Origin of the sequence: Microvirga pudoricolor (genome assembly GCF_016892705.1) — a bacterium.
In the GTDB taxonomy this organism is placed as follows: Bacteria; Pseudomonadota; Alphaproteobacteria; order Rhizobiales; family Beijerinckiaceae; genus Microvirga; species Microvirga pudoricolor.
In genome coordinates this window covers 112796-222500 of the sequence record NZ_JAFEMB010000003.1, presented here as the reverse complement: position 1 = coordinate 222500, position 109705 = coordinate 112796, and the positions used below count along the sequence as shown (strand labels likewise).

Annotated in this window: 87 protein-coding genes, 1 rRNA gene and 1 pseudogene (2 of these 89 cut by a window edge); 48 read left to right on the top strand and 41 right to left on the bottom strand. The window is 66.6% G+C overall.

What is annotated here, in order from left to right:
* The 4 genes from ILT42_RS12685 to minC all read right to left on the bottom strand — a co-directional run.
* Window positions 1-1243 (bottom strand): 16S ribosomal RNA (locus ILT42_RS12685) (it extends 244 nt beyond the left edge of the window).
* Window positions 1244-2166: 923 nt separating this feature from the next.
* Window positions 2167-2442 carry a cell division topological specificity factor MinE gene (minE, locus tag ILT42_RS12680; RefSeq protein WP_204215981.1) on the bottom strand — a complete coding sequence of 92 codons (276 nt, stop codon included), beginning with the start codon at window positions 2440-2442 and terminating at the stop codon, window positions 2167-2169.
* Window positions 2439-3254, bottom strand: a complete 816-nt coding sequence (minD, locus tag ILT42_RS12675; protein WP_204215980.1) for a septum site-determining protein MinD — start codon at window positions 3252-3254, stop codon at window positions 2439-2441. The genes minE and minD overlap by 4 nt, the downstream gene beginning before the upstream one ends.
* Before the next feature lie 18 nt (window positions 3255-3272).
* Window positions 3273-3983, bottom strand: coding sequence for a septum site-determining protein MinC (gene minC, locus ILT42_RS12670; protein ID WP_204215979.1), 711 nt, complete (start codon window positions 3981-3983; stop codon window positions 3273-3275).
* A 214-nt stretch (window positions 3984-4197) separates the two neighbouring features.
* Between minC and ILT42_RS23280 the strand changes: the two genes are divergently transcribed.
* The 3 genes from ILT42_RS23280 to ILT42_RS12655 all read left to right on the top strand — a co-directional run bounded on the left by ILT42_RS23280 (window position 4198) and on the right by ILT42_RS12655 (window position 11397).
* The gene (locus ILT42_RS23280) at window positions 4198-4842 is read left to right on the top strand and encodes a cell wall hydrolase (RefSeq protein WP_204215978.1); all 645 of its coding nucleotides are present in this window, start codon (window positions 4198-4200) and stop codon (window positions 4840-4842) included.
* A 259-nt stretch (window positions 4843-5101) separates the two neighbouring features.
* Entirely contained in the window at window positions 5102-7084 is a 1983-nt protein-coding gene (locus tag ILT42_RS12660; RefSeq protein WP_407664568.1) for an autotransporter assembly complex protein TamA, read from the top strand.
* A 14-nt stretch (window positions 7085-7098) separates the two neighbouring features.
* Window positions 7099-11397, top strand: a complete 4299-nt coding sequence (locus ILT42_RS12655) for a translocation/assembly module TamB domain-containing protein (RefSeq protein WP_204215976.1) — start codon at window positions 7099-7101, stop codon at window positions 11395-11397.
* On the opposite strand, the gene ILT42_RS12650 is transcribed toward ILT42_RS12655, so the two are convergent.
* The 8 genes from ILT42_RS12650 to pcaD form a co-directional block, all read right to left on the bottom strand.
* On the bottom strand, window positions 11394-12452 hold the full coding sequence (locus ILT42_RS12650; RefSeq protein WP_204215975.1) for a 3-carboxy-cis,cis-muconate cycloisomerase: 1059 nt from the start codon (window positions 12450-12452) through the stop codon (window positions 11394-11396). The genes ILT42_RS12655 and ILT42_RS12650 overlap by 4 nt on opposite strands.
* A gap of 10 nt (window positions 12453-12462) precedes the next feature.
* Window positions 12463-13671: a 3-oxoadipyl-CoA thiolase gene (gene pcaF / locus ILT42_RS12645; RefSeq protein WP_204215974.1), complete on the bottom strand. Its 1209-nt coding sequence runs from the start codon at window positions 13669-13671 to the stop codon at window positions 12463-12465.
* Window position 13672: 1 nt separating this feature from the next.
* Window positions 13673-14452 (bottom strand): CoA-transferase subunit beta, encoded by a 780-nt coding sequence (locus tag ILT42_RS12640; protein ID WP_229428617.1) that lies wholly within the window; start codon window positions 14450-14452, stop codon window positions 13673-13675.
* 8 nt (window positions 14453-14460) lie between these two features.
* Window positions 14461-15306, bottom strand: coding sequence for a CoA transferase subunit A (locus ILT42_RS12635; RefSeq protein ID WP_204215973.1), 846 nt, complete (start codon window positions 15304-15306; stop codon window positions 14461-14463).
* A gap of 17 nt (window positions 15307-15323) precedes the next feature.
* Window positions 15324-15950 (bottom strand): protocatechuate 3,4-dioxygenase subunit alpha, encoded by a 627-nt coding sequence (pcaG, locus tag ILT42_RS12630; RefSeq protein WP_204215972.1) that lies wholly within the window; start codon window positions 15948-15950, stop codon window positions 15324-15326.
* Window positions 15950-16675 carry a protocatechuate 3,4-dioxygenase subunit beta gene (gene pcaH / locus ILT42_RS12625; RefSeq protein WP_204215971.1) on the bottom strand — a complete coding sequence of 242 codons (726 nt, stop codon included), beginning with the start codon at window positions 16673-16675 and terminating at the stop codon, window positions 15950-15952. Before pcaH ends, pcaG begins: the two co-directional genes overlap by 1 nt.
* A 68-nt stretch (window positions 16676-16743) precedes the next feature.
* Window positions 16744-17103: a 4-carboxymuconolactone decarboxylase gene (pcaC, locus tag ILT42_RS12620; protein WP_407664575.1), complete on the bottom strand. Its 360-nt coding sequence runs from the start codon at window positions 17101-17103 to the stop codon at window positions 16744-16746.
* A 34-nt stretch (window positions 17104-17137) separates the two neighbouring features.
* Entirely contained in the window at window positions 17138-17932 is a 795-nt protein-coding gene (pcaD, locus tag ILT42_RS12615) for a 3-oxoadipate enol-lactonase (RefSeq protein WP_204215969.1), read from the bottom strand.
* A gap of 133 nt (window positions 17933-18065) precedes the next feature.
* Between pcaD and pcaQ the strand changes: the two genes are divergently transcribed.
* Window positions 18066-18980: a pca operon transcription factor PcaQ gene (gene pcaQ, locus ILT42_RS12610; protein WP_229428639.1), complete on the top strand. Its 915-nt coding sequence runs from the start codon at window positions 18066-18068 to the stop codon at window positions 18978-18980.
* Here pcaQ and ILT42_RS12605 read toward each other — a convergent pair.
* Complete coding sequence (locus ILT42_RS12605) at window positions 18962-20704, bottom strand: metallophosphoesterase family protein (protein WP_204215967.1); 1743 nt, start codon at window positions 20702-20704, stop codon at window positions 18962-18964. The two genes, pcaQ and ILT42_RS12605, sit on opposite strands and share 19 nt — an antisense overlap.
* Before the next feature lie 140 nt (window positions 20705-20844).
* Here ILT42_RS12605 and ILT42_RS12600 point away from each other — a divergent pair, with 140 nt between their 5' ends.
* Window positions 20845-21765, top strand: a complete 921-nt coding sequence (locus ILT42_RS12600; protein WP_204215966.1) for a hypothetical protein — start codon at window positions 20845-20847, stop codon at window positions 21763-21765.
* 77 nt (window positions 21766-21842) lie between these two features.
* Here ILT42_RS12600 and ssb read toward each other — a convergent pair whose 3' ends face one another.
* The 3 genes from ssb to ILT42_RS12585 form a co-directional block, all read right to left on the bottom strand.
* Window positions 21843-22313, bottom strand: coding sequence for a single-stranded DNA-binding protein (ssb, locus tag ILT42_RS12595; protein WP_204215965.1), 471 nt, complete (start codon window positions 22311-22313; stop codon window positions 21843-21845).
* Window positions 22314-22540: 227 nt separating this feature from the next.
* Window positions 22541-23239 carry a hypothetical protein gene (locus ILT42_RS12590; protein WP_204215964.1) on the bottom strand — a complete coding sequence of 233 codons (699 nt, stop codon included), beginning with the start codon at window positions 23237-23239 and terminating at the stop codon, window positions 22541-22543.
* Window positions 23240-23267: 28 nt separating this feature from the next.
* Window positions 23268-23879 (bottom strand): hypothetical protein, encoded by a 612-nt coding sequence (locus ILT42_RS12585; protein ID WP_204215963.1) that lies wholly within the window; start codon window positions 23877-23879, stop codon window positions 23268-23270.
* A gap of 327 nt (window positions 23880-24206) precedes the next feature.
* On the opposite strand from ILT42_RS12585, the gene ILT42_RS12580 reads away from it, so the two are divergent.
* The 3 genes from ILT42_RS12580 to ILT42_RS12570 are packed head-to-tail and all read left to right on the top strand — an operon-like array spanning window position 24207 to window position 27321.
* On the top strand, window positions 24207-24509 hold the full coding sequence (locus tag ILT42_RS12580; RefSeq protein ID WP_204215962.1) for a hypothetical protein: 303 nt from the start codon (window positions 24207-24209) through the stop codon (window positions 24507-24509).
* Window positions 24509-26323 carry an AAA family ATPase gene (locus tag ILT42_RS12575; RefSeq protein WP_204215961.1) on the top strand — a complete coding sequence of 605 codons (1815 nt, stop codon included), beginning with the start codon at window positions 24509-24511 and terminating at the stop codon, window positions 26321-26323. The genes ILT42_RS12580 and ILT42_RS12575 overlap by 1 nt, the downstream gene beginning before the upstream one ends.
* Window positions 26320-27321 carry a metallophosphoesterase family protein gene (locus ILT42_RS12570; protein WP_204215960.1) on the top strand — a complete coding sequence of 334 codons (1002 nt, stop codon included), beginning with the start codon at window positions 26320-26322 and terminating at the stop codon, window positions 27319-27321. The genes ILT42_RS12575 and ILT42_RS12570 overlap by 4 nt, the downstream gene beginning before the upstream one ends.
* 48 nt (window positions 27322-27369) lie before the next feature.
* Here ILT42_RS12570 and ILT42_RS12565 read toward each other — a convergent pair whose 3' ends face one another.
* A complete protein-coding gene (locus tag ILT42_RS12565) occupies window positions 27370-28020 on the bottom strand; it encodes a hypothetical protein (RefSeq protein WP_204215959.1) in 651 nt (216 codons plus the stop codon).
* A gap of 337 nt (window positions 28021-28357) precedes the next feature.
* On the opposite strand from ILT42_RS12565, the gene ILT42_RS12560 reads away from it, so the two are divergent.
* Both ILT42_RS12560 and recD2 read left to right on the top strand, forming a co-directional pair.
* Window positions 28358-29011, top strand: a complete 654-nt coding sequence (locus tag ILT42_RS12560) for a hypothetical protein (RefSeq protein ID WP_204215958.1) — start codon at window positions 28358-28360, stop codon at window positions 29009-29011.
* Window positions 29012-29120: 109 nt separating this feature from the next.
* Entirely contained in the window at window positions 29121-31370 is a 2250-nt protein-coding gene (gene recD2, locus ILT42_RS12555) for an SF1B family DNA helicase RecD2 (RefSeq protein WP_204215957.1), read from the top strand.
* Here recD2 and ILT42_RS12550 read toward each other — a convergent pair.
* The 6 genes from ILT42_RS12550 to ILT42_RS12525 all read right to left on the bottom strand — a co-directional run bounded on the left by ILT42_RS12550 (window position 31297) and on the right by ILT42_RS12525 (window position 37457).
* Window positions 31297-32139, bottom strand: a complete 843-nt coding sequence (locus ILT42_RS12550; protein ID WP_204215956.1) for an endonuclease/exonuclease/phosphatase family protein — start codon at window positions 32137-32139, stop codon at window positions 31297-31299. The two genes, recD2 and ILT42_RS12550, sit on opposite strands and share 74 nt — an antisense overlap.
* 16 nt (window positions 32140-32155) lie before the next feature.
* Window positions 32156-33055, bottom strand: coding sequence for an ABC transporter permease (locus ILT42_RS12545; RefSeq protein ID WP_204215955.1), 900 nt, complete (start codon window positions 33053-33055; stop codon window positions 32156-32158).
* On the bottom strand, window positions 33052-33885 hold the full coding sequence (locus ILT42_RS12540; protein WP_204215954.1) for an ABC transporter permease: 834 nt from the start codon (window positions 33883-33885) through the stop codon (window positions 33052-33054). The genes ILT42_RS12545 and ILT42_RS12540 overlap by 4 nt, the downstream gene beginning before the upstream one ends.
* Before the next feature lie 79 nt (window positions 33886-33964).
* Window positions 33965-35101 (bottom strand): ABC transporter substrate-binding protein, encoded by a 1137-nt coding sequence (locus ILT42_RS12535; protein WP_204215953.1) that lies wholly within the window; start codon window positions 35099-35101, stop codon window positions 33965-33967.
* Window positions 35094-36182 carry an ABC transporter ATP-binding protein gene (locus ILT42_RS12530; protein WP_204215952.1) on the bottom strand — a complete coding sequence of 363 codons (1089 nt, stop codon included), beginning with the start codon at window positions 36180-36182 and terminating at the stop codon, window positions 35094-35096. The genes ILT42_RS12535 and ILT42_RS12530 overlap by 8 nt, the downstream gene beginning before the upstream one ends.
* 183 nt (window positions 36183-36365) lie before the next feature.
* The gene (locus ILT42_RS12525) at window positions 36366-37457 is read right to left on the bottom strand and encodes a LacI family DNA-binding transcriptional regulator (protein WP_204215951.1); all 1092 of its coding nucleotides are present in this window, start codon (window positions 37455-37457) and stop codon (window positions 36366-36368) included.
* 263 nt (window positions 37458-37720) lie between these two features.
* Between ILT42_RS12525 and ILT42_RS12520 the strand changes: the two genes are divergently transcribed.
* The 7 genes from ILT42_RS12520 to ILT42_RS12490 all read left to right on the top strand — a co-directional run bounded on the left by ILT42_RS12520 (window position 37721) and on the right by ILT42_RS12490 (window position 44877).
* Window positions 37721-39241 carry a sugar ABC transporter ATP-binding protein gene (locus tag ILT42_RS12520; protein WP_204215950.1) on the top strand — a complete coding sequence of 507 codons (1521 nt, stop codon included), beginning with the start codon at window positions 37721-37723 and terminating at the stop codon, window positions 39239-39241.
* Window positions 39238-40233, top strand: coding sequence for an ABC transporter permease (locus tag ILT42_RS12515; protein WP_204215949.1), 996 nt, complete (start codon window positions 39238-39240; stop codon window positions 40231-40233). Before ILT42_RS12520 ends, ILT42_RS12515 begins: the two co-directional genes overlap by 4 nt.
* A 62-nt stretch (window positions 40234-40295) precedes the next feature.
* Entirely contained in the window at window positions 40296-41246 is a 951-nt protein-coding gene (locus ILT42_RS12510; RefSeq protein WP_407664565.1) for a substrate-binding domain-containing protein, read from the top strand.
* 173 nt (window positions 41247-41419) lie between these two features.
* Complete coding sequence (locus ILT42_RS12505) at window positions 41420-42496, top strand: sugar phosphate isomerase/epimerase family protein (protein ID WP_204215947.1); 1077 nt, start codon at window positions 41420-41422, stop codon at window positions 42494-42496.
* Between the two features lie 4 nt (window positions 42497-42500).
* Entirely contained in the window at window positions 42501-43676 is a 1176-nt protein-coding gene (locus tag ILT42_RS12500) for a Gfo/Idh/MocA family protein (RefSeq protein ID WP_204215946.1), read from the top strand.
* 135 nt (window positions 43677-43811) lie between these two features.
* Window positions 43812-44243, top strand: a complete 432-nt coding sequence (locus ILT42_RS12495; protein ID WP_204215945.1) for a Fur family transcriptional regulator — start codon at window positions 43812-43814, stop codon at window positions 44241-44243.
* 178 nt (window positions 44244-44421) lie between these two features.
* A complete protein-coding gene (locus ILT42_RS12490; protein WP_204215944.1) occupies window positions 44422-44877 on the top strand; it encodes a Fur family transcriptional regulator in 456 nt (151 codons plus the stop codon).
* Between the two features lie 72 nt (window positions 44878-44949).
* On the opposite strand, the gene ILT42_RS12485 is transcribed toward ILT42_RS12490, so the two are convergent.
* Together ILT42_RS12485 and ILT42_RS12480 are read right to left on the bottom strand one after the other, a co-directional pair.
* Window positions 44950-48033 (bottom strand): efflux RND transporter permease subunit, encoded by a 3084-nt coding sequence (locus ILT42_RS12485; protein ID WP_204215943.1) that lies wholly within the window; start codon window positions 48031-48033, stop codon window positions 44950-44952.
* A gap of 28 nt (window positions 48034-48061) precedes the next feature.
* Window positions 48062-49195 (bottom strand): efflux RND transporter periplasmic adaptor subunit, encoded by a 1134-nt coding sequence (locus ILT42_RS12480; RefSeq protein ID WP_204215942.1) that lies wholly within the window; start codon window positions 49193-49195, stop codon window positions 48062-48064.
* A gap of 167 nt (window positions 49196-49362) precedes the next feature.
* On the opposite strand from ILT42_RS12480, the pseudogene ILT42_RS23275 reads away from it, so the two are divergent.
* Window positions 49363-49533, top strand: a pseudogene (locus tag ILT42_RS23275) (TetR/AcrR family transcriptional regulator); the annotation flags it as partial.
* 21 nt (window positions 49534-49554) lie between these two features.
* Entirely contained in the window at window positions 49555-49929 is a 375-nt protein-coding gene (locus ILT42_RS12475) for a hypothetical protein (protein WP_229428615.1), read from the top strand.
* Here the strand turns inward: ILT42_RS12475 and ILT42_RS12470 are convergent.
* A complete protein-coding gene (locus tag ILT42_RS12470; RefSeq protein WP_204215940.1) occupies window positions 49926-50564 on the bottom strand; it encodes a LysE family translocator in 639 nt (212 codons plus the stop codon). The two genes, ILT42_RS12475 and ILT42_RS12470, sit on opposite strands and share 4 nt — an antisense overlap.
* 154 nt (window positions 50565-50718) lie before the next feature.
* Here ILT42_RS12470 and ILT42_RS12465 point away from each other — a divergent pair, with 154 nt between their 5' ends.
* Entirely contained in the window at window positions 50719-51426 is a 708-nt protein-coding gene (locus ILT42_RS12465; protein ID WP_204215939.1) for a helix-turn-helix transcriptional regulator, read from the top strand.
* Between the two features lie 72 nt (window positions 51427-51498).
* On the opposite strand, the gene ILT42_RS12460 is transcribed toward ILT42_RS12465, so the two are convergent.
* The 3 genes from ILT42_RS12460 to ILT42_RS12450 all read right to left on the bottom strand — a co-directional run bounded on the left by ILT42_RS12460 (window position 51499) and on the right by ILT42_RS12450 (window position 55236).
* Window positions 51499-52680, bottom strand: coding sequence for a CaiB/BaiF CoA transferase family protein (locus tag ILT42_RS12460; RefSeq protein WP_204215938.1), 1182 nt, complete (start codon window positions 52678-52680; stop codon window positions 51499-51501).
* A gap of 10 nt (window positions 52681-52690) precedes the next feature.
* The gene (locus ILT42_RS12455; protein WP_204215937.1) at window positions 52691-53890 is read right to left on the bottom strand and encodes an acyl-CoA dehydrogenase; all 1200 of its coding nucleotides are present in this window, start codon (window positions 53888-53890) and stop codon (window positions 52691-52693) included.
* Between the two features lie 146 nt (window positions 53891-54036).
* The gene (locus ILT42_RS12450; RefSeq protein WP_204215936.1) at window positions 54037-55236 is read right to left on the bottom strand and encodes a multidrug effflux MFS transporter; all 1200 of its coding nucleotides are present in this window, start codon (window positions 55234-55236) and stop codon (window positions 54037-54039) included.
* Between the two features lie 453 nt (window positions 55237-55689).
* Between ILT42_RS12450 and bcsN the strand changes: the two genes are divergently transcribed.
* The 18 genes from bcsN to ILT42_RS12360 all read left to right on the top strand — a co-directional run bounded on the left by bcsN (window position 55690) and on the right by ILT42_RS12360 (window position 82752).
* Complete coding sequence (gene bcsN / locus ILT42_RS12445) at window positions 55690-56664, top strand: cellulose biosynthesis protein BcsN (RefSeq protein WP_204215935.1); 975 nt, start codon at window positions 55690-55692, stop codon at window positions 56662-56664.
* A gap of 230 nt (window positions 56665-56894) precedes the next feature.
* Window positions 56895-59096, top strand: coding sequence for a UDP-forming cellulose synthase catalytic subunit (gene bcsA / locus ILT42_RS12440; RefSeq protein ID WP_204215934.1), 2202 nt, complete (start codon window positions 56895-56897; stop codon window positions 59094-59096).
* Between the two features lie 10 nt (window positions 59097-59106).
* Window positions 59107-61950: a cellulose biosynthesis cyclic di-GMP-binding regulatory protein BcsB gene (locus ILT42_RS12435; RefSeq protein ID WP_204215933.1), complete on the top strand. Its 2844-nt coding sequence runs from the start codon at window positions 59107-59109 to the stop codon at window positions 61948-61950.
* Window positions 61947-63041: a glycosyl hydrolase family 8 gene (locus ILT42_RS12430; RefSeq protein WP_204215932.1), complete on the top strand. Its 1095-nt coding sequence runs from the start codon at window positions 61947-61949 to the stop codon at window positions 63039-63041. The genes ILT42_RS12435 and ILT42_RS12430 overlap by 4 nt, the downstream gene beginning before the upstream one ends.
* A complete protein-coding gene (locus ILT42_RS12425; RefSeq protein WP_204215931.1) occupies window positions 63032-65716 on the top strand; it encodes a tetratricopeptide repeat protein in 2685 nt (894 codons plus the stop codon). Before ILT42_RS12430 ends, ILT42_RS12425 begins: the two co-directional genes overlap by 10 nt.
* Window positions 65717-65810: 94 nt before the next feature.
* Window positions 65811-66308, top strand: a complete 498-nt coding sequence (locus ILT42_RS12420; protein WP_204215930.1) for a chemotaxis protein CheW — start codon at window positions 65811-65813, stop codon at window positions 66306-66308.
* On the top strand, window positions 66290-67786 hold the full coding sequence (locus tag ILT42_RS12415) for a CheR family methyltransferase (protein ID WP_204215929.1): 1497 nt from the start codon (window positions 66290-66292) through the stop codon (window positions 67784-67786). Before ILT42_RS12420 ends, ILT42_RS12415 begins: the two co-directional genes overlap by 19 nt.
* Before the next feature lies 1 nt (window position 67787).
* The gene (locus ILT42_RS12410) at window positions 67788-68402 is read left to right on the top strand and encodes a chemotaxis protein CheW (RefSeq protein WP_204215928.1); all 615 of its coding nucleotides are present in this window, start codon (window positions 67788-67790) and stop codon (window positions 68400-68402) included.
* A 1-nt stretch (window position 68403) separates the two neighbouring features.
* Window positions 68404-70080, top strand: a complete 1677-nt coding sequence (locus ILT42_RS12405) for a methyl-accepting chemotaxis protein (RefSeq protein ID WP_204215927.1) — start codon at window positions 68404-68406, stop codon at window positions 70078-70080.
* Between the two features lie 25 nt (window positions 70081-70105).
* Window positions 70106-72415, top strand: a complete 2310-nt coding sequence (locus tag ILT42_RS12400; protein ID WP_204215926.1) for a hybrid sensor histidine kinase/response regulator — start codon at window positions 70106-70108, stop codon at window positions 72413-72415.
* A complete protein-coding gene (cheB, locus tag ILT42_RS12395) occupies window positions 72412-73485 on the top strand; it encodes a chemotaxis-specific protein-glutamate methyltransferase CheB (protein ID WP_204215925.1) in 1074 nt (357 codons plus the stop codon). Before ILT42_RS12400 ends, cheB begins: the two co-directional genes overlap by 4 nt.
* Window positions 73482-75221, top strand: a complete 1740-nt coding sequence (locus ILT42_RS12390; RefSeq protein ID WP_204215924.1) for a response regulator — start codon at window positions 73482-73484, stop codon at window positions 75219-75221. Before cheB ends, ILT42_RS12390 begins: the two co-directional genes overlap by 4 nt.
* Window positions 75218-77128 carry a response regulator gene (locus tag ILT42_RS12385; RefSeq protein WP_204215923.1) on the top strand — a complete coding sequence of 637 codons (1911 nt, stop codon included), beginning with the start codon at window positions 75218-75220 and terminating at the stop codon, window positions 77126-77128. Before ILT42_RS12390 ends, ILT42_RS12385 begins: the two co-directional genes overlap by 4 nt.
* A 274-nt stretch (window positions 77129-77402) precedes the next feature.
* Entirely contained in the window at window positions 77403-79004 is a 1602-nt protein-coding gene (locus tag ILT42_RS12380) for an ABC transporter substrate-binding protein (protein ID WP_204215922.1), read from the top strand.
* Between the two features lie 142 nt (window positions 79005-79146).
* Window positions 79147-80157: an ABC transporter permease subunit gene (locus ILT42_RS12375; protein ID WP_204215921.1), complete on the top strand. Its 1011-nt coding sequence runs from the start codon at window positions 79147-79149 to the stop codon at window positions 80155-80157.
* Window positions 80154-81068: an ABC transporter permease subunit gene (locus ILT42_RS12370; protein WP_204215920.1), complete on the top strand. Its 915-nt coding sequence runs from the start codon at window positions 80154-80156 to the stop codon at window positions 81066-81068. Before ILT42_RS12375 ends, ILT42_RS12370 begins: the two co-directional genes overlap by 4 nt.
* Before the next feature lie 2 nt (window positions 81069-81070).
* Window positions 81071-81928: an ABC transporter ATP-binding protein gene (locus ILT42_RS12365; RefSeq protein ID WP_204215919.1), complete on the top strand. Its 858-nt coding sequence runs from the start codon at window positions 81071-81073 to the stop codon at window positions 81926-81928.
* Window positions 81925-82752 carry an ABC transporter ATP-binding protein gene (locus ILT42_RS12360; protein ID WP_204215918.1) on the top strand — a complete coding sequence of 276 codons (828 nt, stop codon included), beginning with the start codon at window positions 81925-81927 and terminating at the stop codon, window positions 82750-82752. The genes ILT42_RS12365 and ILT42_RS12360 overlap by 4 nt, the downstream gene beginning before the upstream one ends.
* A gap of 11 nt (window positions 82753-82763) precedes the next feature.
* Here the strand turns inward: ILT42_RS12360 and ILT42_RS12355 are convergent, their stop codons facing one another.
* On the bottom strand, window positions 82764-84806 hold the full coding sequence (locus ILT42_RS12355) for an AI-2E family transporter (RefSeq protein WP_204215917.1): 2043 nt from the start codon (window positions 84804-84806) through the stop codon (window positions 82764-82766).
* A gap of 172 nt (window positions 84807-84978) precedes the next feature.
* Here ILT42_RS12355 and ILT42_RS12350 point away from each other — a divergent pair, with 172 nt between their 5' ends.
* Both ILT42_RS12350 and ILT42_RS12345 read left to right on the top strand, forming a co-directional pair.
* A complete protein-coding gene (locus ILT42_RS12350) occupies window positions 84979-85767 on the top strand; it encodes a dienelactone hydrolase family protein (RefSeq protein ID WP_204215916.1) in 789 nt (262 codons plus the stop codon).
* A gap of 141 nt (window positions 85768-85908) precedes the next feature.
* Entirely contained in the window at window positions 85909-87984 is a 2076-nt protein-coding gene (locus tag ILT42_RS12345; protein WP_204215915.1) for a M3 family metallopeptidase, read from the top strand.
* A gap of 16 nt (window positions 87985-88000) precedes the next feature.
* On the opposite strand, the gene ILT42_RS12340 is transcribed toward ILT42_RS12345, so the two are convergent.
* From ILT42_RS12340 to ILT42_RS12325, 4 genes are all read right to left on the bottom strand, one after another.
* Entirely contained in the window at window positions 88001-88201 is a 201-nt protein-coding gene (locus tag ILT42_RS12340; protein ID WP_204215914.1) for a hypothetical protein, read from the bottom strand.
* Between the two features lie 76 nt (window positions 88202-88277).
* Window positions 88278-89294, bottom strand: a complete 1017-nt coding sequence (locus tag ILT42_RS12335; RefSeq protein ID WP_204215913.1) for an aldose epimerase family protein — start codon at window positions 89292-89294, stop codon at window positions 88278-88280.
* 4 nt (window positions 89295-89298) lie between these two features.
* Entirely contained in the window at window positions 89299-90177 is an 879-nt protein-coding gene (locus ILT42_RS12330; RefSeq protein WP_204215912.1) for an SMP-30/gluconolactonase/LRE family protein, read from the bottom strand.
* A gap of 62 nt (window positions 90178-90239) precedes the next feature.
* On the bottom strand, window positions 90240-91430 hold the full coding sequence (locus tag ILT42_RS12325) for an amidase (RefSeq protein WP_204215911.1): 1191 nt from the start codon (window positions 91428-91430) through the stop codon (window positions 90240-90242).
* Window positions 91431-91580: 150 nt separating this feature from the next.
* On the opposite strand from ILT42_RS12325, the gene ILT42_RS12320 reads away from it, so the two are divergent.
* The 8 genes from ILT42_RS12320 (at window position 91581) to ILT42_RS12285 (ending at window position 102647) form a co-directional block, all read left to right on the top strand.
* Window positions 91581-92798 carry an ABC transporter substrate-binding protein gene (locus tag ILT42_RS12320; protein ID WP_204215910.1) on the top strand — a complete coding sequence of 406 codons (1218 nt, stop codon included), beginning with the start codon at window positions 91581-91583 and terminating at the stop codon, window positions 92796-92798.
* Window positions 92799-93069: 271 nt separating this feature from the next.
* A complete protein-coding gene (locus ILT42_RS12315) occupies window positions 93070-94917 on the top strand; it encodes an ABC transporter permease (RefSeq protein ID WP_204215909.1) in 1848 nt (615 codons plus the stop codon).
* On the top strand, window positions 94914-95687 hold the full coding sequence (locus ILT42_RS12310) for an ABC transporter ATP-binding protein (protein ID WP_204215908.1): 774 nt from the start codon (window positions 94914-94916) through the stop codon (window positions 95685-95687). The genes ILT42_RS12315 and ILT42_RS12310 overlap by 4 nt, the downstream gene beginning before the upstream one ends.
* Entirely contained in the window at window positions 95684-96394 is a 711-nt protein-coding gene (locus ILT42_RS12305; protein ID WP_204215907.1) for an ABC transporter ATP-binding protein, read from the top strand. Before ILT42_RS12310 ends, ILT42_RS12305 begins: the two co-directional genes overlap by 4 nt.
* A gap of 111 nt (window positions 96395-96505) precedes the next feature.
* A complete protein-coding gene (locus ILT42_RS12300; protein WP_204215906.1) occupies window positions 96506-96820 on the top strand; it encodes a 2Fe-2S iron-sulfur cluster-binding protein in 315 nt (104 codons plus the stop codon).
* 70 nt (window positions 96821-96890) lie between these two features.
* Window positions 96891-97934, top strand: coding sequence for an NAD(P)/FAD-dependent oxidoreductase (locus ILT42_RS12295; protein WP_204215905.1), 1044 nt, complete (start codon window positions 96891-96893; stop codon window positions 97932-97934).
* Window positions 97935-97998: 64 nt separating this feature from the next.
* Window positions 97999-99258, top strand: a complete 1260-nt coding sequence (locus tag ILT42_RS12290) for an allantoate amidohydrolase (protein WP_204215904.1) — start codon at window positions 97999-98001, stop codon at window positions 99256-99258.
* Window positions 99259-99491: 233 nt separating this feature from the next.
* Entirely contained in the window at window positions 99492-102647 is a 3156-nt protein-coding gene (locus ILT42_RS12285; protein WP_204215903.1) for a calcium-binding protein, read from the top strand.
* A 60-nt stretch (window positions 102648-102707) separates the two neighbouring features.
* Here the strand turns inward: ILT42_RS12285 and ILT42_RS12280 are convergent, their stop codons facing one another.
* From ILT42_RS12280 to ugpB, 7 genes are all read right to left on the bottom strand, one after another.
* Window positions 102708-103226: a GNAT family N-acetyltransferase gene (locus ILT42_RS12280; protein WP_204215902.1), complete on the bottom strand. Its 519-nt coding sequence runs from the start codon at window positions 103224-103226 to the stop codon at window positions 102708-102710.
* 4 nt (window positions 103227-103230) lie between these two features.
* Window positions 103231-104862, bottom strand: coding sequence for an HAL/PAL/TAL family ammonia-lyase (locus ILT42_RS12275; RefSeq protein WP_204215901.1), 1632 nt, complete (start codon window positions 104860-104862; stop codon window positions 103231-103233).
* A 129-nt stretch (window positions 104863-104991) separates the two neighbouring features.
* Window positions 104992-105663 (bottom strand): class I SAM-dependent methyltransferase, encoded by a 672-nt coding sequence (locus ILT42_RS12270; protein ID WP_204215900.1) that lies wholly within the window; start codon window positions 105661-105663, stop codon window positions 104992-104994.
* Window positions 105664-105710: 47 nt separating this feature from the next.
* On the bottom strand, window positions 105711-106787 hold the full coding sequence (locus ILT42_RS12265; RefSeq protein ID WP_204215899.1) for a sn-glycerol-3-phosphate import ATP-binding protein UgpC: 1077 nt from the start codon (window positions 106785-106787) through the stop codon (window positions 105711-105713).
* Between the two features lie 118 nt (window positions 106788-106905).
* Window positions 106906-107751 (bottom strand): sn-glycerol-3-phosphate ABC transporter permease UgpE, encoded by an 846-nt coding sequence (gene ugpE / locus ILT42_RS12260; protein WP_204215898.1) that lies wholly within the window; start codon window positions 107749-107751, stop codon window positions 106906-106908.
* Entirely contained in the window at window positions 107751-108632 is an 882-nt protein-coding gene (gene ugpA, locus ILT42_RS12255) for a sn-glycerol-3-phosphate ABC transporter permease UgpA (RefSeq protein ID WP_204215897.1), read from the bottom strand. Before ugpA ends, ugpE begins: the two co-directional genes overlap by 1 nt.
* Window positions 108633-108756: 124 nt before the next feature.
* On the bottom strand, window positions 108757-109705 hold the 3' portion of the coding sequence (gene ugpB / locus ILT42_RS12250; protein ID WP_204215896.1) for a sn-glycerol-3-phosphate ABC transporter substrate-binding protein UgpB. 359 nt of this gene lie beyond the right edge of the window; only the last 949 of its 1308 coding nucleotides appear in the window; the start codon falls outside the window, past its right edge; it ends in the stop codon at window positions 108757-108759.

Genomic DNA, 109705 nt, shown 5'->3' with positions numbered 1-109705 from the left:
GAGACGGCTTTTTGGGATTAGCTCCCCCTCGCGGGTTCGCTGCCCATTGTCACCGCCATTGTAGCACGTGTGTAGCCCAACCTGTAAGGGCCATGAGGACTTGACGTCATCCCCACCTTCCTCGCGGCTTATCACCGGCAGTCCCCTTAGAGTGCCCAACTAAATGATGGCAACTAAGGGCGAGGGTTGCGCTCGTTGCGGGACTTAACCCAACATCTCACGACACGAGCTGACGACAGCCATGCAGCACCTGTGTTCCAGCCAGCCGAACTGAAGAATTCCGTCTCCGGAACCCATACTGGACATGTCAAAGGTTGGTAAGGTTCTGCGCGTTGCTTCGAATTAAACCACATGCTCCACCGCTTGTGCGGGCCCCCGTCAATTCCTTTGAGTTTTAATCTTGCGACCGTACTCCCCAGGCGGAATGCTTAAAGCGTTAGCTGCGCCACTGAGCAGCAAGCTGCCCAACGGCTGGCATTCATCGTTTACGGCGTGGACTACCAGGGTATCTAATCCTGTTTGCTCCCCACGCTTTCGCGCCTCAGCGTCAGAACCGGACCAGTAAGCCGCCTTCGCCACTGGTGTTCTTGCGAATATCTACGAATTTCACCTCTACACTCGCAGTTCCACTTACCTCTTCCGGTCTCAAGCCAAACAGTATCGAAGGCAATTCTGTGGTTAAGCCACAGGCTTTCACCCCCGACTTGAATGGCCGCCTACGCGCCCTTTACGCCCAGTGATTCCGAACAACGCTAGCCCCCTTCGTATTACCGCGGCTGCTGGCACGAAGTTAGCCGGGGCTTCTTCTTCCGGTACCGTCATTATCGTCCCGGACGAAAGAGCTTTACAACCCTAAGGCCTTCATCACTCACGCGGCATGGCTGGATCAGGCTTGCGCCCATTGTCCAATATTCCCCACTGCTGCCTCCCGTAGGAGTCTGGGCCGTGTCTCAGTCCCAGTGTGGCTGATCATCCTCTCAGACCAGCTACTGATCGTCGCCTTGGTGAGCCATTACCTCACCAACTAGCTAATCAGACGCGGGCCACTCCTTCAGCGATAAATCTTTCCCCCTAAGGGCGTATCCGGTATTAGCCCAAGTTTCCCTGGGTTATTCCAAACTGAAGGGCATGTTCCCACGCGTTACTCACCCGTCTGCCACTCACCCCGAAGGATGCGTTCGACTTGCATGTGTTAAGCCTGCCGCCAGCGTTCGTTCTGAGCCAGGATCAAACTCTCAAGTTGAAGTTTGATCTCATAACCCACTCAACGTTCATTGACAGAGCTCGTCACCATCCATCCGTTTCCAGATGAACGTGCGATCTCTCAAAACGTAAGGGGGTCGATCTTTCCGATCATCCAAAGGATGATCCGCAAGGACCCGCCGCCTACGCTTCTCTTTCTCATCTTCACTTGTCAAAGAGCTGGTGACCGCTTCATCCGAGGATGAATGGCAACTTCAGAGGAAGAAAACCACTCCGTCCGACTTTTCGCCGAACGAAGCTTTCTAGCTTCTGGAGCCCGGCGCCGCGTTCCGAAGAAGTGCTCGCCGTCGATGAATGTGGTTCTAACTACTCTTTCTGATCCAGTCAACAACTCAATTCAGATTTTTTTCGAATCGCAGTCATTATTTTTTGTCGGCATCGATTAGACACAAGTCTTCGTTCGCAGACAAAGTATTCTTGCCTGCGTTCGATGTGCTTTGATTAGGGAATACCTCATCAGCGCACTCTCAATGTTCGACAGAGGAGCTCCGGAGCAGGCCAATCACTTGGCCACCGGAGTTCATGTATTTGCCAGAGCTTGAAGCCAGGCTCAGACGCGCCGTCATCGGGTCCTTGGGGGACCCGCTGAGCGATGGCGCTGTCGGGAAAGAGCTGTCCGGTCGCGACGATGGCCGCAACGAACGTCGGCGGCTGATATGTCGATGCGAAGCCGGCTTGTCAACACCCGATATCGAACTTTCGGATAAGGGCGGTGACGGATGCGGGAAGCTCTGCCGTGCAGGCCTCCCGCCAGCGGCCGCTTAAAGACCGCCTCCTCTCATATAGGTGCGGCTCGCGACCGTAACAGAGCCGCGGGCCGTAAAACGAGAAACGCACCGCTCCAGGCAGGAGCGGTGCGCTATGAATTATGAATGATGATGCGACCCGGTCTTGCGGCCAACCTTAAGCGTTGACGGCGATCCGGGGGCTGGCCGGCGACGGGATCTCGACCTCGATCTCCAGTGTGGAAATGGAGTCGCCCCGGTCCAGCTTGATCTGCACCTTTTCGCGCTCCACCGACACGTGCTTGCCGATCACATTGAGGATCTCCTCTCGCAGGAGCGCCACCAGGTCGGACTTGCCTCCGACGATGCCACGCTCGTGAGCCAGCAGGATCTGAAGCCGATCCCGGGCCACCGGCGCCGTGGTGCGCCGGCTGAAGAAGCTCATGAGACTCATGCGGCCCTCCGTCCGAACAGCTTGTTCAGCAGACCCTTCTTCTCAGTCGGGATCGACATCTCGACGCTCTCGCCGCGCAGGCGCCGGGCGGCGTCGAAATAGGCCCGTGCCGGCATGCTGTTCGGATTGCTCAAGGTCACCGGCGTCCCGACGTTGGAAGCGCGCAGCACCTCCTCGCTCTCGGGAATGATGCCGATGAGGGGAATCGACAGGATCTCGAGAACGTCGTCCACCTTCAGCATCTCGCCCCGCTCCGCGCGGGCGGTGTCGTAACGGGTGAGGAGCAGGTGCTTCTCCATCCGCTCGCCCTTCTCGGCCTTCTCGGTCTTCGAATCGAGCAGGCCGATGATGCGGTCCGAGTCACGCACGGAGGAGACTTCCGGGTTCGTGACGACGACCGCCACGTCCGCATGACGCATGGCCAGCGTCGCGCCGCGCTCGATCCCGGCGGGGCTGTCGCAGATGATCCAGTCGAACTTCTCGCGAAGCTCGTTCAGAACCTTGGCGACGCCCTCCTCCGTCAGCGCATCCTTGTCACGGGTCTGCGAAGCCGGCAGCAGCGCCAGGTTCTCCAGGCGCTTGTCGCGGATGAGCGCCTGGCTCAGCTTCGCGTCGCCCTGCACCACATTGATGAGATCGAAGACGACGCGCCGCTCGGCGCCCATCACCAGATCCAGGTTGCGCAGGCCGACATCGAAATCGATGACGACCACTTTCTCGCCGTTATGGGCCAGCGCCGCGCCGAGGGCCGCGGTGGAAGTCGTCTTGCCGACGCCGCCCTTGCCGGATGTTACGACCAAGACTTTGGCCATGCTCGTCTCTCTTTCTGTTTAATCGAGGGTTTGGACGATGATCGAATCGCTATCCAGGCTGACCTGGACGCGGTGACCGTGGTGCTGGGCGCCGAGATCGTCGGCGGTCTTATAGAGTCCGTCGATGGCCAGGAGTTCGGCCTCGAGCTTGCTGCAGAAGATGCGTGCCCGGGCGTTGCCGGTGCATCCCGCGATGGCCCTGCCCCTGAGAGCGCCATAGATATGGATGGAGCCGCCGGCCACGACCTCGGCGCCGGACGCGACCGACCCTAAGACCGTCACGTCCCCCTCCGTGTGGATGATCGACTGACCCGACCGGACCGATCCCTCGACGAGCAGGGCCGAGACGGTGGCGGGCTGGGGCGCCTTCACGGGAAGGGCGACCGCCTCGATGTCCGGCACCTCGATGTCGCCGGCCGCCCGGCCGCCGTTCACGGCGGTGGGCATGTCGTCGTCGAGGACGGAGGGAGCCGCCCCTTCGAGGCCGATGATGCGGATGTCCCGCATCTTGAGGGCCGCGAGGAGAAATTTCAGCTCGGACTTGGAAGGCTTGAGCTCGGACACGTCGAGAATGATCGCCCGGCCCGAGAAGAAGCCGGGGGAGCGCTTGGACACGGCGTCGAGATCTTCCAGCCAATCCCGCATAGGAACGACGGGCGCCAGCACGAGCGCCATGAAGGAGCGGCCACGAAAGCGAAGGGAGGGTCGGGTGCGGACGGCGACGGTCACGGATCTTAGGTTCCTGTTAAGCCTTTATTTCGGCCGCTTATGGTTAACAGGCGGTTAAGCCCCGGCGCGATCGTGTGCCATTTTGGAGCAATCGCCGTCTCGCTCCCCGAACCCGTGACGCCTCGGGGGGCTTTCAAAGTTGCCAGATGGTTAATTTCCTCAGTATACCTTTGGGGCGATGTGACGAATCGCGAACCTTCGGAGGGGGCAACCGATGATGATCTCAAGCTGTCGCCGCGTTCTCGCACCCGCGATGCTCGTAGCCGCGGGGCTTTCTCTTGGCGGATGCGGCAACTTTGCTGGCGAAGGCCTGGAGACGGCCGAGAACACCGCGAAGAAGACGGTTTCCGCAGAGGAAAAGGACTGCCTGGTCCGCGCCATGTACTTCGAGGCGAACCGCTCCAGCGACGACGGCCTCCTGGCGGTCGGCAGCGTGGTCATGAATCGGGTCGAATCCGGCCAGTATCCAGGGACGATCTGCGGCACGGTCGGTCAGCCCCGCCAATTCGCCTCGGGCGTTTTGACCCGCAAGATGGCCGAACGGGACAAGCCCCGGGTCGAGCGTGTCGCGGAGACGATCATCGACGGGGCCCGCCATCCCAAGCTCGATCGCGCCATGTTCTTCCACGTGGCGACCCGCCGCTACAGCTACCCGAACATGAAATACGTGCTCGTGGCGGGCGGCAACATCTTCTACGAGCGGGGCTCGCGGAAGTTCACCACCGTGGCGTCGGTGGGCGAGTCCGTCCAGCGGGCTCAGTCCTTCAGCCAGAAGCCTCTCGTGGTGGCCATGGCCCCGGTCGAATCCTTCACCTACACCACGGATTCCTACGCCAAGCTGATCGCCGCGAACCGCTAACACCCGGCATCATGCCGCCGAGGGGCGTCCGCAGCCCTCATTCAGCCGTCCTGGACCCGGTCTAGGACGGCTTTCTCATGCCCAGCCGGCGTGGAGGAAATCTTAAGCACGCGGGCTACTTCTAGGCCTTTCAAGAGGTTTCCCACCTGCTAATTGGGGCGCCAAGGGTTGCTTCACGTTCCGTCATCCGCTCTAACAGACCCCTGAAAAACACGTTCGCATCCATGCGGCAGCCTTGCGGGGTGATCGGGAGTCGTGAATGCAGTTTTTGCCCCGGCGGGGGAGAGTCCTTTCGGCTAGAGTGTTGGCGTGCGCCCTGGGTCTCGCCTGTAGCGAGGCGAAAGCTTTCGACTTCTTCGGATTGTTCGGTTCCAGCGACAAGCCCCCGGCGGCCTCGCAGACCGCGCTGCCGTATTTCCTGACCTTCACCATCTCCGGCGACGACGATGTCGAGAGCGCCCTGAAGGACGCCTCGAACCTCTATCGCCTGCGCGAGAACGCCCCGCCCGACGGCCAGTCCCTGGTCCGGCGCGTGGAGACCGATTTCGCGCCCCTGATCGACGCCCTCTGGGGCGCGGGCTACTACAACACCACCATCGAGATCGACGTGGGCAACGCGCCCCTTCAGATCGGCGGCACGGGCTCCAATGCGGCGGCGCGGGCAGCCGAAAGCTATCGCGGGCGGCAAGCCGTGCCGATCACGGTGAGAGTCAATACCGGTCCGCTCTTCGAACTGCGCACCATCGACGTGGTCGACACCCGGACGAGGCGCCCCTTCACCCCCGACCAGTTGCCCCAGCGGGCCATCAAGCTCTCCCCCGGAGACCCCGCCAAGGCGGCGGACCTGAGAGCCGCGCAGGCCCGGATGGTGGACTATTTCCGATCCCAGTCGCGGCCCCTGGCCAAGGGCGTCTCCATCGACCCGGTGGTGTATCACCCGGCCGAGAAGATGGATGTGGGCTTCAATATCAATCCCGGCCCTGTCGCGCCCATCGGCGAGATCGGCGTCGAGGGAACCGAGAACGTCGACCCCTCGATCATCCGGTCCTTCATCTATATCGAGCCGGGCGATCCCTACTCGCCCCAGGCTCTGGCCGATACCCGAAAATCGGTGGCCACGATCCCGGCTCTGGGCTCCGTGCGCATCCGCGAATCCGAGACCCTGGATGCGGCGGGCCGCCTGCCGATCTTCGTCGATGTGACCGAGCGCAAGCCCCGTCTCGTGGGCTTCTCGGCCGCCTATTCGACCATCGACGGCCCGGCCCTGCGGGCCTATTGGGAGCACCGCAACCTCTTCGGCGGCGCCGAGCGCCTGCGCCTGGAAGCCAGCACCTTCCTGGCGCCCCGCAACGACGGCACGCGCATCAAGCGCATCGGCGATTTCGAGAAATCGGATATCGGCGCCCGCTTCAAGGCCAGCTTCCTCAAGCCGGCCCTCTACGGCACCCGCAATGACCTTCTCATCGACGGCATCGTGGAACGCGACCGGACGGGCGGCGACCGCTACGGCGGGTATACGAGCCGTCTGGCGGGCCTCACGGGCGCGATCCGCCACCGGTTCAGCGATTCGTTCTCGGTCCAGGGCGGCCTGCAGGTCCAGAAGGGTCAGACCAGCGACGTGCTGGGCAAGATCGACTACACGGTGGTGGGCACGCCGCTCTCGGTCAACTACGACTCGACGGACAATCCCCTCGACCCAACCAAGGGCGTCAAGCTGACGGCGAGCGTCACGCCCTATCCGGCCTTCCTCGGCTCGACGGTGAACATGACCGTGAGCCAGGCCGTCGCGTCCACCTATTACTCCCTGGACGAGGATTCCCGCTACATCCTGGCGGCACGGCTGGGGGCCGGATCCATCGTGGGCGCGGAGCTCGACGAGATCCCGGCGAATTTCCGTTTCTTCGCGGGCGGCGGCGGCTCGGTGCGGGGCTATCGCTACCGCAGTCTGGGCCCCACCGGCCCCTTCGGCTTCGTGGTGGGCGGTCGCAGCCTCTTGGAAGGGTCCCTCGAGGCCCGGATCAAGATCACCGATACGATCGGCATCGTGCCTTTCGTGGATGCGGGCGGCGCCTTCGAGTCGTCCTATCCCGACTTCAAGGACAAGCTCCAATTCTCGGCGGGTCTGGGCCTTCGCTACTACACGGCCATCGGGCCGATCCGCCTCGACGTGGCGGCTCCCCTCAACCGCCGACCCGGCGATAAGCCGGTCGCGCTCTATGTCAGCATCGGGCAATCGTTCTGATGCGGGAGGGCTCTATGAGCAACATGCGCCGCCTGCTTCTCACCGTCGCGACCCTGGCCCTGGCCGGGGCCCTGATGCTCGCCATCGCGCCCGCCACCCGAAGCGATGAAGCCGACAAGAGCTTTCTGGCCGACCTGATCTCCCGTGCCCTCTCCACCCCCGCGACTCGCGTCTCCGTCGGCGCCGTGGAGGGAGCCCTGTCATCCAACTCCACGATCAGGGACGTGAGCATTTCCGACCGGGACGGCGTTTGGCTGCGCGTCGATACGGTGCGTCTCGAATGGAGCCGTCTCGCGCTCCTGTCGCGACGGCTAGAAGTCAACAAGCTGGAGATCGGCCGGCTGGAGTTCCTGCGCGAGCCCCTCCCCTCCGAGGTCGAGGTGCAGGGCGCGGACCAGCCCATCCTCCCGGAACTGCCCGTGAAGGTCGAGATCCAGGATTTCGCGCTTCGCGAACTGGTTCTGGGCGAGCCCGTCATTGGCACGGCCGCCCGGCTGACGGCCACCGGCAATGCCAGCCTCGGCGCCCCCGCCGAGGGCTTGCGCCTCGTCTTCGATGCCCGCCGCCTGGATGCGCCCGGCACCCTCGCGGCTCGCCTGAACTACAATGCCAGTGCCCTCACTCTCGCCCTGAACGTGGATGAGCCCGCCAACGGAATCCTCGCTCGCGCGGGCAATATTCCAGGCCTGCCGCCGGTCAAGCTCGACCTCAACGGCAACGGCACCCTCGACGCCTTCGGGGCTCAGCTGACCTTCACGGCCGGTCCCACCATCGGGGCCGCGGGCCAGGCCCAGCTCGCCCGCCAGGGCGCGGCCCGCAGGCTGAACCTGAACCTCGATGCCCGGATCGAAGGTCTCCTGCCCCAGATCGTGGCGCCTGTCTTCGCAGGCACCACGCGGCTCGAGGGCAACACCCTCTTCGGCGACGACGGCTCAGTCTCCCTGCAGCAGCTCGCTCTCGTGTCCCAGGCGGCCCGCCTGGACATCTCCGGCAACCTCTCGCCCGACCGGAATGCGGATTTCCGGGTGTCGGCGCGGGCGGTGCCCAACAGCAGCGGGAACAGCACCGTCGCGGGCGCGGCCCAGATCAAGACATTGGTGTTCGACGGCACGGTACAGGGCCAGATCACGGCCCCCCGCATCGCCGCCACCCTCACGGCCGAGGACGCCCGACTGCCCGCTCTCAGCCTCGCCAACGTCAACGCCACCTTCACGGCGACGCCCAACGGCTCGCTCTCGGAGCCCGCCACCCGGATCGCCCTCGTGGCGGACGGCCGGGCCAGCGGTGTCTCCTTCGCGGACCCGGCTCTGGCCCGGGCGTTCGGTAACCAGCTCACCATGGCCCTGCGGGGCAGCGCGACGCCGGAGGGCGTCATCGACATCGAGACCACCCGCGTGGCGACCTCCACGGTGAACGCCACCTATACGGGGCGTCTCGGCGCCCGAGACGCCACCGGACGCCTGGCCCTCAACGCCCCCGACCTGACCCGCTTCGGCGATCTGGCGGGCCTGAGCCTTCAGGGCGTTCTTGATCTCGATGCGAACGTCCAAGGCCTTTTGTCCGACGGGCCCATCACCGCGAACCTGAACGGGCAAGCCACCCGTTTCGGCACGGGAATTCCGACCGTGGACGGCCTCGTCGGCGGTCGGCTCAACCTGTCGGGCACGGCCCGCACCCTTCTGGGTGGCGGGTTCGGCTTCCAGAACCTGGCGCTTTCTGGCGAGCATGTGACGGCCACCCTCAACGGCGACGCGCGCAGCGATTCCCTCGCGCTCAATGCCAACCTGACGGTTCCGCAGCTGCGCTTCGCCGATTCGCGGCTGACCGGTCGCGGCGAGGTGGCGGCGGGTCTCACGGGCACCTTCGCTCGGCCCAACGCGACCTTCCGGGCCGCCTTGAGCAACGCCACCGCCCTGGGTCGGCCGATCTCGCAATTGACCCTGGACGGCACCGGCAATGATTTGCTCGGCCTTCCCGATATCCGCGCCACTCTGGCCGGCGACGTCGACCGCAAGTCCGCCAACGGCGTCTTCCATGTGGCCAAGCGGCAGGAAGGCGGCTGGCTGGTGGATCAGCTCAACGTCGCCATCGGGTCGGTCAACGTCACCGGCAACCTGACCCTGGACGCGGCCAATCTCGCGGGCGGCCGCCTGACCGTACGGGCGGGCAACCTCGACGACCTGTCGCCCCTGGTGCTGACCCGCCTGTCCGGCGACCTGAATGCCGATCTCCAGCTCGAGGTGGTGAACGGCGGCCAGAACGCCACTCTCCAGGCCAGCGGCAACCGTCTGCGCGCCGCCGAGGCCAGCATCGATCGGCTCAACGCCCGCGCGGGCGCCACGGATGTCTACCGCCGCCCCGTCATCAACGCGGACGTGACGGTGGACCGCGCCCTGGTCGCGGGCGAGACGATCTCGCAGATCCGGCTCACGGCGAACGGCACGACGGCCGCGAGCGACATCGCGCTCACGGCGCAGGCCCGCGGATTCGACCTCTCGGCCCGGGGGCGCCTCCTGCCGGAGAACAATATCCGGTTCGAACTGGCCTCGTTCCGGGCCAGGCGCGGCTCGCGGGAGATTGCCCTGGTGCAGCCCGCGAACCTGGCCCTTCTCAACGGCGACCTCGACATTCGGGGCCTCACCGTCGCGGTGGGGACGGGACGCATCGACGTGAACGGCCGGGCCGGGTCCCAGCTCGACCTCCAGGCCAATGTGCGGGCGGTGCCGCTCTCCGCCGCCGAGATCTTCGTGCCGGGACTGGGTCTGACCGGAACCCTCGACGGACAGGCGCGAATCGCCGGGACCTCGGCCGCCCCCACGGGCGACTGGCAGTTCCGGGTCGCGCGCCTCGTCGCGCCTCAGACCGCCAATGCGGGCCTGCCGCCGGTCGACATCTCGGCCAACGGTCGCCTGGACGGCGGGCGCACCACCCTCAACGGCACCGTGAATGCGGGCCGGGCCGGCACCTTTCGGCTGTCCGGCAGCGTTCCGGTCGGCGGCACCGGCAATCTCGACCTGACGGCTCAAGGCCGCCTCGATCTCAGCATCGCCAACACGGTTCTGGGCGCGGCCGGTCGCAGCGTCACGGGTGCCGCCAACCTGGACCTTCGCGTCGGCGGCACCATTGCCAACCCGGATGTGGACGGCACCGCGACCTTGTCGGGCGGCTCCTTCGACGATGCGGGCCAGGGCATTCGACTCACCAACATCCAGGCCCGGCTGGTGGCCGACGGCACGAATGTGCGGGTCGAGCGCCTGAGCGCCTCCACCCCCAATGGCGGCACGCTGGCGGTTGCCGGCCGGGTCAGCATCGATCCGACCGCTGGATTTCCGGGCGATATCCGCATTACGGGCCAGCGCGCGCAGCTCGTCTCGAACCCGCTCGTGACCACGGTGGCCAATCTCGCCCTGCAGCTCACCGGCCCCCTGGCCAGTGACCCACGGATCTCCGGCCGGGTCGAGATCCTGTCCATGGACGTGGCGGTGCCCGAGCGCCTGCCCTCGACCCTGCGGCCCATTCCGGGCACGAAGCACGTGCGGCCCACGCCCACGGCGGCGGCGCGTCTGGCGCTCGCCCGCCAGGCCGCGGCGCGAGCCCGCACCGCACCGCCCTTCAACGCCACCCTCGACCTCGTGGTCTCGGCGCCCAGCCAGATTTTCGTGCGCGGGCGCGGCATCGATGCGGAGCTGGGCGGCGAGCTTCAGCTCACGGGGAGCCTCGCCAATCCTGTGGCGGTGGGCGCGTTCGACCTGCGGCGCGGACGCCTCCAGGTCATCGGCACCCGCCTCGACTTCACACGCGGCCGCCTGACCTTCACGGGCGACCTGACGCCCGAGCTCGACTTCATCGCCGAATCCCAGTCCGGTGACGTGACGGCTTATGTGGCCATTACGGGCGTCGCCACGGAGCCGACCTTCACGTTCTCGTCGAGCCCCGCCCTACCCCAGGACGAGGTTCTGTCCCGGATCCTGTTCGGCAAGGCCTCCGGCGGCCTATCGGCCACCCAGGCCCTGCAGCTCGCCCAGGCCGCCGCGCAGTTTGCCGGCGGCGGCAACGACGGGGTATTCGAGAATCTGCGTCGTTCCCTCGGCCTCAGCGATCTCGACATTTCGGTCGGAGCCGACGGCGGTCCCACCGTCGGAATCTCGCGCGCCATCAGCGACCGGGTGAGCGTGGGCGTCCGAGCCGGCGCCTCGGCGGAGGACACGGGCGTGACCGTGAACATCGACGTGACCCGCCGCATCCGCATTCAGGGCGAGGTCGGCGCCGAGGGCAATACCTCGGTCGGAGTCGCGACGGAGTGGGAGTACTAGATCTCCGGCTTCGCCACGAAGGCGAGGTGGGTCACAAGGGCCTGCGCATGACGCAGGCCGGCTGCCGTCGTGACGGCTATGGACGGTAGCACCATCCATTCCAGGGTCCAGGCGGCGCCGGAACGCTCGTTCTCGTGCACGAGCGCTTGATGCAGGGTGCCAAGCGAACCCGCGTTGAAGCGGGCCAGCGTCACGAGAATTTCGGCCGCAACCGGGTTCGCCTTGTGCGGCATCGCCGACGATCCGCCGCCGCCGGCAAGTCGCACCTCACCCACCTCGTTCTGCGCCATCAGGGCAACGTCCTGACCGATCTTGCCGAGCGCTCCGGAGACGAGAGACAGCCATGAGGCGAAATCTCCGATGCGGTCCCGCTGAGAGTGCCACGCCGGCGTAAGGTTCAGGCCCAGGCGCCGCGCCATTCCGGCCGGGACGGCCTCGGCCGAGCCGTCGAGCTCGCCGCGGGTCCCGACGGGACCGCCGAGCTGGAGCGCGAACCACTCCGCCCCCCGGGAATCGAGTTGCGCCCTCAGGCGCCGGAGCGGCCCGGTCCAGGTCGTGATCTTGTCGCGGGCCGTGAACGGCAAGGCGCGCTGCATGCGCGTATGGGCCATCAAGGTGGTCATGCCGTCGCGTGACTGCAGCAGGCCCAGAGCATCCGAGAGCCCGTCGATGCGAGAGCCGAGAACCGCCGCTACGGCCTTCAGGCGGATCATGAGGCTGGTGTCGATGATGTCCTGGCTGGTCGCGCCTTTATGGACGGCCCCGGAATGGGCCTCGCCCACGGCCCGGCGCAATTGCCGGACGAGTTCCGGGATCACGACGCCGTCCTGCGCCAAGCCCCTCGCGAGACCGTCCCAATCGGGCCGAAAGCTGTCGCAGGTATCGGCGATTCGTTGCGCTGCCGCCCCGTCGATGAAGCCGGCCTCAGCCTGCGCCCCTGCCAGCGCCGCCTCCACCTGGAGCATCGCCTCGAGATCGGCCTCGTCGGAGAAGAAAGCGGCGATCTCCTCGTCGCCGACGAGGGCCTGGAGAAGGGGCGGTTGGCCGAAGGTCATGCGTTCGAGCCTAGACGGCTTCGATGGCCACGGAAATGCCCTGGCCGACCCCCACGCACATGGTGGCCAGCGCCCGCTTCTTGCCGGACAGCTTGAGCTCCAGGGCCGCCGTTCCGGCGATGCGCGCCCCCGACATGCCCAGCGGGTGACCGAGCGCGATGGCGCCGCCGTTGGGGTTCACGTAATCCGCATCCTCCGGGATGCCGAGTTCGCGCAGCACCGCAATGCCCTGGCTGGCGAAAGCTTCGTTCAGCTCGATCACGTCGAAATCCGTCGGCTTCAAACCCAGACGCCGGCAGAGCTTGCGGGTGGCCGGAGCGGGCCCGATGCCCATGATGCGCGGCGGCACGCCCGCCGCCGCTCCGCCGACCACGCGGGCCAGCGGCTCGAGGCCATATTTCTTCACGGCGGCTTCCGACGCGATGATGAGCGCGGCGGCGCCGTCGTTCACGCCCGATGCATTCCCGGCCGTCACGGTGCCGCCCTCCTTGCGAAAAGGGGTCGACAGCTTGGCGAGGGCTTCCAGGGTCGTGTCGCCGCGCGGGTGCTCGTCCGTGTCGATGACGACCGGATCGCCCCTGCGCTGCGGGATCGTGACCGGCACGATCTCCTTGGCCAGCCGCCCGTTGGCCCCTGCTGCGGCGGCCTTCTTCTGGGACCGCAGCGCGAAGGCGTCCTGGTCGGCCCGGGAGACCTGGAACTCCTCGGCCACGTTCTCGCCCGTTTCCGGCATGGAATCGACGCCGTACTGCTTTTTCATGAGCGGGTTGATGAAGCGCCAGCCGATGGTGGTGTCGTGAACTTCAGTCGAGCGTGAGAACGCCGTCTCGGCCTTGGGCATCACGAAGGGCGCCCGGGACATGGATTCGACGCCGCCCGCGATGACGAGATCGGCCTCCCCGGCCTTGATGGAACGGGCCGCCGCGATCACCGCATCCATGCCCGATCCGCACAGCCGGTTCATGGTCGTGCCCGGCACGGAGCCCGGCAGTCCCGCCAGCAGCAGCGCCATGCGGGCCACATTGCGGTTGTCCTCGCCCGCCTGATTGGCGCAGCCGTAGATCACGTCGTCGACCGCCTCGAAATCGACGCCCGCATAACGCTCCATGAGGGCCTTGAGCGGAACGGCCGCGAGGTCGTCGGTGCGGACGCCCGATAGGGAGCCCGCGTAGCGGCCGATGGGCGTGCGTACATACGCGCAGATATAGGCATCGGACATATCAGTTTCCCTTCTTGCCGCCATGGGCGCGCTGGGTGCGAGCCTGAAGGTCCCGCAGGGTGGTGAGTTCGAGTTCCGTCGGCGCTGGCGTTTCCTCGACGCCGTCGGCGAAGCGGACTTTCCAGCCGCACGTGTCCTGCACATTCTCGCGGGTGACGCCGGGATGCATCGACACGACGGTGAATTCCTTCGTCTGGGGGTCGGGCCGCCAGAGCGCCAGATCCGTGATGAGAAGCGTCGGACCCTTCGTGGTGATCCCGAGCCGCTGCCGGTGATCGCCGCCCTCGCCATGCCCGAAAGACGTGAAGAAGTCGATGGTCTCCACCATGCCACGCGTCGCCTGCTTCATGGTGATGAAGATCTCCTTGCAGGAAGTCGCGATCTCCGGCGCGCCGCCACCACCCGGCAGGCGCACCTTCGGCTTGTCGTAGGGGCCGATGACGGTGGTGTTGATGTTGCCGAAGCGGTCGAGCTGGGCCGCTCCCAGGAAGCCTACCGAGATGCGCCCTCCTTGCAACCAATAGCGGAACATCTCCGGCACCGACACGGTGGTGACCGCCGTCTCACATAACTCGCCATCGCCGATGGAAAGGGGCAGAACTTCAGGCGCGGTGCCGATGGTGCCGCTCTCGTAAATGAGGGTGATGTCCGGCGCGTGGGTGAGGCGCGCCACGTTGCAGGCAGCGGAAGGTGCGCCGATGCCCACGAAGCAGACATCGTCGTTGGACAGGGCGCGGGAGGCCGCGATGGTCATCATTTCAGTGGGTGTGAAAGGCATCATGGCAGGTCTCACAGGGCTTCGACACGGGAGGCAAAAACCTCCGGCGAAACATCGAGCACGTTGGCTTTCATCCATGTGGTAAAGAGATCCCGGTCGGCCGAGATCTTGTCCCATTCCAGATAGGCGGCGTTGTCGCGCGGATAATAGCCGTGGGTGTAGGACGGATGCGCGCCGCCCGGCACATGGGCGATGGCCGTCACGGTCCAGTGCGGCAGCACGCAGAGATTGGGATGGAGGTCGTCGAAATCCTCCACGATCTCCTCCACGGTCACGACCGCGCGCTTCGCCGCCAGCAGTGCCTCCTTTTGCACGCCAACGATGCCCTCGACCAGCACGTCGCCGCGCCTGTTCGCCTTCTGGGCATGGATGAAGGATACATCCGGCCGGTGCGCGGGCACCGCCGCCAGCTCCTCGCCCGTGAACGGGCAGGTGACGCTTTTGATCGCCGGGTTGACGTCCTTCAAGCCGGCGCCGCGATAGCCGCGAAAGACCGCGCAGGGAAGCCCTGCGGCGCCGGCTTCGTAGGCGTTCGCCATGGCGGCGTGGCTGTGCTCCACCGTCTCGATGGCGCGGGGCCATTCGTTCTCGATGGCATCGCGCATGCGGCGCAGGAGGCCGACGCCGGGATTGCCCGCATAGGAGAAGATGACTGTCTTCGCGAGACCCATGCCGATCATCTGGTCGTAGATGATATCCGGCGTCATGCGGATCAGGGTCAGATCCCGGCGGCCCTGGCGGATGGCCTCATGAGCTGCCGCATGGGGGATGAGGTGGGTAAAGCCTTCGAAGGCCACTGTGTCGCCGTCACGCAGGTTCTCCGCGACAGCGTCCTTCAGGCTTTGAAACTTGGCCATGGGGTACTTTCGAAGGTTCAGATGTCGAAGAAGACGGTTTCGCCTTCGCCCTGGAGGCGAATGTCGAAGGTGTAGGCGGGCAGGCCGTTCTCCTCGGACCGGACGGCCAGAAGGGTTTTGACCCGTGCCTTGTTCTCGATGCGGGCCAGCACCGGACATTCCGCGTTGGCAGCTTCCTCGTCGTCGAAGTAGAGGCGGGTGTGCAACCCGATATTGATGCCCCGGGCCACGATCCAGACCGTGATGTGCGGCGCCATCGGGCGGCCGTCGATGTAGGGCACGCGGCCCGGCTTGATCGTCTCGAACTTGTACTCGCCCGTGACCGCGTCGGTGGGCTGGCGCCCCCATCCGGCAAAGTGCGGATCGGCTGCTCCTCGCTTTTCCTGCGGGCTGTTATGGAGGCCCGCCGCATCGGCCTGCCAGATCTCGATGAGCGCGTCCCGCAAGGGAGCGCCAGCCCCGTCGAAGACGCGGCCCTTGACGACGATCCGCTCTCCCTTGGTGTCGGGGCCTACAAGGACGAGGCCCAGATCCTTGTCCCACACGCCCGTGATCTCGACCCAGTTGGGATTGGTGCCGATGTGAACGTAGGGGCCTGCGGTCTGAGAGGGCGATTCCTTGAGGTAGCCGAGCGTCTGGGCCATCAGTTTCCCTCCATGCGGTTCTCGAACAGGGTCGAACGCCGTCCGCGCAGCACGATATCGAACTTGTAGGCCATGGCATCCATGGGCAGCGTCGCGTTGCGGTCGAGGGCCGCCACGAGTTGCTCGATGGCGGCCTTGTCCGGGATCGTTCGCACGATGGGACATTGCCAGATCATCGGGTCACCCTCGAAATACATCTGCGTAACGAGCCGCTGCGCGAAGGCATGGCCGAAGACCGAGAAATGAATGTGCGCGGGCCGCCAGTCATTGACGCCGTTCGGCCATGGATAGGCGCCGGGCTTGATGGTGCGAAATGCGTAACGGCCCTCCTGGTCCGTGATGGCGCGTCCGCAGCCGCCGAAATTCGGATCGATGGCGGCCAGATAGGTTTCCTTCTTGTGCCGGTAGCGCCCGCCCGCATTAGCCTGCCAGAACTCCAGCAGAGCGCCCGGCACCGGGCGCGCGTTCTCGTCCAGCACCCGTCCGTAGACGACGATACGCTGCCCGATGGGATCGCCGGTCTGGGCGAAGTTGCGGATCAGGTCGTTGTCGAGGGGCCCCAGCATGTTATGGCCGAAGACCGGACCGGTCATCTCCGAGATAGTATTGCCGAGCGACAGAAGAGCATGCTGGGGTGAGCGCAGCACGGAGGTCTTGTAGGTCGGCGTATAGGCCGGGGGATGCCGGTCCCGGTTGCGCTGAATGAAAGGTCCCTGGTCCGACATGTCAGCCTCTCCCGCACCGCCCGGCGATCGTGGCCGGTTCACGGTGTCTTCCCATCTCACGGCGGTCCTTATGCCTCATCGGCGTCCATTTCGGCATAGACCTTCTTGACGATCTTGATCGCATGGTTCGCGGCGGGCACGCCCGCATAGACGGCCACATGCAGCAAGGCTTCCCGGACATCCTCCCGGGTCGCGCCCGTGTTGCGCGTGGCGCGCACGTGCATGGCTACCTCGTCGTCTTGCCCCAGGGCCGCCAGGAGCGCGATGGTGACGATGGAGCGCTCGCGATGGGTGAAGTTCGGCCGCGCCCAGACCGAGCCCCAGGCGCCCTCGGTGATGAAGGTCTGGAAATCCTCGTCGAAGGGCGTCGCCTGAGCGGTGGCCCGGTCCACATGGGCATCGCCCAGGACCTGACGGCGAACGGCCATCCCGGCCTTGTAGCGCTCGCTGTGCGCGGTGGTGTCAGACAAGACCCGCCTCCTGGAGATGTCCCGCGATGAGCTGCGCCAGCATAGCGGGCTGTTCGACGCACGGAATATGACCCGCGCCTTCGATCAGCTCAAACCGGGCGCCGGGAATGAGATGGGCGGTGCTCCGGACGATCTCGGCGGGGGTCGAGCCGTCCTGATCGCCCGCGATGCACAGCGTGGGCGCCGCGATGCGGCCGGCATCGGCTGTCAGGTCCGCGTCCCGGATCGCCGCGCAGGTTCCCGCATACCCTTGGGCGGGGGTGCGCTCCAGCATATTGCGCCATCCTTGGGTCTCGCTGGGCCGCTCGCGCCGGAAGGCCGGCGTGAACCAGCGTTCGAGAACGGCCCCCGCCACGGCCTCGACGCCGCCCGCCTCGACTGCGCCGATCCGTTCGGCCCAAGTTTCGGGTGAGCCGATCCTGGCGGCCGTGCAGCACAGGATCGCGGCCTGAACCCGCTCCGGGTTCCGCACGGCCAGGCGCTGGGCAACCATTCCGCCCACGGAGAGCCCCACCACGGACGCGCTGGGAATGCTCAGGCGATCGAGGAGACCGATCAGGTCGTCCACATGGTCGTCGAGGCTATAGGGGGCCGGCGGCGCGTCCGAGAGCCCGTGGCCTCGCTTGTCGTAGAGCACGACCCGGAATCCCTCCGCGAAGGCAGGCGCGACTCTGTCCCAGATCCGCAGGTCGCTGCCGAGGGAATTGACGAAGACCAGAGCCGGTCCGTCGCCTCGTCCCCCATCCCGATGGTGCAGGACGATGCCGTTGACGCGACTGAATGCCATGGGTCTGCCGATCCGAGAACGATTCCAGGGCCTGGGCCCGAGGGTTCATCAAACCCCTTTACGCCGATTATGTAAAATGAGTTTATAGGCCATCCGTATAACCCATAGGTTATCCATGGACCGTACATCCACCCTGCTGACCCCGTCGATCAAGATCCGCCACCTGATCTGCTTCCTGGAGACCGCCCGGTTGAGGAGCGTGGTTCGGGCCGCCGACGTCCTGGGGATCAGCCAGCCTGCGGCGTCGAAGACCATACAGGAGCTGGAGGAGGCCCTGGGTGTGCGTCTCTTCGATCGGAGCCGACGCACCATGACGCTCACGGGCTTCGGGCAGGTTTTCCTGCGCTATGCGGGCGCCAGCGTCACGGCTCTGCGACAGGGCGTCGATTCCATCGACCAGGCTCGAAACCTCACGGCGGCCACCGTGAAGGTGGGGGCGCTCCCGACGGCCTCGGCCCGCCTCCTGCCGAAAGCCGTCGGGCTGTTCATGAGCCGCCACGCAGGGTCGAAAGTCCGGGTCGTTACCGGGCCCACCGCCTTCCTTCAGGCGCAGCTCCGCTTGGGGGACCTGGACTTCGTGATCGGCCGCATGGCGGAGCCGGACGCGATGGCGGGGTTCTCCTTCGAGCACCTCTACTCGGAGACCGTGGCGTTCACGGCCCGGCCGGGGCATCCTCTCCTGCAGAGGAAGCCCTTCGACTTCGCCGCCCTGGCGGATTTCCAGATCCTGATGCCGCCTCCCGGATCCGTGATCCGTCCCACGGTGGAGCGTTTTCTCATCTCGCAGGGCCTGGGCTCCCTGCCGTACCAGATCGAGACGGTCTCGACCGCCTTCGGGCGAAGCTACACGGCCCATTCGGACGCAGTCTGGATCATCTCAGAGGGCGTCGTCGCGGAGGACGTCGCCAACGGCGCCCTAGCCCGCCTGCCGGTGGATACCCACGAGACCCTGGGCCCCGTCGGCCTGACGACCCGCACGGACACGCCCCTCTCCCTTGCGGCGGAACTTCTCGTGCAGACGCTGCGCAGTCAGGCCCGGATGGTCTGAAGCCGCAAGGCCTCCTCCCGGGTGGTCTCCGCCTCATGGAGCCGGCCGTCTGCGCGCGCAGGGAACTCCAGCCGCTGCGAGGACGGGAGCGCCAAGTAGCGCATCATGACCCGCAAAAGCCCTCCGAGCCTCCCCTGAATGCTGTCGGGATCTCCCTCCAGCCTGAAGGCTTCCGCCAGGAACCCGTACATGTTTCGCCGCCCCGGCGCGATGTCCCGGAACGCCAGCGTGCCGCCGTTGCGCAGGCGGTACCAATCCACGACCAGCTCCTCCAGCCGAAGCGCCTCAAGGGCCCGGGCGTCGATGCCCGCTTGGGACATGCGCTCCCGAACCTCCCGTTCGACGGCCGGCGGGACGGCCCGCAAGGCGTCCCCGGCCGCCGAGGGGGCGGTGTCGCCCAGACAGGCCAGACGCAGGAGATCGAGCCCATTCAGGCGTGCGATCAGACCTTGCATGTCCGGCCAGTCCTCGGCCAGGTGCCGGTGCAGGACGAGCTGCGTGAGATGCTCGCGGAGAAAGCTCCGGTAGTCGTCCGCTTCCAGGATGGCCCCGTACCGGCCGCCCTCCCGGCGATAATGTTCGAACAACTCGTCGAAGCGCGGCACGTGGTCCACATGGACCGTCTCGACCTGCATTGCCTCTCGGGTGAAGGTCACGAGCTTGTAGGCGGGCGGATAGGCGGCCAGGGATGGGACCGCGATATTGGTGAGCCGACGCCCTTCCGCTTCCACGGTGCCGGTCGCGTCGATATGGATATGGCCGCTGAAATGCACGCTCAGGCCGCAATCGAGGCCGATCCGCGACGTGACGTCCCCGGGATTGCGCCGGATGAAGCCGACGCGTCCATAGAGGCGCTCCTGTTCCGCCGAAGTGCCGTTCATGTAGTCGACGAGGGGGTAATGGGAGAAGGCGAGGAGCCGCTTGCCCTGGCGCCGCGCCCGGTCCGTGACGTTCCTGATCCAGGCGAGCAGGCCGGGCTTGTGCTTCACGAGCGCGTCCCACCCGGCATCGGACGCGTCCGTGAAGCCTCCGTCCGCCTTGGGCAGGAACACGTTGCCGTCGATGGACAGGATCCAGACCCCGTCCACGGGCTCGACCAGATAGGATGCGTCGGGAACCTCCAGGGTGCGGCTGCCGTCCTCGGCCGTCATGGGAAAGGCGCGCGGGCCGGCACCGAAGGGCGTTTCCCAGTGCAGATAGGCCTCCTGGGGTTGGAAGCCGGCTTCCCCCAGGAGCGACAGGCTCTCGTCGTAGCCCAGGCCCCGCATGGCCTGCGAAACGACCGCCCCTTCGGTCCGTTCCGCCGCCTGGGGATCGCTCGTGACGAGGGTGGCAGAGCCGTCGGGACCGAGAAAGGCTTTGCCCTGGTGGCTGCCGAAAGGCTGAACGGTGTCGTGGTTGCCTACGGTCCCATAAAACGCCATCCCGTGAAGGTCCCGGTAGCGGGCGAGGATACGCGCGACGCCCTCCACGGTGGCGCGCTGGCCGTCGTCGGAATAGTCGCCCACGAGCACCACGTGACGGACTCCTTTGGCGGCCAGGTCGTCCAGCACCGCCTGGACGGCAAAATAGCTCTCGTTGAACGCCCGCGTGGACCGGATCGTGTCCCGCAGGGTCCGCACGCTGGCGGCTTGCCCGGAGCGGCTGTTGAGGACGCCGGCAAAACCATAATCGCCATAGACGTCGTGGAGATGGACATCGGCCAGTACGGCGATCTGAGTCATGATGAGGCCTGCATTGTCCAGGCGGACCTAGCATGCGGGCCCGCCCCTGCGCCATACGATCCGGCCCGGCAAATCCGTGAGGATCGAAACCTTGCGATCCGGGTTGAACCTCAGGGGTTCAAGGCAGCGGAATCGATCCGATGGAGCTTGTATCGGCATTTCGGGTGCGCCCGGCGGAGGGCGAGAGGCCTGGAGCCCTCGCGGCCTTTCCCTACGACCGGGACCTCGTCCGGCGCTTCCGGGAACAGTTCCCGCGAGCCCGGTGGCGCGAGGCGGAGGGCGGCTGGTTCGTGCCCGGCACGACGGCGACGACCCGTCTGGACACCTGGATCGCCGGGGAAATCGACAAGCTCGACCTCTACGCGGACGCCAAGGGCCGGGATGCCTTTGTGTTCGAGCCCTTGGAAAGCCAATATCTCAGAGTCGGCGAGGATCTCGAGGTCAGGACGCCGTATTCCCGAACCGTTGTCGAGGAGTTGCGAGCGGTCCCATTTGCCCGTTGGGATCCAGACCATAAGGTCTGGCGCGTGCCGTTCCGGTCCTACGAGGCCTTGCGCGGGCGCTGGCCTGTGATCGAGGAAGCCGCCCGCCGCAACGAGCCCGAGGCCAAGCGACAGCGCCGCCTGGAGCGGGAGCCCGTGGACGAGACGGCGCTGGTGGTCATGGCCGAACGCCGGCGGCGGCGCTACCCCGTTCGGATGGACGAACCGCCGCCGCTCGGTGAGCCGGTGGGCACCTTCCGGTTCGGCGTGGTGGTTTTCGAGGCGATCGACGCCGATCCTTTGGAGGATGTGGGAAGTCTCGAGAGGCTCGGTGTCTATCCGCATGTGCACGACCATGCAGGGTCTTATTCCTGGGCGCACTGGCGTCTGCCGGAGTGGCAGGAGATCACCTGGGCCCGCCCGCTGCGCGAGCCGGTGGGCAGCCGTGAAAAGATCAGGCTGGGCTGGTGGCCGCCGGATCAGAACGAACGGCGAGAGCGGATGCGCAAACTTCGGGAAATCGAACGCGCTCAGCGGACGCGCCAGGGCAGGAGCGCACCCTCCGAGGCTGCCGAGTAGGCAAAAAAATCCGGGCTCACGGCCCGGATTGACGGCTTGCTCGCGCTGGTCGAGCCCCTGGCGTCGAACGATCCACCCTAGAAGGGAATGTCGTCGTCGATGTCGCTGTAGCGCGACGCGGTCGCGGGCGCCGGGCGGCGTTCCATGGGCGACGACTGGCCGAAGCTCTCGCTGTCCTCCACATCACCTCCCTGACCTCGGGAGTCGAGGATGGTGAGTTCGCCGCGGAAGCGCTGCAGCACGATCTCGGTCGAGTACTTCTCGATCCCGTCCTTGTCGGTCCACTTGCGGGTCTGAAGCTGGCCCTCGAGATACACCTTCGAGCCCTTCTTGAGATACTGCTCCGCCACACGGCCCAGGTTTTCGTTGAAGATCACCACCTGGTGCCACTCGGTCTTTTCCTTGCGCTCGCCCGAGTTCTTGTCCTTCCAGGTCTCCGAGGTTGCTATGCGAAGGTTCACCACCGGGTTGCCGTCGCCCAGACGGCGCACCTCGGGGTCCCGCCCCAGATTGCCCACGAGGATCACCTTGTTCACGCTGCCCGCCATGGGACATCTCCATCATCACTGACCGCCTGCGCGAGATCGTCCGGCAGGGAGGTCGCTTCCATGCTCTCCTGCCCGGCATGACGGATCGTCATGGGCATCACATAATGTTCTATATTTGTTCACGTGCCCTGTCAATGTATCCTGCGTGTTCCGGACCGGAGCCGAAACGCAAAAACCCGGCGCACGGGATGCGCCGGGTTGAGGTGAGGAGAACGTTTTCGAGGCGCCTACTCGGCGGCCTGCAGGTAGACAACCTTGTCCTGGGCGCCCTCGACGTCCCGGAGAGTCTTCGCCATGTAGGTCAGGCGCTCAATCGCCTTCTCGAGGTCGATCCGGGCAACGCCGTTGAGATCATAGCTCTTGCGGCCGCGATAGAGGCGGTTGACCTCGCTCTCCAGCTCGACCGCAGCGTCATGGATGCGACGTACCAAGTGGTCGGCGATGAAGTCCGCGTTGCCGTCGACGACACAGAATCCGACCTCGCTGGCTTTTGGCCGCTCGGGTTCCCCCATGCGAGCTTCGTCCGTGGCAGGCCGGGCCACGACGCCCTCGCGAGGCGTTGCATCGGAGAGGCCCAGGAGGTAGGCCAGGGAATGGCGCATGACCGGGCCGATCCAGGGTAGCGTCTCCAGATAGGCGACCGGGCTGGCGCTGGCCCGATAGGCGTCGAACAGCTCGTCCCGGCGGCGCCAGACTTCGTCGATGGCCTCGGCCTTGCGGGCGTGGCGGAATCCCGCCCGCGCCGTGGAGCCGGACGCGAGCGCGCGCATGCAGCGCTCATAAGCGTGCCTGCCGACATCGGGTGCGACGCTGGCGTTACAGATCACGTAGATGACCTTGCGGGCGAACGCCTCGGCCGTCGCGGGAGCCGATGGCGTCTCGACCTCGTCGGTGGCGATCCAAGGCGTGATTCCCAAAGCCGTCATGGCGTTCTCTCCGTTTCTTGCGTCGTTCTCAGCGCGTTGTCCAGGCCGCCTGCAACAGCTCGACCAAACGGCTTCCGGCCTTGCGGAAATGGTGAGGCTTCCGCCAGGGATAGTCCGTTGCCGATGGATGGCCGCGGCCGCTTCCGGCCGATGATGAAGCATGACTGCGCAGGGATGTGCGCACATGCCAGATCTGATGCTGAACCGGGGCTTTTCGAGCCCCGCCAGGCAGGCGCCGGGGGTCGTGCTCCGGCTTCATGGAGATGGGGATTCCGGCCTCATTCCGCAAGAGATTCGGTGCCCTATTCGGGGCACGCAGCGGTGTGGCCGGCCGCGCCGGAACAGCCTGCGGCCAAGAAGCAATTTCGCCTTGTGCAAGCTCGAACGAGCGATCGAGACCGGCATCGGCCCGCACGCCGTAAAACGACGTCGCCCGCAGAAAGGCTTCGGTGAACGGCCCCATCGCGCACCAGGATTTCTCGGCCATGTGCAGGGGCCACGCCCAGAGGTCGCCATCCCGTCGCTGAGCCAGACCCGCGCGCTCAATGAAGTAGCCCGTCCGGCGGTGCTCCAGCCCCTCGTCCGTCACCCGCCATTCGGCGTTCTCGAAAAGGGTTTGATCCATCATCGTGGCCGTCACGGCGTCCTCCACAACCTGTCGCGTCCATTCGGCATGAGCCGAGACTCATTCGCGGGTTCTTCCGGCTAGGCTCGATTCACCGGCTTGCCTGGAACATAACAAGAACATACTGTCCGTTAACCTTGTGTCAAGCAACCTTGTGGACTGGCCCGGTCAGGGGAAGCGTTCGAGCGGACCTGTGATTGCGAGGCGGCGATCCCTATCTGGGGATCGGCCCTGCAGTTTGTCGAGGGGCGATCCCAGGGGATGTTCCGGCAGCGGCGCGGGGCCGCATCGCTGAACTTGGGCCGGCGCGAGAAGCGCCGAGGGCGGAGACTGAAGACGACCATGATCAAGAACAGGGACGCAGACACCCTCCGCCGACTGGACGATGCTCGCAAGGCCTATGAACGCCTGAGGGCGGAGCGGATCCGCGCGGAGAGCGACGTCGAACGGCTGAGCCGGGAACTCGCCGAGGCCCAGGAGCAGGCACGGGCGGAGTTCGGAACCGACGACGAGACCGAGATCGAGCGCCTGATCCAATCCGCCGCGAGCCGGAACGCTCAGCTTGTCGAGGATTTCTCAAGATTGATCCGGGACTTGGAAGCGCGGCTGCAGGCGCTCGGCCAAGCCGTGGGAACGGGCCGCTGATGGAGACTGCCGCAACCCACAGCCTGCCGCGCATCGACGCCGCCCTCGCCCGCACCGAGGGCCACCGGGATGCCCTGCGTGAGCGTGCCGAGGCGCTGACCCGCGACGTGGAACTCGCCAAGGGCCGCCTCGCGTCTAAGGGCGATGTGGAAACCTTCATCGAGGCGGTTCACGGCCAAGCCAGCCGGCGCAATCTCCAGGCTTTCGAGACCCTGCTGACGGCCCTCGTCCAGGAGGTGCTGCCGGGCGAGAAGGCGGTTGCCCTCGACCTCTCGACGGAGCGTGGCCTTGCGGCCCTCGATATCTGCGTGCGCCGGCCCGACGGCACGCTCGAGGACGTGCTCGAGGACAACGGCGGTGCGCTCACCAACGTGATCGGCATGGCGTTGCGGCTGATCGCCGTGGTCAAGGCGGACGTAGCCCGGTTCCTTGCCTTGGACGAGGCGGATTGCTGGATCGCGCCGGACCGGGTGCCGGCCTTCTACAAAGTTTTGCAGGACGGCGCGGCGCGGCTCAATGTGCAGTGCCTGGCCGTCTCCCACCACGATCTGACGGCCTTCGCCGACGCCTTCCATATCGCGCGCATCGTGGGAGAACCCGAGGGGGGCGTCGAGGTGGCGTCCGATCCGACGGATGCCCGCTGGACCGAAGAGCAATCGGGCCTGCGGTTCATCCGTCTCGTCAATGTACAGGCCTACAGGGACGCAACCCTCTCCCTGAGCCCCGGCGTCAATGCGCTGATCGGACCGAACAATCGCGGCAAGTCGACCTTCATCCGTGCCCTGAGGGCGGTTTTCTACGGCGAGGCACGCGACAGCCTCGTGCGGGCGGGCTCCAAGTCCGCCACCATCGAGATCGGCGTCGCGGGCCGCAGGACACTGCGCTTCACGCGCCAGCCCCGCCGTTCGCCCGTCAACATCTGGTCGCTTCACGACCCTGACGGCGCCGTCGTGGAAGAGAACGGCATGCGCTTCGAAACCGGCGGGCGGGCGGTGCCGGACTGGGTGTCCCGGTTCTTCTCCATCACCAAGGTCGAGGACCTCGACGTTCACATCGCGCACCAGAAGTTTCCGGTCTTCCTCCTGGGCGAGACTCCGTCCCGGCGCTCCGCCGTCCTGTCGATCGGGCAGGAGGCGGGGTATATCCGCGACATGCTGTCGATCCATCGCGAGCGCTGCGCCAAGGACAATGCCCTCGTGCGAACCGGCGAACGGGAACTGATCGACATTGCCGAAGCCCTGCAGCGCTTGGAAGAGTTGGACACACTCAAAGCCCTGGCCGCGAACGCGCATGTCCAGGCCGCCCACCTCTCCGAGGCCCGTGCCCAAATGGATCGCCTGGACGCCGGGAGAAGGACACTCGCCGTCATGCGGCAGCGGCTGATCGGGGCGCAAAGCCGCGCCGAGGCCGTCGGAAACCTTCCCCACCCCGACGAGCTGAGCCGTCTCGTCGATCAGGTCTCCCGTGCCCGTGAGCGCGAACGGGCCGCAGGGCGCCTCATCGAACTCTCGCATGGCCTGCGGCGGGCGCAGGCCATGCGAGAGACTTTGACGACACTTCCCGAGAGCCTTCCGGCCCTTGAAAATTCGGTGGCGGCGCAAAACATACTGAAAAGGCTCGCGGATCTTCGAAGCGCATCGACGATCGCGCGCGGACGGCTCTCGCAGATCGCCGACAGCCTTCGGTCGACCGAGGATGGCATGGCGGCGCTCCTCGACGAGACGGGGGGGCTCTGCCCCACCTGCGGCTCCAGCATCGATGCGGGAAGACTGCTTGAGCACAATCATATCAAGGCGGAGCAAGCAACGGCATGATCCTGTCCGGACAGCGTCTCGATACACGAACCTGCAAGGGCCTGCTCATCATCGGCGACCCGCACGTCTCCTCGCGCCGCCCGGGCCGGCGCAAGGACGCCTTGTGGCCCAAACCTGTCCTGACGAAGCTGGAACATTGCGCCGTCATCGCCAACGAGCGCGACCTCGCGCCGGTGATCCTGGGCGACCTGTTCGATCGGCCGGTGGAGTCCGATGAAGCCCTGAAGGCGCAGCTCATCCGCGTGCTGAAACGCTTCACGCACCGGCCCATCGTCAATGTCGGCAACCACGACATCCAGCACACCACCTTGAGCGACGGCGATACCCTGGCGCTGCTGGGTCTGTGCGACGTGGTCGACGTGGCGCCGTCATCCGGCCCCGTGCTCGACCTGCAGCTCGAGGGACAGCGCATCGGCATCGGCATGACGCCGTACGGCCAGGCCATTCCGGAGGACGTGCGCGGCAGCTTCTCGGACATCGACCGCCAGGTCTGGTTCACCCACCACGACATCGCCTTTGAGGGCGCGACCTACCCGGGCGCCCTGCCTCCCTTCGCGGTGGAAGGCTGCGACATGCTCATCAATGGGCATATTCACAAGACCCGGAAGGCGATGCTCGCCGGCCGCACCCGCTGGTTCAACCCCGGCAACATCACCCGGCAATCCGTCGACCTCCTGGACCACTTGCCCCGTGCCTGGATCCTGGACGCGAGCGGAGAGCTGCAGGCTCAGGATCTGCCTCATCCGGCCGACATCTTCGACCTGACGGGACGCCTCGTGGAGGCGGCAAGCGAAAGCCGCGTGGCGGAGGCCGTCGAGAGCGCATTCGTATCGCTGCTGCGGGCGGAGGAGCCCACGGGAATGAAGCGCAGCGACGACGGTTCGGTGCTGCGCGACGAGATCGAGGCGAAGTTCGCGGCGGACGAAACGCCCGGCGCGATTCAGGCCATCGTGCGCTCCCTCCTGGCCGAGGCGGTCACGCGCCGCGAGAAGGTCTAGACCCGATTCCGCGATAGCGGAACATGGCTCGTGTTCCGCACGATGGACTTAAAAGCCGAACGGGTCTGAATAGCTCAGCCGCCGCCGTCGAACCTGCGTTTCCGGAAGGATCGGCCGGCTGATGTCCACGGCCAGCAACCCCTCGCAGGCCAGCGCCAGCACGGCCGCCACGCCGTCGGCGGCGTTGATGGCCGCGGAGGCGCAATCCACGAGCCGCATGGTGCCCACCTCATCCAGTTGATGAAGGATGCGGACCCGGTCGCCGGCCGTCACGGGGGTGCGTTTGCAGGCCAAGACGAGGCGCATGGTGGTGAACCGGGGCTCAGCCCGGATGCTGCCTGCAGTCTCGATGCTGAACGGCCGGCCGTCCAGGGCGGTCAGCCCGGAGATGGCAGCGGCCCGCAAAGGATGACAGGTCAGGTCGTCGTCGGTGGCAATGTCGATCAGGGAAGCGGCGCCGTCCCGCACGACCTCGAAATCGGCCCGATGCGCGACGGTCTCGCCGCCCAGGGCAAAGGCCGCATCCTCGTTCGGCACGCGAACGGACTCGACCTCCGGATCGAGCTGGCAGGCGGCCAGGAAATCGGTCACCAGGGCGTTGCGCGTAAGGGGCGCGGCCTTCTTGCCCGACCCGAGGCTGGGCCCCGCCTTTCGGGCGGAGCGCCGGGCGGACAGGTCGAGGATCGCTTGCGCGGACATTTTCACACTCCGACAGGCCCGATGAGGTTTCCAGGACCGGTTTGACTGCACAGCACAGGTTTCGGCAAGTTCTGCCAATCCGTCGCTATAGGAACAAATATAGAACGGCACTGCTTTCGTCAAATGCGGACCGGGTTTGGACTGCTCTTGGGAGAGCCTTCACTTCCGGCCTTGTGGCAAAACGCCGCCCGCCGCTCTGAAATCGTTTGTTTTCAAGGGTTTCAATACCCATATCAGGCCTACGAACATGGACTTCCGACCTCCGATCTGTTAGAACAAAAATAGAACAAATCAGCGACCTGGCGCTTAGCAGGCTGGGCCGGATGAGGGATATGAGATGAACAGCACCGACAAGAAGATCGCCGAGACCCTGGCCAAGTTCGGCGAGCCCATGGCCGGCAACATCTGGCGCGTTCAGGGCACGGCCGTGATCTACCACAAGGCCCTGGAGCGCATCGCCGCCCATGCCAAGATCCAGTTCGATCCGCCGACCATCGTGCGAGCCGAGCGCGACGAGGCCGTCATCATGGTGACGGGCCGGATGAACGAGCGCCTGGAATGGTCCATCGGCGAGGCGCTGATCGGCGTGAACTACCGGGTGTCCGGCAAGCAGGCCGCCTACGTGTACGCCATGGCCGAGAAGCGCGCCAAGGACCGGGTGATCCTCAAGCTCATCGAGCTGCACGGCCTCGTCTATTCCGAGGAGGAAGCCGACGAGTTCAAGCAGGCCCGTCCGGGCCAGGCCGAGGTGCAGGCGCCCGAGGTTCCCAACACTACGGTTGAGGTGGTGGCACCTGGGCCTGCGGTCGAGGCCGAGCTGAAGCAGAAGATCACCAAGGCCAAGAGCATCAACTCGGTCACCGACCTGATGCTGCATGCCGACACGCAGAAGATCCTCAACGATCTGCCCGAAGGCATCCGGGACGAGATCCGCGACTTCGCCAAGGCCCGCCTGGTCGAACTCGGCTGGCCGTCCAAGAAGGCCGCGTAAGCAAGCATCACGAACTGCGACAACCGGGACGGCCCCGCCGCCCCGGTTTTCTTTTGCCTGCACGCTTTGAGCTGATAATCCAGGACAGATGGCGCATTCCCGAGCAGCAATGTCCGACCCGGCGGGGCTCGGCCTCACGGAGCATCTCGTCGGCTCGGTCGAACGCGTCACCTTCCATAACGACGAGACGGGCTTCTGCGTGCTTCAGGTCAAGGCGCGCGGTCACCGCAAGCTCGTCACCCTCGTGGGCCATGTGCCCCGCGTCGCGCTCGGCGAGCTGGTCGAGGCCAGTGGGGCCTGGATGAACGACCGCCATCACGGCTTCCAGTTCCGCGCCGAAACCATCGCCACCTCCGCGCCCACCACGGCCGAAGACCTGCAGCGCTACCTGGGCTCTGGCCTCATCAAGGGTATCGGTCCCTCCGCCGCCGGACGTCTCGTGGCCTCCTTCGGGGCCGCCATCATCGACGTGATCGAACGCGCACCGCACGAAATGACCCGCGTGCACGGCATTGGCATGGGCAAGGCGCAGGACATCGCGCAGGCCTGGGCGGAGCATAAGACGCTGCGCGACCTGTCCGCTTTCCTGCGCGCCCGTGGGCTCGGCGGCTCCCTGCTGGCGAGGATCTACAAGGCTTACGGGTCCCAGGCCATCGAGACGATCTCCCGCAATCCCTACCGACTCGCCCTCGACTTTGCAGGCTTCGCCTTCTCGGAAGCCGACCGGATCGCCCAGGAGCTTTCGGTGGACTCCCTGTCGCACGAGAGATTGGAAGCCGGACTGGCCTTTGTGCTGATGGAAGCCGTGCGGGACGGGCACGCGGGGCTTCCCGTCGCGGAGGCCCTCGCACGGGCCGGCTTGCTCCTCGAAGTCGCAGGAAGCATCCTCCAACCGATCCTGGAGAACCAGTGCCAGGCAGGCGTCATCGTGGCCGATACCCTGGACGGGACGCCTTGCGTCTTTGCCCGTCATCTCTACGGCGCCGAGATGTTCATCGCAGTCAGGCTGCGCGACCTCGCGAAAGGGGCTCCACCCTGGGGCGAGATCGATCCTTCCGAGATTCTCGCCCAGACCGAAGAACTCCTCGGCGTCACCTATTCGGCGAGCCAGCGTGAAGCGCTTGCCGGGGCTTGCCGCTCGAAGGTTTTCGTGGTGACGGGCGGGCCGGGCGTCGGCAAGACGACGCTGGTGCGGGGTCTCCTGCACGTGATGCGGGACAGGAGCCTGAACGTGGCGCTCTGCGCGCCGACGGGACGCGCCGCCAAGCGCCTCGCCGACAGCACAGGCCTGCCCGCCAAGACGATCCACCGGCTGCTGGAGGCCACCGAAGGCGGTTTCCGGCGCAACGCGTCGATGCCCCTCGACTGCAACCTCCTCGTGGTCGACGAAGCCTCCATGCTGGACATCCGCTTGATGGTGGCGCTCCTGCGCGCCCTGCCGGACCACGCAGGACTTCTGCTTGTGGGCGATGTGGACCAACTGCCCTCCATCGGAGCCGGCCAGGTTCTGGCCGACATCATCGCGTCGGACACCCTGCCGGTGGCGCGCCTTCGGGAGATCTTCCGCCAGGGCCACGAGAGCCGGATCATCACGGCCGCCCACGCCATCAACAGGGGCGCCCTGCCGGATCTGACGCCGCAGGCCGATTCCGATTTCCATTTCGTGGAAGCCCATCATCCCTCCGACGCGATCGCCAAGCTCGTCACCCTGGTACGCAACCGCATCCCCAACCGCTTCGGGCTCGACCCCGTCCGCGACGTGCAGATCCTGTGCCCCATGAACCGGGGGCGCCTGGGGGCCAACATGCTCAACAGCGAGCTGCAGCGGATCCTCAATCCGAATGGCGAAGACGGACTCTACCGGGCAGGCTGGACCTTCCGGACCGGAGACAAGGTCATGCAGGTTCGCAACGACTATGAGCGCGACGTCTACAATGGGGAGGTCGGGATCGTGACGGGGCTCGCCCAGCCCGCAGGGGAGCTGACCGTGGCGTTCGACGGCCGGCAGGTCGTCTATGGAGCGCGGGATCTCGATGAGCTGGTGCCCGCCTACGCCATGACAATCCACAAGGCGCAAGGGTCGGAATACCCGGCCGTCATCATTCCGGTCGTGCCGCAGCATGCCGCCATGCTCCAGCGCAAGCTGCTCTATACGGGTGTCACGCGCGGCAGTCGCCTCGTGGTGCTGCTCGGCAGCCGCGCCGCCTTGGAACAAGCTGTCACGTCACAGGGCGAGCAGCGCTGGACGCGCCTTCGTCCCTGGCTCGAAGCGCCGCCCAAAACCCTTACAGGTCCAGTTCGAGCAGAACCGGCTGGTGATCCGAGGATTGGGTTGTCTGATCGTAGTAGACCCGGTTGACCCGGGGCGCCAAATCCTCCGTCACGTAGATGTAGTCGGAGCAATGGGGCTGGCCGCTGGAGCGGTCGTAGATGCAGAAGGAATCCGGGTGCGGATCGCGGCCATGGCGGGCCGTCCAGACATCGACGAGCGCGGGCGCGCCGTTCTCGAACGGGTCGGAGATGCGCTGTCTCACGGGATCGTCCGGTTTCATGTTGAGATCGCCCGTGAGCACCGCCGAGGCCGTGGTCGGCAGGAGCTTGTAGGTGCCTCGGCCGCTCTCCCGCAGGGTGACCGTCCGGTCGTAGGCCAAGCGGTGCGCCTCCCGCACACCCTCCACCTCCGCCCTGCGCAGCTTGGAGGCGGAATAGTCGAAATGCGTGGTCATGATCCTCAAGGGGCCCGAGGGCGGCAGGATCGTAGCCTCGATCAGGACCCGGGGCATGTTGCGGGTGGCCACCGCCTCCCAGGGCAGCGTGTGGCGCAGAACCTGCGCCACCGGGTGGCGCGACAGGACCATGTTGCCGAACCGGCTGCGTCCGCCGCCGGCGCCCGGGATATCGAGCGCGACACCCTCGACGGGCGTGAAACCCGGCAGAAGGGCCGCGATCTCGGCAAAACCGTTGCCGCCCGGGTTGTTCTTCAGATCGGAGAAATTGTCGGCGACCTCCTGCAGGCATAGCACGTCGAAATCCGCGATCCCCCGCGCGTCGTCGATCTGGCGCTTGAGGCTGTGACTGCCATCGGCACCGAGGCCCCATTGAATGTTCCAGGTAATGATCTTGAGCATGAAGCCTTGAGCTTGGTTACTGGCCGACCTTGCTCAATACGTCCGCCTTCAGGAACCGCTCGATGACGATCATGAACAGCACGGAGGGCACGAGCAGGATGAGGGCCGTGATGGAGGCGATCTGGTAGTTGCCGCCCATGCTGGCGTTGTACAGCAGCAGCGGCAGGGTGGTCACCTGCGGGACGCCGACGAAGAACGTGCCCGTGAACTCGTCGAGCGATTCCAGAAACACGAAGATGGCGCTGGCCATGATGCCTGGCATGGCCAGCGGCAGCGTGATGGTGAAGAAGGTGCGAAGCGGCGAGGCTCCGATGTTCCGGGCCGCCAGCTCCAGGTCCCGGTCGACCGCCGCGAAAGCCGCGGCGGCGATCCAGACCGAGTAGACGAGGCCGTGGGCCGCATGGACCAGCACCACGCCCGTGATCGTGCCCGTCAAACCGAGGCTGTAGAAGACCCGCGCCACGTTGATGTAGATCGCCACCGACGGAAAGGCCTGGGGCAGCAGGAACAGGATCATGAGCGCGGTGCGCCAGGGCAGCTTCAGCCGGGCGAGCGCGTAACCCGCCGGCACCGAGACCGCCAGAGCCACCAGCACCGTCAGGCAGGCGATGCTCACGCTCGTCATGAGGGACGACATGGCATCCCCGGTGGGGCGGAACACAACCTCCCAATAGCGCGTGCCGTAGGAGACCGGCAGCTTGAAGGGCGTGTACCACCGTTCCGCCACCGACCAGAGGACGAGGTTCGCCAGCGGTCCGAAGAGCAGGAACGCGAAGACCGCAAGCCCCAGGATCTTCAGGACGGTGCCGCCGAAGGACCAGAACCGCGCGCCGGAGGCCGAGGGCGCTTCCGCCCGCAGGTTGCGAAGCCGCGTGTGGCCGCTGGCGCTCGGCAGGGTGTGCAGGTTGCCGGTCATGCGGCGGCCTCGCGCTTCACATTGTGGCGGAGGTAGATCCAGGCCGCCATGCCGGAGATCAGGTACGAGATGACGCCGAGCGCGTTGGCGGTGGCATAGTCGCCGTAGGAATTGATGCGGAAGGCCATGTCGACGGTGAGCATGGTGGGCTGAGAGCCCGCCACCATCATGGGCACGGACAACACCGACAGCATCGTCACGAACGAGAGCACGAGGCCGACCAGAAGGGTCTGCGAGACCTGCGGCAGCACGAGCTCGATCAGCACCCGCAGGCGTGAGGCCCCGAGGTTGCGGCCCGCCTCGATGGTGGCGCGGTCGAGCGACGCCATGGCGCCCGCGAGCATCAGCGTCACGAAGGGCACCTGCTTCCACACGAAGGTGATGATGATCCCGCGCCAGTCGAGCAGGCTCGTGGCCTGGAGCGGCTCCATCAGGCCCATCCCCACGATGGTGTTGTTCATCAAGCCGTTCTTGGCCAGGAAGGTGCGCATGCATTGCGCCGCCACGATGAACGGGATGAAGAGCGGCCAGCGGTAGAGGTTGCGCAAGGCTGCCACGAGCCACGGGGTCTCGCCCAGCGTCAGGATCCCCGCAATCGTGACGGACAGAATTCCGGTCAGGATCGTGGAGGTGATGACGATGAAGAGCGTGAAGAGGATATCCGTCGAATAAAGCTCGTAGGCCTTGTCGAAATGCATCAGCGAAAATCCGCCGCCCGGCGCCGTGAAGGCTGAGGCGAGCGAGAAGCCGAGCGGGTAAAGAAACAAAGCGCCGATCATCGCGAGCGCGGGCGCGATCAGCAGAAGGCCGAAGAGGGACGGACGCGCCATGCGGTAGTGGCTTTCAGAGCAGGATCGGAAAGGGGCAGCTCACACCGGCAAGCCGCCCCCAAAGTCATTCGTCAGAGCGTCAGTTCGCGACCTTCTTCTCGTAGGTTTCGAGAATGTCGTTGAAGTACGGGCCGATCGGGAACGGCTTGCCGTTGGACGACAGGTCGGCCGGCGTGATGTCGGCGAAGAGCTGGTTCCAGGCGGCCTGGTCGAGCTTGCCCTCCAGGTTCTTGGCGTCGATGCCCGGATACCAGTTGAAGCGCTTGACGATGCCGTCCGCCTGCACATCCGGGCTCGTGGCGAGCGCGATGAACTCGGCCGCGAGTTTCTCCTGGGCGCTCTTCTCCGGAATGGCGTAGTACATGGGCTGGCCGGGCATGCCGGGCGAGACGAGCTTCACGCGCATGTTCGGCGGCAGCTTGCCTTCCGTCTTCCAGGTATAGAACATGTCGACCCAGACCGGCCCCATGGCGATCTCACCGCGGTTGAGCATGTCGAGGGTGCCCGCATTGCCGGGCGTGATCACCACGTTCTTGTTGAACTCCTTCAAGTCCGCCATGGCCTTGTCCCAGGTGGCCTTGGTGGCGGCGTCGTAGGGCCCTTTCTCGAGCTTCGCGGCATCGCCCCCGAAGGCCGAGACCCAGCCGGTCACGAAGGCGACGCCGGACATGCCGCCCTTGATGCCGTTATAGCCGAACTGCTTCGGGTTCTTCTGCACCCAGTCGCGCAGCTCCGCGTAGGTCGAGGGCGGCGTCTTGATGAGGTCCGGGTTGTAAGCGATGGCGGTCTGCGAATGGAACATCGGCATGACGTAGCCCGACACGTCCGTGCCCAGGGAATTCGTTGCCGTGTCGCGGGTCGCGAGCTTTCCGGTCGGGATCTTGTCAGTGTACTTCTCGATGAGACCATCCTTCGCCAAGGTGCCGGCAGCCTTCTGGTGCACGACGACCACGTCGAAATCGGACGTCGCCGAGCCTGCCTTCTTCTGGGCGTCGAGCTTCTCGAAGATCTTCTGCGAACCGCCGTCGCCCGGGCCGGTTCCCACCGCCACCACCTTCACGCCCGGGTGGCTCTTCTCGAAGAGCGGGCCGAGGTAGTCCTTGATGTAGTCGACCATGTTCTGGTCGCCGGCCGTGGCCACGTTGAGGGTCTGGGCGTGCGCGGTGCCGGTCAGCAGCGCGGCCGCGAGGCCCGCCGCGAAAAGTGTCTTATGCATGGTTCTCTCCCTTGGATTCGCTTGGGAACAGGTGAAGCGACGCCAGCGGCAGGCGCAGGCCCACCGGACGGTCGAGCTCGTGGTAGTCGTCGTCCGTCACAGTAAAGTGACGGTCGCCGATGGCGACCACGTACCTGTAATGCCCGCCCGGATACGTTCTCTGCGTGATGGTCCCGGGCAGCACGATGGAGCCGTCCCGGCGCGCGTCCGGCGCGTCGAGCGAGGCCACGTCGTCTCGGAAATAGGCGGTGACGGGGCCGACCGGGACTTCTCCGTCCCATCGGATCGAAGGACCAGGGCCCGCCTGGACCTCGACGCCCGCGCTGTTGGAGCGGACATCGAGATGGATCGTGTTCTCGGCCCCCATGAAGCTCGCCACGAAGGGCGAGTTGGGCCGGTCGAACACCTCTTTGGGCGTGCCCATCTGGGCGATGCGGCCCGCATCCATCACCACGATGCGGTCGGCCATGGTCATGGCCTCCTCGCGGTCGTGGGTGACGTGGATGGCGGTGAAGCCGAGACGGTTCTGCAGCGCCTTGATCTCGGAGCGCAACTGGATGCGCACCTTGGCGTCGAGGTTCGACAAGGGCTCATCGAGAAGCAGGATGTCGGGCTCGATGGCGAGCGCTCGCCCCAGCGCCACGCGCTGGCGCTGGCCGCCGGACAGGTTCGTGACCTTGCGGTCCTCGAGCCCCGACAGGTTGAGCATCTTGAGCACGCCCGCCACCCGGGCGCGGATCTCGTCCTTGCCCACCCCGCGCAGGCGCAGGCCATAGCCTACATTGCCGAGCACGGTCATGTGCGGCCACAGGGCGTAGGATTGAAACATCATCGCCATGCCGCGCTTTTCCGGCGGCATGGCCACCACGTCCCGGCCGAAGAGCCGGATCGCCCCGCCGGAGGCCTTCTGGAAGCCCGCGATGGTGCGCAGGAGGGTGGTCTTTCCGCAGCCCGACGAGCCCAGGATGGCGATGAATTCGCCCGGCTGGACCGTGAGGCTCACCCCATGCAGCACCTGCTGGCTGCCGTAGCTGACCTGAAGATGATCGATGTCGATCGCCGCCGCGACAGGAGCGTTCACCGGTCCCATTTCCTTCCCTGGACAAAGCGCCTTCCGGCGTCTCTTTATATAGCCAGCAAACTACAGGGCCCGGCTTTAGTAAAGAGCGTGGAAGACGTTCTTTGCGCCGCTTTCCGTGACAGTTTCTTGTCAATTAGACGTAGGAAGCCGGCCTCGCGAGGATGCGTTTCGGGCGGCTGGCAATCAGGCGTTGAGGCCTGCGGATTTGAGCATCGTCCTGCGGGGTGCGGCCGCGCTGGAGCGGACGACGAGGTCCGTCTTGAGGCGGATCCGATCCGGCGCCTTGCGGCCCTGCAGCAGATCGATGAGCGCCGTGGCTCCGGCCTGGCCCAGCTCCCGGCGCGGCTGGTGGACCGTCGTCAGGGGCGGCTCCGCCACGGCCGCGAACTCGATGTCGTCGAACCCCACGACGGAGATGTCCTCCGGCACCCGCAGGCCCGCCGATGCCAGGGTTCGGATCGCCCCGATCGCCATCACGTCGCTGGTGCAGAACAGGGCCGTGGGCCGGTTGGCGCCCCGCACCACCGCCTCGCCCGCCGCGACCCCGGCCTCCAGCGTATAATCGCCCGGGATGACGAGGTCGGGATCGAAAGCGAGCCCCGCCGCCGCCAAGCCGTCCCGGTAGCCCTGGAAGCGCTCGCGCTCCAGAATGTTGCCCCGCGGACCGCTGACATAGCCGATGCGGCGATGACCAAGGGAGGCCAGATGGCGAATCATGCCTGCGGCCCCGACGCGGTTGTCGATCTCGACCTGCGGAATGCGGGCGTCGGGAATAGCCTCGCAGATCGCCACGAGAGGAATGCTCAAGGGAGCGGAGCCGCCCTCCTCATCTCGGTTCTGGCCGAAGAGATGGCCGTTCAGCAGGATGGCTCCGTCGACCCGCCCGGCCGCCGTGAAGGCCGACAGGTGCGCCTCTTTCTCGGGCGAGCCGTCGAGGTCGCTGATGATCATGCCGTAACCGGCCTCGAACAAGGTCTCCTCGATGCCGCGCAGGATCTTGGAGAAGAACGTGTTGGCAAGATCCGGCAGAACCACGAGCACCATATGGGTCTTCTGCGAGCGCAGGGACCGGGCGGCGGTGTTGGGAACGTACCCCGTCTTGGCGATGGCCTCGGCGACCCGGGCCCGGGCCTCTGGCGAGACACGCTGGGGCGTCGCGAGGGCCCGGCTGACGGTGGCGGTCGAGACCTCGGCCAGCCTGGCGACGTCCTGGATGGTGGCGGCCCGCGATCCCGCGGCGCGCTCAGACCTGCTCCTCCGTCCACCCCCATCCATGGGATTCTTCCTCTTGGCAAACGTGTTTGACAGAACCGTAGCTTTGGGTAAAGTGAATGTAATCGATTACATCGGGGTGTTGTCAAACCCTTCGGTGAATCCATTTCCCCGCATTGTCCCGAAAGAGGACAGGCGAACGCAACCGGAGGATACCCATGACGCCCCCCATCCCTGCCCGCTGATCCGCTTCGGCCCGACAGCCGACCCGACGCCGTCCGGTCCACGCCGGACGTCCCTAAAGATCATCCGTGCACGGTCCGTCCATGGCATCCGTCCTTCGAGCCGACCAGATATCCAAATCCTTCGGGCCCATCGAGGTTCTGAGCGGGATCACGCTCGCTCTAATGCCGGGCGAGGTCCATGCGGTGATCGGCGAGAACGGCGCCGGCAAGTCGACCCTCATGCGCATCCTGTCGGGACACCTGCCCCCGACCAAGGGCACGCTGTACCTCAACGAGCAGGAGCGGCGCTTCTCCGGCCCCGTGGAGGCCGAGCATGAGGGCATCGTGCTGGTCCACCAGGAGATTCTCCTGGCCGAGGACCTGACCGTCGCCCAGAACCTGTTCCTCGGCCGCGAGATCCGCCGCTACGGCTTCGTGGACGACGGGGCCATGAGGGCCAAGTCCCGCGCCATCCTGTCCGAACTCGGCGTCACCCTCGATCCCGACACGGAGGTGCGCCGCCTCTCCATCGCCGACCGGCAGCTCGTGCAGATCGCCCGCGCGCTTCTCGTGCCCCACAAGGTGGTGGTGTTCGACGAGCCCACCGCCGTGCTGACCCCGGTGGAGGCCGAGAGCCTGTTCGAGATCATCCGCCGCCTGCGGGCGCAAGGGGTGGCGGTCCTCTACATCTCCCATCGCCTCAACGAGGTGAAGGCCATCGCCGACCGTGTGACGGTGCTGCGGGACGGGCGCCTCATCGGAACCCACGACATCGAGGGGCTGGAGCCCATCGAGATGGCGCGCCTCATGGTCGGGCGCGACATGTCCAAGCTCTATCCCGACAAGCCCGAAACCGCTTCGGACCAGGTTGTCCTGTCCGTGCGCGACATGGCCGTTCCGGGTTATGTGGAACACGCCTCCTTCGATCTGAAGCGCGGCGAGATCTTAGGCTTCGGCGGCCTTATCGGGGCGGGCCGGACCGAATTGTTCGAGGGCCTCGTCGGCCTCCGAACCTCCACGGGCTCCATCACCCTGAACGGCAAGCCCGTGCGCTTCACGGACGGCCGCGACGCCATGGCGGCCGGGATCGCGTACCTGTCCGAGGACCGCAAGGGCAAGGGACTGCTACTGCAGCAGAACCTGCGCGTGAACCTGACGCTGGCGGCCCTGGACCGCTTCAGCCGCGGCTCCTTCGTGGATACGGCCAAGGAGGAAGCCACGCTCGACACCGCCATCCGCGACTTCGACATCCGCGCCCGCCAGCGCGACATGCTCGCGGGCCAGCTCTCCGGCGGCAACCAGCAGAAGCTCCTGCTGGCCAAGATGATGCTCATCGAGCCCCAGATCGTCATCATCGACGAGCCGACGCGGGGCGTCGACATCGGCACCAAGGAACAGATCTACCGTTTCATCGCATCGTTGGCCGAAGAGGGCCGCGCCGTGGTCGTCATCTCGTCCGAGATGCAGGAGCTGATCGGGCTGTGCCACCGCGTCCTGGTGATGCGGAACGGGCGCGTCGCGGGCGAGGTCGGCCGAGCCGACCTGTCCGAGGACGCCATCGTGTTTCTCGCCACAGGCGTTCATGAAGAAAGGGCGGCAGAGATTGCCGCGGGCCACGTATGACCGAGACCGCACTTCGCACCCCCGCGCCGTCCCGCCGGTTCAAGATCGACATGCGGGCGCTCTCGCCCTTCCTGGCGCTGGTCGTGCTCGTCATCGCGGGCGCGCTGATCAACCCGGACTTCCTGACGGCCTCGAACCTGACCAACGTGGTCACGCGCTGCGCCTTCATCGCCATCATCGCGGTCGGCGCCACCTTCGTGATCTCCGGCGGCGGGCTCGATCTCTCGGTGGGCTCCATGGCGGCGCTCGTGGCGGGCGTCATGATTCTCACCCTCAACCGCATCGGCACGCCCGAGGTGAGCACGCTGGCGCTCGGCATGCTGGCCGCCATCGCCCTGAGCGTGGCCTGCGGCATGGCCAACGGGCTCATCGTCACCTTCGGGCGCATCGAGCCCTTCATCGTGACGCTGGGCACCATGGGCATCTTCCGGGCGCTCATCATCTGGCTGGCGGCGGGCGGCACCATCACGATGCGCAACCTCGACCTGCGCGAGCTCTACCGCCCGGTTTATTTCGGCGACGTGTTCGGCATTCCGATCCCCGTCATCGTCTTCCTGGCCGTGGCCGCCATCGGGGCGCTCATCCTCTACCGGACCTCGTTCGGCCGCCATGTGATCGCGCTCGGCTCCAACGAGGACGTGGCGCGCTATTCGGGCGTGCCGATCTGGCGGGTGCGCACCCTCACCTACGTGATCCAGGGCATCTGCGTGGGCATCGCGGTGCTGGTCTACGTGCCGCGCCTGGGCTCGGCCACGCCCACCACGGGGCTCTTGTGGGAGCTGCAGGCCATCACGGCGGTGGTGATCGGCGGCACGGCCCTGAAGGGCGGCATCGGCCGCATCTGGGGCACGGTGGTCGGCGCGATCATCCTGGAGCTTGTCGCCAACATCATGGTGCTGTCGAACTTCGTGTCCGAGTTTCTCGTGGGCGCGGTTCAAGGTGCCATCATCATCATCGCCATGCTGGTCCAGCGCTCGCTGTACCGCAGGTGACGAAGTCCGGAACGAGCCCCCGGTTAAGGATCAGGGCTCTGCGATCGTCAGGGAGGACGACAATGAAAATGACGGCCATCAAACTGGCAGCGACCGCAGGCCTTCTCGCAGGGCTTTCGACCGCCGCCATCGCTCAGCAGAAGAACGTGACCATCGGCGTGTCGATCCCGGCCGCCACCCACGGCTGGACCGGCGGCGTGGTCTACCACGCCCAGGAGGCCGCCAAGGCCCTCGAGAAGACCTATCCGGGCCTCAAGGTCGTGGTGAAGACCTCGCCGGACGGCGCCTCGCAGGCCAATGCCCTGGACGACCTCTCGGCCCAGAAGATGGACGCCCTCGTGGTGCTGCCCTTCAACTCGGACGAGCTCACCGATCCCGTGCGCGCCGTCAAGAAGCGCGGCACCTTCGTGACCGTCGTGGACCGCGGCCTGAAGGACCCGTCGATCCAGGACATCTACGTGGCGGGCAACAACCCCGAATTCGGCCGCGTCGCCGGCAAGTACATGGCCGACACCCTCAAGCAGGGCAACGTGGTCGTGTTCCGGGGCATCCCGACCGTGATCGATGAGGAGCGCGTCACGAACTTCGAGAAGGCCCTCGCGGGCTCCGGCGTGAAGGTGCTCGACAAGCAATACGCCAACTGGAACCGTGACGACGCCTTCCGGGTGATGCAGGACTACCTGGCCAAGCACCCGAAGATCGACGCCGTCTGGGCCTCAGACGACGACATGGCGCTGGGCGCCATGGAGGCCATCCGTCAGGCCAAGCGCGAGGACATCAAGTTCATCCTCGGCGGCGCCGGCATGAAGGACATGGTCAAGAAGGTGATGGACGGCGACAAGATGATCCCGGCCGACGTCTCCTACCCGCCGGCGATGATCGCCACCGCGCTGTTCGTCACGGCCGGCCAGTTCTACGCCAACGCGCCCATGCGCGGCACCTACGTGATCAACGCCGAGCTGATCACCAAGGACAACGCGAAGAACCACTACTATCCGGACTCGCCGTTCTAAGAAGCGCAATCTTCTTCTCCATCGCTTGTCATCCCGGGGCGGCGCAGCCGAACCCGGGATGACGGCGGTGGGGATGTGAGTGCCATGTGCACGCCTGCGTGACGCTCACATCCCCATCGTTCTCCAACGCGACAAAGCCCTCCGGATGAGAGGGGCACAAAGGGAGAGTTTCCATGAAGACCATGAAGGGCCCCGGCCTCTTTCTCGCGCAATTCGCAGGTGACGACGCCCCGTTCAACTCCCTGGACTCGATCTGCGGCTGGGCGGCCTCCCTCGGGTACAAAGGTGTGCAGATCCCGACCTGGGACACGCGCCTGTTCGATCTCAAGAAGGCGGCGGAATCGGACCCCTATTGCGACGAGATCAAAGGCATCGTGGGGGGCCATGGCCTGGAGATCACGGAACTCTCGACGCATCTCCAGGGCCAGCTCGTCGCCGTGCATCCGGCTTTCGATGAGGCCTTCGACGGTTTCGCGGCGCCTGAGGTGCGCGGCAATCCGCAGGCCCGCCAGCAATGGGCCGTCGAGCAGATGCTCATGGCCGCCAGGGCCTCGAAGCGCCTCGGCTTGAAGGCGAGCGTCAGCTTCTCGGGCGCTCTCGCCTGGCCGTTCATCTATCCCTGGCCCCAGCGCCCGGCGGGCCTCGTCGAGACCGCCTTCGAGGAGTTGGGGCGGCGCTGGAAGCCCATTCTTGACGCCTACGAGGATGCGGATTGCTACGTCGCCTACGAGATCCACCCGGGCGAGGATATCCACGACGGCGCCACCTTCGAGCGCTTCCTCGACGCGGTGGGCGGCCACAAGCGCGCGACGATCAACTACGACCCGAGCCACTTCCTGCTGCAGCAGCTCGATTACGTGGCGTTCATCGACATCTACCACGAGCGCATCAAGGCGTTCCACGCCAAGGACGCGGAGTTCAACCCATCCGGGCGCATCGGCGTCTATGGCGGCTACGAGAGCTGGGTCAACCGGGCGGGCCGCTTCCGGTCGCTCGGCGACGGACAGGTGGACTTCAACGCGATCTTCTCCAAGCTTGCCCAGTACGACTACGATTCCTGGGCCGTGCTGGAATGGGAATGCGCCCTCAAGAACGCCGCGGACGGGGCCCGCGAGGGCGCGGCCTTCATCGACGCCCACATCATCCGGGTGACCGACAAGGCCTTCGACGATTTCGCGGCGGGCGGCACGGACGAGGCCGCGAACCGGCGCATGCTCGGCCTCGGCACCCTGCGGCAGGCGGCGGAGTAAGACCATGGCGATCACGGGATCACAGGATCAATCCGCCAAGCGCCGCCTGCGCCTCGGCATGGTGGGCGGCGGGCGCGGCGCCTTCATCGGGGCGGTGCATCGCATCGCGGCCCGCCTCGACGACCGCTGGGAACTGGTGGCGGGCGCGCTCTCGTCCGACCCCGAGCGGGCGCGCCTGTCCGGCCAGGACCTGTTGCTGGCTCCGGACCGGACCTATGCCGACTTCAACGAAATGGCCCGCCGCGAACGCCGCCTGAAGGACGGCATCGATGCGGTCGCCATCGTGACGCCGAACCACGCCCACGCGGCGGCGGCCCGCGCCTTTTTGAAGGCGGGCATCCACGTGATCTGCGACAAGCCCCTGACCACGACCCGGCGCGAGGCGGACCAGCTCGCCAAGCTGGCGGCCGAGTCAGGGCTCATCTTCGCGGTCACGCACAACTACACGGGCTATCCCCTGGTGCGGCAGGCCCGCGCCATGGTGCAGGCGGGCGACCTCGGCGCGATCCGCGTGGTGCAGGTGGAGTACGCGCAGGACTGGCTGGCGACCCGGGTCGAGGAGACCGGCAGCAAGCAGGCCGAGTGGCGCACGGATCCGGCGCGCTCGGGCCCTGCCGGGGCCGTGGGCGATATCGGCACCCACGCGTTCAATCTGGCCGAGTTCGTGGCAGGCGACGAGGTGGAATCGCTCGCCGCCGAGCTCCACACCTTCGTGGGGGGCCGCAGGCTCGACGACAACGCCCACATGATGCTGCGCTTCGCGTCTGGCGCGAAGGGCATGCTGTGGTGCAGCCAGGTGGCGGCAGGCTGCGAAAACGGCCTGCGCCTGCGGGTCTATGGCGACAAGGCCGGCCTGGAGTGGCAGCAGGAGAACCCCAACGTCCTGACCTATACGCCCCTCGGCGAGCCCCCACGGCTCATTCGCCGCAACGGGGCCGGATCGGACGCGGTGTCCCAAGCGGCCTCGCGCATTCCCTCGGGCCACCCGGAGGGTTACCTGGAAGGCTTCGCGCAGCTCTACACGGATATCGCGGAACAGATCGCCGCCCGCATCGAGGGCCGCGAGCCGAACCCCTTCTCGCTCCAGGTGCCCACCGTGGCGCAGGGCGTGCGGGGCGTGCGCTTCATCGAGGCGGCGGTGCGCTCCTCCCAGAAGAAGGCAGCCTGGGTCCAGGTCTGAGGCCCTTTCGAGGCCGGAGCCGCACCGGCTCCGGCCTTGCCAGCCCTGCCGTTATGGGTCACGAAGCCGCGGACAATCACATGAGCCGTTGGACGTATTATATACGGGTCTTCCGGTGGAGCAGGTTGGGTCGCCATGGCATCGAAGCATCATGATCACGGGTGTCACGGTCACGCCGTCGAGGGCCTGAACGAGACCCAGAGGCGCGTTCACGCGATCCTGGAAGCGGCTCCTGGCCCCATGTCGGCCTACGAGGTTCTCGACCGGATGCGGGAGGCGGGCGCGGTGACGCCGCCCACAATCTATCGTTCCCTCGACAAGTTGATCGAGAAGGGGCTCGCCCACCGGCTGGAGAGCCTGAACGCCTACGTGAGCTGCAAGCACCCCCATCCCCAGGAGATGGCGGCCTTCGCGATCTGCGAAACCTGCGGGTCTGTCAACGAGTTCTCCGATCCCCATATTGACGAGCGATTGGCGCATTGGAGCGGAATCCACAGTTTTCAGCCGAAAAAAGTCACGGTCGAGGTTCGGGGCCTGTGTGAAGCCTGTCAGTCTCCAGAAGCCTGATCTCTCAATGACTTAAGGTAAGGCTTGGAGCGGCGTGTCGCGATTTTCGCCAGGAAATCGGGCTGCCTGCGACGATTGAGTGCGCCAATGCAAGCATAAATTGCCATGCTACCACGTTGCACAGCGGGTCGGATACCTATATGAATATGTAGGTATTCAAAAGTAAGGAGGTCCAGCCATGCTCGCGCAAGCCCGGACAAAGGAAGAAAGCAACGAAGCCCTGCTGGCCCGCGCGGATGAAGTCTGCCGGGAGAACAAGCTGCGTCTCACCCCCATGCGGGAGCGCGTGTACCGTGAGCTGGTGACCAGCGGCGGCCCGGTCGGCGCCTATGATCTCGTGGATCGCCTCAGCAGCAAGTCGCGCCGGATCGCTCCCGTCACGATCTACCGGGCCCTCGACTTCCTGCGGGAGGCCGGCCTCGTTCACCGCCTCGCCACGCAGAACTCCTACATCGTCTCCCACGGCCAGCCCGAGGTGAGCGCCATGAAGGTGATGTTCGTGTGCACCAAGACGGGCAATACGGTGGAGCTGCACTCCAAGGAAGTGGCCGAAGCCATTCGCAAGGCCGCCGAGGAGGCGGGTTTCAAGTCGATCTCGCCCTTCATCGAAGTCGAAGGCGAAATGGCCCGCTAAGCCAGGCACTCACGATCCGTTTCATGAAAAAGGGAGCCTTTCGGCTCCCTTTTTCTTGGCGATCCCAGGCTCCTACTCGGCCGCGAGGGGCCGGTGAACCGGCTGTGCGCTCTCCTGGACCCGCGCCTCCGGGGTCTCCTTCGAGATGAAGGTGTAGAACATCGGCACCACGAACAGGGTGAAGATCGTGCCGATGGACATGCCGGACGCGATGACGAGGCCCATGGAGAAGCGGGCCGCCGCGCCGGCGCCGGCCGCGTAGAGCAGCGGAGCCACGCCCAGCACCATGGCGGCGGTGGTCATCAGGATCGGGCGCAGGCGCACCTTGGCGGCCTCCTCGATGGCCTGGCGCTTGCGAAGCCCGTGCTTCTCCTTCAGCTCGTTGGCGAACTCCACCATCAGGATGCCGTGCTTCGTGATCAGGCCCACCAGGGTGATCAGGCCCACCTCCGTGTAGATGTTGAGGGAGGCGAGTCCGAGGTTGAGGAAGATCATGGCGCCGAACATGGAGAGCGGCACCGACATCATGATGATGAACGGATCGCGGAAGCTCTCGAACTGCGCCGCCAGCACCAGGTAGATCACGATGATGGCGAGGCCGAACGCGAGCGCGATCGAGCTACCCTCCTGGATCTCCAGGCGCGATTGTCCCGCATAGTCCACGTAGAAGCCGGCCGGGACGATCTGGGCGCCGATATCCTGCAGGGTCTTGAGGCCCTCGGACGTCGTGACGCCGGGCATCGGCAGGGCCGACAGGGTCGCGGAGTTCAGCTGGTTGAACTGCTCGATCACCGCGGGAGCCGCGTCGGTCTCGATCTTCACCAACGCCGAGAGGGGCACCATGCCGCCATCGGACGAGCGCACGTAATAGGTGCCCAGGCGCTCCGGATTGAAGCGATCCTCCTGGCGGACCTGGCTGATCACGTCGTAGCTGCGGTTGTCGCGGTCGAACTTGGAGATCGACGCCCCGCCCACGAGAGCCCCGAGCGTCGTGCCGATCTCGCTCACGGGAACCCCGAGAGCCGCCGCCCGGTCGCGATCGACGATGATGCGCGCGCGCGGCTTTTGGTACGACATGGAGTTCTGGACGACGATGAACTTGCCCGACGCCATCGCCTTCTTCTTGACCTCCTCGGCCACCTCGTAGGCCTGCGACGGGTCGTTGATGGTGCGCAGGACGTACTGGATCGGCAGTCCGTCGCCGCCGCCCGGCAGGGACGGAGGCGCGAACACAAAGGCCTGGACGCCCGCATTCTCGTTCAGGAGGTTCTGGATGTCCTGCTTCGTCTCGGCACCCTTCTTGGTGCGCTCGCTCCACTCCTTCAGCTTGAAGCCGACGAAGCCGCTGCCGCCGCCGTCGATGCCGACGATCAGGAAGGTGTCGTCCACCTCCGGGATCGTCTTGGCGGCGCCGGTGAACTGGGTCGAGAAGGCCTGGGTGTAGTCCGCCGTCGCGTATTGCGGCGTCTGGACGAGGCCGAGATACGCGCCCTGGTCCTCCTCGGGCGCGAGTTCGGACGGCGTCTTGATGAACAGGAAGACCGTCGTGCCGAGAATGGCTCCCACGATGATGAGCGTCACGAACCGGTAGTCGAGCGAACCCTTCAGGCGGCGCGCATACCAGTTCTCCAGCCTGGTGAAGGTCCGGTCGACGAAGCCCGCGAAGCCGTGGCTGCCGCCATGCGGCTTGAGGAGCTTCGCCGACATCATCGGCGAGAGCGTGACCGCGATGATGCCCGAGATCACCACCGCGCCCGCGAGCGTGAAGGCGAATTCCCGGAACAGGGTGCCGGTCAGCCCTTGAGTGAAGCCGATGGGGGCGTACACGGCCGCGAGCGTGATCGTCATGGACACGATGGGGCCGAAGATCTCCTTCATGCCCACGATGGCCGCGTCCACGGGTTTCAGGCCCTCCTCGATATGCCGGTGGATGTTCTCCAAGACCACGATGGCGTCGTCCACCACGAGACCGATGGCCAGCACCATGGCCAGCAGGGTCAGGAGGTTGATGGAATAGCCCAGCGCGTACAGCACGAAGCACACGCCCACGAGAGAGAGCGGGATCGTCACGATGGGGATGACCACGGACCGGAACGACCCGAGGAAGAGCAGGATCACCACGATGACGATGAGAGCCGCCTCGCCGATGGTCTTGAACACCTCCTCGATCGAGGCCGAGATGAAGTTCGAGGCGTCGTAGACGATCTGCACCGTCATGCCCTGCGGCAGGGTCGGGCGGATCTCGTCGATGGCCTTGGTCACGGCCTCGGCCACCGTCAGCGGGTTGGCGGCCGGCGTCGGCGTGATGCCGATGAAGGTGCCCTCCTGGCCGTTGAAGCTGACCTTGGTGTCCGTGCTCTCCGGCCCGAGCGAAACGTCGGCCACGTCGCGCAGGCGCACGACCTGATCGCCGTTGGTGCGGATCGGCAGCGTGCCGAAGGATTCCGGCGTCTGGAACGTGGTCTGCATCTCCAGCGCATAGGCGACGTAGTCGCTCTGCGTCTTGCCGGGAGCCGCCAGGAAGTTGCTGGCCCGGATGGCCGCCACCACTTCGCCCGCCGTCACGCCGCGGGCGGCCAGACGAATCGGGTCGATCCACACGCGCATGGAGAAGTCGCGGCCGCCGAGAATCTCGGCATTGCCCACGCCTTCCAGCGTGGCGAAGCGTGGCTGCACCACGCGGGTGAGGAATTCCGAGACCTGCTCGGGGTTCATCTCCGTGCTGCCGAAGGTGAGGTACATGAGCGCGAAGCTCTGGCCCGTGCCCTTCGCGATGACGGGATCTTCCGCGTCGGTGGGCAGCTGGGCGCGCACCTGCTGCACCTTCGAGGTCACTTCGGTGAGCGCCGCGTTGGGGTCGACGTTGAGGCGCATGCGCACGGAGACCGTGCTCAGACCGAGCCGGCTCTGCGACGTCACGTAGTCCACGCCCTCGGCGCTGGACACCGCCTTGGCGATGGGCGTGCTGATGAAGCCCTGCATCAGGTCGGCGCTGGCGCCCACATAGACTGTCGTGATGGTGACCGTGGTTTCCTCGACCTCCGGGTACTGACGCACCTGAAGGCTCATCAAGCCCTGCGCGCCGAGCAGCAGGATCAGGAGGCTCACCACCATCGACAGGACGGGGCGGCGGATGAACAGTTCGGTAAAACTCATGGGCTTGATGCCTATTCGAGCGTGTCGCCTATTGACCGTTCGCCATCTTGGTGATGCCGAGCTTGGTGAGGTCGATGCTGTTGTTGATCTTGACGGCGGCGCCGGCCTGAAGCTTGTTCTGGCCCGAGGCGACCACGGTCTGGCCCGGATTGATGCCCGACTTGATCTCGATGTTCGGTCCCTCGCGGCGACCGGACTTCACGAAGACCTGGCGGACGACGTCGCGGGTCTTGCCGTCCTTCTCGTCCTGCTCGATCGTGTAGACGTAATCGCCGTAGAGGCTGGTGATCACGGCCGTCTGCGGCACCGTCACGATATTGGGCTCTTCCGGCATGATCACGCGCACGTGGAGGAATTGACCGGGCGTGATGGCGTTGTCCTTGTTGTCCTCGATCACGGCCTGCATCGACACGAGCCGGGTCGCGGGATCGACGCGGGGGTTCTTGCCGATGATCTTGCCGGTGAGCGGCAGGTTGCTCTCGCTGATGCCGACGCGAACCGCCTGCCCGAGCTTGATCAGCTCCGCCTGCAGCTCCGGCACCGAGAAGTCCACCTTCATGGAGGACAGGTCCTGGAACGTCGCGACCTTGGTGCCGGGCGTCAGGTACTGGCCGATATCGATGAGGGAAATACCGACGACGCCCGAGAACGGTGCCTTCAGGTTCTTCTGGTTGATGGTGGCCTCGAGGCGGGCCTGGCGCGAGCGCGCCGTGGCGAGGCGGGCCACCACTTCGTCATAGCTCGCCTCCGTGCCGTAGCCCCGGTTGGTCAGGGTCTTGGCGCGCTCGAAGGCGGATTCGGCCAGCTTCACGTTGGCGGTCACATCCTGCAACTCGGCGCGCTCGACCGAATCGTCGAGCTGGATGAGCACGTCGCCCTGCTTGACCTGCTGGTTCGGCTTGAAGTTGATCGCCTTGACGACACCGGCGGTCTCGACGGCCAGATCGACGCCGTTGGCGGCGCGGGCGGTGCCCACCGCCGCGATGCCCGGGTTCCACGTCTTGGCCTCGACCTTGGCCGATGTCACGGCCTGCGCCGGCTGCTGCATGTTCGCGAAGAAGTCCTTGATCATCCGGTCCTTGAAAAAGTTGAACCAGACGAGGCCGGCGCACAGGCCGACCGCAAGGATGAACACGAGGGAGACGACGATTCGCCGTTTCATGGGAGGTCACTTCCGCAATGCACCGGATGGGGAATGTCCGGCGGCCGATCCGTTTTTGTTTCTGGCAGACGCGCGCAACTTCCCCTTGACGCCGCTGTCAGGAAGGCATTTATATACCGTCTGGACGGTAAAGCGCAAGCGCAACAATGAAGAGTGCAGTGCAATAAATGTTGGAATGCATCAAAGGCCGCAAGAGCTCTCGGGAAAAAATTCTCGATGCGGCCGCTGAATTGGTCCGGGAAATCGGTTCGGGGCGCCTCACTCTGGATGCGGTGGCGGAGCGTGCCGGATTAAGTAAGGGAGGACTCCTTTACAATTTCAAAACGAAGGATGCGCTGCTCCAGGCGATGATCCAGCGCATGATCGACGAAGTTCAAGCCGAAAAAGAGGCATACCGGGCGACCGAGGCCCCCGGCCCGAATTTCGAGGCGCGGCTTTGCGTGATGGCGTGCCTGAGCATGCGCAAGGGCAAGATGCGCGAGGTTGCCAACGGCATGCTGGCGGCCTCCGCCGAGAACCCGAACCTCTTGGAGCCGGTTCGCCAGGTGCTGGGCACCGTCCTGACCGACATCAAGCAGAAATCCGAAGACCCCGAGGCTGCCCTCCTGGCCTGGCTCGCCGTCGAGGGCCTCAACAGCATGGCCATGCACAACATCAGCCCCTTCTCGGACGAGGATTGCGGCATGATCGCCGACGCGGCCAAGCGCCTGCTGGAGAAGGGCATCGCCTCCTAGGAACCGGCGACCCAGCCGCTCCAGGCCGTCACCCCCGCCACCACGATGAGAAGCAGGCCCGCTGCCCGTCCGGCCCAGATCGTCACCCCCGCGTTGCCGACAAGGAAAGCACTGCCGCGGTGGGCCGCCAGCGCGAGGCCGCCATAGATCCCGAATTGCATCAGCACCGTGAGCAGGCCCATCGCGAGGGCCTGCGTCCAGACCGGCCCGTATTGCGGCTTCATGAATTGCGGATAGACCGCGAAGACGAACAGATAGGCCTTCGGGTTGAGCAGGCAGGTGACCGCGCCCTGCCGGAACGCCATCCCGAGCGAGCGGCTTTTCGCCCGCCCGACCCCGTCCACCGTGATGGCGCTGCGCAGCAGCGTGAGGCCGATCCAAGCCATGTAGGCGGCGCCCGCCGCCAGCATCACGTTGAAGAGAGACGGCGCGAGCGTCAGGATCACGCCGACGCCCAGCGCCCCGAACAGGGTGTGGACCGCCCCGCCCGTCATGATGCCGAAGGTCGCCGCGAAGCCCGAGCGGAGACCGCCCGTCAGGGTATTGGCCAGCACGAACAGCATGTCCATGCCCGGCACCACGATGATGCCGAAGAGCAAGGTGGCGAAGAGCCAGAGGTTTTCCGAATAGGTCATGGTGTCAGTTTCTCTGGTGTCAGTTTCTCAGGGGCCCGGGCGCCGTCCCTTCGTGGAAAACGGTTGTTTCTCAGGCCACTGAGGCGTTCTATACAGGAGGCCAACTGACAGCGTTCTGTCAGGAGCGTGAGGTTAGCCCGGAGGGTTCGCGACGATGCGCAAAGCCTCGCGCCTGTTCGAGATCATCCAGATCCTGCGCCTCGCCAGGGGGCCGGTCACCGCCGCCCGCATGGCCGAAAGCCTGGAGGTCACGGTGCGGTCGATCTACCGGGACATCGCGGCCCTGCAGGCCATGCGGGTGCCCGTGGAGGGCGGGCGCGGCATCGGCTACATCCTGCGGCCGGGCTTCGACCTGCCGCCGCTCATGTTCTCCATCGAGGAGACGGAAGCCATCGTGCTGGCGCTCTCGCTCCTGGAACGCACGGGCGATCCGGCGCTGATCCGGGCGGCCCGGCAGGCGGACCGCAAGATCGAGGCCGCCCTGCCCGCGCCCCTCCGACAGTCCTTGTCCCGCAACGCGCTGCATGCCTGGGGTTTGATCGCGCCCTCGCCCACCGGGATCGAGCTCGCCCTGGTGCGGCAGGCCATCCGCGACGAGCGGAAGCTCGCTCTCGATTACCGCGACGGATCCGGGCGCGAGACCAGCCGGGTCATCCGGCCCGTCGCGCTGATCTACTACGCGGAGACGGCCAACATCGTGGCGTGGTGCGAGTTGCGGGGCTCCTTGCGCCATTTCCGGGCCGACCGGGTCGTGGCCGGCATGGCGGTCGAAAGCTACTTTCGCGGCGAGGGCGACGGGCTGCGCCAGCAATGGGTGGCGGGCTGGCGCACGAACGACAACGCGACCGCGATCGAGAGCTGATCTCATCGGCCCGCGCCTCTTCCCAGGACGCATTTTTGAACGCCGAACCCGGGCCCTTCGCCGAAAAATGCTCTAGGTCCCGCCCCAGGCCGGATCGGCCAGCACGTCGTGGGTGTGCTCCCCGAGACGCGGCGAGGGCGTGGCCGCCGCCATGGGCTCGCCATCGAGCACGATGGGCGAGCGCACGGACGGGATGGCGCCCGCCTTGGCGGCCTCCGAGGGCAGGCTGATCCGCATGCCCCGCGCGATCACCTGGGGATCGTCGAACACGTCGCCGACCGTATTGATGGGCCCGGCCGGAACGCCTTCCCGCTCGAGCGCCGACAGCAGGGCGTCGCGGGTCGTCCTTAGCGTGAGCCCGGTCAGCACCGGCACCAGCTCGGCCCGAGCCCCGACCCGGCCCGCATTGGTGCGAAAGCGCGGGTCCTCGGCCAATTCCGGCTGGCCCAGGACCTTCACGAAGCGGGCAAATTGCCCGTCATTGCCCACCGCCACGATCACGTGGCCGTCCGCCACCGGAAACACCTGATAGGGCACGATGTTGGGGTGCGCATTGCCCATGCGCCGGGGCGTCTTGCCGGAGGCCAGATAGTTCATGGCCTGGTTGGCCAGCACGCTCGTCTGCACGTCGAGGAGCGCCATGTCCACATGGCCGCCCTCCCCGGTCTCGTCCCGCCGCCGCAGGGCCGCCAGCACGCCGACCACGCCGTAGACGCCCGTGAAAATGTCGGCGAACGCGACGCCGATCTTCTGCGGCTCGCCGTCGGGATCGCCCGTCAGGTCCATGATGCCGCCCATGCCCTGGATCATGAAGTCGTAGCCGGCGCGCGCCGCGTAAGGACCGTTCTGGCCGAAACCCGTGATGGAGCAGTAGACGAGACGCGGATTGACGGCTCTCAGGCTCTCGTAATCGAGCCCGTATTTCTTGAGGCCGCCAACCTTGAAGTTCTCGACCAGCACGTCCGCGTGCGAGGCGAGACGCCGGACCAACTCCTGGCCCTCCGGGGTCTCGAAATCCACCGCGATGGAGCGCTTGCCTCGGTTGGCCGCGTGAAAATAGGCCGCCGACAGGTCGCCCCCGTCCGCCGCCTCGATGAAGGGCGGGCCCCAGCCGCGGGTGTCGTCGCCCACGCCGGGACGCTCCACCTTCACCACGTCGGCGCCCAGATCGGCCAGGAGCTGGCCGACCCAGGGCCCCGCCAGGATGCGGGCGAGTTCGAGGACCTTCAGGCCCGCAAGCGGCTTCGAGGTCATAGGGTCCGGCTCAGTAGAACGCCTGCAGGCCCGTGATGGCGCGGCCCAGGATCAGGGCGTGCACGTCGTGGGTGCCCTCGTAGGTGTTCACGGTCTCCAGGTTCTGGGCGTGGCGCATCACGTGGTACTCTTCCTGGATGCCGTTTCCGCCGTGCATGTCGCGGGCCTGGCGGGCGATGTCGAGCGCCTTGCCGCAATTGTTGCGCTTGACCAGCGAGATCATCTCCGGCGCCATGCGGCCCTCGTCGAACAGGCGGCCGACGCGAAGGCTAGCGTGCAGGCCGAGCGTGATCTCGGTCATCATGTCGGCGAGCTTCTTCTGCACCAGCTGCGTCTGGGCGAGCGGGCGGTTGAACTGCTTGCGCTCCAGGGTGTAGTTGCGCGCCCGGTGCCAGCAATCCTCCGCAGCCCCCATGGAGCCCCAGGAGATGCCGTAGCGGGCCCGGTTGAGGCAGCCGAACGGGCCTTTGAGGCCCGACACGTTCGGCAGGAGCGCGTCCTCGCCGACCTCGACGCCGTCCATGACGATCTCGCCCGTGATGGAGGCGCGCAAGCTGAGCTTGCCGCCGATCTTGGGGGCGGACAGGCCCTTCATGCCCTTTTCCAGCACGAAGCCGCGAATCTCGTTGTTGTGGGCGGCCGACTTCGCCCAGACCACGAACACGTCGGCGATGGGCGAGTTGGAGATCCAGGTCTTGGACCCATGCAGGCGGTAGCCGCCGTCGGTCTTCTCGGCCCGGGTCTTCATGCCGGCGGGGTCGGAGCCCGCGTCGGGCTCGGTGAGGCCGAAGCAGCCCACGAACTCGCCGGACGCGAGCTTGGGCAGGTACTTCTTGCGCTGCTCCTCCGACCCGTAGGCGTAGATCGGGTACATGACGAGGGAGGATTGCACGCTCATCATGGAGCGGTAGCCGGAATCGACGCGCTCGACCTCGCGGGCGACGAGCCCGTAGGCCACGTAGGACGCGCCCGCGCAGCCGTATTCCTCCGGAAGCGTCACGCCCAGAAGCCCGAGCTCGCCCATCTCGTTGAAGATGGAGCGGTCGGTCTTCTCCTCGCGATAGGCCTCGATGACCCGCGGCAGCAGCTTGTCCTGCGCGTAGGCGCGGGCCGTGTCGCGGATCATGCGTTCGTCGTCGGTCAGGAGGTCGTCGAGCAGGAGCGGATCGTCCCACTGGATCTTCGCAAGGTCCTTCTGAAAGCCTGCCATGGCGCTGTCCTCATGATGCCGGGCCCGGAGGCCGCGCGGATGGGTCGATTGGGCCGGACCCTCGCCCCATGCGGCCGGGAAGTAAAGCGACAACTTCGCAGCAGGTTATGCGCCTTCGGAATGAGGCAAGGCGATGAGGCAACACCTCACGGATAGGCGCGCACCGGCTTGAGGGTCAGGCGGCTCAACGTGAAGGCCGTGATGCCGCAGAACGCGATGGCGGCCACCATGGACAGGGGCCCGCCCGTCCCGAAGGCGCTCACGGCCACGATCATGAGGGCGCCCGTGGTGAGCTGCAGCGTGCCCATGAGCGAGGAGGCCGTTCCGGCGACCGGCCCGTGGTTCTCAAGGGCCAGCACCGTGGTCGACGGGATCACGAGGCCGAGGCACCCGAAGGACACGAACAGCATTCCCCACAGCACCCAGGCGTTGTCGACCCCGGCAAGGGTCAGAACCAGGAGCGCCGTGGTGAGGATCGCGAAGCCCATGATGGCCCGGCGCACCACCGCCTCGGCCCCAAAGCGGCGCATGAGCAGGCTGTTGAACTGCGCCGCGCCGATGAACGCCATGGCGTTCGAGGCGAAGACGAGGCTGTAGCGCGAGGGCGTGAGGCCGAAATGCTCGATGAAGATCACGGACGAGCCCGCCAGGTAGGAGAAGAAGCTCGCCTGGCTGAGGCCGCCGATGAAGGTGAGCCCCAGGAAATGCCGGTCCCTCAGGAGGCCCTTATAGGTCGTGAAGACGTGCCCGATCCCGCGCCGGCTCGGATCGGCCCCGTGGGTTTCCGGCAGGAGGAGCGCCACGACGAGAAGCCCCGCCACCCCGATCGCCGCGATCACGTCGAAGATGATCCGCCAGGAGAAGAACTCCGTGAGCGCGCTCCCGGCGAGCGGCGCGAGAAGCGGCGACACGCTGAAGACCAGCATGGTGGTGGCCATGAGCTTGGCGGCCTCGGGGCCCGTATGGAGGTCGCGGATGACCGCGCGAGGGATCACCATGCTGGCGCAGGCGCCCACGCCCTGGAGGAACCGGAACGCGATGAGAGCCTCGGCGCTGCGGGCGAGGCTGCACCCGATGCCGCCGAGGATGAACAGGGAAAGCCCCACGTAGAGCGGCGGCTTGCGGCCGAACCGATCGGACAGGGGGCCGTAGATGATCTGGCACAGCGCGACGGCGCCGAAGAAGCTCGTCAGGCTCATCTGGACCGCGCTCACGTCCACGTTCAGGTCGCGGGCGATGGCCGGAAAGGCCGGCAGATACATGTCGATGGCGAACGGCCCCACGGCGGACAGCATGCCGAGCACGAGGGCGTTGCGCAGGAAGGTCGAACGGGCGGACGGGGCCATGGGAATGAAAATCCGAGACCCGCCTTCGCGAGCGGCGAAGGAGGGGCGAAAGAGACGAAGCCCCGCTCCGGCGGCGCCGGACCGAAGGCGAAAATGGAAAGGTGGCTTGAAGCGGACCGGCGTGACGGCGGCGCGGCACCCGGCACGAGCCCGCACCATATGCCTTGCCCTGCACAGGTCAAGGCGGGAATCGACGGGGCGACGGCAGCTCCTAGCGCCCGGCCCCCTGCCGTCAAGCTAAGACTTATCGTTAATATCGGCCCGAAACTCTGCGCCCTAGGATTGCATCGGGAGGTTGTTAAGGAAAATCCCGCCGCTCTTCATGCTTCCTTAACCATGTTTGGTCATCTCTCGTTAGGTCATCGGATCGGCCCCCAGCTCTCCTGGAACCGGCTCCGCCACCCGCCTGCCGGGCCACCGGCAGTCCCTCAGTTGATCGAGTCGCCTGCCCACATGCTGAACCTCCCGCGTAGCCCCCGCCCCGAGACTGCCCCGCGAGGAGCAGGCCCGGCGCCGCGCTCGCCCCGGCCGGGGAGCCTGTGGCGGCGCGTCCCGGTCGTGGCGGGCCTCATGGCGAGCTTCCTGGCGGCCGCGGGCTGCTCCATGCGCTCGGACCTGGAATTCACCACCCTCATGAACGAGGTCCCGGCGACCCGGGCCATCATGGTGCCGCCCCCCGGCGGTCCCGGCGTGGTGTCGGTGCTGGAGCGGCGCTACCTGAACGGCGTCTCCCAGGAAATCGCCCTGTCGACCGCCGCCGAGGGACGGGGCCAGAACACGTTCTGGATCCGCCTCGTCAACGACCCGCGGGCGCTCACCGAGAACGACGATTCGCTGTCCATCGGGCGCCTCGACCCCCTCGACATCTACAACGAGATCAACGAGCGCCTGCCCGGCATCAACATGCAGACCTCGAATTATTTCGTTCAGAACAAGTACGGCCCCTTCGGCTACGCGGTGGGCCGGTCGGGCGCCGGGGACCTGTGCCTCTATGCCTGGCAGCAGATCGAGCCGACCGAGAACGCGATCTTCATGACGAGCGGCACCGTGTCGGTGCGCATGCGGGTCTGCCAGGCCAACGCCACCGAGGAGCAGCTCCTGCGGGTCATGTACGGTTATTCGATCTCGGCCTATTTCAAGTCCGACAGCTGGAACCCCTACGGGACCCCGCCGCCGCCCTCGCCTCAGCTCGGCCAGATCGACGCGCCCATCTACCCGCTGGGCTCCGCCAATCCGGACGCCGTGGTGCCGCCCCGCGTCCTGCCCCAGGCTCAGGCCCAGACGACCGTCACCGCGGCCACCGTCCGGACCCCCGCCGTCCGGCGCACCACCACGGTCCGGCGGACCACGGTGACGCGCCCGGCCGCCCCTCCGGTGTCCAGCGCTCCGGCGGCCGGCTATCCGGTGGTGCCCCCGCCACCGCCGTGAAAGCTTCCCCATGAGAGCCTTCCCACGAGGGCCTTCATGAGGGCCTTGCGACAAGGAAAATCTTGCGGAAACGCCGTTCTGCGAATAGCAAAAGTTAAGATATCCCCGGTTCACCATGTTCGAGGGAAGCCGCGTCTTAACCTTGGCCGCAACTGGCCCCGGCCGGCTCCCTTGCGCTAGAACCCCTGTACCGCCTTCCGCTCAGGAAGCACGATCGAGAACGAGGGACGATGAGACAGAGTATCATTGTGGCCTTCTGGGCCGCAGCATCTGCGATCGTCGTTCTCCTGATCGCCCTGCCGATCAGCCTTCAGGCCCACCTCGTGGCGGGCCTCGTGGTTGTGTCCATCATGATCATCCTGAAGTTCTTCCGGGCCGAGGGCGTGTGGCGGCAGATCGCCCTGGCGCTCGGCACCGCCATCGTGCTGCGCTACGTCTTCTGGCGCTCGACGAGCACGCTTCCGCCGATCACGGAGATCGGCAACTACATCCCGGCCTTCCTGCTTTATCTCGCCGAGATGTACAGCGTCATGATGCTGTTCCTGAGCTTGTTCGTGGTGTCGAGCCCGCTTCCGCCCCGCAAGCCGCCGCCGCTGGACCCGAACGACCTACCCTCCGTGGACGTGTACGTGCCGACCTACAACGAGGACGCGGACCTGCTCGCCACGACGCTCGCGGCCGCACGGGCCATGGACTACCCCAAGGAAAAGTTCACGGTCTGGCTTCTGGACGACGGCGGCACCGACGAGAAATGCGAATCGACCAATGCCAAGTCGGCCGAGGCCGCCCGGGCGCGGCGCGTCGAGCTGACCGAATTGTGCCACGCGCTGGACTGCAAGTACCTGACCCGCGCCCGTAACCTCCACGCCAAGGCCGGCAACCTCAATAACGGCCTGGAAAACTCCACCGGAGACCTCGTGGTGGTGTTCGACGCCGACCACGCCCCGGCCCGCTCCTTCCTGAAGGAGACGGTGGGCTATTTCGGCCTCGACAAGCGCCTCTTCCTGGTCCAGACGCCCCACTTCTTCATCAATCCGGATCCGGTCGAGCGCAACCTCGGCACCTTCCAGACCATGCCGTCCGAGAACGAGATGTTCTACGGCATCATCCAGCGCGGCCTGGACAAGTGGGACGCGTCCTTCTTCTGCGGCTCCGCCGCCGTTCTGCGCCGCGAGGCCCTGCTGGAAACCGACGGGTTCAGCGGCAAGAGCATCACGGAGGATTGCGAGACGGCGCTGGAGCTCCATTCCCGCGGCTGGCGCAGCCTCTATGTGGACAAGCCCCTGATCGCGGGCCTCCAGCCGGACAGCTTCGCGAGCTTCATCGGCCAGCGCTCCCGCTGGGCCCAGGGCATGATCCAGATCATGCGCTACCGCATGCCGCCCCTGAAGCGCGGCCTGAAGCTGCCGCAGCGCCTGTGCTACATGTCGAGCGTGCTGTTCTGGCTCTTCCCGTTCACGCGCGCCTGCTTCCTGCTCTCGCCCCTGTGCTACCTGTTCTTCTCGCTGGAAATCTTCACGGCGTCGGGCGGAGAGTTCCTGGCCTATACGTCCACCTACATGCTCGTGAACTTCATGATGCAGAACTACCTCTACGGCCGCTACCGCTGGCCGTGGATCTCGGACCTCTACGAGTTCATCCAGACCGTGTATCTCCTGCCCGCCATCCTGTCGGTGATCGCCAACCCGAGCAAGCCGACCTTCAAGGTGACGGCCAAGAACGAGAACCTGAGCCAGAGCCGCATCTCCGAACTCGGCGCGCCGTTCTTCATCATCTTCGGCATCCTGCTGCTGGGCGTCGTCGCCACGGGCGTGCGGATCTGGGCCGAGCCCTACAAGGCCGACGTCGCCCTCGTGACGGGCGGCTGGAACCTGCTCAACCTGCTCATCGCGGGCTGCGCGCTGGGCGTCGTGTCCGAGCGGGCCGCCCGGCGCCAAAGCCACCGGGTCCTGTCGCAGCGCCCCTGCCAGTTCGTGATGGACGGCGTCACCGTCAACGGCATGATCGAGGACGTGTCGGTGGGCGGCGCGAGCCTGCGGCTTCACTCGTCCTCCCTGCCGGGCCTCAAGAAGGGCGCCATCGGGAGCCTGGAGTTCAAGCCCTACGCCGACAACATCCCGTCCAACAGCCTGACGGTGGACGTGCGCAAGATGGGCATGGATGAGAAGGGCATCCTCATCGGCTGCCGGTTCATGACCGAGACGCCGGTGCACCACCAGCTCATCGCCGACCTCGTCTTCGCCAATGCCGACCAGTGGAGCAGCTTCCAGAAGCGGCGGCACCAGGATATCGGCGTCCTGCGCGGCACCCTCTGGTTCCTGGCGGTGGCGCTCTACCAGACCGGCCGCGGCCTGGCCTACCTGTTCGGCCTACAGAAGGTCGGCGTCTCGAACCCGCCCCCGGCGCCCGCGCCGGCCGCGCTGGCAAAGTAGGGGCCTGACCGTGCGCGCTCCCCTGCTCCGCCGCTCCCGCGTGATCGGCCTCCTGGCTCTCGCGCCGCTCATCGGGGCGACGCTCGCGCTCGCGCAGACCTCGCCATTCACCATGTCGCCCGGCCAATCGGCCCCCCAGGCGGCTCCGGCCCAACCCTTCTCGGTCCAGGGCTCGCCCGGAACGGCGCCCCAGCCCGCGCAGGCCCCGGCCGCCTCGCCCTTCAACATGGGCCCGCCGCCCGGGAGCCCCCCGGCCAATCCCGGCAGCCCCCGGGGCACGGCCCCGTTCCCGGTGAGCCCGCCGCAGCAGCAGGCCGCGCCGCCCTCCGCGCGCCCCTCCGCGCCCCCCTCCGCACAGCCCCCCGCGTCCAACCCGTTCTCGATGGGCGGGACGGCGCAGCCCGCCCGGCCCCCGGCCGCACAGCCCTACAATCCCGGCCTCGCGGCCCCCCGGCCCACGGCCCCTTCGGCTGGCCAACCCTCCGCCCAGCCCTACCCGCAGCCGTATTCCCAGCCCGCTGCCCAATTCCCCGCCCAGCCTTACTCCCAGCCGCCCGCCTACGGGGCGCCGCCCCGTCCGGCGCCCGCCGTCGGGGTGCCCGGAGCCTTCCCGCAGGCCGGCCAGAACGCGGCGCGGGGCATCGTCCGCAACGAGCGCCCCATCCTGCCGATCGACGACGTGCGCCTCGAGGGCGAGGTCGATTCGCGCTCCTGGGCCGTGTTCCTGACCCAGGACGAGGCCACCGGCAGCGTGAGCCTGTCCGTAGGCTACCAGAACGCCATCGTGGTGATGCCGGAGGTGTCCCGCCTGCGGGTGGCCATCAACGGCGAGATCGTGATGGACGTGCCCATCGCGTCCTCCCAGGATGTCCGCCGCGTGACCCTGCCGATCCGCGCCGGGCTGCTGCGGGTGGGCCAGAACACCGTTCGCATGGAGGCGGTCCAGCGCCATCGCACGGATTGCACCGTGCGGGCGACCTACGAGCTCTGGACCCAGCTCGACGCGGCCGCCACCAGCCTGATCTTCGGCGACGGGACCCAGCGCGCCTTGCGCGGCCTCGACGACCTGCCCGCCGTGGGCCTCGACACCGCCGGCGTGACCACGATCCGGGTCATCGCCCCCCGGGTCTACCGGCCCGAGATGCGCGACCGCATCATGCGCCTCGTCCAGATGGTGGCCCTGCGCGGGCGCTACGCGCATCCCGTCGTGAAGGTGTTCGAGGCCGATCCCGGCCCGGCCCCGGCCGGAACCATCAAGGTCTATTTCGGCCTCGCAGGCGAATTGCGGAGCATCATGCCGTCGCCGCCCGAGGCCGCCGCCATCCAGGCCCTGGCCCTCGTGACCCAGGACGGCGGCACCCCGGCCCTCATCGTCTCTGGACCCACCTGGGGCGACCTCGACACCGCCGTGAACATCGTGGCGGCCTCCATGCTGGCCAACCGGCCCGCCGAGCGCAATTCCGTCGACACGGCCTCGTGGATGTGGCCCGATGCGCCCGCCTTCAACGGCGCGCGCTCGGTCCGGTTCGGCGACATGGGCGTGCCCACCCAGGAGTTCTCCGGCCGGCGCTTCCGGATCCGCTTCGCCATCGATCTCCCGGCGGATTTCTACGCCAACTTCTACGGCGAGGCGACGCTCTATCTCGATGCCGCCCATACGCCCGCCGTGCGGCCGGGCAGCCATATCGACCTGTACGTGAACGACCGCATCAGCTCGACCATGCGGATCACCTCGCGGGGCGAGATCTTCCGGCGGCACCCGATCCGCATCCCGATGCGCAACTTCCGGCCCGGCATCAACTACATCTCCTTCGAGGCGGTGCTTCTCACCGACGCGGACGAGCGCTGCCCGCCGGGCGGCACCCTCTCGGAGACGAGCCGCTTCGTGCTGTTCGATTCGACCACCCTGACGCTTCCGAATTTCGGCCGCATCGGCCGCCTGCCGGATCTCGCCGAGATGAGCGCCGCGGGCTTCCCCCTCGGACCGGCGCCCGCCACCGTCGTGCTGGCGCGGCAGAACGCGACCCTGTACTCCGCGGCCGGCACCATGCTGGCCCGCCTGGCGCGGGATTCGGGCGAGCCCGTGCGGGCCCAGTTCGCCAACGCGGCCACCCTGGGCGATCCATCCACGGTGTTCATCGGGGCCATCGATCAGCTCTCCGCCGGGATGCTGAACCGGGTCGGCGTGTCGGAGCGGACGAAGACCGTGTGGCAGACGTCGCCGTTCCCCACGAAGGCCAACGCGCCCATCGCCGCGGCCACCCCCGTGGAAGGCAACGACCTGGAAGGGGTCGAGCAGGCCTTCGCGGAGCAGAACGGGGAAGCCTCCACGGACGACATCCGGCGCCGCTGGGACGAATCGCTCTCCCGCCGCAGCTTCCTGCAGACCAAGCTCGAATCCGTGAAGGGCTGGATCGAGCGCACCTTCAGCCTCTCGGTCTCCACCCTGTCCTTCGGGGCCGCCCCGGAGACCGCCTACGAGCCCTCGCCGCGCTCGACCCTCCTGCTCGCCCAGGGCAGCTCGGTTGCGGACGGGACCTGGACGGTTCTGACCGCCCGCACGGAGGAATCCCTCGCGGACGAGACGGCGCGGCTGACGGACCCGGTTCTGTGGCCCCTGGTGTCCGGGCGGATCGTCACCTTGAGCCCCGACCAGGAACAGCCCGAGGTGCAGCCGGTGCGCTCCTTCATGTTCGTGCAGACGGAGCCCTTCTCGTTCCAGAACATGCGCCTCGTGATCGCCAACTGGATGTCGATCAACATCCTCCAATACGCCGCCCTGCTCGTCGCCTGCTGCATCGTCCTGGGCGCGGCCACCTATTTCCTCCTCAACCGCCTGGGACGCAGATCATGATGGGACGCCGCAAGGCACGGATCGGGACACTCGCGGCGCTCCTCGTCTCGGCCCTCCTCTGGGGCGGGCCGGGCACGACGGCCCACGCCGCCAACCCGGAGACCCGGCGCCTGGAAGGGACGGTCTCGCCCGAGAACTGGCAGGCCTACAAATCCCGTTTCGTGGAAGGCACCGGCCGGGTCATCGACAACGCCAACGGCAACATCAGCCACAGCGAAGGCCAGGGCTACGGCCTCATGCTGGCCTTCGCGGCGGGTGACCGCGCCGCCTTCGAGCAGATCTGGACGTTCACCTATACGGAGTTCCTGATCCGCGACGACGGGCTCGCGGTCTGGAAATGGGATCCGGCCTCGACCCCGAAGGTCACCGACCGCAACAACGCCACCGACGGCGACATCCTGATCGCCTACGCGCTCGCCAAGGCGGGGGTGGCCTGGAAGGAGCAGCGCTACACCATCATGGCGCAGCGCATCGCCCGCGCCCTGGGCCGCACCGGCATCAGCAAGACCACGGGCCGCTCCATCCTGCTGCCGGCCTCCCAGGGCTTCGGCCCCAACGACCGCCCGGACGGGCCGGTGGTCAACCTGTCCTACTGGATCTTCGAGGCCATTCCGACGCTGGCCCAGCTCGCGCCCGAATACGATTGGAACGGTCTGTGGCGGGAGGGCCTGTCCATCCTCCAGCAGGTGAACGCATCCAAGATGCGCCTGCCGCCGGATTGGCTCTCCATCCGCGACAGAACGCAATATCGGCCCGCCGACGGCTTCCCGCCCGAGTTTGGTTACAACTCGTTAAGGATACCGCTTTACCTCTTGAGGGCGGGCATGACGGATGTGGAGTGGCTGAAGACGATCAAGCAGAGATGGCTCGGGAACGAGGGTGTTGCGGTCGTCAACGTCCTGACGGGGCAGATCCGGGAGCGCCTGACCGATCAGGGCTACCGGGCCCTGTCGGCGACGCTGGCCTGTGCACTCGATCAATCCCGGGTGCCGGACGACTTGAAGACCTTCGAGCCTAACCTCTACTATCCGTCCACCCTGTACCTGCTCTCGATGTCGTTGATAGGCGAAAAATACCCTCAATGCCTCTAGGCCGTGGCATCACAGCGATAGTCATCGCAGGCGTGGCGTTCTCCGCCATCGCCCAGCAATTTGGCGGAAGCTCTTCCGACCAGAGGCAGGCGCCTGCCCCGCTTCCGTCCACGCCGACGCCGCCCTCCGGCTCGATCTCGCCGCAGAGCGCGCCCGCCCCGCAGAACCTGCCGCCTCCGGCGCAGCCCCCACAGGCCTTCCCGCCCCAGGCCCAGGGACAGCAGACGGGCCAGCCGCCGTCGAATCAGGCCCAGGCGCCGGGCCAGTCCGCCCCCCAGAGCCAGCCGCCCTCCCCGCCTCAACCCCAGGTCGACGAATCGGCCTTGCGCTACTTCGCCTCCCAGGGCGATACCCGCAGGCTCGACGCCGAGATCGCGCGGCTCCGGGCGCTCTACCCCAACTGGTCGCCGCCCACGGACCTGAACCAGCTGTCCGCACCCATCGTGGCCGGGCCGCCGCCCGATCCGGACATCGACCGGTTCTGGTCCCTGTTCTCGGAAGGACGCATCGCCGAGGCCCGCGCGGCCGTGGCGGAACGCACCGCGCGCGACCCGCAATTCCGCCTGCCGCAGGACCTCGCCACGGCCCTGGATACCGCCGAGGCGCGGACGCGCCTCGTGAACGCCTCCGACAACGGCCAGTGGCGCACGGTTCTCGACACCGCGACGCAGACCCCGTCCCTGCTCACCTGCGCCAACATCGATTCGCTCTGGCGGGTCGCCGAGGCGTTCGCGAAGACCAACCAGGCGGCCCGCACCCGGGACGTCTACACCTACATCCTGACCAATTGCGCCAACCCGGCCGAGCGGCTCGCCACGCTCCAGAAGGCCCTGCCGCTCCTGCCGGAGCAGCAGATCGCCGACCTGCTCCGCTACGAGCGCAAGACGGGCACGGACCAGGACGATTTCAGCGAGATCCGCGACCAGCTCGCCCTGCGCCGGGTCGACCGGGCCTCCAGCGACAGCAAGCAGACGGCCTCCGCCGAGGACCTCGCGGCGGTCGAGACCCTGGCCCAGGAATCCACGGATTCCGGCGCCGCCCTGGTGCTGGGCTGGTACTATTATCATCACAACGAGCCCGAGAAGGCGCGCCAGTGGTTCCAGACCGCCTTCGACCGCACCCCTGAGCAGAAGGCCGCCGAGGGCCTGGCCCTGACCCTGCGGGCGCTCAACCGCTTCCTCGAGGCCGAGAACCTCGCCTATGAATGGCGGGACCGGTCGCCCGAGAACCTGAGCGCCTACAAGGACATCTTCGTCGCGACCCTGACCCAGGACCCGCCCCTGCGCCTGGACCCTCGCGTTCTCTCCAGCGCCGTGCCGGTGATCACCCGCGATCAGTTCTACAACGGCGCCCAGGCGCTGGGTTGGTACTCGTACAACACGGGCCAGTTCGCCACGGCCCGCGGCTGGTTCGACAAGGCCCTCGACTGGAAGCCCGACGACGAGCCCTCGGCCTATGGCCTCGCGCTGTCGCTGCTGCGGCTCAACAACCGGAACGCCTTCAACGGCGTCGCCAACGAGTGGCGCACCCGCTCGCAGCGCATCGCCGACCTCGCCGACGGCATCTATGACCGCGCGGCCTCGACCACGGACCTGACGCCCACGGGGCCGCTGACGAGCGGCGGCCCGCTCAACCCGCGAACCGCGGTCGCGAATCCGCCGCCGGCCCAAACCCAGAGCGCGCCGGTCAGCTCGCGCGGGGGCTACGACCCGCGGCAGGGCTACGACCCGCGCCAGCCCCAGACCGACGCCCGTCCGGTCGACCAGCGCTCGTCGATCCCCGCAAACGGCGCCATGACCGGGGCCCCCATGACCGGCGCCCCCATGAGCAGCGCCCCCATGAGCAGCGCCCCCATGGCCGGTGCTTCGATGAACGGCGCCCCGATGGACAGCCGGCAAGCCGTCACGACGACCCGCCAAACCACCGACACGCGCCTCAACTACGACAACCGCCAGCCGGCCTCCGCCCGCGCGACCGCCGACTACGCCTCGCCCGTGGAGCCGGCCCCGCCCGTCACGCGCCAGCGCAGCTACGAGGCCGTCGAGGAGATCCAGGTCGAACGGCCCCGCGCGGTCGCAACGGTCACCACGGCGCGCCCGGCCCCTTCCGCCGGCGGCGGTGGGGGTGGTGGCACCGGGGGCGGGGGCGGACGTCAATCGTGCGCGTCCGGCAATGCCTATACCCTGCCGGCGGCGAGCGCCCTGTCCCTGGGCTGGTGCCTCATGGAGCTCAACCGCCCCATGGAGGCGGTCACGGCCTTCGATCAGGCCATCAAGCGCGGCAACGCCAGCACCAAGCAGGAAGCCGCCTACGGCAAGACGCTGGCGTATCTGCGCAAGGACCTGACCAAGGAAGCCGCCATCGCGGCCGCGGAAGCCCCGCAGGCTCCCCAGCGCCGCACGGAGCTGCAGGCCACCATCCTGTCCCAGCGCGCGCTGGCGGCCTATCGCGACGGACGCTACACCGAGGCGCTCCTCGCCCTGGGCGAGCGCGCCCGGATCGTTCCGGAGCAGAACGACCTGATGATCATCCGCGGCTATGCCTACTACAAGCTCGGCCGGTACAACGACGCCCTCAAGGTGTTCCAGGCCGTCCAGCGCACGGGCTATTCCGAGGACGCCGCCGCCGGCCTCAACGTGGTCCAGGAGGCGATTCGCCCGAGCCGCCAGTTCTGATCCGTCCCGGCGGCTTTGCGGGGGCGGGACGGTTGCGCTCGGGGCGCGCCTGCCCAATATACCGCCTCGGTTCAGGCAGCGACGGGCGGCGGGTTTGCAGATCCTATTGTTCGAGGTCGGCGGTGTGGGTTGCGCGCTCCGCCGCCAGGAGGTGCGCGAGCTCCTGCCCATGCCCCATCTGTGGCGTCCGCCCGCCCTTCCCCGGTCCGTCGCCGGGTTCTTCAACCTCGGCGGCCAGGCCGTTCCGGTCGTCACGCTCGCCACCCTGTTCGGCCTGGAGGCGCCGGGCCTCACCAAGGAAGCCGAGGCCTACCGCCATCTCATGCTCATCGACCGGCTCGGCGGGTCGGGGCCGGCCGCCTTCCTGGTCGACCGGGTCATCGACCTCGTGACCGTCGACGAGGCTCGCCTCTCGCCCGTCCCGGCCTCCGACACCCTCAACGGCTGCATCGAGGCCGAGATCGAGCATAGCGGCGCCCTGGTGCACCTCCTGTCCCTCGAGCGCATCCTGCTCGCCGAGGAGCGCCAGAGCCTCGCGGACCTGAGCGGCAGGGCCCAGGAACGGCTCGGCGAATGGGCCACCGACGCCTGATGGCGCGCGCGCCGACGCCGGATTTCCGTCTCGATGCCTCCTTCCCCCGGCTGAAGGCGCTGATCATCGAGCGGACGGGTCATTTCTACTACCAGGACAAGGACGACGTCCTGTGGGACCGGGTGCGTCGGCGCATCCACGCCACGAACGCCCGGGATTGCGCGGGCTATCTGGAGCGGCTCGCCGACGAGGCGCGGGGCGACGGGGAATGGAGCCTCCTCGAAACCGAGATCACCATCGGCGAGACGTTCTTCTTTCGCTACGTCGAGCAATTCACGGCCCTGCGGCGGACCATCCTGCCCGACCTCATCGCCCGCAACCGCGAGGAGCGCCGCATCCGCATCTGGAGCGCCGGATGCTCCACGGGCGCGGAGCCCTATTCCCTGGCGATCCTGCTCACCGAGCTCTTGGGCGCTGAGCGCGAGAGCTGGCGCATCAGCATCCTGGGAACCGACATCAACGAGGCTTTCCTGGCGACAGCGCGGCAGGGTCGGTTCGGCAAATGGGCCCTGCGCTCGATGCCGCCGGACGAGCGGGCGCGTTATTTCACGGCGGAGTCGGAGGGACGCTGGCTGCTGCGGCCGGAATACCGCTCCCTGGTGCGGTTCGAGCGGCACAACCTGCTCAGCCTGCTCGACGGGACGTCGCCGCTGCAATTCACCGATTTCGATCTGGTCCTGTGCCGGAACGTGCTGATCTATTTTCACCCCGACACGGTGCTTCGCATCGTCGGAGCGCTGCGGGACTGCCTCGTGGCGGACGGCTGGCTCCTGCTGGGGCATGCGGAGCCCAACCCGAGCTTCGCGAGCCTGATGCAGAGCGTCAGCCTCCCCGGCACCGCGGCCTACCGGCGTCCGCCCGAGGGCGCGGCGCCGCCGCCGGAACTCTCGCCTCCAGTCTCGCCGGGACTCCTGCCCCTGGCCCCGCCGGTTTGGATGCCGATCATCCCGAAGGCGACGGCGGAGCCCCCGCGCTCTGCGCCGGCGGCCGCCAAGCCCCCGCCTCGATCGCCCCCGAGCCGGCTTCCATCCGGCGCGGTCAGGCCGCCTCCGGCTGCGAAAGGGTCGGGCTCCGTGCTGGAGGCGGTGCGGGCCAAGGCCAATGCGGGGCACGTGGCGGAGGCGCGCGCCTTGTGCGGCCTGGGGATCGAAGCCGATCCGGTAAGCGCCGAGCTACACTTCTACGATGGGTTGCTGGCACAGGCGATGGATCTTCACCTTGATGCCGAGAAGTCCTTTCGCCGCTCCATCTATCTCGATAAGAACTTCATCATGGCCCATTATCACCTCGGTCTCCTCCTGCTCGCGAACGGACGGCAGGCTCCCGGCAAGCGGTCCCTGGCCAATGCGGCGCGCCTGGCATCCGGCTTGGCCGACGGCCAGGTGCTGCCGGAGGGCGACGGGGTTCGGGCCGGCGACGTGAGGGCTCTCGTGCGCGTGCATCTCGATGCCGTCGCGGCAGCCGGAGCGGAAGGCTGACATGGCCAAAGCCCACAGACGCAAGATCAAGCTGATCGGCCGCGCGGCCGCTCTTTCGGCCGAGGAGCGGCTTCGGCTGATCCTGGAGGAGCGCACGGAAAGCCTTGCGGCGCGGGTCCACCGTGCCGCGGCAGACGCTCCCGTCGAACGGCGCCGGGTGGTGGTCTGCAAGGCCGGACGGGAACGGATCGGCGTTCCGGTCGAGGCGGTCGAGGAGGTGCTGCCCTATCGGGCCTGCGTTCCGGCGGCCTCCGCCCATCCGGCGCTCATCGGCCATTTCGGGCAGGCCGGACGCCTCGTGAGCGTCATCGATCTCGGCCTCGCGCTCGGCATCGGCTCGGGCGAGACCGGACAGGGCGGGCATTACCTGCTCTTGCGCCGGGAGCAGCCCCGCCTGGCCCTGCGGGTCGAACGGGCCCAGGACGTCGTCGACGCCGTGCCGATGGCCGGTCAGGACATCTCCGGCCAGCCCATCTCGGGACCGCATACGGACGCCATCACGGGCCTTGCCCGCACGGACGACGACGGCCCCGAACGGGAGGGCGTCATCGCCCTTCTGGACCTGGATCGCCTCATCAAACCCTTTCTGACACTTTCGCCTGCTTCCGGAGCCTAACGTGACGATCTCGATCGCCAACCGCATCCTCCTCGGCTTTGCCTTCATCGTGGCGCTCATGGTGGCGCTCGGCATCTACGCCCTCACCCAGCTCGACGATTTCCGCCAGAGCAACGAGACCGTCGTGCAGCGCGACCTGAGCATCATGCGGGCGGTCGAGAGGGTGCGCGACCAGCAGAACCAGATGCGCGCCACCCGCGAGGAGATCGTGAGCCGGTTCCTCCTGCGCTCCCTCGGCCAGCCGCAGACCGGCGTCGAGAACACGATCGCGGCCTGGACCCGCCAGGCCGCCTCCACGGAGGCCGCCCTCAACGACGCTTCGACGAACATCACGAACCTGCGCTCGTCGGCGGTCACCAGCCAGCGGGCGGATGCCTGGCGGCGCATCTCCGATCTCATCGTGAACGCGAACGGCGAGTACCGCCAGATCCGCGCCGCCTCGGAGCGGCAGATCGCGGCGGTTCAGGCCAACGATCTGGCGACCGTCCTGGCGACGGAGGGCGCCCTCACGGAGGCCCGCGCCAACTGGGTCCGGAACCTGGACGAGGCCGACAAGGTGCTGGAGGAAGCGATCGGCATCGGGCAGAGGCGCTTGGTCGAGATCTACGACAGCAGCCGCGTCTCGATCATCATCGCGCTGGTGGGCCTCGCGCTCATCGCCCTCATCATCAGCTACCTGATCCGGAACTCCATCGCGACGCCGCTCTCCGCCTTCATGGCCTTCGTGGAGCGGGTGGGACGGGGCGATCTCGGCGGCCAGACCGCCGCCACGGGCCGCGACGAGATCGGACAGCTCGGCACCACCCTCAACACCATGGTGGACGGCCTGCGCCAGCTCGCGCGCCAGAGCCGCGAGGCGACCGAGAACCTCAACGCGTCGGCGGCCGAGATCCGCGCCTCGACCCAAGAGCAGGCCGCGAGCGTGGAGGAGCAGCTCGCCGCCGTCCAGGAGACCGCAGCCACGGTGGACGAGATCACCCATGCGGGCGCGCAGATCGGCAAGCGGGCCCAGGAGGTGATCGCCGCCGCCCAAGCCACGGCCCAGACCAGCCATGCGGGTCTCACCGCCGTGGACGAGACCGCCCGGGCCATGGACGCGATCCGCGAGCAGGCGGAGGCCGTGGCCGAGAACATCGTGGCGCTGAGCGAGAAGACCCAGGCCGTGGGCGAGATCATCGCGTCCGTGAACGACATCTCCGAGCGCTCGCACCTGCTGGCGCTCAATGCCGCCATCGAGGCCGCGGCGGCGGGCGAGAGCGGCCGCAGCTTCGCCGTGGTGGCCTCCGAGATGAAGGTGCTGGCCGACCAGGCCAAGGACGCGACCACGCAGGTTCGTTCGATCCTGGGGGACATCCAGCGCGGCATCAATTCCTCGGTGATGCTCACCGAGGAAGCCGTCAAGCGCGTCACCGCCGGCAAGGAGCGCACGGACACCACGCAGCAGACCATCACGGAGATCTCCAGCCGCGTGCAGGAAAGCGTTCAGACCTTCCAGCAGATCGTGGCCTCCACCAATCAGCAGCAGCTCGGCATCGAGCAGGTGATGGGCGCGCTCCAGAACATCCGCCAGGCCAGCCAGCAGACCGCCGCCGGGACGCGCCAGCTCGACACCGCTGCGGCCAACCTGTCGGACCTGTCCCAGCAGCTCCTGGCCATCGCCGAACGCTACCGCTTGTAGGATCCCGGGTGTCGAGGCGCGATCCGTGACGGATATCCGCAAGCAACTCCTGGCCGCTTTCGAGTCCGAGCACCGCGAGCATCTCGGCACGATCCGCCATGCTCTCGACCGGGCCGAGGCGGGCGCGGCCTTCGACATGGCGGACGTGTTCCGGCGCGCCCACAGCCTGAAAGGCGCGGCGCGGGCTGTGGACCTGCCCGCCGTGGAGGACCTGGCCCATCGCCTGGAAGCCCTGTTCTCGCAGATCCTGGAAGGCCGGAGAACACTGGATCCGCCCACGATCGCGGCGCTTCGAACCGGTCTCGACGGCATCGAGGATCTGGTGGCCGAGATCGACAACCCGGCCAGCACGTTCGCGCCCACGGCCGCTCTTTCGGCTCTGGACCGCCTCCTGGGCGGCGACAGCGCGCCTCCCCCGGCTCCCGCTGCCCTTCCCGCCACGCCCCAAGCCCCAGTGTCCCAAGCCCCGGCGCCCCATCCCGCGCCGGCGTCCGCAGACCCCATCCTGGCCCCCGAGCCGCCGCCCGGCGAGGCGGGCAGCACCTACCTGCGCGTGGCCGCCGAGCAGATCGAGGAATTGTCGGGCTCCATGCACCAGCTCATGGCCGACCTGCAGGCCGAGGAGGCCATCTCGGACGCGATTTCCCAGGTCGATTCCGAGTTGCGCGGCTTGCGCCGAAGCTGGGACGCCCTGCAGGTGCAGGTCTCGGCCCTGGTGACGGTCTCCCAGCGGGCCAATGGCCAGGGCGGCGCCGTCCCGCGCTCCCTCGGGCCCCGCCTGAAGGAGTTCGATCAGAACCTGAAAGGCCTGTTCCGCCGCCTCTCGGCCCTGTCCCGTGAGCAGCGCCAGCTCGCCTGGGCCACGGAGCAGGCCGCCCACGCGGTGCGGGAGAACATCGACCGGGTATCGCTCGTGTCCGTCGAGACGGTGTTCGGCAGCTTCGGCCACATGGTGCGGGACCTGGCCCGCCAGGAGGGCAAGGCCGTCCGCGTGCGCACGGCGGGCCTCGACATCCAGGCGGATCGGCGGGTGCTCCAGGCCCTCAAGGACCCGGTGATGCACCTCCTGCGCAACGCGGTGAACCACGGCATCGAGACGCCCGACGAGCGCCGGACGCGCCGCAAGCCCGACGAGGCGGAGGTGAGCCTCGAATTCGCCTCGAAGGGCGGCCGCCTGGAGATCAGCATCCGCGACGACGGACGCGGCCCCGATCTCAACCGGATCGAGGCGGTCGCGGTCCAGCGCGGCCTCCTGCCCGAGCGCAGGCGCGGCGAGATGATGCCGCCGGCCGACCAGCTCCTGTCCCTCGTCTTCGCGCCGGGATTCTCCACGGCCGCCACCGTGGACAAGATGTCCGGGCGCGGCATGGGCCTTTCCGTGGTGGCCGAGGCGGTGCGCCGCCTGCACGGCTCGGTGCGCCTGCGCCAGCGCCACCCGGCCGGGGCCGAGGCGCACCTGTCGGTGCCGTTCACGGCCGCCCGGCAGTCGCTCCTCCTGGTGGAGGCGGAGGGCCGCATGTACGGCCTGCCCACCCACAACATCGATCGCCTCCTGCGCCTGCCCGCCGCCCGCCTGGAAAGTGTGGAAGGACGACCTGTCGCACGGATCGAGGTCGGGGGGCAGGACGTTATGGTCCCTGTGGTCGCGCTCGCGGCCCTCACAGGATCCTTGAATGCCCCCATACCGATCGAGGCCGGAAGCGTGAAGGCAGTGCTGGTTCGCCAGGGTGCCCGTCACTGCGCCCTGGCCGTGAATGTGTTCCAAGACGTGCGCACCATGCTGGTGGGCGATGTCGATGCCATCGGGCTCGATGAGACCGTCTCCGGCACCGTGCTGCTGGAAGACGAGCTTCCGGCCCTGGTGCTGAGCCCGGAAGCCCTGGTCGAGCACTGGGTTCGCAACGAGAGCCGCCTCGCGGCCGGAGGGCTCGGCCTGGCCGAATGGGCTCCGAAGGCCGAGAAGCGCGCCACCACGATCCTCGTGGTGGACGATTCCATTACGACCCGCACCCTGGAGAAGAGCATCCTGGAAGCCCAGGGCTACCGGGTGGTGCTCAGCGTCGACGGGCTCGATGCCCTCAACCTGCTGCGCTCCGGCGAGGCCGTGGTCGACCTCGTGATCGCCGACGTGGAGATGCCGCGCATGGACGGCTTCGGCCTGCTCCAGGCCGTCAAGGCTGATGCCCGCCTGGCCTCCCTGCCCGTCATTCTCATGACCTCCAGGGACGATCCGGAGGATGTGCGCCGGGGCCTCGACCTCGGGGCGAGCGCCTACATCACCAAGCAGAAGTTCGACCAGCGCGAGCTGCTCGGCACGATCGGACAGCTCCTATGATCCCCTCTTCCCAATCGCGCGTCCGCGTGATGGTGGTCGAGGATTCCCTCGTGATCCGCCAGCTTCTCGCCCACATCATCGCCCGCGACCCGCGCCTGATCGTGGCCGCCACGGTGGCCTCCGCCGAGGAGGCCTTGCAGGAGATCGGCCGCGTGCAGCCGGACGTGGTCTCCATGGACATCCGCCTTCCCGGCATGGACGGCCTGGAGGCGACCCGGCGCATCATGGCCGAGCGGCCCACGCCTATCGTGGTCATCGCCGATTCGATCGAGGATTCGTCCCTCAAGATCTCCATGAACGCCCTGCGGGCCGGCGCCCTGTCGGTGGTGGAAAAACCCGTGGGCGTCACGAGCGCCGGCTACGATGCGATCGCGTCCACCATCTGCACCCAGCTCTACATCATGAGCCAGGTGCCCGTGGTGCGGCAGCGCAGCTTCAGCTGGCGCCCGCCCACGAACCCTCCGCGCTCCGAAAGGGAAGACCTGTGGGCCTCGGCGCGCCCCGCCCTCATGGCGATCGCGGCCTCCACGGGCGGCCCCCCGGCCCTCGCCAAGGTGCTGGGCGCCTTTCCGGCGGACTTCCCGATCCCGATCCTGCTCGTCCAGCACATGGGAGCCCCCTTCATGGAGGGGTTCGCGTCCTGGCTGAACGGGCTCACATCCCTCGACGTGCGCCTGGCCCAGGAGGGCGAGGTGCCGGCCGCGGGCCGAGTCTACGTGGCGCCGGGGGATCGGCATCTGGCCCTGTCCTCCACTGGGGCCCTGCGCCTCAGCGCCGATCCTCCCATCGGAAGCCAACGGCCCTCCGCCACCTACCTGTTCCGATCCATGGCGCAGTTCGCCGGCCCCAGAGGCATCGGCGTGCTCCTCACCGGCATGGGCGAGGACGGGGCGCAGGGGCTGGTGGAGATGCGACAGGCCGGCGGCTACACCCTGGCGGAGCACGAGAGCACAGCGGTGGTCTACGGCATGCCCGCCGCCGCCGTGCGCATGGGCGGGGCGCGCGCGAGCCTGCCCCTCGACCTCATCGCGCCGCGCCTTCTCGGCCTGGCGCGGGGAGAGGGCGAATGAACGCTCTCGAGGCGCGCGCGGCCCGGATCCTCCTGGTGGAGGATTCGGAAACCCAGGCCTTGCAGCTCCGGTACGTCCTGGAGAGCAACGGCTTCAACGTTGCATGGCAGGCCACGGCGGAAGCCGCCCTCGACAGCCTGAACGAGCGCCTGCCCGACCTCGTGATTTCGGATTATCACCTGCCCGGCATGAACGGGGACGAGCTGTCGCGGCAGATGCGCCTCAACATGCGCACGCGGGCGATCCCCGTCCTCATGCTGACGGAAGCCCGCGAGCGCGGCATGGAGCGCCAGGGGCTGGAAAGCGGCGCCGACGCCTACGTGTCCAAATCCGCCGACCAGGATCTCATCATCCTGCGGATCAAGGCGCTCCTGCGCCGGCGCGCCACCTCGGCCGAGCCGGAGGCCGGAACCGAGGTCTCGAGCTTCGGCAGCTTCCGCCGGGCCCGGATCCTCGCCGTGGAGGACAGCCCCACCTACCAGGCCTATCTGAGGGACATCCTGGCCCGCGAGGGATACGACGTGACCATGGCGGGCGACCCCGACGAGGCCCTGCGCCTGGTGGGGGCGGCCCCGGCCTCCTGGGATTGCGTGATCGTCAACGTGCTGAGCCCCGGCTTCGACGGGGTCGACCTGTGCCGCCAGCTCAACGCCTACCGGGGCGTCGCTCCCCTGCCGGGCCTGGACGTGCCGAGCTTCTACATCGTGGGCCTCGGCAACGAGGAGGGCGGCAATGCCCTGTCCCGCACCTTCGCGGCGGGCGCCGACGACATCATCCCGGCCGCCGCCGAGGCCGACGTGTTCCGGGTGCGCATCCGGGCCCTTGTGCGGCGCAAGCTCCTCCAGGACGAGAACAGCCGCATCGAGACGGAGCTGCGCCAGCGGGAGCTCGCCCTCGAGCGGGCCAAGACGGAGGCTGCCGCCGCCGAGGCGCGGGCGTCCCTCGCGGGTGCCCTGGCCCGGGCCAACTACGATCTGGAGCAGGCCAACCACCAGCTGAAGGAAACCCAGGCCAAGCTCGTGCAGGCGGCCAAGATGGCATCGCTGGGCGAACTCGTGGCCGGCATCGCCCACGAGATCAACAACCCCCTCGCCTTCATCCTGGCCCATCAAGGCACCGTCGAGCGTCTCCTGTCCGACGTGGAGGGCAAGCTTCCGGCCGGGACGGGCCTGGAGGCCAAGATCGGCAAGTCCCGCGAACGGATCGGCGCCATGAAGCTGGGCCTGGGCCGGATCCAGGAGCTCGTGCTCAACCTGCGCCGCTTCTCCCGGCTCGACGAGGGCGAGCTCAAGACCGTCAACGTGCCCGAATCCATCGATACGGTGCTGGCCCTGCTGGGCCATAAGCTCGGCGGCCGGATCGAGGTGGTGCGCCACTATCACGCCGCGCCGGATCTCTATTGCTCGCCGGCTCTCCTCAACCAGGTGGTCATGAACGTCATCGGCAACGCGGCCGACGCCATCGGCGATACGGGCACGATCACGATCCAGACGGACAGCGACGACGCGACCTACGCGATCCGCATCTGCGATTCAGGGCCCGGCATCCCGGACGAGTTGAAAGAACGGATCTTCGAACCATTTTTCACCACCAAGCCCGTCGGCACCGGCACTGGACTTGGTCTCGCAATCGCCTATAGCGTTGTCCAGGCTCATAAAGGAACGATCTCAGTGGATACGGGCCCCCAAGGAGGCGCGCGTTTCACGATCATGATCCCAAGGCAGACTCTCTCATGAATGCGCTGGTCAGCCCCGATCTCGATCAGGGCACGATCCTGGTCGTCGACGACGAACCGGACATCCTGGTCGCGCTCGAGGACCTGTTCGAGGACGATTACCGCGTCCTGAAGGCGACCTCACCCCTGCAGGCCCTGGACATTCTGAAGAACGAGCCCGACATCGCCATCATCATTTCCGACCAGCGCATGCCGGAAATGCAGGGCGACGAGTTTCTGACCAAGGCCCGCAGCCTCAGCAACGCCGAATCGATCCTTCTCACCGGCTACGCGGACCTGAAAGCCGTGATCGGGGCCGTGAACAACGGCCGCATCATGGCCTACGTGCCCAAGCCCTGGGACCCTTCCACCCTGCACAGCATGGTGGCCTCGGCTTATGAGCGCCATCGCCTGTCACAGCGCCTGGAAACCGAACGCTCGCTCCTGCACGGCCTCATGGACAGCACCGAGGACGGCATCGCCTTCAAGGATCTCGAGGGCCGGTTCGTGCGGCTCAACGGCAGCAAGGCCCGTGCTCTTGGGATTCAGGCGGGAGACGGAATCGGCTGCCACGAGCGCGATTTCATCCCATCCTCGAAAGCCGAAGATGTGGAGCGCCTGGACCGGGAAGCGATCGCGGCGGCGCACCCGATCGAGACGATCGAGGAGCTGACCGTGGGCGATGGTGGCCAGCGCTGGATCCTCACGCAGCGGATCCCGATCCTGGACCAGGAGGGCACCGTCACGAACCTGGCCGCCATCGAGCGCGACATCACGGACCGCAAGCTCATGGAGATGCGCCTGCGCCAGGCGGACAAGATGCAGGCCCTGGGCACCCTGGCCGGGGGCGTCGCGCACGATTTCAACAACCTCCTCATGGCGGTGCTGGGAAGCCTCGACCTCGCCTCACGCCGCCTGCCGGACGATCCGCGGCTGTCGCGGCTGCTCCAGAACGCCATCTACGCGGCGGAGCGGGGGGCCTCGCTGACGCAGCGCCTCTTGAGCTTCAGCCGCCAGCGGGACCTGACCCTCCAGGCCGTGGACGTGACCCAGGTCATCCATGACATGAACGACCTGCTGACGCGAACCCTGGGAACGCACCTGCGCATCGAGCGGACCCTGACAGAAGACCTCTGGTGCGCCACGGTGGATCCGGACCAGCTCGAACTGGCGATCCTGAACCTGTGCATCAATGCCCGCGACGCCATGCCGGAGAGCGGAACGCTCACCCTCTCGACCCGGAACGCCACGGTCGGCGAGGACGATGTCGCCGACCTTGCGGCGGGAGATTACGTCGTGGTGTCGGTGTCGGATTCGGGGGTCGGCATGCCGCCGGAGGTGCTCAACCGCGTGTTCGAGCCCTTCTTCACCACGAAGGAGGTGGGCAAGGGCACCGGCCTCGGCCTGCCGATGGTCTATGGGCTCGCCCAGCAATCCGGCGGAACGGTCACGATCAGGAGCGTGCTCGGCCAGGGCACCCAGGTCGACCTTTATCTGGCGCGCTCCGCCACCCCCGCCGTCCCCGCCGGCGACGAGGATCCGGCCGGGGTCGAAGCGTCCGTGAAGGCCCATATCCTCCTCGTGGACGATGACGCGGAAGTGCGCAGCGTCACGGCCGCCTATCTGAACGAGATGGGCCATCAGGTCACGGAGGCTCCCAGCGGCGCCTCCGCGCTCGAGATCATCGCCCAGGCGGCCGATGTCGATCTCCTGGTGGCGGATTTCGCCATGCCGGAGATGACCGGCCTCGAGCTGGCCGTCCAGGCCCGCAAGCTCCGGTCCGGCCTTCGCACCCTCCTGGTGACGGGCTATGCCGACCCCGAGAAGGTTCCCGAAGGATATCCGGTGCTCAACAAGCCGTTCGGCCGGAAAGAGCTGGCCGTCCAGGTCACGAACCTGATCGACGATCCCGGGGCAAGAGACCTCTAGAACGAAGAATTGATCGTTAGTGTTAACGGTTCCGTCCGGCTGTTTACGCTTTCTTCACCCCTGAGGCGGCTTCAAGGCCGCGACCCTCGGTTGCGACTCCCCCAATCATTTCAAGGTCTTGACAGGGCGTCACCCGGCCCTTGAAACGCGTAACGCTATAAACCATAGGAAATTTGACCACAAAACAGGCAACCGATTGACTTTGCGCGCGCTTCGCACCTTAACTTCGTCCCAGAACGGCCATAATCCAGAGCCGTCTCAGAGGACAACCAGAATGAAGAAATCAGCTCTTCTTGCAGCTGTTTGCGTTCCCGCATTCCTGGCCGCCGCTCCGCTGGCCGCCAAGACCCTCGTTTATTGCTCCGAGGGAAGCCCCGAGAATTTCTATCCGGGCGTCAACACCACCGGCACCTCCTTCGACGTGACCGAGCAGATCTACGACAACATCGTCGATTTCGAGCGCGGCGGCACCAAGGTCGAGCCGGGCCTGGCCGAGAAGTGGGACATCTCCGAGGACGGCACCGTCTACACGTTCCACCTCCGCAAGAACGTGAAGTGGCACACCAACAAGAACTTCAAGCCCACCCGCAACATGAACGCCGACGACATCGTGTTCATGCTCGAGCGCCAGTGGAAGGAAGATCACCCGTTCTTCAAGGTGACGAGCCCGAACCACTCCTACTTCACCGACATGGGCATGCCCAAGCTCCTGAAGTCGGTCGAGAAGGTGGACGACTACACGGTCAAGATCACCCTGAACCAGCCCGAGGCTCCGTTCCTGTCGAACCTGGCCATGCAATGGGCCGGCGTCCAGTCCAAGGAATACGCCGACGCGATGCTGAAAGCCGGCACGCCGGAGAAGATCGACCAAGAGCCGATCGGCACGGGCCCGTTCTACCTGGTGCAGTACCAGAAGGACGCCATCGTCCGCTACAAGGCGTTCCCGGAATACTGGGCCGGCAAGGCCAAGCTTGACGATCTGGTCTTCGCGATCACGCCCGATCCGTCCGTGCGCTGGGCCAAGGTCCAGAAGGGCGAGTGCCATGTCATGCCGTATCCGAACCCGGCCGACCTGGACGCCATGAAGAAGGACCCGAACGTCACGATCCTCGACCAGGCGGGCCTGAACATCGGCTACCTGGCCTACAACACCACCAAGAAGCCCTTCGACGACGTGCGCGTCCGCAAGGCCATGAACATGGCCATGAACAAGAAGGCGATCGTCGAAGCCGTGTTCCTGAGCACCGGCGTGCCGGCCAAGAACCCGATCCCGCCGTCCATGTGGTCGTACAACGACTCGGTCAAGGACGACGAGTACAACCCGGAAGCCGCCAAGAAGCTGCTTGCGGAGGCCGGCTACCCGAACGGTCTCGAGACGGATCTCTGGGCGATGCCCGTGCAGCGTCCCTACAACCCGAACGCTCGCCGGATCGCGGAATTGATGCAGGCGGACCTCGCCAAGGTCGGCATCAAGGCCGAGATCAAGAGCTTCGAGTGGGGCGAGTACCGCAAGCGCGCCCAGGCCGGTGAGCACCAGACCGCCCAGCTCGGCTGGACGGGCGACAACGGCGACCCGGACAACTTCCTGAACACCCTGCTGGGCTGCGCCTCGGCTCAGTCGGCCTCCGGCTCGAACATCGCCAAGTTCTGCTACAAGCCGTTCGAGGATCTCGTCTCCAAGGCGAAGGTGACGTCGAACCAGGCCGAGCGCACCAAGCTCTACGAGCAGGCCCAGGTGATCTTCAAGGAGCAGGCTCCGTGGTTCACCATCGCTCACGCGGTGCAGCTGAAGCCGGTGCGCAAGGAAGTCGTGGACTTCAAGCTCTCGCCGTTTGGCCGCCACACGTTCTACGGCGTGGACATCAAGGGCAAGTAAGGCATCGCCTTCTTGAGCGGGCGGAGCGGCTCTATGGCCGCTCCGCTTTTTTCATTCCGGGGTAGAGTTCCGCCCGGAATTGGATTAAGGGCCGCGCTTCCTTTGGCCTTACGGACCTCACTTCGCCTGAAATGTTCTAGCGATGCTTCGATTTATCCTGACTCGCGTCAGCCTCGTCATTCCGACCTTCATCGGGATCACCATGCTGGCTTTCTTCCTCATCCGCCTCGTGCCGGGCGATCCCATCGAGACGCTCGCGGGCGAACGCGGCATCGATCCCGCGCGCCATGAGCAACTGCGCAAGGAGTTCGGCTTCGACAAGCCGATCTTCGTCCAGTACGGCATCTATGTGGCCCGCGTTCTCCAGGGCGATCTCGGCAAGTCCCTGATCACGCAGGAGAGCGTGCTCACCGAGTTCAACGCCCTGTTCCCGGCGACCGTCGAACTGGCCTTGTGCGCCATCATCTTCGCCCTCGTGCTGGGCTTGCCGGCGGGCATGATCGCGGCGATCCGACGAAATTCGATCTTCGACCACGGCGTCATGGGGATCTCGCTCACCGGATACTCCATGCCGATCTTCTGGTGGGGCCTGATCCTGATCCTGCTCTTCTCGGTGCAGCTCGGCTGGACCCCCGTCTCGGGGCGCATCGACGTGCTCTATTACATCGAGCCGGTGACGGGATTCCTGCTGATCGATTCCTGGCTGTCCGGCGAGGAAGGCGCGTTCAAGTCCGCCGTCGAGCACCTGATCCTGCCCACCATCGTGCTGGGCACGGTGCCGCTGGCGGTCATCGCCCGCATGACCCGCTCGGCGATGCTGGAGGTCCTGGGCGAGGATTACATCCGCACCGCCAAGGCCAAGGGCCTGCCCTGGTTCCGGGTCGTGACCCTCCATGCCCTGCGCAATGCGCTGATTCCGGTCGTCACCGTCATCGGCCTCCAGGTGGGCGTGCTCTTCACCGGAGCGATCCTGACCGAGACGATCTTCTCCTGGCCGGGCATCGGCAAGTGGATGATCGACGCCATCTTCCGCCGCGACTACCCGGTGCTCCAGGGCGGAGCCCTGCTGCTCGGCATCGTCGTCATGGCCGTGAACCTTCTCGTGGACCTCGCTTATGGTCTCATCAACCCGCGCATCAGGCATAACCGATGACCGCTGAAACCATGGACACCCCGGCCGTCGCCGTGCCGACGGCCACGCCGCCCCACCCGCTCCGGGAGTTCTGGAGCTATTTCAGCGCCAACAAGGGGGCCGTGGCAGGCCTCGTGGTGATCGTCACCGTGGTGCTCGTGGCCCTGCTGGCGGACGTGCTGGCGCCCCACTCGCCCTACATCACCGACACCACCATCGCGTTAAAGCCGCCCTTCTGGCAGGAAGGCGGATCCCTCGCCTACCCGCTCGGCACCGACGCGATCGGCCGCGACATCCTCTCGCGCCTGATCTACGGCGCGCGCCTGTCGCTGCTCATCGGCATCGTGGTCGTGGCGATCTCCATCGTGCTCGGCACGGTGCTCGGCCTCGTGGCGGGCTTCGTGCGCGGCGTGACGGAGATCCTCATCATGCGATTGATGGACATCATCCTCACCCTGCCGAGCCTGCTCCTCGCGATCGTGATCGTGGCGGTGCTCGGGCCCGGCCTCATGAACTCCATGATCGCGGTCGCCCTCGTGATCCTGCCGCATTACGTTCGCCTCGCCCGTGCGGCGGTGATCACCGAAACCTCGAAGGATTACGTGATGGCGGCCCGCGTCAGCGGGGCCGGAACCCTGCGGCTCATGTTCAAGGAAGTGCTGCCGAACTGCACCGCGCCCCTGATCGTGCAGGCCTCGCTGGGCATCTCCACCGCCATCCTCGACGCGGCGGCGCTGGGCTTCCTGGGCCTCGGCGCGCAGCCGCCCTCGCCCGAATGGGGCACCATGCTGGCCGATGCCCGCGAGTTCGTGCTGCGGGCCTGGTGGGTGGTGACCTTCCCGGGCCTCGCCATCCTCATCACGGTGCTGGCCTTCAACCTGCTCGGCGACGGCCTGCGCGACGCCCTCGATCCCAAGCTGAAGAGGTCCTGACCATGGCGCTTCTCGAAATCGAGAACCTCGTCGTCGAGTTCCAGACCTCCACGGGCATGTTCCGGGCGGTCGACGGCGTGTCACTGGAAGTGCACGAGCGCGAAGTTCTGGCCATTGTGGGCGAATCCGGCTCGGGCAAGTCCGTGTCGATGCTCGCCGTCATGGGCCTGCTGCCCTGGACCGCCAAGGTGACGGCCGACACGATGACCTTCAACGGCCGCGACCTCCTCACGATGCCGGGCGCCGAGCGCCGCAAGATCATCGGCAAGGATATCGCCATGATCTTTCAGGAGCCGGTGGCGAGCCTCAACCCGTGCTTCACGGTCGGGTTCCAGATCGAGGAAACCCTTCGGATCCACCTCGGCCTGGGCCGCCGGCAACGGCGCGCCCGCGCCATCGAGCTCCTGACGGCGGTGGGCATTCCCGACCCGGCCGAGCGCCTGAGCTCGTTCCCGCACCAGATGTCGGGGGGCCAGTGCCAGCGCGTGATGATCGCCATGGCCATCGCGTGCAATCCGAAGCTGCTCATCGCCGACGAGCCGACCACGGCCCTCGACGTGACGATCCAGAAGCAGATCCTGGACCTGCTCGTGAACCTTCAGGCCGAGCACGGAATGGGCATGATCATGATCACCCACAACATGGGCGTCGTGGCCGAGACCGCCGACCGGGTCGTGGTCCAGTACAAGGGCCGCAAGATGGAAGAGGCGGATGTGCTCACCCTGTTCGAGAACCCGCGCAGCAACTATACCAAGGCACTGCTCGCCGCCTTGCCCGACAACGCGACGGGCGACCGCCTGCCCACCATCGCGGATTATTTCAAGGACGGAAGCGAGATCGCCGGAGCGGCCGTATCATGAGCGTCGTACTCGAAGCCAAGAACATCGTGCGGGACTACCACGTCCCCGGCGGCCTCTTCTCCAAGGGCTCGACCGTGCACGCCGTGAAGGGCGTGAGCTTCACGGTCGAGAAGGGCAAGACTCTGGCCATCGTGGGCGAGAGCGGCTGCGGCAAGTCCACGCTCGCGCGGATCCTCACCCTGATCGACCCTGCCACGTCCGGAGACCTCTTCATCCAGGGCAAGAAGGTCGACATCAGCAAGGGCGACCTCACGAAGGACCTGCGGCGCGAGGTGCAGATCGTCTTCCAGAACCCCTACAGCTCCCTGAACCCGCGCCAGAAGATCGGCGACGTCCTGGGCGCCCCGCTCGTGATCCACGGCAACGTCCCGGCCTCCGAGCGCCGGGATCGCGCCATGGCGATGCTGAAGAAGGTGGGCTTGGGCGAAGAGCACTACAACCGGTATCCGCACATGTTCTCGGGAGGGCAGCGTCAGCGCATCGCAATCGCGCGCGCCCTGATGCTCAACCCGAGCCTGCTGGTGCTCGACGAGCCCGTCTCGGCGCTCGACCTCTCGGTCCAGGCGCAGGTGCTGAATCTCCTGGCGGACCTGCAGGACGAGTTCAACCTGACCTACGTCTTCATCAGCCACGACCTGTCGGTGGTGCGCTATATCGCCGACGACGTGATGGTGATGTATTTCGGCGAAGCGGTCGAGTACGGCACCCGCGACGAGGTGTTCTCGGATCCCAAGCACCCCTATACCAGGACCCTGTTCGCGGCCACGCCCCGCGCCGACCCCAACAGCATCCGCGCACGTCTTGCCAGAAAGAAGGCGGCCTGAGCCGCCTTTCTTCACTCGGCTGGAGCGGTTGAGGGCCCCGAGGGCACGGCCTGGAGCATGCGCACCTTGACGGGCGGCTCGGACGGCGACGGAGCCGGATTCTCGGCCGATTGCGTCTGCTTGGTGGCGACCTCGAGCGACCGGACCACAGCCTCGCGCAGCGTCGTGACGTAGTAATCCGCGCCTACCACCGCCCGCAGGGCCTCATCCTTGAGGATCGCCTCCTCGGCCGGCCACAACCCGACCAGGATGGTCACGCCGGGCAGCCGCTTGCGCAGGCGGCGAAGCAGGTAGCGCAGGTGGGCGGGCGTTCCGGAGATCTCCAGATAAGAGATGCAGATCATCTGGATGCCGGTCGCGTCGAGCGCCCCGATCCCAGAGCGCGAGACCGAGGAATACGGCACCACCTGCGAGCCGAGCCCATGCTTCTGGAGAAGCTGCCCCAGCATTTCCGACGCCGCCTCGTCGAGAGGCCCGCGTCCGGCAAGGCACATCACCGCGCCGCTCGCCTTCCACTTCTCCCCGATCCGGTCGGAGGCCGACGCCTCCGGGGCCACGGCCGGCTGCTTGATGTCGGGTTTGGCGTTCTGCGGCGGCGCGACGGGCTCGTCCTTGGTCTCCTGCGGCTCCGGCTCCACATCCTCGTGGGCGCTCAGATCCGCCACGAGAGCGTCGATGACGCCTTTCACCCGGTCGAGCTGCCCGCCCGTCAGAACGCCCCGGCTGGCGTCGTTGGCGGCGAGCTGCAGGCCCGCGAGGGCGACCTCGTCGTAATAGGACGTCAGAGAGCGGTCCTTGAGAAGAAGCTCGGCGGATTCCAGGGCCTCGTCGGGATCGCCCGCCAGCATGCGCTGGTACAGGTTCTCGGCGGGTGTCAGAGCGGGCCGGTCGCCCAGGAGCACGTCCAGGAACTCCAGCCGCTCCACATGCCGTCCCAGCACCACGAGGCACAAGGTCAGGGGTGTCGCGATGAGAAGGCCGATGGGCCCCCACAGCCATGTCCAGAAGATCGCCGCCACCACCACCGAAAAGGGAGACAGGCCGGTGCTCTGCCCATAGACGAGCGGTTCGATGAGATGACCCATGATGGGCTCTGAGATCAGGAAGAGCGCCAGGGTCAGGATCAGCATGTTCCAGCCCGGATCGACCGCGGCCGCCAGGGCGGCCGGAAGGATGGCCGCGATGATGGATCCGATATACGGCACGAAGCGCATGAGCATCGTGAAGATGCCCCACAGGATCGGGCTCGGGACGCCGATGGCCCAGAGACCGACGGCGATGAAGAGGCCGAAGGATGCGTTGAGGCCGAGCTGCATCAGGAAGTAGCGGCTGAGACGCCGCGCGGCGTCGTCCATGGCGACGGTGGTGCGATGGAGATCGCTGGAGCCGAAAAGCCGGATCATCCGGTCGCGCAGATCTTCCCGCTGCAGGAGGATGAAGATCAGGACCACCAGGACGATACCCATGGTGGCCAAGGGCTTGATGGCCGGAAGCAGGATATTCTGCGCCAGTTCGAGCGGGGTGGCGTCGGGCTCGTGCACCTCGACCGGCAAGGGCGCGGGCTCGGGCGGAGCGGCCGGCGCCTGCGCGTCGGGGGTTTCGGCGGGCTTGGCGGGCTCGGTCGTGGCGCGCTCGAGCTCGTTGCCGATCCGGCGGATCATCTCGGGGATCCGTCCCAGCGCGCCGTCGTGCAGGGACGCCATCTTCTGTTTGACGGTCACCTGATAGGTGGGCAGATCCGAGGCGAGGCCCGCGAGCTGATAGCCGATGACGCTACCGAGCGATCCGAGGATGCCCATCACCACCAGCATGGAGAGGACCACCGACGGCACCCGGCCGAGATGCCAGCGGCGCAACAGCTCCATGAAGGGCGCGATGACGAAGGCGAGCAGGATCGCCAGGGTCATGGGTAGGAAGACCTCGCGGCCCACGTAGAGCGCCGTTAGGACCACCACGGCCACGGCGAGCGTCAGCAAGCCATGGATGCCCGGAAGGTTCGGAGGAGGAACCTCCGTCTGCTGCGGTTCAGGCGTGGGCGTGGGCTGAAGGGGCATCGGCGTCTCGATCAAGCGCGGCATTGGCGCTCACATCAACGTGCGGCGGTTCCGAACGATCCCCCGCGCCGATGAGTTATTTCGAGGCCTCAACCTGGGGCTTTTCGCCTCGCTTTCCCGGCCGTGGCTCCGTCGCCATATCCGGATCGGATTTCCTTCCCAGAGAGTGTCCATGACCATGTCCAGACGGGCGCTTCTGCTCGGAGCGGCCGCAATGACGGCTCCGGCGATTCAGGCGCAAGAACTCAAGCGAGACAGGATGATAGCGCTTCCACAACGCCTCAGCTTCGCTAGCGGCGGCCAGGCGATCACCGTCGAGGCTTTCGGGGCGGCCGGAGCACGGCGCCCGGCCGTGCTCATGCTCCACGGGGCCGACGGCCTGAGCAACAATCGGCAATATGTCGAGGGCGCCCGGGCCGTGGCGGCGGCGGGTTATCAGGTCTACCTGGTGCATTACCTCGACCGGACCGGCCAGCGGCGGGCCAATTTCTCGACCTTGTTCCAGAACTTCATGCCTTGGGTCGAGACCGTGCAGGATGCTCTCGCCTTCGTGGCCGGTCGGCCCGAGGTGGATCCGAGCCGCATCGGCATCGTGGGCATTTCGCTCGGCGCAGCGCTCGGCATGACGGTGGCGAGTGGCGACCGTCGGGTCCGGGCGCTGGTCGATTACTTCGGGCCCCTCCCGCAGGGCGCCATCGCGCCGGACGCGCGCCTGCCGCCGACCTTGATCCTCCATGGGGCCGTCGATCCCATCGTGCCCGTGGCCAACGCCTACGCAGTGGAAGGACTCCTGAAGCAGAGCGGCACGGCCTACGAGATTCAGGTCTATCCGGGGCAGGGCCACGGCTTCTACGGCGCCGCCCAAGCCGATGCGACCCGGCGGGTGATCGCGTTTCTGGAAAGAACCTTGGGCGCACCCCGCGCCGCCACCGGCGAAGCGCCCGTCCCGGCCGGGGGCTGAGGCCTCCTGCGCGATGACGCCTTCCGAAGGGCAAGGGCCGCCCGAGCGGAACCACGGGATGCGCGGCGGCGAAAACCGGGTCCCATTTTCCGCCCGATGCTCTAAAGTCGCCCCTCCGCAACGCCAGAATCGACGCGAGCCATGACCTCTACCGACGCGACCCAGCCGGCCAATCCGTTCTTCAAGGAATGGACCACGCCCTTTGCGATCCCGCCTTTCGAGAGCATCGCGCCGGACCATTACAGGCCCGCCTTCGACAGGGCCCTGGCCGAGCAGACGGCCGAGATCGAAGCCATCGCGGGCTCGCCGGAAGCGCCGTCCTTCGCCAACACCATCGAGGCGCTGGAGCGCAGCGGCGGGCTGATGAAGCGCGTCGGCGGCGTGTTCTTCAACCTGTCCGGCTCCCACACCAACGAGGCCATCCAGGCGGTGGAGCGCGAGATGGCGCCGATCCTCGCCAAGCACAGGTCCACCATCTTCATGAACGAGGCGTTGTTTCACCGGGTGGAGGCGCTTCACGACGCCAGGGACAGCCTGAACCTGACCCCCGAACAGGCACGCGTTCTCGAACGCTACCACACCATCTTCGTGCGCGCTGGCGCTCGCCTGAACCCCGACGACAAGGCGCGCCTCGCCGCCATCACGGAGCGCCTCGCGACGCTGGGCACGCAGTTCTCCCAGAACGTGCTGGCCGATGAGAAGTCCTACCAGCTCGTGCTCGACGGCGAAGCGGATCTCGCGGGCCTCCCGACATTCCTGATCGAGGCGGCAGCCCAGGCCGCCGAGGAGCGCGGGCTCGAACGCAAGCACGTCATCACCCTGTCCCGCTCGAGCATCGAGCCGTTCCTGCAATTCTCCACCCGCCGCGACCTGCGCGAGCAGGCCTTCAAGGCTTGGGCGGCCCGGGGCGACAGGGGGGACGCGACCGACAACAAGGCCATCATCGCCGAGATGGTCGCCCTGCGGGCCGAGCGCGCGAAGCTTTTGGGCTACGAGACCTTCGCGCAGTTCAAGCTCGACGACACCATGGCGAAGACGCCCGAAGCGGTGCGCGACCTCCTCAACGAGGTCTGGGCCCCGGCCCGCAGCCGCGCCATGGAGGAGCGGGACGACCTGCAGGCCCAGGCCCAGGCCCAGGGTGACAACATCGCCATCGCGCCCTGGGACTGGCGCTTCTACTCGGAGCAGCTGCGCCTCAAGCGGCACAGCCTCGACGAGGCGACGCTCAAGCCCTACTTCCAGCTCGACCGCATCATCGAGGCCGCTTTCGAGACCGCCCGCCGGTTGTTCGGTCTCGGATTCGAAGAACTGCAGGACGTCCCGCGCTATCATCCGGACGTGCGCGCCTGGCGCGTCAAGGACGAGGCTGGCCAACTCGTGGCGGTCTTCATCGGAGATTATTTCGCCAGACCCTCGAAGCGCAGCGGCGCCTGGATGAGCAGCTTCCGCTCGCAGGAAAAGCTCGCCGGCGATATCCGGCCCATCATCGTCAACGTGATGAATTTCTCGAAGGCCGAACCGGCCCTGCTCAGCTTCGACGACGCGCGCACGCTCTTTCACGAGTTCGGTCATGCCCTGCACGGCATGCTGTCCGACGTGACCTATCCGCTGATCGCCGGTACGAGCGTGTCCCGTGACTTCGTCGAACTTCCGTCCCAGCTCTACGAGCACTGGCTGTCGCAGCCCGACATCCTGAGGGGCTTCGCGACGCATTACAAAACCGGCGAGGCGATTCCGGACGCGCTGCTCGACAAGCTCATGGCGGCCCGCAATTTCAACCAGGGCTTCGCCACGGTGGAGTATCTGGCGTCGGCCTTCGTGGACATCGACCTGCACAGCCTGACACAGGCCGAGAATCTCGACGTCGCGGCCTTCGAGAAGGATGCGCTGGCCCGGATCGGCATGCCGGACGAGATTATCATGCGCCACCGCACGCCCCATTTCACACACGTCTTCTCGGGCGACGGCTACTCGGCGGGCTATTACAGCTACCTGTGGTCGGAGGTTCTGGACGCGGACGCGTTCAATGCTTTCGAGGAGACGGGGGACGCCTTCAGCAAGGAGGTGGCCGCGAAGTTGAAGCGGTTCATCTATGCGGCCGGCGACCTGCGCGATGCGGAGGAATCCTACACGGCCTTCAGGGGACGGCTGCCGACTCCGGAGGCTCTTCTGGCCAAACGGGGCCTCAAGGACCTGTCGGCGACACCGGCCGCGTGAGCGCGGCCGTCAGGCCTCAATAGGACTCGGCATTCGCCTCGAGCGCCTGGACGCGCTGTCGCATGAGACTGGCGCGCTCCGCGCTGCGCCTGGAGGCCTTGTGGCGCGGGATCAGGGAGAGGGCCGGCTTGGGACAGGCCTGGCTCCGCAGCACGCCCAACAGGAACGCGGCTCCCTTCGGATCCTCATTCAGGGCTTGGGCGTCGAGCACCGGCATGTCGGTCTCCCTTTTGTTGTTTGATTCCGAGACGCAACATCACGAAACCAACGGCAGATTGCCGCCAAGGTTCCCGCTACCCAGCCGCGAATCGCAGCTCGCTGACCTGCCGGGAGACGTTTCCTGGTTCCAGAATACAGGGGGAGAAATGGGCTTTATTGGGGCTGTCGGGAAACCGTTGAGGCTCCAGGCAAAGGCCGGCATGGCGTCCGTAAGCCGTTCCGCGCAAACCCGGCACGGGGATGTCGATCAGGTGCCCGTCATAGAACTGGACGCCAGGCTCGGTGGTCCAGAGCTCCATGGACAGGTTGTTGTTCAAGGATTTGAGGGTCGCGGCGTGGCCCAGGTCCACCTCGCCGCCCCGCAGCACGTAGTTGATGTCGTAGGACACGCGGGGCTGCACCAATTGGGACGCGCCGATGGGCCGCAGGCTGCGAAAGTCGTACGCCGTCCCGGCCACGCTCGTGATCTCGCCCGTCGGGATGAGGTCCGGGGCTGTCGGGGTCACGAAGTCGCCTGCGATCATCAGGTGGTGGGAGGCAATGTCCTGGCTGCCGTCGAGGTTGAAATAGCAATGATTCGTGAGGTTCACGGGGGTCGCCCGATCCGCGGTGGCCTCCAGCGAGAAGCGCAGGGTGGCGGGTTCCAGGAGCGTGTAGGTGCAGGTGGCCACGAGACGGCCCGGATAGCCCATGTCGCCGTCTCGCGAGACCAGCGCCAGGGTCACGCTTTCTTCCCTATGGTCGATCACGGACCAGACCCGCGATCCGAACCCGGCCGTGCCGCCGTGAAGCTGGTTGCGCCCCTCATTGGCGTCGACCTGGAAGGTCTCGCCGTCGATGGTGAAGCGCGCCCCGCCGATCCGGTTGGCATACCGCCCGACGATCGCCCCGAAATAGGGCGAATGGGCCACGTAATCCTCGATCGTGTCGAACCCCAGCACCACCGGCTGCGGGCCGCCGGGGGTGGGCACGACCAGGTCCCGCACCACCGCGCCCCAGGTCAGGATGCGGGCCTCGGCGCCCGATCCGTTGGCCAAGGTCACCTCGAAAACATCCGTTCCGTCCACGGAGCCGAACCGCTCGATCGTCATGCGCCTATTCCCCGAAAATGTGCGAGTGCTGGCCCCGGATGCCGGTCTCGACCGAGAAGAGGTGGCCGGCCATGGGGTCGATGGCAGGATCGTGGCCGATGCTTGCCGTGGTGATGTAGAGGGTGGTCATGTCGGGGCCGCCGAAGGCGCATTTCGTCACCTGAGCGGTAGGCACCGGCAGGATGCGCTCCACGGAGCCGTCCGGCGCGAAACGGGTGATGCGCGAACCGCCCCAGTGGCAGACCCAGACATGGCCTTCCGCATCCACCGTCATGCCGTCCGGGTGCCCCCAGCCTTCCTCGAAGCACGTGAAGCGGCTCGGTGCGCCGGGAAGCCCGTCCCCCAGCACATGGGCGTAGATCTGGCCGTTGGTGGTGTCGGTGGTGTAGAGGGTCCGCCCGTCATGGCTGGAAGCGGGACCGTTGGTGACAACCATGTTGCCGTGGAAGCGAACCAGGTCTTTTCCGTCCCAGCGCCAGAAGCATCCGGTCTCGTTCTCTTCCAGGTTGTCCATGGTGCCGAAATAGAGCCTGCCGTCCGGCCCCACATGGCCGTCGTTGAGCCGGTTGTCGGGCAGATCCGCCTCGACCTCGACCAAAGGCTGGGTCTCGCCGCCCCAGAGATGGAGCCGGGAGAGGCCGGACTGGAACCCCGCGATGACGATGTCCGGATCGGATGTCAGGGCCACGAAGCCCACGGGCTCCTTCACGTCCAGGCGGGAGTGCTTGCCGGTTTCGGGGTGGAACTGCCACACCGCCGGGTTCTTGATGTCCACCCACAGGACCGTGCCGGTGCGGTGATCCCAAAGAGCGCCCTCCCCCAGGATGCAGCCGCTGGCGACCGCCACGTGAGGAATCTGCGGGTGAACGGTCGGATGGCTCATGGGGTCTTCCTGGGATCGGGTGGCGGAGGCTGCGGCGGTAACTGGGCCGCCCGCCGTCCGGTTCAACCCGGTCGGGCTCCGGCGATCCGGGCCGCGAGCCGGACCAGGCTCAGGTCCGACCCCGCCGGACCCAGGATCGAGAAGCCGAGCGGCGCACCGAGGCGGGAGGCGAGGGGCATGGACACCTGCGGCAGGCCAGACAGGACCGAGAGGCAGAGCAGGTTGAGGGCCCGGGTCCGGTAGTCGTTCAAGGCCTCCTCGCTGTCGGTGAGAAGCGGGGCCACGTCCGGCATGGTCGGCAGGATCAGCATGCCGTCACGGCCGAGGAGCGCGGCGAGCGTGGCCCGGAACGCCTCGCGGACCCGAAGGGCATCGCGCCATTGCTCTTCCGTCACGGTGCGCGAATACTCGAAGCGATCCGCCACGCCGGGCCCCAGGGGCGGCCGGTAGCGCTCGATCATGGGCCCGTCCACGATCCAGGCCTCCCGGCTCTGGATGCGGCGGAAGGCCCAGTAGAGCGGCTCGTAATCCTCGGTGACGGTTTCCGGCGCGGCCTTGCCGAATAAGGTTTCGATGCGGGCCACGACAGGCGTGAGAACGGCTTTCACATCCCCGCCCAGCAGCCCGAACGCGTCTTCGGCCAACAGGAGCCTCGGCGTTTCCGGCAGCGGAGACGGATCGGCACCGAGCAGCACCTCGCCGACCCGAACGAATGTCCCACCGTCGCGGGTGAAGAAGCCGCCCGTGTCGAAGGAGGGCGCGAGGTCGTGGCAGGCCTCCAGGCTCACCCGGCCATGGGTGGGGCGGAGGCCGAACAGGCCGCAATGGCTCGCGGGACCGCGCACCGACCCGCCCGTATCCGTGCCGAGCGCGAAATCGCATAAGCCGTTCGACACGGCCGACGCCGAACCCGACGAGGAGCCTCCGGGAATGCGATCCGGCGCGCCGCCGTTCACCGGCGTGCCGAAATGGGCGTTCTTGCCCGAGAGCGAAAAGGCGAGCTCGTCCGTGATGGTCTTGCCCACCAGCCGGGCGCCCGCATCGAGCAGGCGCTGCAGGGTGGGAGCCGTGCGGGTCTTGATGCCCGACATCGCGAGCCTATGCGGCGAGCCTGCGCCTGTCGGATAGCCCGCCACGTCGAACAGGTCCTTGGCCGCGAAGGTGAGACCTTTCAGGGGGCCGTCCGGGGCATTCGCGACGGGAACCGCCGGGTATGGCATGAAGGCGCGGGCGGGATCGGCATCGAGAAGCATGGGGGCACCGTTTTGGACAGCAACGCACCTTCTCATTCCGTCCGACGCCGCCGCAAGGGCACAAACTTGGCTGTGCGCAGGATTCGGTCTTTCGAAACGGGACTTTTGGCCTTACATGCTCCCTGACGACCCGGGAAGGATGCACGTCCGATGGCGAAGGCTTCGATGTTCCGCTGGCTCACCCTCGGCCTAGTGCTGGGGCTATCCGCCCCTCTGGCCGCTCCTGGCGCACTGGCGCAGCAGCCCCCGATCAAGATCGGCGAGTCCAACTCTTATGCCCGCCAGGCCGCCTTCACGGTGCCCTACCGCAACGGATGGCAGCTCGCCCTGGACGAGATCAACGCCAAAGGCGGGGTTCTGGGCCGGAAGCTCGAGGTCGTCTCCCGCGAGGACGGCGCCACCACGGGCGACGCCACACGGGTGGCGGAGGAGCTCGTCTCCCGCGAGGGCGTGACGCTGCTGTTCGGGTCGTTCCTGTCCAACGTGGGCGTGGCGATGGCTGACTTCGCCAACCAGAAGAAGATCGTCTACATCGCGGCCGAGCCCCTGACGGACGCCATCACCATGGCGCAGGGCAACCGCTACACCTTCCGGGTCCGGCCCAACAACACGATGCAGGTCGGCATGCTCATGGAGCAGGCCAAGGCCTCGGGCGCCAAGCGCTGGGCCATCGTGGCGCCGAACTACGAGTTCGGCCAGTCGGCCGCGGGCGCTTTCAAGCGGCTTTTGAAAGAGCAAATTCCCGACGCCGAGATCGTGGCGGAGCAGTATCCGGCGCTGGGCAAGATCGAGGCCGGCCCCACGGTCTCGGCCCTCGACCAAGCCAAGCCCGACGGCATCTTCAACGTGCTCTTCGGCCCCGACCTGATCCAGTTCGTGCGCGAGGGCAACACGCGGGGCCTGTTCGAGGACAAGACCGTCCTGTCGCTTCTCACCGGCGAGCCCGAATGGCTCCTGCCCCTGAAGGACGAGGTTCCGGAGGGCTGGATCGTCACCGGATACCCTTGGGACGAGATCACGGACCCGAAGCACAAGGCCTTCATCGAGGCCTATCGGACGAAGTTCAACGAGACCCCGCGCCTTGGTTCGCTGCTTGGTTACACGGTCATGCACATGATCCGCGACACCATCGAGCGGGCGGGCTCCACCGATACGGATGCGCTGATCAAGGCCCTGGAGAATGCCCGGTTCGACACGGTGGCGGGCCCCGTCACCATGCGGGGCATCGACCACCAATCCTCCATGGGGGCCTGGGTCGGCAAGCTGAAGCAGAAGGGCGCTACCGGCGGCATGACCGACTGGTCCTACAAGGACGGCACGGCCTACATGCCGTCCGAGGCCGACGTGAAGGCGGTTCGCAAGGAGTGAGCGGTTGAGGAACCGCGCCGGATTCACCCTCCCCTTGAGGGGGAGGGTCGGGGCGCGCAGCGCACCGGGGTGGGGTGGAAACATCAACGTTTTTCAAGTGAGCGCGCCATCGGACATCCCCTCCCCCTTGTGGGGAGGGCCAGGGTGGGGGTGTGAGCGCCACGTCGAACCAACGGTGCGCCAACACCCCCACCTCCAACTCCTCCCCACAAGGGGGAGGAGAGCATCGCGAACGCATCCCTCTCCAGCTTCAAGGGGAGAGTAACAACCCGTGGACCCCTCCTTCCTGGCCGTGCAGGCGCTGAGCGGCTTTGCCAGCGCGTCGTCGCTCTTCATCACCGCCTGTGGCCTGACCCTCGTGTTCGGCGTCACCCGGATCGTGAACTTCGCCCACGGCTCGCTCTACATGATCGGAGCCTATACGGGAGCCACGCTGGTCCCACGCCTGCTCGAATGGTCCTACGGCCCGGTGCCATTCTGGGCCGGCATCCTGGCCTCCGCCGTGATCGTCGGCCTCATCGGAATCCTCATCGAGGTGCTGCTCCTGCGCCGCATTTACGGCGCGCCGGAACTGTTCCAGCTTCTCGCCACCTTCGGGGTCGTGCTCGTGGTGCAGGACCTCGTGGTGCACGTGTTCGGGCCTCAGGACATCCTGGGGCCCCGCGCGCCGGGCCTGCGCGCGCCGGTCGAGATCCTGGGGCGGCGTTTTCCGTCCTATGAGCTCGTGCTGATCGCGGCCGGGCCCGTGGTGCTCGGTCTCGTCTGGCTGCTCCTGCGGAAAACCCGCTTCGGCGTGCTCGTGCGCGCCGCGACCCAGGACCGGGAGATGGTCTCGGCGCTCGGCGTGAACCAGGCGCTTCTCTTCACCGGAACCCTCTTCCTCGGCGCCTTCCTGGCAGGCCTCGGCGGAGCCCTGCAGGTGCCGCGCGTCGCCGCCAATACGGGCATGGACCTGTCGGTCATCGCGGAATGTTTCGTGGTGACGGTGGTGGGCGGCATGGGCAGCGTGCCGGGCGCGTTCCTGGCCGCCCTGGTGATCGGCCAGCTCCAGGCCTTCGGCATCCTGATCTTTCCCAAGAGCACCCTCGTGGTGGTGTTCCTGCTCATGGCCGCCGTCCTGGTCGTGCGCCCTTACGGCTTCTTCGGGCGGCCCGAGATCATCGGGGGCGGCCATGCGGTCGGGATCGTCAGCCGCGCGCCCTCGCGGGCCACGCTGCCCCTCACCGTCGCGCTGATGATCCTTCTCGCCGCCCTGCCCCTCGTGGCCGACGCCTACCTCCTGAAGGTCGCCATCGAGATCCTGGTTTTCGGACTCTTCGCCTTCAGCCTCCAGCTCCTGATCGGTGTCGGCGGGCTCGTAAGCTTCGGCCACGCGGCCTTCTTCGGCCTCGGCGCCTACGGGGCGGCGCTGGCCGTCAAGTGGTTCGGCGCTCCCATGGAGGCCGCCCTGCCCCTCGGCCTCGTCCTGGCGGCCCTCGGCGCGGCGCTCATCGGCGCCTTCGTGGTGCGGCTGTCAGGCATCTACCTCGCCATGCTGACCCTCGCGGCGGCCCAGATCCTCTACGCGGTCGCGTTCCAATGGGTGGACGTGACCGGCGGCGACAACGGCATCGTGGGCGTCTGGCCTTCTCCTTGGGCGAACGAGCGCACGGTCTATTACCTCGTGACCCTTGTCCTTACGGCAGGAGCCGCCCTCGCCCTCATGCGTATCATCGATGCGCCCTTCGGCTATTCCCTGCGCGCCATGCGCGACTCCGAGGCCCGGGCCGAGGCCATCGGCCTCCACATCCGCCGCCATCGCTGGCTCGCCTTCACGCTGGCGGGTGCGGCAGCGGGGCTGACGGGCGGGCTCTATGCGTTCTCGCGCGGATCGGTGGACCCGACCCTGCTCGGCATCCCCACCTCTGTCGATGCGCTCACCATGCTGTTGCTGGGCGGGATCCAGACGATCACCGGGCCGCTCGTGGGCGCGGGCGTGCTGCATGCCCTGCGCGACCAGATCATGCCGCTCACCGATTACTGGCGGCTGCTGCTGGGTCTCGCCATCATCGCCATGGTGCTGATTTTTCCACGCGGTCTGGTCGGAACCGTGCAGCATTGGCGTGAGGTGCGGGCATGAGCCTCCTGGACGTCCAGGGCCTGGGCAAATCCTTCGGCGGCGTCGTGGCGGCCCGGAACGTGCGCTTCGGCCTGGACCGGGGCGAGATGCTGGCCCTCATCGGGCCGAACGGGGCGGGCAAATCCACCGTCTTCAACATGATCGGCGGCCAGCTTCCGCCCGATGGCGGCACGGTGTCCCTGGATGGGGCCGACATCACGCGCCTGCCCCCCCGCGAGCGCTTCCGGCGCGGCATCGGGCGCACGTTCCAGGTGGCGCAGGCCTTCCTGTCCATGAGCGTGGCCGAAAACGTCCAGATGGCCCTCATCAGCCATCACGGCGAGAGCCGCGCGCTCTGGGGCCCGGCCCGGACCCGCCACCGCGACGAGGCGTTAAGCCTTCTCGAACGGGTCGGCCTGGCGGAGGCGGCGGACAGGCCCTGTGCGGCACTGGCCTATGGGGACGTGAAGCGGGTCGAGCTCGCGGTGGCGCTGGCGGGCGCCCCGAAGCTCCTCCTCATGGACGAGCCCACCGCCGGGATGGCGCCCCGGGAGCGGGCCGCCCTGATGGACCTGACCGCCGAGATTGCCGCGCGGGACCGGATCGGCGTGCTGTTCACGGAGCACGACATGGATGTGGTCTTTGGCCATGCGGATCGCGTCCTGGTGCTGGTGCGGGGCGAGATCGTCGCCGAGGGCACCGCGGACGCCATCCGCGAGAACCCACGGGTGCGGGAGGCCTATCTCGGCGACGCCCATGCCTTGGCGGCGCCTGGGGGAGCGCGCCCATGACGGTTCTGCTCGACGTCCAGGGCCTGTCGGCCTTCTATGGCCGGGCCCAGGTGCTGTTCGGCCTGTCGTTCCATCTGAACGCCGGAGAGGTGGTGGCTCTGGTCGGCCGCAACGGGGCGGGCAAGACCACGACGCTCAAGGCGATCATGGGCCTCGTCGAGGCTCGGTCGGAGCGCCTGAGCTACAAGGGCGGCTCCATCGCGGGATGGCCCGCCTATCGTGTCGCCCGGCAGGGCCTGGGCTATGTGCCCGAGGATCGGCGCATCTTCACGGACCTGACCGTGGAGGAGAACCTGGAGGTCGGCCGCCAGGCCCCGCGCGGCGGCCACCAGGCCTGGACGCCCGAGCGCCTGTTCGGGCTCTTTCCCAACCTCGCGGAGATGCGGGGCCGGCGGGGCAACCAGATGTCGGGCGGCGAGCAGCAGATGCTCTCCATCGCCCGCACCCTCATGGGCAACCCGGACGCGATCCTGCTCGACGAGCCCTCGGAGGGCATCGCGCCCGTGATCGTCCAGACCCTGGCGGAGGCCATCCGCACCATGAAACAGGAGGGCGTGGCGGTTCTGCTGTCGGAGCAGAACTGGGCTTTCGCGGCCGGGATCGCCGACCGGGCCTGCGTGATCGAACGCGGCGAGATGCGTTTTCAGGGACCCATGGCGGATTTTCTGGCCGATGACGCCTTGCGGGCCGAAACCCTCGGCGTTTAGGCCGCTCCCGGCCCGGATTGACGGATCGCGCCCGAGGCCCGATATGCAGGCCTTCACGCGTGGCCCTCAAGGGCCCCTCCCACCTTCAGCTCTTCAGGAATTTTTGTCTTCATGGGCGTCATCCATGTGATCGATCGTGCCGGCGAGCGCCATACCCTCGAGGCCCTGGAGGGCTGGCGCGTCATGGAGATCATCCGCGATTGGGGCTTGCCCATCGAGGGCCTGTGCGGCGGCGCCTGCGAATGCGCGACCTGCCACGTCTTCGTGTCCGAGGAATGGCTCGACAAACTCCATCCGGCCACCGACGAGGAAGAAGACCAGCTCGACACGGTGATGACCCGCCCCAATTCCCGCCTCTCCTGCCAGATCCTCTGGAATCCCGACCTCGACGGCCTGGAGGTCACCCTCGCGCCGGCGGTGGGCTGATCCTCGCATCGACGCATTGCAAAAACCGGGCAGGCATGCTTTTCCGATGCCGTCCCGAAGGAGCCCGTTCATGACCGATCATATCGAAACCGACGTCGTCATCATCGGCGCGGGGCCTGTGGGCCTCTTCGCCGTGTTCGAACTCGGGCTCCTCGACATCAAATGCCATCTCATCGACATCCTGCCGAAAGCGGGCGGCCAATGCGCCGAGCTTTACCCGGAAAAGCCCATCTACGACATTCCGGGCTTTCCCATGGTGACGGGCCAGGGCCTCGTGGACAACCTGATGTCGCAGATCGAGCCCTTCCACCCCACCTTCCACCTCAACGAGATGGTGGAGAGCGTGGAATCCATCGGCACGCCCGAGGCGCCGCTCTTCCGCGTCAAGACCTCCGAGAACGGCACGACCTTCACCTGCAAGGCGCTGATCATCGCGGCGGGCGGCGGCTCGTTCCAACCCAAGAAGCCGCCGATCGAGAATATCGAGGCCTATGAGGGCACGGGCGTGTTCTACGCCGTGCGCCGCATGGAGATGTTCCGGAACAAGAAGGTGCTCATCGTCGGCGGCGGCGATTCCGCCCTCGACTGGACCGTGAACCTCCAGCCCATCGCCAAGCGCCTCACGCTCCTGCACCGCCGTGACGCCTTCCGGGCCGCGCCCCATACGGTGGAGAAGATGCGCTCGCTCGTGGCCTCGGGCGATATGGACCTGCATCTGGGCCAGGTGTCCCACCTCAAGGGCGAGGCGCCGGTGCTCGATGGCGTGACGATCAAGAAGGACGACGGCTCGACCTTCGAGGTCGAGTGCGACGTGATCCTGCCGTTCTTCGGCCTGACCATGAAGGTCGGACCCATCGCCGAGTGGGGCCTGAACCTGCACGAGAACCTGATCCCGGTCGATACGGAGAAGTTCGAGACCAACGTGCCGGGCATCTTCGCCATCGGCGACATCAACACCTATCCGGGCAAGCTGAAGCTGATCCTCTCGGGCTTCCACGAGGGTGCGCTCGCGGCCCAGAAAGTGCACCGCTACGTCTATCCGGACAAGCGGCTGCTGTTCCAATACACCACGTCCTCGACGAGCCTGCAGAAGAAGCTCGGCGTTGCCGCCTGAGACAGGATCCAAGATCATCGCCCGCCCCAACATGAGGCGGGCGTCTTGCTGAAAGAGGCGCCCCATGGCCACGTCTTCCGACCTCGTTCTCGGCCACCGCGTCATGGCGCTGATCGAGGCGCTCGCCCGCCATACGGACGAGCCCGGCCGCATCACGCGTCTCTATCTCTCGGGGGCTCACCGGGCCGCCGCCGAGACGACCCTCGCTATGATGCGGGAGGCAGGCCTTAACGCGCATATCGACGCGCTCGGCTCCGTGGCCGGGCGGCTCGAAGGAGCGGACCCGGATGCGCCGGCCCTTCTCATCGGCTCGCACATCGACAGCGTGATCGACGCGGGCCGCTTCGACGGTAATCTCGGCGTGGTGCTCGGCATCGTGGTGGCGGAAGCCCTGCGGCGGGACGGCATCGTGCCGGCCTGCCCCATCGAGATCGTGGCCTTCGGGGACGAGGAGAACGCGCGCTTTCCCACGAATCTCTCGACCTCTTACGCCCTGTCGGGCCGCTACGACCCCGCCTGGCTCGACGGCCGGGACGCGGACGGGATTTCCTTGCGCGACGCGCTGGTGGATTTCGGCGGCTCTCCCGAGGGCATTGCGGCCATCGCCCGTGACCCGGAGCGCTATCGCGGCTACCTGGAGGTCCATATCGAGCAGGGACCGCTCCTGGAGGCCGAGAACCTGCCGGTGGGGGTCGTGTCCGCCATCAACGGCATCACCCGCGCCCGCGCCCATGTGATCGGCGAGGCGGGCCATGCCGGCACCGTGCCCATGCCTATGCGCCGGGACGCGTTGGCGGCCGTGGCCGAGATGATCGTGGCGGTGGAGCGCACGGGCGCGACGCGCACCGACACGGTGGCGACGGTGGGTGTCGCGCAGGTGCAGCCCGGCGCCATTAACGTGATCCCGGCGCGGGTCGATTTCACGATCGACGCGCGCTCGCCCGACGATGCCGTGCGCCGCGCCATGGTGGAGGACATCACCGCCGAATGCGAGGCCATCGCGGCGAAGCGCGGGGTGCGGCTCACCCTCGAGCCCTTCATGGACTCGCCCGCCACGCCCATGGATCCGGGCCTGATGGCGCGGCTGGAAGACGCCACCGCCTCCCTTGGCCTGCCGGTCCTGCGCCTGTCCTCTGGCGCGGGCCACGACGCCGTCGCGGTGGCGGCGCTCTGCCCCGTCGCCATGCTGTTCGTGCGCTGCCGGGGCGGGGTCAGCCACAACCCGGCGGAATCGATTACCGTCGAGGACGCGGACGCGGCCGCGCGGGTATTGCTGGCGGCCGTGAAGGCGCTCGTCGCCGAGGGCTTCATGTCTCGGTCGTAGGGGACCGGCGACAGCCCGCCCTCAAGCATCTATCACGGGCAACGTGAGAACAGCCAAGATTAGTGGCAGTTAGCTGCCCGCGCTGAAAGTCCACGTCCAAACCCCTGAGAGTGGACGCGCTTCGGCAAGCGAACACAATATCGTCATATTCACAGTTAACGTTATGTCATATCGTTAAGGAAGTTATTGATCAGCTTTCCTATCTGTGACTGCCGAACCTTTGAGGACTTTCGATGCCGAATGAGATTTTGACCTGGGCCAGCGATCAGATGGTCGGACCCGACATTGATGGGCGCTCAAGCACACAAACCAAGACCGCCCTGCTGCCAGACGGCAGTATGATCGTGGCATGGCTTGAGACGAAGTCAAACTCCGACGGGCTAGAGTTCTCCGGGGTCAAGGCCTGGCTTGTCGGCGCAGACGGTACGCCGTTCAAGAAGGTGTTGGACATTAGCAGAAGCAGTCAGTCAGAAATTTACCAGGACATCATCGCCTTCGACGTGATCGCTCTCGACGACGCTAATGGACAGCCCAATGGGCAGTTCGCGATCGGGGCGACGTCGAAGTACAAAGAGAATACGATTTACCGGGAAAGTGTCCGAACGTTCGTTAGCGTATTCGACGCCACCGGAAAGGAACTCCAACACCACCCCACCGCCGCTGATTCATCCTTGAAGAGTCTTCATGCGCGCGATGGCTCATTCGTCGTCAAGGCCGAAGCCTGGGAGCTGCCCTTGTTCGGCTCCTGGAAGCCAACGGGCAAGATCTTCGACCATTCCTTTCCCAACGAGTCCGCCCAAGTCACGAAAGTGACCGAGAGCCTCGCACGTTCGGAACTGGATCTCGGCGGCGAGCGCGTCGTCCATACGAAACTGGTTTCATCGGGTGCCAACACTTTTCAGCTCAAGCTGGGGTTTGCCGATTATCAGGGCGAGACGACTCGTGCGGATGTGGTCGTCGCACCCAATCTCATGGGGTCCGCCACAGCGAAAATGACGCCGCTGTCCACGGGGAACTTCGCGGTCGTGTTCACCGATGGCGCCAGTCATGTGTATTACGGCATCTATCGGCCCGACGGCACGACCGTCCTGCCTCCCAAGGTTCTTCACACCGCATCCGTCTCGGGGCTGCCTCGTCTCGACGAGATCTCGGTTTCCAGGCTCGACGACGCAAGCTTCGTGGTCGGCTTCACCGATGGATTGAGCCCGTCTGGCACTTATATCGGCGTGAATGCCTATACGGCCGTGATCGGCGATTCAGGGCAGATCGTTCAACCGGCCACCGCGCTGCCGGTCGCGTCCGGTGACCATCCCATGAAGGCGCCGCAGGTCGTCGGCATGGGAGACGGCCGGTACACCGTGACGTTCCAGAGCGGTGATTCCGGCACCTCCGACGTCTACACGCACATTTTCGACACCCGCACGGCCGGCATCAACAAGGAAGGCACATCCGCGGCGGATCAACTGCTGGGGACAGCGCTCGACGACACCCTCAAAGGGGGAGACGGCGACGACAAGATCCTGGGAGCACCCGGCAACGACGTTCTTCACGGCGGCGCCGGAGCCGATCTCCTCGACGGCGGCGCGGGCTGGAACATCGTCTCCTACGCGGACGCGCCGGCGAGCGAGGGCGTCACGGTCGCGCTCTTCAACATGGCTCTGAACAAGGGCTACGCCGCAGGCGACACGTTCAAGAACATCCAGGAAGTTCAAGGCTCCTGGGGCAATGACAGCCTGCATGGAGACAAGAACGACAATCGGCTTCTTGGAGGCGACGGGCACGATTACTTCGAGGCCTATGAGGGCAAGGACTTTCTGAGCGGCGGCGATGGCAACGACATCCTCAATGGCGGTGCCGGCGCCGATACGATGATCGGCGGTGCCGGCATCGACACGGTCAGCTATGCGGATTCACGCTCATTCGTGAAGGTCGACCTCTCCGATGGCCAGGGCAAGGGAGGCGATGCGGAAGGCGACCTTTACTATCGCCCGGAGGACGAGCTTGAAACAGTCACCATCGAAAACGTGATCGGCTCGAAATATGATGATCAGATCTGGGGCAGCGATGCGGACAACACCCTGGACGGCGGTCTCGGGAACGACACGCTGACGGGAGGCAGGGGCAACGATACCTATCACGTGCAGGCGGGCGATATCGTCGAGGAAGCCGCCAATGGCGGCGGGAGCGATACGGTCATCGCCAAAGGCGGCTTCAGCATCGCGGCCTTTGAAAATGTCGAGAACCTGATGGCCGAGGTTGGAAGCTCCGGTGTCACGTTGACCGGCAACCGTCACGCCAACATCATCACGGGAAGTGACGGCGCCGACCGTCTGGATGGCGGCGGCGGAGACGACGTGCTGAGGGGCGGCAAGGGAGACGATCTCTATTATGTCGACAGTCTGAGCGATCTGACCATCGATACGTCGGGCATCGACACCATCGTCACGCAGCTCAGCAGCTTCTCGCTTGTCTCTCACGCATCGATCGAGAGGCTCACCACGTCAGGCTTCGAGGCCGTCACGTTCACCGGCAACGACCTCGACAACACCCTGACGGGCGGAGACGGCGCCGACAAGCTCGACGGCGGCAAGGGCGCCGACAGCCTGATCGGCGGCGCCGGAAACGACACGTACTACATCGACAATGAGAACGACCGGATTGTCGAGACGGCGGATGGCGGTTACGACGTCGTCTATACGAGCCTGAAGACGACGGCCGGGTTCGAGCACGTGGAGAAAATCCATTATGTCGGCCCCGGGACAGATCCTGGCACCGGCACTGGGACAGATCCCGGCACGGGCACAGGAACCGGCACGGGGACGGGAACCGGTACCGGCACAGGAACCGGTACGGGAACCAGTCCGGGGGGCACGACCACGACGCCGACGACACCCACGCCCCCGGTCCAAACCTACGCCGTGGCCTATGTCGGCACGAACAAGGGCGGCGTCGCCTGGGCCGGCGGCCGCGATACCATGCTGCTGGGTGGCGGCGGCGGCGACAAGCTCTACGGCAGCAGCGGTCACGACAGGCTCTACGGCAAGAAGGGCAATGATATGCTGATGGGCGGTGCGGGCAAGGATGCGTTCATCTTCGACACCAAGGCCGGCCCCAAGAACGTCGATACGATCAAAGGCTTCTCGACTGTGGACGACACGATCGAACTGTCGAAAACGGTCTTCAAGGCCCTCGGCGGGAAGGGTGGGCTCAAGAAGGCCGAGTTCCACATCGGGCCGGAAGCCACGTCCAACAAGCATCACGTGATCTATGACCGGGACAAGAAGGCCATCTACTACGACAGCAACGGTTCGAAGGACGGTGGCTTCGTGCAGATCGCCAAGCTCAACAAGGCGGTCGACCTCACGCACCGGGACTTCCTGATCATCTAGGCACGTTCGAACATCGAGAAGGGCTGCCTCCGGGCAGCCCTTTCCCGGTGGGCCGTCGCTTCACTCCGGTGCCTGCCAGTCCTCCGACAGGATCGCCCAGCGCTCATGATCCCGCCACGCGCCGCCGATCTTGAGATAGCGCGGCGAGTAGCCCTCCTGCCGGAAGCCCAGGGATCGGGCCAGGGCGCGCGACGGCTCATTCTCGGGTTGAATGTTGGCTTCCAGGCGGTGCAGCCCGTGCTCGCTGAAGGCTCGGGCGATCACGAGGCCGACCGCCTCGCGCATGAGGCCGCGTCCCGTCATGCCGGCCATGCCGTAATAGCCCAGATACGCGCTCTGGAAGACGCCGCGCACGATCTCGTTAATGTTGATCACGCCGACGACATGGCCGCCCGCGAGGTCCCGCGCGACATAGCCGAGGGAGCGCTCGCCGTCGCAGCGGGACAGATAGGCCAGGAAGCCGACAAGGTCGTGAAACGGATAGACGAACGGCTCGTGCAGATTGATGCTCGCGAGATTGGCGGTCACGAGCTCAGGACCGTCCTCGTGTCGGACGCGCTGGACGACAACGCCCGCCATGGGCCTATTCCAATCCGCCGACCGCATCCTCCACGGCCGCGACCACGGCCCCGGACCGCACGAGCTCCAGCGCCTGGCGCATCTCGGTCGCATACCAGCGGTCGCCATCAAGCGCGGGGGGGATGACCTCGCGGATCGCGTCCAGAGCCGCGCGGCTTCCCTTGCCGAGAGGAAAGTCCTTCGCGACGGGATCGACGAGCGTGAGGGCCTGCGCGGTCATCAGGAGCTCGCCCGCCACGATCTGCTCGACGTTCTCCACGATGGTGCGCGCCTTGCGGCCGCACCAGGTGGAGTTTGACACGTGGTCCTCGGCGTTGGACTTGCCCGGAATGGAATCCACCGAGCCCGGCGTCGCGAGGCCCCGGTTCTCCATGACGAGGGCCGACATGGAGCACTGCACGGTGGCAAACCCGGTATTGAGGCCGCGCTTGCCGGCGAGCAGGTTGCGCGGCAGGCCGTAGGACATGGTGGGATCGATGAGGCGGGCCAGGCGCCGCTCCGAGATGGCGCCCAGATCCGCCAGGGCGAGGGCGAGCACGTCCATGGCCTGGGCCACATACTGGCCGTGGAAATGGCCGCCGGAGATCGACACGTAGCCGCCCTCCCCGTCGTCGAAAATGAGCGGGTTGTCGGTGGCGGAGTTGATCTCCGTGCCGATGATCCGCTCCACGTACTCCACCGCTTCCACGGCCGGGCCGTGAACCTGCGGGGTGCAGCGCAGCGAATAGACGTCCTGGACGCGGGGGCTCGCGGGCGTGCCGGGCTGGCGCGGCTCGTCCGGAAACACCACATCGCGGGCTCCTTGCGAGCAGCGCTTCGAGCCCTCCAGGATTCGCAGGAGGTTGCGGGCGACCTTGGCCTGGCCCGGATGGGGACGCGCCCGGTGGACGCGGGGATCGAAGGCCGCCAGCTCCCCGCGCATGGCCTCGAGCGACAGGCACATGGCGATATCGGCCTGCTTCAGCAGACGCCGCGCATCCGACGTCGCGAGAGCGCCGAGCGCCAGCGACGTGGTGGAGCCGTTGATGAGAGCCGACGCGTCTTTGGCGCCGAGCTCGAAATCCGGGTCGAACCCCGCCTTGGCGATGGCCTCGCGGGCGGGCAGGCGGCGGCCCCTATAGACCATCTCGGCCTCCTCGAAGCCGCAGACCGCGCCCGCCATGTGGGCCAGCGGCGCGAGGTCGCCGGAGGCCCCGACCGAGCCCTTCTGGGGGATGACGGGGTGCAGGCCCGCATTGAGAAAGGCGATCAGCCGCTCCACCAGCTCGACGCGGGGCCCGGAATAGTTCGACGCGAAGGCGTTGGCGCGGAGCAGCATCATGGCCCGCGTCACGTCCTCCGAAAAGGGCTCGCCGACGCCCGTCGCGTGGGCATAGACGGTCTTTCTCTGGTAGGCCGCCATGTCGCTGATGAGAACGCGCTGATCCTTGAACAGGCCGACGCCCGTGTTGAAGGCGTACATGAGCGGCGCGTCGTCATGCATCCAGGTGCGGTCGATATAGGCTCGCGTCGCCGCGATGCGCTCGCGGGCTTCCGGGTGCAGGACGGCCTTCTCGAACCGGCCGGCCGGGGATGGGCGTGCCACGCGCACCACGTCCCGGATCCTCAGCTTCGCCCCGTCGACCTTCACCGTCATGGCAATCACCCCTGCTTCGATCCCCAGGGATAACGACGGGACGGAACGGGCGCAACCGAGATGAGGCCTGGGAGACCGACGCCCTTTCGATGCCGCTTCGAAGAACCGGGGATGAGCCGGGTCGAGGGCCTACCCGTAAGCCACCCAACCCCGGAACGTGAAGGCGGCATAAAAGAGGCTGACGTCGCGAAAGCCCGCCTCGCGGAGGAGCGCCTCGTCGTGGGCGGGGGTCAGGATGGGAAGCCCCTCTCCGATGCCCGTGCCCGCCTGGCGCGCCCTCTCCGGCTCGACGCCCGAGGCCTCCGCGAAGGCCGCGAAGCGCGAGAGCCATTGCCGGCGCTCCTCGGGATCGAGCGAAATGCTGTGATGGGCCGCGACGAAGGGGGCGCCGGGCTTGAGCCGTCGCCGGATCTCCCGCAGGGCGCGCAAGCGCTCCTGGGCGGGCATGAAATGCAGGGTCAGAAGGCAGGTGGCCGCGTCGTAGGGACCCTCCGGCGCCACATCGACGAGGCCCTGGTGCAGGCAGACCCGCAGGGCGTGAGGGCCTAGGGTCTTTTCAGCCAGCTTGAGCATTTCGGCGGAGGGGTCGATTCCGTCGAAATGCCATCGCGCCTGTGCGTCCGCGAAAGCCTTGAGCTCGAGTCCGCCGCCGGCCCCGAGCACCAGGATTCTGGCGTCTTCCGGCGCCCGCTCGGCGATCAGGACCAACGCCATCCGCTGCAGGGCGGCAAAGCCCGGCACGAGCCGAGGTGGGTTCTCGGCGTAGCGGGCGACCGCCTCGGGATCGTCGAACGCGCTCATGCGCGCCGAGCCAAAGGCTTGCGTGACGGGAGACGTCCCGTCACGCGTCAGGCCCGGCCCAGGCGCTTCGTGGTCTGGGGATCGAACAGGTGCACGTTGGCCGGATCCACCGCGAGGGTCAGCTTGCGGGTATCGGCGGCGATCTGGCCGGTGGAGGCCTGCACGACGAAATCCGCGCCTGCGACCTTGCCGTGGAAGAGCTGGGTGGCGCCGAGTTCCTCGACGAAATCCACATCCATGGTGAGCGAGCTGGCGCCGGTCGTGCCCGCTTGGACGTCCTCGGGACGCAGGCCGACCTCGATGGCGGCGCCGGGCGCGAGGCCGTCCTTCATGTCGGTGACGGCGATGGACTGCCCGCCCACGGAAACGCGGCCGGGGCCCTCGACGATACCCGGCAGGATGTTCATGGGCGGGGAGCCGATGAAGGTGGCGACAAAGCGCGTCTCGGGCCGGCGATAGACCTCGCCCGGCGTGCCCACCTGCTCGATCTGGCCGCCTGACATGACCACGAGCTTGTCGGACAGCGTCATGGCCTCGACCTGGTCGTGGGTCACGTAGATCGACGTGACGCCCAGCGCCTTCTGGAGGCGCTTGATCTCCACGCGCATCTGCACGCGCAGCTTGGCGTCGAGGTTGGAGAGCGGCTCGTCGAACAGGAACACCTGGGGCTTGCGCACGATGGCGCGGCCCATGGCGACGCGCTGACGCTGTCCGCCCGAGAGAGCACGCGGCTTGCGGTCCAGGAACGGCTCGATGGCGAGGATACGGGCCGCTTCCTTCACGCGCTTCTCGATCTCGTCCTTCGGCGTCTTCCGGTTCTTCAGGCCATAGGCCATGTTGTCGTAGACGCTCATATGCGGATAGAGCGCGTAGTTCTGGAACACCATCGCGATATCGCGGTCGGCGGGCTCGACCTCGTTCACGACCCGGTCGCCGATCTTGATCGCGCCGCCCGAGATCGTCTCGAGGCCCGCGATCATGCGCAGCAGGGTGGACTTGCCGCAACCGGACGGCCCCACGAGCACGCAGAAGGATCCGTCCTCGATACCGAGGGAGACGCCCTTCACGGCCTCCACGTTGCCCGCATAAATCTTTCGGACCGTTTCAAGCGTAACGCCCGCCATTGCCCCAACTCCTCAATTCCTCGGGTCCCGGCGCGCTCAGGTCGCGGATCCAGGGACCCATTGTCGTTATGGTTCCGACGCGGCGCTCCAGCAGATGCGGAGGCCGCGCCCGTTTCGATTACTTTTCGGTTTCCACCAGGCCCTTCACGAAGAGCCGCTGCATGAAGATCACCACGAGGACCGGCGGCACCATGGCCAGCACGGCCGTCGTCATGGCGATCTGCCATTCGGTCAGCGCGTCCGTGGTGGTGATCATCTTCTTGATGCCGATGACGATGGTCTGCATCGAGCTCTGGGTCGTGATCAGCAACGGCCAGAGATACTGGTTCCAGCCGTAGATGAACTGAATGACGAACAGGGCCGCGATGGTGGTGATCGACAGCGGCAGCAGCGTGTCCTTGAAGAACCGGAAAGGACCGGCGCCATCGATCTTCGACGCCTCCAGCAGCTCGTCCGGCACCGTCATGAAGAACTGGCGGAACAGGAGCGTGCCGGTGGCGGACGCGATCAGCGGCATGATGAGGCCCGTATAGGTGTCGAGGAGACCCAGATCCGCCACGATCTTGTAGGTCGGGTAGATTCGCACTTCGACGGGCAGCATCAGGGTGATGAAGATCACCCAGAAGGCCGTTTTGCGGAATGGGAACTTGAAATAGACCACCGCATAGGCGGACAGGATCGAGATCAGGATCTTCCCGAAGGCGATGCCGAGCGCCATGATCATGGAATTGACCATCATCATGGAGACGGGCTCGCGGGCGAGCTTGCCGCCGTAGAACAGGGCCCGCGTATAGTTCTCGGGCGCCTGATCGCCGGGGGTCAGCGGCATATTGCCGTTGATGATGGTGGCGGTGTCGAAGGTCGACGCCATGATGGCGAGATAGACCGGGAAGGCCACCACCACGACGCCGACGATCAGCGTCAGATAAGCCATGAAGGTTCTAAAAGGGCGATTCTCGACCATCAGTACTGCACCCTGCGTTCGACATAGCGGAACTGGATCGCCGTGAGCGCGATCACGATGATCATGAGGATCACCGACTGGGCGGCCGACAAGCCCAGATCGCCGCCGGAGCGGCCGTCCGCGAAAACCTTGTAGACGAGGGTCGTCGTCGACCCGGCGGGTCCGCCGCCGGTCACGGCATCGATGATGCCGAACGTCTCGAAGAACACATACACGATGGTGACGACCAGCAGGAAGAATGTCGTGGGCGACAGAAGCGGGAAGATGATGGTCCAGAAGCGGCGCATGGGCCCCGCGCCGTCGATGGCGCCTGCCTCGATCACGCTCTTCGGAATGGCCTGCAAGCCCGCGAGGAAGAACAGGAAATTGTAGCTGACGTGCTTCCAGGTGGCGGAGAGCACCAGCAGGATCATGGCGTCGGTCCCGTTCAGCATCGGGTTCCAGTTGAACCCGAGGGCGTTGATCGGCCGGCCGAGCGTGCCCAGCGTCGGGTGGAACATGAAGAGCCACAGCACGCCCGCGATGGCGGGAGCGACCGCGTAGGGCCAGATCAGCAGGGTCTTGAAGGCATGGCCGCCGCGCAGGTTCTTGTCGGCTTGGCTCGCCAGGAGGAGCGCGACCGACAGCGAGAAGAAGGCCACCAGCGTCGAGAAGATCACGGTCGTGACCATGGCCCGGTAATATTCGGGCTGCTCGAACAGGACCACGTAGTTCTCGATTCCGACGAACTCCGACGAGAGGCCGAACGCGTCCTCCCGCAGGAACGATTGCCAGATGGCCTGGGAGGCCGGCCAGTAGAAGAAGATGAGGGTGATGGCCATCTGCGGAACAATCAGCAGAAGTGGCAGTGTCCAGCCTGAAAAATGAGCTCGTTTTTCCATCGCAGTCACAACGGTCGGAGGATGGGGCAGATGACGGTAACATCCGGTCTGCGAGGTTCGTCCATAAGATCATCCCGGACAGCTTGGCTGCCCGGGATGACAAGATGTTTTATGAGCGTCTGGCTTAGCGGACGGTGCGCTCGAACTGACGCAGGATCTGGTTCGAGCGGCCCACCGCGTTGTCGAGCGCGTCCTTGGCGGACTTCTGACCGGCGAGAGCAGCCTCGATCTCCTCGGAGACCACGTCGCGGATCTGCACCATGTTGCCGAAGCGCAGGCCGCGGGAGTTCTCGGTCGGCTCCTTGTTGGTGAGCTCGATCAGCGCCGTCTGGAGGGCGGGGTTCTTGTCATAGAAGCCCGAGGCCTTGGTCTTCTCGTAGGCCGCCTTGGTGATCGGGAGGTAGCCCGATTCCTGGTGCAGCCTCGCCTGACGGTCCGTATCGGACAGGAAGGTGAAGAACTTGGCCACGCCCTTGTACTCGTCAGCCTTCTTGCCGCCCATGACCCACAGCGAAGCGCCGCCGATGATGGAATTCTGCGGGGCGCCCTGGACGTCCGGATAGTACGGCATCGGCGCATTGGCCCAATCGAACTTCGCGTTGGCCTTCACGTTGCCGTAGAAGCCCGACGAGGTCAGGAAGATCGCGCATTCGCCCGAGGTGAACCGGCCCTCCGAGCGGCTGTCGCGACCCGAATAGTCGTAGGTCTTGTCCTTCTGCAGGTCCACGAGGTTCTGCAGGTGCTTCACGTGGAACGGAGAATTGAACTTCATCTCCGTGTCGAAGCCGTCGAGGCCGTTGGCCTTGGTGGCCATGGGCACGTTGTGCCAGGCCGAGAGCTGCTCGACATTCGCCCAGGGAGCCCAGGCGTTGGAGAAGCCGCAGGTGTTGTGGCCGGCAGCCTTGAGCTTCTTGGCGGCCTCGAACACTTCCGGCCAAGTCTTCGGGATCTCGTTGACGCCCGCCTTCTTCAGCTCGTCCTTGTTGACCCACATGACCATCGAGGAGGAGTTGAACGGGAAGGACAGCATCTCGCCCTTGGCCGTGGAGTAATAGCCCGTGATGGCGGGCAGG

Coding starts and splice junctions, on each gene's coding strand:
- minE (WP_204215981.1), bottom strand. CDS start 2,442: ATGAGTCTCATGAGCTTCTTCAGCCGGCGCACCACGGCGCCGGTGGCC.
- minD (WP_204215980.1), bottom strand. CDS start 3,254: ATGGCCAAAGTCTTGGTCGTAACATCCGGCAAGGGCGGCGTCGGCAAG.
- ILT42_RS23280 (WP_204215978.1), top strand. CDS start 4,198: ATGATGATCTCAAGCTGTCGCCGCGTTCTCGCACCCGCGATGCTCGTA.
- ILT42_RS12660 (WP_407664568.1), top strand. CDS start 5,102: ATGCAGTTTTTGCCCCGGCGGGGGAGAGTCCTTTCGGCTAGAGTGTTG.
- ILT42_RS12655 (WP_204215976.1), top strand. CDS start 7,099: ATGAGCAACATGCGCCGCCTGCTTCTCACCGTCGCGACCCTGGCCCTG.
- ILT42_RS12650 (WP_204215975.1), bottom strand. CDS start 12,452: ATGACCTTCGGCCAACCGCCCCTTCTCCAGGCCCTCGTCGGCGACGAG.
- pcaF (WP_204215974.1), bottom strand. CDS start 13,671: ATGTCCGATGCCTATATCTGCGCGTATGTACGCACGCCCATCGGCCGC.
- ILT42_RS12640 (WP_229428617.1), bottom strand. CDS start 14,452: ATGATGCCTTTCACACCCACTGAAATGATGACCATCGCGGCCTCCCGC.
- ILT42_RS12635 (WP_204215973.1), bottom strand. CDS start 15,306: ATGGCCAAGTTTCAAAGCCTGAAGGACGCTGTCGCGGAGAACCTGCGT.
- pcaG (WP_204215972.1), bottom strand. CDS start 15,950: ATGGCCCAGACGCTCGGCTACCTCAAGGAATCGCCCTCTCAGACCGCA.
- pcaH (WP_204215971.1), bottom strand. CDS start 16,675: ATGTCGGACCAGGGACCTTTCATTCAGCGCAACCGGGACCGGCATCCC.
- pcaC (WP_407664575.1), bottom strand. CDS start 17,103: ATGGCCGTTCGCCGTCAGGTCCTGGGCGATGCCCATGTGGACCGGGCC.
- pcaD (WP_204215969.1), bottom strand. CDS start 17,932: ATGGCATTCAGTCGCGTCAACGGCATCGTCCTGCACCATCGGGATGGG.
- ILT42_RS12605 (WP_204215967.1), bottom strand. CDS start 20,704: ATGACTCAGATCGCCGTACTGGCCGATGTCCATCTCCACGACGTCTAT.
- ILT42_RS12600 (WP_204215966.1), top strand. CDS start 20,845: ATGGAGCTTGTATCGGCATTTCGGGTGCGCCCGGCGGAGGGCGAGAGG.
- ssb (WP_204215965.1), bottom strand. CDS start 22,313: ATGGCGGGCAGCGTGAACAAGGTGATCCTCGTGGGCAATCTGGGGCGG.
- ILT42_RS12590 (WP_204215964.1), bottom strand. CDS start 23,239: ATGACGGCTTTGGGAATCACGCCTTGGATCGCCACCGACGAGGTCGAG.
- ILT42_RS12580 (WP_204215962.1), top strand. CDS start 24,207: ATGATCAAGAACAGGGACGCAGACACCCTCCGCCGACTGGACGATGCT.
- ILT42_RS12575 (WP_204215961.1), top strand. CDS start 24,509: ATGGAGACTGCCGCAACCCACAGCCTGCCGCGCATCGACGCCGCCCTC.
- ILT42_RS12570 (WP_204215960.1), top strand. CDS start 26,320: ATGATCCTGTCCGGACAGCGTCTCGATACACGAACCTGCAAGGGCCTG.
- ILT42_RS12565 (WP_204215959.1), bottom strand. CDS start 28,020: ATGTCCGCGCAAGCGATCCTCGACCTGTCCGCCCGGCGCTCCGCCCGA.
- ILT42_RS12560 (WP_204215958.1), top strand. CDS start 28,358: ATGAACAGCACCGACAAGAAGATCGCCGAGACCCTGGCCAAGTTCGGC.
- recD2 (WP_204215957.1), top strand. CDS start 29,121: ATGTCCGACCCGGCGGGGCTCGGCCTCACGGAGCATCTCGTCGGCTCG.
- ILT42_RS12550 (WP_204215956.1), bottom strand. CDS start 32,139: ATGCTCAAGATCATTACCTGGAACATTCAATGGGGCCTCGGTGCCGAT.
- ILT42_RS12545 (WP_204215955.1), bottom strand. CDS start 33,055: ATGACCGGCAACCTGCACACCCTGCCGAGCGCCAGCGGCCACACGCGG.
- ILT42_RS12540 (WP_204215954.1), bottom strand. CDS start 33,885: ATGGCGCGTCCGTCCCTCTTCGGCCTTCTGCTGATCGCGCCCGCGCTC.
- ILT42_RS12535 (WP_204215953.1), bottom strand. CDS start 35,101: ATGCATAAGACACTTTTCGCGGCGGGCCTCGCGGCCGCGCTGCTGACC.
- ILT42_RS12525 (WP_204215951.1), bottom strand. CDS start 37,457: ATGGATGGGGGTGGACGGAGGAGCAGGTCTGAGCGCGCCGCGGGATCG.
- ILT42_RS12520 (WP_204215950.1), top strand. CDS start 37,721: ATGGCATCCGTCCTTCGAGCCGACCAGATATCCAAATCCTTCGGGCCC.
- ILT42_RS12515 (WP_204215949.1), top strand. CDS start 39,238: ATGACCGAGACCGCACTTCGCACCCCCGCGCCGTCCCGCCGGTTCAAG.
- ILT42_RS12510 (WP_407664565.1), top strand. CDS start 40,296: ATGAAAATGACGGCCATCAAACTGGCAGCGACCGCAGGCCTTCTCGCA.
- ILT42_RS12505 (WP_204215947.1), top strand. CDS start 41,420: ATGAAGACCATGAAGGGCCCCGGCCTCTTTCTCGCGCAATTCGCAGGT.
- ILT42_RS12500 (WP_204215946.1), top strand. CDS start 42,501: ATGGCGATCACGGGATCACAGGATCAATCCGCCAAGCGCCGCCTGCGC.
- ILT42_RS12495 (WP_204215945.1), top strand. CDS start 43,812: ATGGCATCGAAGCATCATGATCACGGGTGTCACGGTCACGCCGTCGAG.
- ILT42_RS12490 (WP_204215944.1), top strand. CDS start 44,422: ATGCTCGCGCAAGCCCGGACAAAGGAAGAAAGCAACGAAGCCCTGCTG.
- ILT42_RS12485 (WP_204215943.1), bottom strand. CDS start 48,033: ATGAGTTTTACCGAACTGTTCATCCGCCGCCCCGTCCTGTCGATGGTG.
- ILT42_RS12480 (WP_204215942.1), bottom strand. CDS start 49,195: ATGAAACGGCGAATCGTCGTCTCCCTCGTGTTCATCCTTGCGGTCGGC.
- ILT42_RS12475 (WP_229428615.1), top strand. CDS start 49,555: ATGATCGACGAAGTTCAAGCCGAAAAAGAGGCATACCGGGCGACCGAG.
- ILT42_RS12470 (WP_204215940.1), bottom strand. CDS start 50,564: ATGACCTATTCGGAAAACCTCTGGCTCTTCGCCACCTTGCTCTTCGGC.
- ILT42_RS12465 (WP_204215939.1), top strand. CDS start 50,719: ATGCGCAAAGCCTCGCGCCTGTTCGAGATCATCCAGATCCTGCGCCTC.
- ILT42_RS12460 (WP_204215938.1), bottom strand. CDS start 52,680: ATGACCTCGAAGCCGCTTGCGGGCCTGAAGGTCCTCGAACTCGCCCGC.
- ILT42_RS12455 (WP_204215937.1), bottom strand. CDS start 53,890: ATGGCAGGCTTTCAGAAGGACCTTGCGAAGATCCAGTGGGACGATCCG.
- ILT42_RS12450 (WP_204215936.1), bottom strand. CDS start 55,236: ATGGCCCCGTCCGCCCGTTCGACCTTCCTGCGCAACGCCCTCGTGCTC.
- bcsN (WP_204215935.1), top strand. CDS start 55,690: ATGCTGAACCTCCCGCGTAGCCCCCGCCCCGAGACTGCCCCGCGAGGA.
- bcsA (WP_204215934.1), top strand. CDS start 56,895: ATGAGACAGAGTATCATTGTGGCCTTCTGGGCCGCAGCATCTGCGATC.
- ILT42_RS12430 (WP_204215932.1), top strand. CDS start 61,947: ATGATGGGACGCCGCAAGGCACGGATCGGGACACTCGCGGCGCTCCTC.
- ILT42_RS12425 (WP_204215931.1), top strand. CDS start 63,032: ATGCCTCTAGGCCGTGGCATCACAGCGATAGTCATCGCAGGCGTGGCG.
- ILT42_RS12415 (WP_204215929.1), top strand. CDS start 66,290: ATGGGCCACCGACGCCTGATGGCGCGCGCGCCGACGCCGGATTTCCGT.
- ILT42_RS12410 (WP_204215928.1), top strand. CDS start 67,788: ATGGCCAAAGCCCACAGACGCAAGATCAAGCTGATCGGCCGCGCGGCC.
- cheB (WP_204215925.1), top strand. CDS start 72,412: ATGATCCCCTCTTCCCAATCGCGCGTCCGCGTGATGGTGGTCGAGGAT.
- ILT42_RS12390 (WP_204215924.1), top strand. CDS start 73,482: ATGAACGCTCTCGAGGCGCGCGCGGCCCGGATCCTCCTGGTGGAGGAT.
- ILT42_RS12385 (WP_204215923.1), top strand. CDS start 75,218: ATGAATGCGCTGGTCAGCCCCGATCTCGATCAGGGCACGATCCTGGTC.
- ILT42_RS12380 (WP_204215922.1), top strand. CDS start 77,403: ATGAAGAAATCAGCTCTTCTTGCAGCTGTTTGCGTTCCCGCATTCCTG.
- ILT42_RS12375 (WP_204215921.1), top strand. CDS start 79,147: ATGCTTCGATTTATCCTGACTCGCGTCAGCCTCGTCATTCCGACCTTC.
- ILT42_RS12370 (WP_204215920.1), top strand. CDS start 80,154: ATGACCGCTGAAACCATGGACACCCCGGCCGTCGCCGTGCCGACGGCC.
- ILT42_RS12365 (WP_204215919.1), top strand. CDS start 81,071: ATGGCGCTTCTCGAAATCGAGAACCTCGTCGTCGAGTTCCAGACCTCC.
- ILT42_RS12360 (WP_204215918.1), top strand. CDS start 81,925: ATGAGCGTCGTACTCGAAGCCAAGAACATCGTGCGGGACTACCACGTC.
- ILT42_RS12355 (WP_204215917.1), bottom strand. CDS start 84,806: ATGCCCCTTCAGCCCACGCCCACGCCTGAACCGCAGCAGACGGAGGTT.
- ILT42_RS12350 (WP_204215916.1), top strand. CDS start 84,979: ATGACCATGTCCAGACGGGCGCTTCTGCTCGGAGCGGCCGCAATGACG.
- ILT42_RS12345 (WP_204215915.1), top strand. CDS start 85,909: ATGACCTCTACCGACGCGACCCAGCCGGCCAATCCGTTCTTCAAGGAA.
- ILT42_RS12340 (WP_204215914.1), bottom strand. CDS start 88,201: ATGCCGGTGCTCGACGCCCAAGCCCTGAATGAGGATCCGAAGGGAGCC.
- ILT42_RS12335 (WP_204215913.1), bottom strand. CDS start 89,294: ATGACGATCGAGCGGTTCGGCTCCGTGGACGGAACGGATGTTTTCGAG.
- ILT42_RS12330 (WP_204215912.1), bottom strand. CDS start 90,177: ATGAGCCATCCGACCGTTCACCCGCAGATTCCTCACGTGGCGGTCGCC.
- ILT42_RS12325 (WP_204215911.1), bottom strand. CDS start 91,430: ATGCTTCTCGATGCCGATCCCGCCCGCGCCTTCATGCCATACCCGGCG.
- ILT42_RS12320 (WP_204215910.1), top strand. CDS start 91,581: ATGGCGAAGGCTTCGATGTTCCGCTGGCTCACCCTCGGCCTAGTGCTG.
- ILT42_RS12310 (WP_204215908.1), top strand. CDS start 94,914: ATGAGCCTCCTGGACGTCCAGGGCCTGGGCAAATCCTTCGGCGGCGTC.
- ILT42_RS12305 (WP_204215907.1), top strand. CDS start 95,684: ATGACGGTTCTGCTCGACGTCCAGGGCCTGTCGGCCTTCTATGGCCGG.
- ILT42_RS12300 (WP_204215906.1), top strand. CDS start 96,506: ATGGGCGTCATCCATGTGATCGATCGTGCCGGCGAGCGCCATACCCTC.
- ILT42_RS12295 (WP_204215905.1), top strand. CDS start 96,891: ATGACCGATCATATCGAAACCGACGTCGTCATCATCGGCGCGGGGCCT.
- ILT42_RS12290 (WP_204215904.1), top strand. CDS start 97,999: ATGGCCACGTCTTCCGACCTCGTTCTCGGCCACCGCGTCATGGCGCTG.
- ILT42_RS12285 (WP_204215903.1), top strand. CDS start 99,492: ATGCCGAATGAGATTTTGACCTGGGCCAGCGATCAGATGGTCGGACCC.
- ILT42_RS12280 (WP_204215902.1), bottom strand. CDS start 103,226: ATGGCGGGCGTTGTCGTCCAGCGCGTCCGACACGAGGACGGTCCTGAG.
- ILT42_RS12275 (WP_204215901.1), bottom strand. CDS start 104,862: ATGACGGTGAAGGTCGACGGGGCGAAGCTGAGGATCCGGGACGTGGTG.
- ILT42_RS12270 (WP_204215900.1), bottom strand. CDS start 105,663: ATGAGCGCGTTCGACGATCCCGAGGCGGTCGCCCGCTACGCCGAGAAC.
- ILT42_RS12265 (WP_204215899.1), bottom strand. CDS start 106,787: ATGGCGGGCGTTACGCTTGAAACGGTCCGAAAGATTTATGCGGGCAAC.
- ugpE (WP_204215898.1), bottom strand. CDS start 107,751: ATGGTCGAGAATCGCCCTTTTAGAACCTTCATGGCTTATCTGACGCTG.
- ugpA (WP_204215897.1), bottom strand. CDS start 108,632: ATGGAAAAACGAGCTCATTTTTCAGGCTGGACACTGCCACTTCTGCTG.